Source organism: Stenotrophomonas indicatrix (genome assembly GCF_002750975.1).
Lineage (GTDB): Bacteria > Pseudomonadota > Gammaproteobacteria > Xanthomonadales > Xanthomonadaceae > Stenotrophomonas > Stenotrophomonas indicatrix.
The window spans coordinates 735,756-848,409 of record NZ_PEJS01000001.1 but is presented as its reverse complement, the minus strand read 5'-3'; the positions used below and the strand labels follow the sequence as shown (position 1 = coordinate 848,409).

Annotated in this window: 109 protein-coding genes (1 of these 109 running past the window's edge); 64 read left to right on the top strand and 45 right to left on the bottom strand. The window is 67.0% G+C overall.

Features of this window, described 5'->3' with window-relative positions; genetic code table 11:
• The 14 genes from CR918_RS04030 to CR918_RS03965 all read left to right on the top strand — a co-directional run.
• Positions 1 to 346, top strand: the 3' portion of a protein-coding gene (locus tag CR918_RS04030) for a LysR family transcriptional regulator ArgP (RefSeq protein WP_099783218.1). The gene continues 560 nt to the left of window position 1, outside the view; 346 of the gene's 906 nt are visible here — the last part of the coding sequence; the start codon falls outside the window, past its left edge; it ends in the stop codon at positions 344 to 346.
• Positions 347 to 448: 102 nt separating this feature from the next.
• Entirely contained in the window at positions 449 to 1,033 is a 585-nt protein-coding gene (locus tag CR918_RS04025; RefSeq protein ID WP_025873891.1) for a hypothetical protein, read from the top strand.
• 79 nt (positions 1,034 to 1,112) lie between these two features.
• A complete protein-coding gene (locus tag CR918_RS04020) occupies positions 1,113 to 1,559 on the top strand; it encodes a GNAT family N-acetyltransferase (protein ID WP_099842105.1) in 447 nt (148 codons plus the stop codon).
• 193 nt (positions 1,560 to 1,752) lie between these two features.
• A complete protein-coding gene (mqo, locus tag CR918_RS04015; RefSeq protein ID WP_025873893.1) occupies positions 1,753 to 3,444 on the top strand; it encodes a malate dehydrogenase (quinone) in 1,692 nt (563 codons plus the stop codon).
• A gap of 356 nt (positions 3,445 to 3,800) precedes the next feature.
• Positions 3,801 to 5,999: a TonB-dependent siderophore receptor gene (locus CR918_RS04010; RefSeq protein WP_099842104.1), complete on the top strand. Its 2,199-nt coding sequence runs from the start codon at positions 3,801 to 3,803 to the stop codon at positions 5,997 to 5,999.
• A 221-nt stretch (positions 6,000 to 6,220) separates the two neighbouring features.
• The gene (mdcA, locus tag CR918_RS04005) at positions 6,221 to 7,864 is read left to right on the top strand and encodes a malonate decarboxylase subunit alpha (protein ID WP_099842103.1); all 1,644 of its coding nucleotides are present in this window, start codon (positions 6,221 to 6,223) and stop codon (positions 7,862 to 7,864) included.
• Positions 7,865 to 7,874: 10 nt separating this feature from the next.
• Positions 7,875 to 8,195, top strand: coding sequence for a malonate decarboxylase acyl carrier protein (gene mdcC / locus CR918_RS04000; protein ID WP_099783210.1), 321 nt, complete (start codon positions 7,875 to 7,877; stop codon positions 8,193 to 8,195).
• A complete protein-coding gene (locus CR918_RS03995; RefSeq protein ID WP_099783208.1) occupies positions 8,192 to 9,100 on the top strand; it encodes a biotin-independent malonate decarboxylase subunit beta in 909 nt (302 codons plus the stop codon). Before mdcC ends, CR918_RS03995 begins: the two co-directional genes overlap by 4 nt.
• Before the next feature lie 2 nt (positions 9,101 to 9,102).
• Positions 9,103 to 9,807, top strand: coding sequence for a biotin-independent malonate decarboxylase subunit gamma (mdcE, locus tag CR918_RS03990; RefSeq protein WP_099844233.1), 705 nt, complete (start codon positions 9,103 to 9,105; stop codon positions 9,805 to 9,807).
• Entirely contained in the window at positions 9,800 to 10,450 is a 651-nt protein-coding gene (gene mdcG / locus CR918_RS03985) for a malonate decarboxylase holo-[acyl-carrier-protein] synthase (protein WP_099842102.1), read from the top strand. The genes mdcE and mdcG overlap by 8 nt, the downstream gene beginning before the upstream one ends.
• The gene (gene mdcB, locus CR918_RS03980; protein ID WP_099842101.1) at positions 10,447 to 11,304 is read left to right on the top strand and encodes a triphosphoribosyl-dephospho-CoA synthase MdcB; all 858 of its coding nucleotides are present in this window, start codon (positions 10,447 to 10,449) and stop codon (positions 11,302 to 11,304) included. Before mdcG ends, mdcB begins: the two co-directional genes overlap by 4 nt.
• Complete coding sequence (gene mdcH, locus CR918_RS03975; protein ID WP_099842100.1) at positions 11,301 to 12,221, top strand: malonate decarboxylase subunit epsilon; 921 nt, start codon at positions 11,301 to 11,303, stop codon at positions 12,219 to 12,221. Before mdcB ends, mdcH begins: the two co-directional genes overlap by 4 nt.
• 101 nt (positions 12,222 to 12,322) lie before the next feature.
• On the top strand, positions 12,323 to 13,690 hold the full coding sequence (locus CR918_RS03970) for an SLC13 family permease (RefSeq protein WP_032975926.1): 1,368 nt from the start codon (positions 12,323 to 12,325) through the stop codon (positions 13,688 to 13,690).
• 104 nt (positions 13,691 to 13,794) lie between these two features.
• Positions 13,795 to 14,514 carry a GntR family transcriptional regulator gene (locus tag CR918_RS03965; RefSeq protein WP_099842099.1) on the top strand — a complete coding sequence of 240 codons (720 nt, stop codon included), beginning with the start codon at positions 13,795 to 13,797 and terminating at the stop codon, positions 14,512 to 14,514.
• Positions 14,515 to 14,606: 92 nt separating this feature from the next.
• Here CR918_RS03965 and CR918_RS03960 read toward each other — a convergent pair whose 3' ends face one another.
• The gene (locus tag CR918_RS03960) at positions 14,607 to 14,945 is read right to left on the bottom strand and encodes a hypothetical protein (protein ID WP_099842098.1); all 339 of its coding nucleotides are present in this window, start codon (positions 14,943 to 14,945) and stop codon (positions 14,607 to 14,609) included.
• Between the two features lie 154 nt (positions 14,946 to 15,099).
• Here CR918_RS03960 and CR918_RS03955 point away from each other — a divergent pair, with 154 nt between their 5' ends.
• Complete coding sequence (locus tag CR918_RS03955; RefSeq protein WP_032975923.1) at positions 15,100 to 16,047, top strand: nucleoside hydrolase; 948 nt, start codon at positions 15,100 to 15,102, stop codon at positions 16,045 to 16,047.
• A 4-nt stretch (positions 16,048 to 16,051) separates the two neighbouring features.
• Here CR918_RS03955 and CR918_RS03950 read toward each other — a convergent pair whose 3' ends face one another.
• The 5 genes from CR918_RS03950 to CR918_RS03930 form a co-directional block, all read right to left on the bottom strand.
• Positions 16,052 to 17,326, bottom strand: a complete 1,275-nt coding sequence (locus CR918_RS03950; protein ID WP_099844231.1) for an MFS transporter — start codon at positions 17,324 to 17,326, stop codon at positions 16,052 to 16,054.
• Between the two features lie 92 nt (positions 17,327 to 17,418).
• Complete coding sequence (locus CR918_RS03945; RefSeq protein WP_099842097.1) at positions 17,419 to 18,732, bottom strand: sensor histidine kinase; 1,314 nt, start codon at positions 18,730 to 18,732, stop codon at positions 17,419 to 17,421.
• Complete coding sequence (locus CR918_RS03940; RefSeq protein ID WP_025873908.1) at positions 18,729 to 19,469, bottom strand: response regulator; 741 nt, start codon at positions 19,467 to 19,469, stop codon at positions 18,729 to 18,731. Before CR918_RS03940 ends, CR918_RS03945 begins: the two co-directional genes overlap by 4 nt.
• Before the next feature lie 56 nt (positions 19,470 to 19,525).
• The gene (locus tag CR918_RS03935; RefSeq protein WP_025873909.1) at positions 19,526 to 20,071 is read right to left on the bottom strand and encodes a redoxin family protein; all 546 of its coding nucleotides are present in this window, start codon (positions 20,069 to 20,071) and stop codon (positions 19,526 to 19,528) included.
• A gap of 3 nt (positions 20,072 to 20,074) precedes the next feature.
• A complete protein-coding gene (locus tag CR918_RS03930) occupies positions 20,075 to 20,869 on the bottom strand; it encodes an alpha/beta fold hydrolase (protein ID WP_032975918.1) in 795 nt (264 codons plus the stop codon).
• Positions 20,870 to 21,212: 343 nt separating this feature from the next.
• Here CR918_RS03930 and CR918_RS03925 point away from each other — a divergent pair, with 343 nt between their 5' ends.
• From CR918_RS03925 to CR918_RS03900, 6 genes are all read left to right on the top strand, one after another.
• On the top strand, positions 21,213 to 21,857 hold the full coding sequence (locus CR918_RS03925; protein WP_025873911.1) for an HvfX family Cu-binding RiPP maturation protein: 645 nt from the start codon (positions 21,213 to 21,215) through the stop codon (positions 21,855 to 21,857).
• Positions 21,858 to 21,959: 102 nt separating this feature from the next.
• Entirely contained in the window at positions 21,960 to 22,436 is a 477-nt protein-coding gene (locus CR918_RS03920; protein ID WP_099842096.1) for an HvfA family oxazolone/thioamide-modified RiPP metallophore, read from the top strand.
• Positions 22,437 to 22,490: 54 nt separating this feature from the next.
• The gene (locus CR918_RS03915; RefSeq protein WP_099842095.1) at positions 22,491 to 23,336 is read left to right on the top strand and encodes an HvfB family MNIO-type RiPP peptide maturase; all 846 of its coding nucleotides are present in this window, start codon (positions 22,491 to 22,493) and stop codon (positions 23,334 to 23,336) included.
• The gene (locus tag CR918_RS03910; RefSeq protein WP_099842094.1) at positions 23,329 to 24,063 is read left to right on the top strand and encodes an HvfC family RiPP maturation protein; all 735 of its coding nucleotides are present in this window, start codon (positions 23,329 to 23,331) and stop codon (positions 24,061 to 24,063) included. Before CR918_RS03915 ends, CR918_RS03910 begins: the two co-directional genes overlap by 8 nt.
• Before the next feature lie 50 nt (positions 24,064 to 24,113).
• Positions 24,114 to 24,752, top strand: coding sequence for a ferric reductase-like transmembrane domain-containing protein (locus CR918_RS03905; RefSeq protein WP_099842093.1), 639 nt, complete (start codon positions 24,114 to 24,116; stop codon positions 24,750 to 24,752).
• 23 nt (positions 24,753 to 24,775) lie between these two features.
• On the top strand, positions 24,776 to 25,510 hold the full coding sequence (locus tag CR918_RS03900; RefSeq protein WP_099842092.1) for an SDR family NAD(P)-dependent oxidoreductase: 735 nt from the start codon (positions 24,776 to 24,778) through the stop codon (positions 25,508 to 25,510).
• Between the two features lie 36 nt (positions 25,511 to 25,546).
• Here CR918_RS03900 and CR918_RS03895 read toward each other — a convergent pair whose 3' ends face one another.
• The 5 genes from CR918_RS03895 to CR918_RS03875 all read right to left on the bottom strand — a co-directional run bounded on the left by CR918_RS03895 (position 25,547) and on the right by CR918_RS03875 (position 29,852).
• Complete coding sequence (locus tag CR918_RS03895) at positions 25,547 to 26,683, bottom strand: metallophosphoesterase (RefSeq protein ID WP_099844229.1); 1,137 nt, start codon at positions 26,681 to 26,683, stop codon at positions 25,547 to 25,549.
• A gap of 82 nt (positions 26,684 to 26,765) precedes the next feature.
• Complete coding sequence (locus tag CR918_RS03890) at positions 26,766 to 28,304, bottom strand: TerC family protein (protein ID WP_099783194.1); 1,539 nt, start codon at positions 28,302 to 28,304, stop codon at positions 26,766 to 26,768.
• Between the two features lie 62 nt (positions 28,305 to 28,366).
• Entirely contained in the window at positions 28,367 to 28,591 is a 225-nt protein-coding gene (locus CR918_RS03885; protein WP_025873919.1) for a helix-turn-helix domain-containing protein, read from the bottom strand.
• Between the two features lie 13 nt (positions 28,592 to 28,604).
• Positions 28,605 to 29,072, bottom strand: coding sequence for a DUF2975 domain-containing protein (locus CR918_RS03880; protein WP_059063423.1), 468 nt, complete (start codon positions 29,070 to 29,072; stop codon positions 28,605 to 28,607).
• Positions 29,073 to 29,258: 186 nt separating this feature from the next.
• A complete protein-coding gene (locus CR918_RS03875; protein ID WP_099842091.1) occupies positions 29,259 to 29,852 on the bottom strand; it encodes an NMCC_0638 family (lipo)protein in 594 nt (197 codons plus the stop codon).
• 129 nt (positions 29,853 to 29,981) lie between these two features.
• Between CR918_RS03875 and CR918_RS03870 the strand changes: the two genes are divergently transcribed.
• Together CR918_RS03870 and CR918_RS03865 are read left to right on the top strand one after the other, a co-directional pair.
• Complete coding sequence (locus tag CR918_RS03870) at positions 29,982 to 30,293, top strand: metalloregulator ArsR/SmtB family transcription factor (RefSeq protein ID WP_025873922.1); 312 nt, start codon at positions 29,982 to 29,984, stop codon at positions 30,291 to 30,293.
• 11 nt (positions 30,294 to 30,304) lie between these two features.
• Positions 30,305 to 31,693: a DUF2867 domain-containing protein gene (locus tag CR918_RS03865; RefSeq protein ID WP_099842090.1), complete on the top strand. Its 1,389-nt coding sequence runs from the start codon at positions 30,305 to 30,307 to the stop codon at positions 31,691 to 31,693.
• A 42-nt stretch (positions 31,694 to 31,735) separates the two neighbouring features.
• Here CR918_RS03865 and CR918_RS03860 read toward each other — a convergent pair whose 3' ends face one another.
• The 5 genes from CR918_RS03860 to CR918_RS03840 all read right to left on the bottom strand — a co-directional run bounded on the left by CR918_RS03860 (position 31,736) and on the right by CR918_RS03840 (position 34,108).
• Positions 31,736 to 32,167 carry a pyridoxamine 5'-phosphate oxidase family protein gene (locus CR918_RS03860; protein WP_025873924.1) on the bottom strand — a complete coding sequence of 144 codons (432 nt, stop codon included), beginning with the start codon at positions 32,165 to 32,167 and terminating at the stop codon, positions 31,736 to 31,738.
• 144 nt (positions 32,168 to 32,311) lie between these two features.
• Entirely contained in the window at positions 32,312 to 32,812 is a 501-nt protein-coding gene (locus CR918_RS03855) for a GNAT family N-acetyltransferase (protein WP_032975904.1), read from the bottom strand.
• A gap of 11 nt (positions 32,813 to 32,823) precedes the next feature.
• Positions 32,824 to 33,267 (bottom strand): hypothetical protein, encoded by a 444-nt coding sequence (locus CR918_RS03850; protein WP_033830588.1) that lies wholly within the window; start codon positions 33,265 to 33,267, stop codon positions 32,824 to 32,826.
• Positions 33,268 to 33,342: 75 nt separating this feature from the next.
• Entirely contained in the window at positions 33,343 to 33,582 is a 240-nt protein-coding gene (locus tag CR918_RS03845) for a helix-turn-helix domain-containing protein (RefSeq protein WP_032975902.1), read from the bottom strand.
• A gap of 7 nt (positions 33,583 to 33,589) precedes the next feature.
• Positions 33,590 to 34,108 carry a hypothetical protein gene (locus CR918_RS03840; protein WP_133119664.1) on the bottom strand — a complete coding sequence of 173 codons (519 nt, stop codon included), beginning with the start codon at positions 34,106 to 34,108 and terminating at the stop codon, positions 33,590 to 33,592.
• Between the two features lie 50 nt (positions 34,109 to 34,158).
• Between CR918_RS03840 and CR918_RS03835 the strand changes: the two genes are divergently transcribed.
• From CR918_RS03835 to CR918_RS03825, 3 genes are all read left to right on the top strand, one after another.
• On the top strand, positions 34,159 to 35,499 hold the full coding sequence (locus CR918_RS03835) for a retropepsin-like aspartic protease family protein (protein WP_099842088.1): 1,341 nt from the start codon (positions 34,159 to 34,161) through the stop codon (positions 35,497 to 35,499).
• 171 nt (positions 35,500 to 35,670) lie between these two features.
• Positions 35,671 to 36,114: a hypothetical protein gene (locus tag CR918_RS03830; RefSeq protein WP_033830584.1), complete on the top strand. Its 444-nt coding sequence runs from the start codon at positions 35,671 to 35,673 to the stop codon at positions 36,112 to 36,114.
• A 26-nt stretch (positions 36,115 to 36,140) separates the two neighbouring features.
• On the top strand, positions 36,141 to 36,647 hold the full coding sequence (locus CR918_RS03825; protein ID WP_033830583.1) for a PaaI family thioesterase: 507 nt from the start codon (positions 36,141 to 36,143) through the stop codon (positions 36,645 to 36,647).
• A gap of 5 nt (positions 36,648 to 36,652) precedes the next feature.
• Here the strand turns inward: CR918_RS03825 and CR918_RS03820 are convergent, their stop codons facing one another.
• The 3 genes from CR918_RS03820 to arsH all read right to left on the bottom strand — a co-directional run bounded on the left by CR918_RS03820 (position 36,653) and on the right by arsH (position 40,296).
• Complete coding sequence (locus tag CR918_RS03820) at positions 36,653 to 38,395, bottom strand: GGDEF domain-containing protein (protein WP_099842087.1); 1,743 nt, start codon at positions 38,393 to 38,395, stop codon at positions 36,653 to 36,655.
• A 55-nt stretch (positions 38,396 to 38,450) separates the two neighbouring features.
• Positions 38,451 to 39,476 (bottom strand): AI-2E family transporter, encoded by a 1,026-nt coding sequence (locus tag CR918_RS03815; protein ID WP_099842086.1) that lies wholly within the window; start codon positions 39,474 to 39,476, stop codon positions 38,451 to 38,453.
• Positions 39,477 to 39,564: 88 nt separating this feature from the next.
• Positions 39,565 to 40,296 carry an arsenical resistance protein ArsH gene (gene arsH / locus CR918_RS03810; RefSeq protein ID WP_099842085.1) on the bottom strand — a complete coding sequence of 244 codons (732 nt, stop codon included), beginning with the start codon at positions 40,294 to 40,296 and terminating at the stop codon, positions 39,565 to 39,567.
• 17 nt (positions 40,297 to 40,313) lie between these two features.
• Between arsH and CR918_RS03805 the strand changes: the two genes are divergently transcribed.
• The 4 genes from CR918_RS03805 (at position 40,314) to CR918_RS03790 (ending at position 42,782) form a co-directional block, all read left to right on the top strand.
• Complete coding sequence (locus CR918_RS03805; RefSeq protein WP_080149449.1) at positions 40,314 to 40,643, top strand: ArsR/SmtB family transcription factor; 330 nt, start codon at positions 40,314 to 40,316, stop codon at positions 40,641 to 40,643.
• Between the two features lie 15 nt (positions 40,644 to 40,658).
• Positions 40,659 to 41,165, top strand: coding sequence for an arsenate reductase ArsC (locus tag CR918_RS03800; RefSeq protein ID WP_099842084.1), 507 nt, complete (start codon positions 40,659 to 40,661; stop codon positions 41,163 to 41,165).
• Positions 41,166 to 41,179: 14 nt separating this feature from the next.
• Complete coding sequence (gene arsB, locus CR918_RS03795; protein WP_099842083.1) at positions 41,180 to 42,202, top strand: ACR3 family arsenite efflux transporter; 1,023 nt, start codon at positions 41,180 to 41,182, stop codon at positions 42,200 to 42,202.
• Positions 42,203 to 42,389: 187 nt separating this feature from the next.
• Complete coding sequence (locus CR918_RS03790; protein ID WP_025873933.1) at positions 42,390 to 42,782, top strand: DoxX family protein; 393 nt, start codon at positions 42,390 to 42,392, stop codon at positions 42,780 to 42,782.
• A gap of 39 nt (positions 42,783 to 42,821) precedes the next feature.
• Here the strand turns inward: CR918_RS03790 and CR918_RS03785 are convergent, their stop codons facing one another.
• Entirely contained in the window at positions 42,822 to 43,829 is a 1,008-nt protein-coding gene (locus CR918_RS03785; RefSeq protein WP_025873934.1) for a LacI family DNA-binding transcriptional regulator, read from the bottom strand.
• A gap of 95 nt (positions 43,830 to 43,924) precedes the next feature.
• Between CR918_RS03785 and CR918_RS03780 the strand changes: the two genes are divergently transcribed.
• From CR918_RS03780 to CR918_RS03760, 5 genes are read left to right on the top strand one after another with little or no spacing between them, the layout of a single operon-like run.
• The gene (locus tag CR918_RS03780; RefSeq protein ID WP_099842082.1) at positions 43,925 to 44,977 is read left to right on the top strand and encodes a sugar phosphate isomerase/epimerase family protein; all 1,053 of its coding nucleotides are present in this window, start codon (positions 43,925 to 43,927) and stop codon (positions 44,975 to 44,977) included.
• A 26-nt stretch (positions 44,978 to 45,003) separates the two neighbouring features.
• Positions 45,004 to 46,221 (top strand): nucleoside permease, encoded by a 1,218-nt coding sequence (locus CR918_RS03775; protein ID WP_099783178.1) that lies wholly within the window; start codon positions 45,004 to 45,006, stop codon positions 46,219 to 46,221.
• Between the two features lie 12 nt (positions 46,222 to 46,233).
• Entirely contained in the window at positions 46,234 to 47,358 is a 1,125-nt protein-coding gene (locus CR918_RS03770) for a Gfo/Idh/MocA family protein (RefSeq protein WP_099842081.1), read from the top strand.
• 19 nt (positions 47,359 to 47,377) lie between these two features.
• Complete coding sequence (locus CR918_RS03765) at positions 47,378 to 48,244, top strand: sugar phosphate isomerase/epimerase family protein (protein WP_099844227.1); 867 nt, start codon at positions 47,378 to 47,380, stop codon at positions 48,242 to 48,244.
• A gap of 27 nt (positions 48,245 to 48,271) precedes the next feature.
• The gene (locus CR918_RS03760) at positions 48,272 to 48,559 is read left to right on the top strand and encodes a c-type cytochrome (RefSeq protein WP_032951568.1); all 288 of its coding nucleotides are present in this window, start codon (positions 48,272 to 48,274) and stop codon (positions 48,557 to 48,559) included.
• A gap of 10 nt (positions 48,560 to 48,569) precedes the next feature.
• Here CR918_RS03760 and CR918_RS03755 read toward each other — a convergent pair whose 3' ends face one another.
• From CR918_RS03755 to CR918_RS03735, 5 genes are all read right to left on the bottom strand, one after another.
• On the bottom strand, positions 48,570 to 49,343 hold the full coding sequence (locus tag CR918_RS03755) for a 3-keto-disaccharide hydrolase (protein WP_099842080.1): 774 nt from the start codon (positions 49,341 to 49,343) through the stop codon (positions 48,570 to 48,572).
• Entirely contained in the window at positions 49,328 to 49,903 is a 576-nt protein-coding gene (locus CR918_RS03750) for a gluconate 2-dehydrogenase subunit 3 family protein (protein WP_033830572.1), read from the bottom strand. The genes CR918_RS03755 and CR918_RS03750 overlap by 16 nt, the downstream gene beginning before the upstream one ends.
• Positions 49,903 to 51,588, bottom strand: coding sequence for a GMC oxidoreductase (locus CR918_RS03745; RefSeq protein ID WP_099783170.1), 1,686 nt, complete (start codon positions 51,586 to 51,588; stop codon positions 49,903 to 49,905). Before CR918_RS03745 ends, CR918_RS03750 begins: the two co-directional genes overlap by 1 nt.
• A gap of 26 nt (positions 51,589 to 51,614) precedes the next feature.
• The gene (locus CR918_RS03740) at positions 51,615 to 52,505 is read right to left on the bottom strand and encodes a hydroxypyruvate isomerase family protein (protein ID WP_207759517.1); all 891 of its coding nucleotides are present in this window, start codon (positions 52,503 to 52,505) and stop codon (positions 51,615 to 51,617) included.
• 201 nt (positions 52,506 to 52,706) lie between these two features.
• Positions 52,707 to 53,282 (bottom strand): single-stranded DNA-binding protein, encoded by a 576-nt coding sequence (locus tag CR918_RS03735; protein WP_099842078.1) that lies wholly within the window; start codon positions 53,280 to 53,282, stop codon positions 52,707 to 52,709.
• 284 nt (positions 53,283 to 53,566) lie between these two features.
• On the opposite strand from CR918_RS03735, the gene CR918_RS03730 reads away from it, so the two are divergent.
• Positions 53,567 to 54,598: a LacI family DNA-binding transcriptional regulator gene (locus CR918_RS03730; RefSeq protein ID WP_032975883.1), complete on the top strand. Its 1,032-nt coding sequence runs from the start codon at positions 53,567 to 53,569 to the stop codon at positions 54,596 to 54,598.
• A gap of 94 nt (positions 54,599 to 54,692) precedes the next feature.
• Here CR918_RS03730 and CR918_RS03725 read toward each other — a convergent pair whose 3' ends face one another.
• From CR918_RS03725 to CR918_RS03715, 3 genes are all read right to left on the bottom strand, one after another.
• Positions 54,693 to 56,747, bottom strand: a complete 2,055-nt coding sequence (locus tag CR918_RS03725) for a PAS domain-containing sensor histidine kinase (protein WP_099842077.1) — start codon at positions 56,745 to 56,747, stop codon at positions 54,693 to 54,695.
• Entirely contained in the window at positions 56,737 to 58,233 is a 1,497-nt protein-coding gene (locus CR918_RS03720; protein ID WP_099842076.1) for an ATPase domain-containing protein, read from the bottom strand. Before CR918_RS03720 ends, CR918_RS03725 begins: the two co-directional genes overlap by 11 nt.
• Before the next feature lie 92 nt (positions 58,234 to 58,325).
• Positions 58,326 to 59,027 carry a hypothetical protein gene (locus CR918_RS03715; protein WP_099842075.1) on the bottom strand — a complete coding sequence of 234 codons (702 nt, stop codon included), beginning with the start codon at positions 59,025 to 59,027 and terminating at the stop codon, positions 58,326 to 58,328.
• Between the two features lie 154 nt (positions 59,028 to 59,181).
• Between CR918_RS03715 and CR918_RS03710 the strand changes: the two genes are divergently transcribed.
• Together CR918_RS03710 and CR918_RS03705 are read left to right on the top strand one after the other, a co-directional pair.
• Complete coding sequence (locus CR918_RS03710; RefSeq protein ID WP_032975880.1) at positions 59,182 to 60,081, top strand: ABC transporter ATP-binding protein; 900 nt, start codon at positions 59,182 to 59,184, stop codon at positions 60,079 to 60,081.
• A gap of 12 nt (positions 60,082 to 60,093) precedes the next feature.
• On the top strand, positions 60,094 to 63,672 hold the full coding sequence (locus CR918_RS03705; protein ID WP_099842074.1) for a M1 family aminopeptidase: 3,579 nt from the start codon (positions 60,094 to 60,096) through the stop codon (positions 63,670 to 63,672).
• Positions 63,673 to 63,826: 154 nt separating this feature from the next.
• On the opposite strand, the gene CR918_RS03700 is transcribed toward CR918_RS03705, so the two are convergent.
• The 6 genes from CR918_RS03700 to CR918_RS03675 form a co-directional block, all read right to left on the bottom strand.
• Positions 63,827 to 64,132, bottom strand: a complete 306-nt coding sequence (locus CR918_RS03700) for a hypothetical protein (RefSeq protein ID WP_033830565.1) — start codon at positions 64,130 to 64,132, stop codon at positions 63,827 to 63,829.
• Positions 64,129 to 64,602 (bottom strand): GNAT family N-acetyltransferase, encoded by a 474-nt coding sequence (locus CR918_RS03695; protein WP_099842073.1) that lies wholly within the window; start codon positions 64,600 to 64,602, stop codon positions 64,129 to 64,131. Before CR918_RS03695 ends, CR918_RS03700 begins: the two co-directional genes overlap by 4 nt.
• Positions 64,603 to 64,719: 117 nt before the next feature.
• Positions 64,720 to 65,106, bottom strand: coding sequence for an SseB family protein (locus CR918_RS03690; RefSeq protein ID WP_025873957.1), 387 nt, complete (start codon positions 65,104 to 65,106; stop codon positions 64,720 to 64,722).
• Positions 65,107 to 65,259: 153 nt separating this feature from the next.
• Entirely contained in the window at positions 65,260 to 66,975 is a 1,716-nt protein-coding gene (locus CR918_RS03685; RefSeq protein ID WP_099842072.1) for an alpha-amylase family glycosyl hydrolase, read from the bottom strand.
• Positions 66,975 to 68,462 (bottom strand): MFS transporter, encoded by a 1,488-nt coding sequence (locus CR918_RS03680; protein WP_099783154.1) that lies wholly within the window; start codon positions 68,460 to 68,462, stop codon positions 66,975 to 66,977. Before CR918_RS03680 ends, CR918_RS03685 begins: the two co-directional genes overlap by 1 nt.
• A complete protein-coding gene (locus tag CR918_RS03675) occupies positions 68,459 to 70,651 on the bottom strand; it encodes a glucosidase family protein (protein ID WP_099842071.1) in 2,193 nt (730 codons plus the stop codon). The genes CR918_RS03680 and CR918_RS03675 overlap by 4 nt, the downstream gene beginning before the upstream one ends.
• A gap of 236 nt (positions 70,652 to 70,887) precedes the next feature.
• Here CR918_RS03675 and CR918_RS03670 point away from each other — a divergent pair, with 236 nt between their 5' ends.
• Positions 70,888 to 72,939 (top strand): glycoside hydrolase family 97 protein, encoded by a 2,052-nt coding sequence (locus CR918_RS03670; protein WP_099842070.1) that lies wholly within the window; start codon positions 70,888 to 70,890, stop codon positions 72,937 to 72,939.
• A 254-nt stretch (positions 72,940 to 73,193) separates the two neighbouring features.
• On the top strand, positions 73,194 to 75,953 hold the full coding sequence (locus CR918_RS03665; RefSeq protein ID WP_099844225.1) for a TonB-dependent receptor: 2,760 nt from the start codon (positions 73,194 to 73,196) through the stop codon (positions 75,951 to 75,953).
• Positions 75,954 to 76,321: 368 nt separating this feature from the next.
• On the opposite strand, the gene CR918_RS03660 is transcribed toward CR918_RS03665, so the two are convergent.
• Positions 76,322 to 77,935 carry an alpha-glucosidase family protein gene (locus CR918_RS03660; RefSeq protein ID WP_099783148.1) on the bottom strand — a complete coding sequence of 538 codons (1,614 nt, stop codon included), beginning with the start codon at positions 77,933 to 77,935 and terminating at the stop codon, positions 76,322 to 76,324.
• Positions 77,936 to 78,150: 215 nt separating this feature from the next.
• On the opposite strand from CR918_RS03660, the gene CR918_RS03655 reads away from it, so the two are divergent.
• Positions 78,151 to 79,149, top strand: coding sequence for a polyprenyl synthetase family protein (locus tag CR918_RS03655; protein WP_099842069.1), 999 nt, complete (start codon positions 78,151 to 78,153; stop codon positions 79,147 to 79,149).
• A 76-nt stretch (positions 79,150 to 79,225) separates the two neighbouring features.
• Here CR918_RS03655 and CR918_RS03650 read toward each other — a convergent pair whose 3' ends face one another.
• Positions 79,226 to 80,017: a dienelactone hydrolase family protein gene (locus tag CR918_RS03650; protein ID WP_099842068.1), complete on the bottom strand. Its 792-nt coding sequence runs from the start codon at positions 80,015 to 80,017 to the stop codon at positions 79,226 to 79,228.
• A 129-nt stretch (positions 80,018 to 80,146) separates the two neighbouring features.
• Between CR918_RS03650 and CR918_RS03645 the strand changes: the two genes are divergently transcribed.
• Positions 80,147 to 80,728, top strand: coding sequence for an SMI1/KNR4 family protein (locus tag CR918_RS03645; RefSeq protein WP_099842067.1), 582 nt, complete (start codon positions 80,147 to 80,149; stop codon positions 80,726 to 80,728).
• Positions 80,729 to 80,794: 66 nt separating this feature from the next.
• On the opposite strand, the gene CR918_RS03640 is transcribed toward CR918_RS03645, so the two are convergent.
• From CR918_RS03640 to CR918_RS03625, 4 genes are all read right to left on the bottom strand, one after another.
• On the bottom strand, positions 80,795 to 81,328 hold the full coding sequence (locus tag CR918_RS03640) for a hypothetical protein (RefSeq protein WP_099842066.1): 534 nt from the start codon (positions 81,326 to 81,328) through the stop codon (positions 80,795 to 80,797).
• A 95-nt stretch (positions 81,329 to 81,423) separates the two neighbouring features.
• Complete coding sequence (murD, locus tag CR918_RS03635; RefSeq protein WP_099842065.1) at positions 81,424 to 82,833, bottom strand: UDP-N-acetylmuramoyl-L-alanine--D-glutamate ligase; 1,410 nt, start codon at positions 82,831 to 82,833, stop codon at positions 81,424 to 81,426.
• Positions 82,814 to 84,166, bottom strand: coding sequence for a UDP-N-acetyl-alpha-D-muramoyl-L-alanyl-L-glutamate epimerase (gene murL / locus CR918_RS03630; protein WP_099842064.1), 1,353 nt, complete (start codon positions 84,164 to 84,166; stop codon positions 82,814 to 82,816). The genes murD and murL overlap by 20 nt, the downstream gene beginning before the upstream one ends.
• Positions 84,167 to 84,256: 90 nt before the next feature.
• Positions 84,257 to 86,851 (bottom strand): bifunctional aspartate kinase/diaminopimelate decarboxylase, encoded by a 2,595-nt coding sequence (locus CR918_RS03625; protein WP_099842063.1) that lies wholly within the window; start codon positions 86,849 to 86,851, stop codon positions 84,257 to 84,259.
• 75 nt (positions 86,852 to 86,926) lie between these two features.
• Here CR918_RS03625 and CR918_RS03620 point away from each other — a divergent pair, with 75 nt between their 5' ends.
• Together CR918_RS03620 and CR918_RS03615 are read left to right on the top strand one after the other, a co-directional pair.
• Entirely contained in the window at positions 86,927 to 87,799 is an 873-nt protein-coding gene (locus CR918_RS03620; protein ID WP_099842062.1) for a PhzF family phenazine biosynthesis protein, read from the top strand.
• A 94-nt stretch (positions 87,800 to 87,893) separates the two neighbouring features.
• Entirely contained in the window at positions 87,894 to 88,772 is an 879-nt protein-coding gene (locus tag CR918_RS03615) for a PhzF family phenazine biosynthesis protein (protein WP_099842061.1), read from the top strand.
• Between the two features lie 87 nt (positions 88,773 to 88,859).
• Here CR918_RS03615 and CR918_RS03610 read toward each other — a convergent pair whose 3' ends face one another.
• Positions 88,860 to 89,291, bottom strand: a complete 432-nt coding sequence (locus tag CR918_RS03610) for an OsmC family protein (RefSeq protein WP_025873972.1) — start codon at positions 89,289 to 89,291, stop codon at positions 88,860 to 88,862.
• 370 nt (positions 89,292 to 89,661) lie between these two features.
• Between CR918_RS03610 and CR918_RS03605 the strand changes: the two genes are divergently transcribed.
• The 4 genes from CR918_RS03605 to CR918_RS03590 all read left to right on the top strand — a co-directional run bounded on the left by CR918_RS03605 (position 89,662) and on the right by CR918_RS03590 (position 91,964).
• Positions 89,662 to 90,060 (top strand): HU family DNA-binding protein, encoded by a 399-nt coding sequence (locus CR918_RS03605; RefSeq protein WP_025873973.1) that lies wholly within the window; start codon positions 89,662 to 89,664, stop codon positions 90,058 to 90,060.
• Between the two features lie 304 nt (positions 90,061 to 90,364).
• Positions 90,365 to 90,673, top strand: a complete 309-nt coding sequence (locus tag CR918_RS03600) for a DUF3861 family protein (RefSeq protein ID WP_025873974.1) — start codon at positions 90,365 to 90,367, stop codon at positions 90,671 to 90,673.
• Between the two features lie 70 nt (positions 90,674 to 90,743).
• Positions 90,744 to 91,286: a hypothetical protein gene (locus tag CR918_RS03595; protein ID WP_099842060.1), complete on the top strand. Its 543-nt coding sequence runs from the start codon at positions 90,744 to 90,746 to the stop codon at positions 91,284 to 91,286.
• A gap of 81 nt (positions 91,287 to 91,367) precedes the next feature.
• Positions 91,368 to 91,964 (top strand): YceB family lipoprotein, encoded by a 597-nt coding sequence (locus CR918_RS03590; RefSeq protein ID WP_025873976.1) that lies wholly within the window; start codon positions 91,368 to 91,370, stop codon positions 91,962 to 91,964.
• A 72-nt stretch (positions 91,965 to 92,036) separates the two neighbouring features.
• On the opposite strand, the gene CR918_RS03585 is transcribed toward CR918_RS03590, so the two are convergent.
• Both CR918_RS03585 and CR918_RS03580 read right to left on the bottom strand, forming a co-directional pair.
• Positions 92,037 to 92,579, bottom strand: coding sequence for a type 1 glutamine amidotransferase domain-containing protein (locus tag CR918_RS03585; protein ID WP_025873977.1), 543 nt, complete (start codon positions 92,577 to 92,579; stop codon positions 92,037 to 92,039).
• A gap of 172 nt (positions 92,580 to 92,751) precedes the next feature.
• Complete coding sequence (locus CR918_RS03580; RefSeq protein ID WP_010483549.1) at positions 92,752 to 93,219, bottom strand: SET domain-containing protein; 468 nt, start codon at positions 93,217 to 93,219, stop codon at positions 92,752 to 92,754.
• A gap of 210 nt (positions 93,220 to 93,429) precedes the next feature.
• On the opposite strand from CR918_RS03580, the gene CR918_RS03575 reads away from it, so the two are divergent.
• The 5 genes from CR918_RS03575 to CR918_RS03555 all read left to right on the top strand — a co-directional run bounded on the left by CR918_RS03575 (position 93,430) and on the right by CR918_RS03555 (position 98,733).
• Positions 93,430 to 93,885, top strand: a complete 456-nt coding sequence (locus CR918_RS03575) for an SUF system Fe-S cluster assembly regulator (protein ID WP_025873978.1) — start codon at positions 93,430 to 93,432, stop codon at positions 93,883 to 93,885.
• A gap of 17 nt (positions 93,886 to 93,902) precedes the next feature.
• Positions 93,903 to 95,378: a Fe-S cluster assembly protein SufB gene (sufB, locus tag CR918_RS03570; protein ID WP_059063336.1), complete on the top strand. Its 1,476-nt coding sequence runs from the start codon at positions 93,903 to 93,905 to the stop codon at positions 95,376 to 95,378.
• Positions 95,379 to 95,453: 75 nt separating this feature from the next.
• Positions 95,454 to 96,218, top strand: coding sequence for a Fe-S cluster assembly ATPase SufC (gene sufC / locus CR918_RS03565; RefSeq protein WP_025873980.1), 765 nt, complete (start codon positions 95,454 to 95,456; stop codon positions 96,216 to 96,218).
• Positions 96,218 to 97,480 carry a Fe-S cluster assembly protein SufD gene (sufD, locus tag CR918_RS03560; RefSeq protein WP_025873981.1) on the top strand — a complete coding sequence of 421 codons (1,263 nt, stop codon included), beginning with the start codon at positions 96,218 to 96,220 and terminating at the stop codon, positions 97,478 to 97,480. The genes sufC and sufD overlap by 1 nt, the downstream gene beginning before the upstream one ends.
• On the top strand, positions 97,477 to 98,733 hold the full coding sequence (locus CR918_RS03555) for a cysteine desulfurase (protein WP_099783133.1): 1,257 nt from the start codon (positions 97,477 to 97,479) through the stop codon (positions 98,731 to 98,733). The genes sufD and CR918_RS03555 overlap by 4 nt, the downstream gene beginning before the upstream one ends.
• A gap of 79 nt (positions 98,734 to 98,812) precedes the next feature.
• On the opposite strand, the gene CR918_RS03550 is transcribed toward CR918_RS03555, so the two are convergent.
• Complete coding sequence (locus CR918_RS03550; RefSeq protein WP_099842059.1) at positions 98,813 to 99,193, bottom strand: hypothetical protein; 381 nt, start codon at positions 99,191 to 99,193, stop codon at positions 98,813 to 98,815.
• Positions 99,194 to 99,359: 166 nt separating this feature from the next.
• Positions 99,360 to 99,671 (bottom strand): hypothetical protein, encoded by a 312-nt coding sequence (locus CR918_RS03545; protein ID WP_165780885.1) that lies wholly within the window; start codon positions 99,669 to 99,671, stop codon positions 99,360 to 99,362.
• 166 nt (positions 99,672 to 99,837) lie between these two features.
• Here CR918_RS03545 and CR918_RS03540 point away from each other — a divergent pair, with 166 nt between their 5' ends.
• From CR918_RS03540 to CR918_RS03485, 11 genes are all read left to right on the top strand, one after another.
• On the top strand, positions 99,838 to 100,377 hold the full coding sequence (locus CR918_RS03540; RefSeq protein ID WP_099842057.1) for a GNAT family N-acetyltransferase: 540 nt from the start codon (positions 99,838 to 99,840) through the stop codon (positions 100,375 to 100,377).
• On the top strand, positions 100,374 to 100,706 hold the full coding sequence (locus CR918_RS03535) for a non-heme iron oxygenase ferredoxin subunit (protein ID WP_025873985.1): 333 nt from the start codon (positions 100,374 to 100,376) through the stop codon (positions 100,704 to 100,706). Before CR918_RS03540 ends, CR918_RS03535 begins: the two co-directional genes overlap by 4 nt.
• Before the next feature lie 660 nt (positions 100,707 to 101,366).
• Positions 101,367 to 103,691 (top strand): catecholate siderophore receptor Fiu, encoded by a 2,325-nt coding sequence (locus CR918_RS03525; protein ID WP_025873986.1) that lies wholly within the window; start codon positions 101,367 to 101,369, stop codon positions 103,689 to 103,691.
• Between the two features lie 51 nt (positions 103,692 to 103,742).
• Complete coding sequence (locus tag CR918_RS03520) at positions 103,743 to 104,420, top strand: Fe2+-dependent dioxygenase (protein WP_099842055.1); 678 nt, start codon at positions 103,743 to 103,745, stop codon at positions 104,418 to 104,420.
• 172 nt (positions 104,421 to 104,592) lie between these two features.
• Positions 104,593 to 104,988, top strand: coding sequence for a hypothetical protein (locus CR918_RS03515; RefSeq protein ID WP_080149535.1), 396 nt, complete (start codon positions 104,593 to 104,595; stop codon positions 104,986 to 104,988).
• A gap of 148 nt (positions 104,989 to 105,136) precedes the next feature.
• Positions 105,137 to 107,557 (top strand): TonB-dependent receptor domain-containing protein, encoded by a 2,421-nt coding sequence (locus CR918_RS03510; protein WP_099842054.1) that lies wholly within the window; start codon positions 105,137 to 105,139, stop codon positions 107,555 to 107,557.
• A gap of 236 nt (positions 107,558 to 107,793) precedes the next feature.
• Positions 107,794 to 108,432 carry a PepSY-associated TM helix domain-containing protein gene (locus CR918_RS03505; RefSeq protein ID WP_099842053.1) on the top strand — a complete coding sequence of 213 codons (639 nt, stop codon included), beginning with the start codon at positions 107,794 to 107,796 and terminating at the stop codon, positions 108,430 to 108,432.
• A gap of 40 nt (positions 108,433 to 108,472) precedes the next feature.
• Positions 108,473 to 108,991, top strand: a complete 519-nt coding sequence (locus tag CR918_RS03500) for a DUF2271 domain-containing protein (protein ID WP_032975835.1) — start codon at positions 108,473 to 108,475, stop codon at positions 108,989 to 108,991.
• A 125-nt stretch (positions 108,992 to 109,116) separates the two neighbouring features.
• Positions 109,117 to 109,920, top strand: coding sequence for a DUF4198 domain-containing protein (locus CR918_RS03495; RefSeq protein ID WP_025873992.1), 804 nt, complete (start codon positions 109,117 to 109,119; stop codon positions 109,918 to 109,920).
• A gap of 55 nt (positions 109,921 to 109,975) precedes the next feature.
• A complete protein-coding gene (locus CR918_RS03490; protein WP_099844223.1) occupies positions 109,976 to 110,947 on the top strand; it encodes an FAD:protein FMN transferase in 972 nt (323 codons plus the stop codon).
• Positions 110,944 to 112,548: a sulfite reductase subunit alpha gene (locus tag CR918_RS03485; RefSeq protein WP_099842052.1), complete on the top strand. Its 1,605-nt coding sequence runs from the start codon at positions 110,944 to 110,946 to the stop codon at positions 112,546 to 112,548. The genes CR918_RS03490 and CR918_RS03485 overlap by 4 nt, the downstream gene beginning before the upstream one ends.
• Positions 112,549 to 112,654: the final 106 nt, after the last annotated feature.

The window sequence follows — 112,654 nt, the reverse complement described above, 5'->3', positions numbered from 1 at the left end:
GCTGGCGCAGGCACCGGTGCTGGTGTTCAACCGCAAGGACGACATGCAGTCGCGCTTTGCCCGGCGCATGGCCGGCGCCGACCTGCCCGGCACCGCGCCGACGTGGTGGATTCCTTCCACCCGCGCCTTCGTGCAGGCCAATCTGGGCGGGCTGGGCTGGACGATGAACCCGTTGCCGCTGGTCAAGCGCCATCTGGACGCCGGGCGCCTGGTCTACGTGCGGCAGCGCGCGTGGGAAGACGTGCCGCTGTACTGGCAGCACTGGAAAGGCGACGTGCAGACGATGGCCCTGCTGACCCGGGCAGTGCTGGACGCCGCCTCGGCACTGGTGCAGCGCAGGCGCTGAAGAGGGGACGGAGAGGATCAAGTCGCTTGTGCTACAAACGCCTTGATCCCCTCCGCCCCCTTTTCATGCAAGCATCGGTGCAACCGACGAGGGGGCTGACCGATGGAAACCGAACCGGTATTCCTGCATATCCGCGTGGTGATGGGGATCATCCTCGGCCTGTCCATCACCACCCTGCTGAAGGGGCTGGCGCAGATCATCGAACACCCGCAGCGGCGTGGCTGTTCGGCGCTGCACCTGTGCTGGGTGGTGTGGACGCTGGTATCGCTGGTGACCTTCTGGTGGTGGGAATTCCGCCTGGTTGAAGTACACCGCTGGACGTTTGAAATCTATCTGTTCGTGATCACCTACTGCGCGACCTGGTTCCTGCTGTGCGCGCTGCTGTTTCCCGAAGACCTGCGCGAGTACGGAAGTTACGGCAACTATCTGATGCAGCGTCGACGCTGGATCTTCGGGGTGGTCGCGATATTGACCCTTCTGGATCTTGTGGATACCGCGATCAAAGGGGGAAGCCGATGGCGGCTGCTGGGCGAGGCCTACCCCCTGCATACGGTGCTGATGCTCATCGTCGCCGCGCTGGGCTGGCATCTGCGCAGTACACGCGCGCAACTGGGGCTGGCCGCAGCGACGCTGGCCTATCAACTGGGCTACTTCGCGGCGGAGTACTTCACCATCGGCAGTGAGTGAGGAGCGCCGCCGGTCTCCATCCAATCTCCATAGGCGTCGGCCACAATCGCCCGGTTCCATTCGACCGCAGGTTTCCCAGATGACGATCCACTACCGCAATGCCCGTCCCGATGACGCCGCCGCCTGCATCGACCTGCGCGGGCGTACCCGCGAGAACGCCTTCAGTGCAGCGCAACTGGCCGAGCTGGGCATCACCGCAGAAAGCTGGGCCGCAGGTATCGCCGATGGCGATTCGATTGGCCGCGTCGCCTGGGAGGGCCAACGGATGGCCGGTTACTGCTTTGCCGACCGCGAAAGCGGCGAGGTGCTGGTGCTGGCGCTGCTGCCGGAATTCGAGAACCGTGGCATCGGCCGGCAACTGCTGCAGGACGTGGTCAGCCTGAGCCGCGATGCCGGCCACAGCCGCCTGTTCCTGGCCTGCTCGGCCGACCCGCGCTCGCGTTCCCATGGCTTCTACCGGCACCTGGGCTGGAAGGCGACCGGCGAGATCGATGAGGCCGGTGACGAGATCCTTGAGCTGGCGTGATCGAGGGCATCGCCGGGCGTGGCCCGGCGCTACCGGGTGAGGGTGCCGCAAGCCGTCGGATGCTGCGTTGCATCAAAATCGGACCGGAAGCGGTTAAAATTGCCACAGGAATGCTGCAAGGCGTTGTTTCTTCACGCTCTTTCCCTGTTTCTTGCGCATCCTGACCCCCTTCCCCGCCAACGATCCCGCCCCCATGAAGAAATTTGGCAAGGCCCTGCTCGCCCTGCTCGTGCTGCTGTTGCTGGTGGCCGCGCTGTTCCTGTACTGGCCGCTGACCCAGCGCTCGGTGCCCGCCGCGAACAACGACAAGCCCGTCGATGTCGTGCTGGTCGGCGCCGGCATCATGAGCATCACCCTGGCCACCTACCTGCAGGAACTGCAGCCGGACTGGAACATCCAGGTCTACGAGCGCCTCGACGGCGTCGCCGGTGAAAGCTCGGACGGCTGGAACAACGCCGGCACCGGCCACTCGGCATTCGCCGAACTGAACTACACCCCGGAACTGCCCGATGGCAGCATCGAGACCAAGCGCGCGGTCGGCATCGCCGAATCGTTCGAAGTCTCGCGCCAGTTCTGGTCGCACCAGGTGAAGGAAGGGCGGCTGAGCCAGCCCAGCGACTTCATCAACCCGACCCCGCACATGAGCTTCGTCTGGGGCGATGACAACATCGCCTACCTGCACAAGCGCCAGCAGGCGCTGGTGAAGAACCCGCTGTTCTACGGCATGCAGTACTCCGAGGACCCGGCGCAGATCAAGCAGTGGGCACCGCTGCTGATGGAAGGCCGCGACCCGAAGCAGAAGGTTGCCGCAACGTGGATGCCGCTGGGCACCGACGTCAACTTCGGCGTCATCACCCGCCAGCTGACCGCCGGCCTGCAGCACAGCCCGAACTTCGGCCTGCACCTCAACCACGAGGTCAGCGCGTTGCGGCAGAACGCGGACAAGAGCTGGAACGTGACGGTGAAGGACCTCAAGGCCGGCACCGAATCGACCACCCACGCCCGCTTCGTGTTCATCGGTGCCGGTGGCGCGGCGCTGAAGCTGCTGCAGATGTCGGGCATCCCGGAATCGAAGGACTACGCCGGCTTCCCGGTGGGCGGCCAGTTCCTCGCCTTCCAGGGCCAGGACGTGACCTCGCGCCACGGCGTGAAGGCCTATGGCATGGCCGAGACCGGTTCGCCGCCGATGTCGGTGCCGCACCTGGATGCGCGCAAGCTGGATGGCAAGCCGGTGGTCCTGTTCGGGCCGTTCGCGCTGTACAGCACCAAGTTCCTCAAGCACGGCTCGTGGTGGGACCTGTATTCGTCGGTCAACCACAACAACGTAGGCCCGATGCTGGAAGTGGGCAAGGACAACCTGGACCTGGTGCAGTACCTGATGGGCCAGGCGCGCCTGAACGATGCCGATCGCCAGGCCGAACTGGTCAAGTACTTCCCCAATGCCAAGCCGGGCGACTGGAAGCTGGTCACCGCCGGCCAGCGCGTGCAGATCATCAAGCGTGATCCGTTGAAGGGCGCGGTGCTGCAGTTCGGTACCGAGATCGTGACCGACAAGGACCACACCCTCGCTGCGCTGCTGGGTGCCTCGCCGGGCGCTTCGACCTCGCCGCCGATCATGCTGGACCTGATGGCCAAGGCCTTCCCGGAACAGATGAAGGCCGGTTGGGAAGCCCGCCTGCGCGAGATCGTTCCCTCGTACGGCCGCAAGCTCAACGAAAGTGCCGCGCTGACCAACGAGATCCGCACGTTGACCAGCCAGACCCTGCACCTGCCCTACCTGGAGGTTCCGGTGGAAGCAGGTACGACGCCAGCACTGGCACCGACGGCCGCGCCGGCCCCGGCCAAGGAAAAGCGCAACGCCAACGAAGAGCTGCAGGCGCTGTAAGCCTGCGCTTGGCGGATGCCTGCAGACGGCCACCTTCGGGTGGCCGTCTGCGTTTGCGGGCGGCGACGGGGCGGATCCCTCCCGCACGGGAGGGCTCTGACCCGTTCCGGGAGACCCCTCGCAGGGTCAGGGCCCAGTGCCTGCGGCAACGGGATCCGATTCCGCCCTGACGCTTGCTGCGCGCCTGAAAGCCCCTGCGCAATGACGCGAATTGTAATGTTGTTAAGAATTATTTACATTTGCGTCCTGCGCAGTGACCGCGCCCCTCCAGATGGACCTGACGTGCCCGAAGCCGCCGCCCCGGGTGCTGGACGACTGTTGCCGCCCCTTCCCCGCCTCTACGCTTCGAGCCCGCCATGACCCAGATTTTCCCCAGCCGCCTGCCCCGCCGTGCGCTGCTGCCCGCCGCCCTGCTGTCCTGCCTCACCCTGGCTGCGCCGTCGGCATTGGCCGAGGTCGCTGCCGACGCCTCCGATGCCAAGACCCTGGACCGGGTGAGCGTGCGCGCCGAGCAGTCCGCGCCACCATCGAGCACCACCCGCCTGCCGATCACCCTGCAGGAAACACCGCAGTCGTCGACGGTGATCGGCCTGCAGCGCCTGCAGGACGAATCGTTGTTCAGCCTCAACGACGTGATGCGCAATGTCACCGGCGTCAGCGTGTCCTTCTATGACACCCAGCGCCCGCTGTACTACGCGCGTGGTTTTGCCATCACCGATTTCCAGGTGGATGGCATTCCGACCTACAGCGGCTCGACCAACCAGGAATACGACACCGCCTTCTATGACCGGGTGGAAGTGATCCGCGGCGCCAACGGCCTGCTCAGCGGCGCGGGTGTGCCGTCGGCCACGGTGAACCTGCTGCGCAAGCGCCCGGGCAAGGAGTTCGACGCTTCGTTCTCGGTCAGTGCCGGCAGCTGGGACTACCGCCGCATGGAAGCGGACGTGACCGCACCACTGACCGCCGACGGCCGCTTCCGCAGCCGCGTGGTCGCCGCCTACACCGATCGTGATTTCTATTACGACCGCTACAAAGAGAACAAGATGGCCGGCATGGCCGTGCTGGAAGGCGATGTGACCGACAGCACCACGGTGACCGTCGGCTACCAGACCCAGGACAACAACCCGGTGGGCTCGACCTGGGGCACCGTGCCGTTCTTCGACAGCCAGGGCAACTTCGCCCATCTGCCGCGCTCGACCAACCTTGCACCGAAGTGGAGCTACTGGCAGCGCGAGACCAGCACGGTGTTCGCCAACCTGGAGCAGCGCTTCGGTGACAACTGGCTGCTGAAGATCAACACCGCCTACACGCGTGGCAACGTGCAGAACATGCGCCTGTACGGCACCGGCAATCCCGACCCGATGACCGGCGCGGGCATCTACCTGCGCACCGCCGCCGGCGATTCGGAAGACACCCGCCGCAACGTCGACGCCTACCTGACCGGCACCTTCAACCTGTGGGGCCAGCAGCACGACGTGACCGTGGGCGCGCAGTGGGCCGACCTGGAAGGCACCACCAACACCCTTGCGCTGAACTACCCGCGTGACTGGGCTCGTTGCGGCAGCGAGCGCTGCTACTACATTCCCAACGTGCACACCTGGGATGGCGACATCTCCGAAGTGACCTACACCCTGACCGGCGCACGCCGCGTGGCCAAGACCACGCAGAGCGGCTTCTACCTGGCCACCCGCCTGCGCCTGGCCGATCCGCTGGCGCTGATCGCCGGCGCACGCCTGAGCCGCTGGCAGACCCAGACCCGCGCCTACAACGCGGCCGGCGCTTACACCGCCACCAGCGGCGCGTACAAGGTGAGCGATGAAATCACCCCGTACGTGGGCCTGGTGTACGACATCACCCCGAACGTGGCGGCCTATGCCAGCTACACCGAGATCTTCAACCCGCAGAACTACAAGGACCGCAACGAGAACCTGCTGGCGCCGGTGCAGGGCTCCAACCTGGAAGCGGGCCTGAAGACGCAGTGGTTCGACGGCCGTTTGACCGCCAACGCGGCGGTGTTCGAAGCCAAGCAGGACAACTACGCGGTGCGTGACATGAGCGTGCCGGAAGGCTCGTTGAGCGACGGCAGCTCGGCCTACATCGGCGTCAACGGCACCAAGGCGCGCGGCTGGGAAGTGGACGTCAACGGCGAGATCCTGCCGGGCTGGACGGTCAATGCCGGCTATACCCACGTCAAGGTGACCCGCGCGGCCACCGACCTGCTGTACGCCAATCCGGCCGAAAACCTGCTGCAGCTCAACACCCAGCTGCAGCTGCGCGGCGCGCTGGAACGCCTGAGCATCGGCGGTGGCGTGCAGTGGCAGAGCAAGGTGCAGGGCTACAACATCCCCTACCCGGTGGGTGTGGGCACCACGGTGACGGTGAACCAGCCGGCGTATGCGCTGGTGCAGTTCAACGCCAACTACCGCATCAGCGACAACTGGACGGCGACGCTGAGCGTGCGCAACGCGCTGGACAAGACCTACTGGGCCAACCTGGACTACAACAACTACGGCGAACCGCGCTTCGTGGCGGCCAGCCTGCGCTGGAAGTTCTGAGCAACCCGGGAACGGTGGGTGCCGACCATTGGGGGGTGCCCACTGTTGGGGGTGGGTGCCGACCGTTGGTCGGCACGCTTCTGACGCTCCGCCACGACCCACGGTCGTGGCCCACCTGAATGGGCCCGCCTTCGCGCGGGCCTTTTCTTTGCTGCACTGCGGGTTGCACACCCCTCCGTAATTATGGCGTAATTATTCCAACGCCATTCGGAAGTCCGTCGATGAACCCGAGTTGGGACACGCTGGAGCGGGGCCGCCAGGCGCGGCTGGAACGCGCCGCGCCATGGGCCAGGGGCCACGAGGTGGCGGCTGGCGATGTCGCCGAGCTGCTGCACGCGCTGCTGGAGCCGGACGACAAGGTCTGCCTGGAAGGCAACAACCAGAAGCAGGCCGACTTCCTCGCCCAGACGCTGGCCGACCTCGACCCGGCACGGGTGCATGACCTGCACATGGTGCAGTCGGTGCTGTCGCTGCCCTCGCACCTGGATGTGTTCGAACGCGGCATCGCCTCCAGGCTGGACTTCTCCTTCTCCGGGCCGCAGTCGGTGCGGCTGGCCAACCTGGTGGCCGAAGGACGCATCCAGATCGGTGCCATCCACACCTACCTGGAACTGTTCGGCCGCTACTTCATCGACCTCACTCCGCGTGTGGCACTGGTCGCGGCGCAGGCTGCCGACCGCCACGGCAATCTCTACACCGGCCCCAACACCGAAGACACGCCGGTGATCGTGGAGGCCACCGCATTCGGTGGCGGCATCGTCATCGCCCAGGTCAACGAGATCGTCGACACCCTCCCCCGCGTCGATATTCCTGCCGACTGGGTCAACTTCGTGGTGCAGGCGCCGCGCCCGAACCATATCGAACCGCTGTTCACCCGCGATCCGGCACAGATCTCCGAGATCCAGGTGCTGATGGCGATGATGGCGATCAAGGGCATCTACGCCGAGTACGGGGTGAACCGGCTCAACCATGGCATCGGTTTCGATACAGCAGCAATCGAACTGCTGCTGCCGACCTACGCCGAGTCGCTGGGGCTGAAGGGAAAGATCTGCCAGCACTGGGCACTCAATCCGCACCCGGCGCTGATTCCAGCCATCGAATCGGGTTTCGTCAAATCCGTGCACTCGTTCGGGTCGGAACTGGGCATGGAGAAGTACATCGCCGCGCGCGGTGATGTGTTCTTCACCGGCGCCGATGGTTCGATGCGCTCCAACCGTGCGTTCTCGCAGACCGCAGGGCTGTATGCCTGCGACATGTTCATCGGCTCCACCCTGCAGATCGACCTGCAGGGCAACAGCTCCACCGCAACGCGCGACCGCATCGCCGGCTTTGGCGGTGCACCCAACATGGGTTCGGATGCCCGCGGCCGCCGCCACGCCAGCGACGCCTGGATCAAGGCGGGCCAGCAGGCCGCGCGGCCCGGCGAGATGCCACGCGGGCGCAAACTGGTGGTGCAGATGGTGGAAACCTTCCGCGAGCACATGGCGCCGGCCTTCGTCGACCGCCTCGATGCCTGGGACCTGGCCGAGCGCGCGAGCATGCCGCTGCCGCCAGTGATGATCTACGGCGACGACGTCAGCCATGTGCTGACCGAGGAAGGCATCGCCAACCTGCTGCTGTGCCGCAGCCCGGAAGAACGCGAGCAGGCGATCCGCGGCGTGGCTGGCTATACCGCCGTGGGCAGGGGACGCGACCGCGCCATGGTGGAAAACCTGCGCGACCGCGGAGTGATCCGCCGCCCGGACGATCTCGGCATCAACGTGCGCGATGCCAGCCGCGATCTTCTTGCTGCGCGTTCGGTGAAAGACCTGGTGCGCTGGTCCGGCGGTCTGTACGACCCGCCCAAGCGCTTCCGCAACTGGTAAGGGCCACGCCATGGAAACCCTCGACTATCGATTCGCCGGCACGACGCCCGTGCGCTTCCCCACCGATGCGGTGCTGGTGGGCGTACTGGCCTCGGGCAACCTGGAAATCCTGCTGGAACCGGCCGAGCTGGACGGTGCGATGACCGTGCGCATCATCACCGCTGCACGTGGCTTCGGCACGGTATGGCAGGCGGTGATCGCCGACTTCGCCCAGCGTCATCCCCTGCGCGATGTACGCGTGTCGATCAACGATGCCGGCGCTACACCGGCGGTGGTCAGCCTGCGCCTGGACCAGGCCGTCGAGACCCTGCTTGCCGGAGGCCAGCCATGACGCTCGCACAGCGCACCAGCTATTACGAAGCCGATGCCCGCGCGCGCATCGCCGGGCTGCTTGATGCAGGATCGTTCCGCGAATTTCTCGGCCCGGCCCAGCGCGCCATCAGCCCGCATCTGGCGCAGCTGGACCAGCCGGCCGCCTTCGACGATGGCATCGTCGTCGGTGAGGGACGCCTGCACGGCAAGCACGTGCTGGTAGCCGCACAGCAGGGTGAATTCATGGGCGGCGGCGTGGGTGAGGTGCATGGCGCCAAGTTGACCGGCCTGCTGCGCCGCGCGGCGGACACCCATCCCGATGGCGTGCTGCTGCTGCTCGATACCGGCGGTGTGCGCCTGCATGAAGCCAATGCGGGATTGATCGCCATTTCCGAAATCATGCGCGCCACGCTCGGCGCGCGGGCCGCCGGGGTACCGGTGGTGGCGCTGATCGGCAGCGGCAACGGCGCCTTCGGTGGCATGGGCATCGTCGCCCGCTGCTGCAGCACGGTGATCATGTCCGAAGAAGGACGGCTGTCTCTGTCCGGCCCCGAAGTGATCGAGACCGTGCGCGGCGTGGAGGAATTCGATTCGCGCGACCGCGCATTGGTGTGGCGGGTGACCGGTGGCAAGCACCGCTACCTGATCGACCAGGCGCAGGTGCTGGTGCCCGATGCGATCAGCGCGTTCGCCGAGGCCGCCTCGGATGCGCTGCAGCCAGACACCGCCAGCGCCGACCCCGACGCGGCACTGGCCGCGCTGCAGGCACGCCACGCCGCGCTGAAGGCGCGCGTACAGGCGTGGGGCGACTGCAACGATGGCCTGCAGATCTGGGCACGCCAGGGCATTGCCGACCCGGAACGCCTGGCGCTGCTGGAAACCGATGCCTTTCTTGCCGCCACTGCGCAGCGGAGCCTGCCATGAGCCTGCCATTGAATTCGCTGCTGGACGCACTGTTCCCGCGTGGCCATACGATCGCGGTGAACGATTCGATACTGACCGGCACAGCGACCACCGACGACGGTGAGGTAACGGTGATCGGCACCACCGACAGGATCGAAGTCGGTGTGGACCACGCGCTGGTGCTGGCCGACACCGTGCTGGCCAGCACCGCGGCACATCCGCAGCGCCCCATCGTGATGCTGGTCGATACCGCCGGCCAGCGGCTGGCGCGCCGCGATGAACTGCTGGGCATCAACGGCTACTTCGCCCACCTCGCACAGACCCTGGACCTGGCCCGCCGCCGTGGCGCTCGCCTGGTCACGCTGGTCTACGGCGAATCGGTCAGCGGCGGCTTCCTGTCGTTCGGGCTGATGGCCGACCTCATCCATGCCCTGCCCGATGCGCAGGTGCGGGTGATGGATCTGCGCGCGATGGCACGGGTGACCAAGCAGCCGTTGGAAAAACTGCAGGCGCTCAGCCTGACCTCGCCGGTGTTCGCACCGGGCGTGGAGAACTACGTGGCGATGGGCGCAGTGCAATCGCTGTGGGATGGCGATCTGGCGCATCACCTGCTTGAAGCACTGCGTGCAGCCGTCGACGGAGACCATCGCGCTGCACTCGGCGCCGAACGGGGTGGCCGTACGCTGGCTGCGCAGGTAGCCACTGCTGTGAGCCAGGGCAATGCCTGAGCGGCCCGCCCGGCACACGCTGGTCTGGCTGTCGGCCGATGCCGATTGGCGGGCCGATCTGCCCGCGTACGAGCCGCGTCTTGCCGCCTGGTTCGCGCAGGGCTTCCCTGCAGTGGTGGCGCGTCGTGCCGCGGATGATGCCGATACGCGCCTGCGATTGGGCGTTCCGTTGCCACCGGCCGAAGGCAAGCAGCGCCTGTCGTTGCGCGTACCGCTGTGCGACGTCGCGCACATGCGCGCTCCGCCGGCGTTGAGCGAGCTGCTGGCAGCAGGCGACGCAGGTATTCCACAGCCGTGGCAGGAATCACTCCACGACCTGCAGGCACTGGCGCCGGCCCGTGTGTTCGGCGCCTTCGCCTGGCAATGGCTGACCGCCCTGCCCTATATACATGAGCGTTCGGACATCGACCTGCTGTGGCAGGTGACCGATGCCGCGCAGGCCGAGGCGCTGATCGCGCAGTTGCTGGCATGGCAGACCCGCCATCCGCATCGCCTTGATGGCGAGCTGTGCCTGCCCGATGGTGGCGCGGTGAACTGGCGCGAACTTGCCGGCCGCAGTCGCCAGGTGCTGGTGAAACGCCTTGATGGAGCCGCATTGGAAGCGCGTGATGCACTGTTCGCCACGCGCGAGGCGATCGCATGATCGCCGCCCCGAAGCCGTTGTTGGCACGCGACGCGGTGGTCGACAGCGCACGCCTGGGACGGCTGGCCATTGCCAGCCTGCACGCCGAACTGGCGTGCGCCCCGAAGCCGGGCCTGGTCACACCGTTCGACAGCGGCAGCCATGACGACATGGATGCCGGCACTTTCCTGCGCAGTCTGTTCGCCCTGCGCCACTACTTCACGGCAGTGGCCAGGGCCGGTGCCGCCGGCGCCCCCTTCACGGTGCTGCGCGATCACGGTATTGCCGCTGAAGCGGCCATGCTGGCCGCCACCGCCGGCATCAACACCCATCGCGGTGCGATCTTCAGCCTTGGCCTGCTGGTGGCCGCCGCTGCTGAGCGCAGGCGCGTGCATGACCATGCCGTGCCGGGCGCGCAGGTGTGCCTGGCGGTTCAGCAGTGGAAAGACGCACTCATCGCTGCGCCGCTGGACCCGCACAGCCCGGGACAGCGCGCACGTGCGCGTCATGGGGTCTGCGGCGTACGCGAACAGGCTGCCGCCGGCTACCCGGTGCTGCGCGAGCTGGCCCTGCCTGCCCTGCGCCATGCGCTGGACAGCGGCCTGCCGCGCGACGCCGCGTTGTGCCAGACGCTGATGCAGCTGGTGGCACAGGTGGACGATCTGAACCTGCTGCATCGCGGCGGTAGCGAGGGCCTGCGCTGGGCGCAACAACAAGCGGCCACATTCCTTTCCGCCGGTGGCGCCTTCGCGCCGGACTGGCGCGTGCGCCTGCAGTCCATCGGAAATGCGTTCGTGAGGCGTCGGCTCAGCCCGGGTGGCAGTGCCGATCTGCTGGCCTGCGCCTGGTTCCTGCTGCAGCAGGAGGGCGCATGAGCCTGGCCCTGCTCTGCCCCGGACAGGGTGCGCAGCATCCGGCGATGTTCGACCATGTGCGCGGCATGGCCGCTGCACGCGCGGTACTGGATGCGGCGAGCGACGCGCTGGGGCGCGATGTGTTCGCGGCTGCGGCCGCCGACGACCGCTTCGACAACGCGCAGGCGCAGCCGCTACTGTGCGCCGCCAGCATCGCGCACTGGCATGCCCTGCGCGGCGCCGTGCCGGACCCGATCGTGGTGGCCGGGTACAGCATCGGCGAACTGGCGGCACATGCCATCGCCGATAGTTTCGACGTGACCACCTGCCTGTCCCTGTCGGCGCAGCGTGCACGATTCATGGACGCCGTCAGTCCGGTCGATGCCGGAATGCAGGCGATGCTGGGGCTGGATCGACAGACGGTGCAGACGCTGTGCGAAATCCACGGCACGCACGTGGCGATCGCCAACGGCACAGATCATTTCATCGTTGGCGGCACGCTGCCGGCACTGCGTGCGCTGGCCGCTGCCGCGCACGCACAGGGTGCCGAGGTGCGCGTGCTGCCGGTACATGTGCCGGCGCATACGCCACTGCTGTCGGCGGCGGTCACACCGTTTGCCGCCGCACTGCAGGCCACCACGTTGCACGCGCCGCGCCTGCCGTTGCTGGCCGGCATCGACGCACGGCCGGTGCGCGACACCGCAGCGGTGGTGCACACGCTGTCCGCGCAGCTGGCACAGACCATCGAATGGGCACAGGTGATGCGCCAGGCCTTCGAGCGCGGCGCGCGGGTGTTCCTGCAGCTGGGCCCGGGCAACGCACTGGCACGCATGATCGCGCCGGCCTATCGGTGCTGCGAGGTACGCGCGATCGAGGAATTCCAGAGCCTGGACGGCGCGGCGGCGTGGGTCCGCAGCGCGCTGCAGCGGCTGCAGTAACGGGTTTGAGCAGTACGTAACGCGCAGTACGTAACAGGCCATACCCCGGGATGGCGGGCTTCCATCCGTGCAACACGCGAATCAGGTGTCTGGGAGGGCGCATGACTCCACAAATTGCAACGATCATCGGTCTGGTGATCATGTTCATCGTCGCCACCGCGATGCCGATCAACATGGGCGCCGTCGCCTTCGCACTGGCCTTCATCGTCGGCGGGCTCTGGGTCGACATGGGGGGCAAGGAGGTTCTCGCCGGCTTCCCGGGCGACCTGTTCCTGACCCTGGTCGGCATCACCTACCTGTTCGCGATCGCGCAGAAGAACGGCACCATCGACCTGCTGGTGCACTGGGCGGTGAAAGCGGTACGCGGCCATATCGTGGCCATCCCGTGGGTGATGTTCGTGATCACCGCCGTGCTGACCGCCTTCGGCGCGCTGGGCCCGGCCGCGGTTGCGATCATCGGCCCGGTCGCGCTGCGCTTTGCCAAGCAGTACAACATCAATCCGTTGATGATGGGCCTGCTGGTGATCCATGGCGCGCAGGCGGGTGGCTTCTCGCCGATCAGCGTGTACGGCAGCATCACCAATGGCGTGGTGCAGAAGGCCGGGCTGGAAGTCACCGAAATGGCGGTGTTCCTGACCAGCCTCGGCTTCAACTTCATGATGGCCACGATCTGCTTCTTCGCCTTCGGAGGCATCGCGCTGCTGCGTCGCGGTTCGATCACTGCGGCGGGCACGGTGGGCAACGCGGAGCTGGCGATGGCCGGCGGCCCGCAGGCTTCGTCGCGGCAGTTCGCCATCGAAGGCCACGGTGCGCTGGTCGCAGCCGGTGGTGGCACCCTGTCCAACGATCCGGTGGCACTGGATGCGGTGGGCCTGACCCGCGAGCGCTTGTTCACCCTGATCGGCCTGCTCGGCCTGGGTGTGGCCGCGCTGATCTACAACCTCAACGTCGGCCTGGTTTCGATCACCGTTGCAGTGGTGCTGGCCCTGCTGTCGCCGCAGAGCCAGAAGGGTGCGGTGGACGGCATCAGCTGGTCCACCGTGCTGCTGATCTGCGGCGTGGTCACCTACATCGGCGTGCTGGAACATGCCGGTGCCGTGGACTTCATCGGCCACGGCGTCTCCAGCATCGGCATCCCGCTGCTGGGCGCGCTGCTGGTCTGCTACGTGGGCGGCATCGTCTCCGCATTCGCCTCGTCGGCGGCGGTGCTGGGTGCCACCATTCCGCTGGCCGTGCCATTCCTGATGCAGGGCCATCTCAGTGCCGCTGGCGTGATCTGCGCGCTGGCCGTTTCCTCCACCATCGTCGATGTCAGTCCGTTCTCGACCAACGGCGCACTGGTGGTGGCCTCGGCCGCGAAGGAAGAACGCGAAACGCTGTTCCGCCGCTTCCTGGTCTACAGCGGCCTGGTGGTGGCATTCGGCCCGCTGCTGGCGTGGCTGGTGTTCGTGGTGCCGGGCTGGATGTAAATGCCTGCGGTAGTGCCGGTCGCGGGCCGGCAACCTCGTGGATCCGTCGATCGGTCACGGGTTGCCGGCCAGCGGCAGGCACTACCTGGCGTTACACTTTCCGCATGACCATCGCTCCCGCTCCGCGTCCCCCGAAGAAGCGCGCCCCTCTGTATGAGGAGGTGGCAGAACACGTGCGCGAGCGGATCTACGACTACCGCCTGCCGCCGGGCGAGTGGATCGACGAGCCGGCGCTGTGCGAGGAACTGGCCATCAGCCGTACGCCCCTGCGCGAAGCGTTGAAGCTGCTCGCCGCCGAAGGCCTGGTGCAGATCGATGCCGGCCGCGGCGCACGGGTAACCCGGCTGACCCTGGAAGACCTCAACCAGCTGTTCCCGGTGATGGCGATGCTGGAAGGCCGATGTGCGCATGAAGCGGTCAAGCACATCGATGACGCAGGCGTGCAGCAGCTGGAGGACCTGCACGCGGCGATGGAAGCGGCCGCCACCGAGGGCAACATCGCCGAGTACTACCGCAACAACTACCTCATCCACGAGACAGTGCAGCATTACGCCGGCAACCCGTGGCTGATCCGCATCACCCACGACCTGCACCGCATCCTGAAGATGCATCGCGGCCGCCAGCTGCTGGCGCCGGGCCGCACCGCACAGTCGCTGGCCGAACACCGCGAACTGATGGACTGCTTCCGCCAGCGCGATGCTGCAGCCGCCGAACGCACGATGGAACGCCACCTGCTCAGCCAGGGCCAGGCCTTGGCTGCGTATGTGGCCAGCGGCGGATTGTTGAACGTGCCTGCGCCGTTGCCGACCGAAGGCGGAAGCTGAGCTCATGGGATTGCCGGCCAGCGGCCGGCACTACCCCGGCGAGGCCCGGTCACGGTAGTGCCGGCCGCTGGCCGGCAACTTGGAATCTCTCCTCAATCGCCGCCGCCGCAGCTGCCGCCGTCTCCGCCCCCACCGCTGTCGCCACTGCTGCAGTCGGAACTGCTGTAGCTGTGGTGGCTGTTGCTGTCCCCGGAATAGCCCCCGGAGAAATCAGCCGGTCCACCGCTGCTGCCATCGGCGCGCGCGGGCGAACCATCGGCGGTTGCCATCGCCATGCACAGGATCGCGCCGACCAGCGGCAGCAGCCACACCACCAGCAGCTGCCCGGCGCGGCTGCTGGCGGGAAGGTCATCGCGGCCCAGCACCACGAAACTGGCCACCAGGTTGAGCCCCAGCACCAGGGCAATCAGGACGAGGGTCACAGCCAGCATGGCGCAGCTCCTTGCGACGGGTTCGGGCCCGCAGACGATACCACCGCTGCCGGTTCGCCCTGCTTGTCATGAAGATGGGACAATGTGGGGCGCGCCGGCCTGCCCTCGGGGCCGCCGGCCCCCCTGCACCAGACGGAAGAAGAAGAACAACAACATGCTGAAAGTCATTTTCGATACCGACCCGGGCGTCGACGACGCGCTGGCTCTGCTGTACCTGCACAAGCACCCGCAGATCGACCTGATCGGCGTCACCACCACCTTCGGCAATGCCTCGGTGGAGTCGACCACCCACAACGCGCTGTACCTGAAGCAGGCCTGGGGCCTGTCCGCGCCGGTCGCGCGCGGCGCCGACGGCCCGCTGCAGCCCGAAGCCACCCCGGAAGCCTGGCCGGTGCACATCCATGGCCACAACGGCCTGGGCAACCACCCGGTGCCGGAAGCGCTGGACGCAACCGCCGACAGCCGTCCCGCGCACCAGCTGATCATCGACCTGGTGCGCGCCCATCCGGGCGAAGTGACCCTGGTGGCGGTCGGCCGCATGACCAACCTGGCGCTGGCCCTGCAGCAGGCCCCGGACATCGCCGGCCTGGTGCGTGGCGTGGTACTGATGGGCGGTGCGTTCCACGTCAACGGCAACATCACCCCGGCGGCCGAGGCCAACATCTGGGGCGACGCGGAAGCGGCCGACATCGTGTTCACCGCCCACTGGCCGGTCACCGCGATCGGTCTGGACGTGACCACCCGCGTCGAGATGAACCGCGACGGCCTGGACAAGCTGGCCGCGATCGGCGGCGCCGATGCCGAACTTGTGCGCGCCCTGTCGCAGGACTACGTCGACTTCTATCTGCAGGCCGGCCACAAGGGCATGGTCGTGCATGACTGCTGCGCCTGCATCGCCCTGACCCGCCCGGAGCTGTTCCAGTTCGAGCGCGCCAGCGTGCGTGTGGCCACCGACGGCGTCGCCCGTGGCATGACCATTCCCAAGCCGGAAGGCATGGGCTTCGGCCCCAGCGTGTGGGACGGCCATGTCCTGCAGTCCATCGCCATCGGCGTGGATGCGGCCGCGGTGCTGGCCGACATCGAGCAGACCCTGAAGGTCTAAGCGCTCACTGCCCGCCCCGGGACACGGGGCGGGTCTTCGGCACGGTCTCCGGCAGCGTCCACAGCACCGGCAGCACCAGCACCGCCACCAGCGCGATCATCGCCCCCGGCGCCGCCGCCCAACCGCTGCGTTCCACCCACCATTGCGCCAACCACGGCGTCGCCCCGCCGAACACTGCGGTGGCCATGGTCACCCCCAGCGCCAGCCCACTGACCCGGCCCTCGCCGGGGAACTGCTCGGCCGTGGCCGGTGCCGCCACCGCACTGATACCGCCGGCCACACAGGCCAGGCTCACCGCTGCCAGCACGATGCCCAACGGCGCAGCAGAGGCCATCCAGCCGAACATCGACAGCGGCAGCAGCGCCGCCAGCACCGTCAGCCCCAGCAGCAGCGGACGCCGCCCGAAGCGATCGGACAGCGCCCCGCACAGCGGGGTGATCGCGATCACCGCCACCGCCGCAATCGTCGACAGCCACAGCGCACCACCTTCATCGTGCCCCTGCGCGTGCAGGAACGCCGGCACATACGTAATGCCCACGTAGTAGGTGATCGAACCCAGTGCGGAAATCGCGAACGTGCGCGCCACCGCACCAGGATGGTTGCGCAGCACGTGCCGCAGCGGCGTAGCCGGAATGCTGCCTTCGCGCCGCTGCCGTTCGAACTCCGGCGATTCGTGCATGCCCGAACGCGCGATCAGGATCACCAGTGCCAGCGCCGCGCCGAAGAAGAACGGGATCCGCCAGCCCCAGCTGTCCAGCTGCGGCGCAGGCAGCAGGGCCACGGTGAGCGCGGAGATCGCCACCGCCAGCAACGCGCCCACTTCGCTGGCCGCCGAGGCCAGCGAGGTGACCAGGCCACGTCGTCGCGCCGGCGCGCTTTCCAGAAGATAGGCGACCACGCCGGTGTATTCGCCGCCCACGGAGAAGGCCATCACGCAGCGCAGGATCAGCAACAGCACGCCAGCAGTCGCACCGGCGGTGGCCGCGGTCGGCAGCAACGCGGTGGCCAGCATGGCCGCGGCCATCAGTGCCATCGAGGCCAGCAGCATCCAGCGCCGGCCGAGCCGGTCACCCAGGTGGCCGAAGCACAGCGCACCGAGCGGACGCATCAGGTAGGACACCGCGAAGCCGGCCAGGGTGACCAGCATCGCCTCTTCGCCACCGCCGAAGAACACCCGCGACAGCACCGTGGCGAAGTACAGGTACAGGGTGAAGTCGTACCACTCCACCACCGTGGACAGGCCGGCCACCCACATCGAGCGCTGCCGTCCTGCGGTCATTGCGTGCTTTCCTTCATGGCCGCAGCGTGTCATGAAGGCGGTGACGATGCAGTAGATCCACGCCATGCGTGGATGGCCTGCCCCGCCAGACTTCAGGCCGGTAACTGCAACAGCGCCTGCAAACCGCCGCCCTCGCGATTGTGCAGCCGTAGAGAACCACCGAGCGATTGCGCCAGCTGCACGGCGATGGCCAGACCGAGCCCGGTACCGCCGGTATCCCGGTTGCGTGAGCTTTCCAGCCGATGGAAGGGCGCCAATACCGCCTGCAGCTGGTCTTCGGGAATACCGGGGCCACGATCGGAAATCCGAATCCACACCCTGCCCACCTCGTCGCGACCGGCATCAATCTCCGCGCTCCCGGCATAGCGCAAAGCGTTGTCGACCAGATTGCCGACCACCCGCCGCAGTGGTTGCGGCCACGTCTGCACGATCAGGCCGCTCGGGGCGCCACCACTGACTGGCTTGCCCACGTCCTGGTAATCGCCGACCACGCTGGACAGGAATGCCGCCAGATCCATTGCCACCGGCTCACCACTGGCCACATGGCTGCTGCGCGCGTACGCCACGCCTTCGCGTACCAGCTGTCCCAGATGGTCCAGATCGGCCAGCAGCCGTTGCTGGGTGGCGTCTTCAGGCAGCGTTTCCACCCGCAGCTTCATCCGCGTGATCGGCGTCTGCAGATCGTGCGAGATCGCCGCCAGGATCTGCAGGCGTTCACTGACATGCCCCCGGATGCGGGCCTGCAGTGCGTTGAGTGCCGTTGCTGCGGTGCCTACCTCCGCGGGACCGTCTTCAGGTAGCGCCGGCCCGTCCTGGCCGGGCTGCAGGTGCTCCATCGCGTGCGACAGCTGTGCCAACGGCCGCATCGCCAGCCGCACCGCCAACCATGCGCACAGCAGCAGCAGCGCCAGCTGCGCCATCAGCACCAGCGGTAACCAGCGTGCCAGTGGCAGGCCGGACGGTGTGACCTCGATGGTCAGCGGCGTGCCGTCGTGCAGGCGCAGCTCCACTTCGAAGCGCTCGGGCATACGCGAGACCTGCCGCGCCTGCAGCGGATATCGATGCCGCAGACTGTCATCGATGATGCTGGTGACCTGCCGCGCACGATCAGTCTCCGGCGCAGGGCCGGCCGCGGCCGGGCGCAGCAGATAGCGGTAGGTTCGCCGTTCCAGGCGCGGCACCCACGCTTCGCGCTCGCTGGCGGGCAAGCGCTCCAGCAAGGCCACGCTCACGGCTACGTCCTCGTCGAGGTTGCGCAGCATCATGCTGCGGGTGGACTGGTAGCGCTCGTAGAACAGCAGGCCGAACGACAGCGCATGGGCCAGAGTCAGCCCACCCAGCAGCAACAGCAGCAGCCGCGCCGACAGCGTGCGCGGCCACGGCAGGCGGCGCGCCGCGGCGTTCATTCCTCCGGCCCCAGCAACTGCACCGGCACGCTGAACACATAGCCTTCGCTGCGCACGGTCTTGATGTAGGTCGGCTCACGCGCATCGTCGCCCAGGCGCTGGCGCACGCGGCTGACCAGCAGGTCGATCGAGCGGTCGAACAGCTCCGCATCGCGGCCCTGGGTGAGGCTGAGCAGCTGGTCGCGGCTGAGCACACGGTTGGCGTGGTCAAGGAACACGCGCAGCAGCCGGAACTCGGCGCCGCTGAGCGGATAGGCGGTGTCCTGCGCGTCCAGCAGGTGGCGGGCGGTGGTATCCAGGCGCCATTCGCCGAAGGCCAGCTGTCGGCCGGCTTCGCTCACCTGCAGGTTCGGCGGCAGCATCTGCGTGCGGCGGATCACCGCGTTGATGCGTGCCAGCAGTTCGCGCGAGGAGAACGGTTTGGTCACGTAATCATCGGCGCCCATTTCCAGGCCGATGATGCGGTCGGTCTCATCATCGCGGGCGGTCAGCAGCACCACCGGCACGGCGCGGTGCTTGCCGGCCCGCAGGTTGCGGCACAGGCTCAAGCCATCCTCGCCGGGCATCATCACATCCAGCACCACCAGGTCCACCGCATGGGTGTCCATCAGCGCGCGCATCGCGCGGCCACCATCGGCCTGGCTGACGCGCAGGCCGTTGCGCTGCAGGTAGTCGGCCAGCATCTGGCGGATGTCGCTGTCATCGTCGACGACAAGGATGTGCGGTACGTGGTTCATCGTATTCTCGATCGAGGCAGGGGCGAAGCCGCGCGACGCGGCCATGGTAGCGCGGCTCAGGGGCTGGCCAGCAGGCGCTGGATCTCGCTTTCGGTACGCGCATAGTCACCTTCACCGTAGTGCCGGTAGACCACCCGCCCCTGCCGGTCGATCAGGTACAGCGCGGGCCAGAAACGGTTACCCCACGCGTTCCAGATCCGGTACTGGTTGTCCTGCACCACCGGCCAGGTGATATCCAGCCGGTGGATCGCACGGCGCACGTTCCCCGGCAGCCCTTCATACGCGAATTCGGGGGTGTGCACGCCGATCACGTGCAGGCCCTGTTCCGCGTATCGGCGATGCCACTGGTGAACGTACGGCGCCACGTTGAGGCAGTTGCTGCAGGTGTAGGTCCAGAATTCGACCAGCACCACCTGACCGCGCAGCTGCTGCAGGGTGAGCGGCGGGCTGTTGTGCCATGGCCCACCGCCGCTGAATCCCGCAGCGGGTGCGGCCTCGGCAGTCTGTGCACCGGCTTCGGGGCTTGGCCACGCAAGCAGCAGCGCAACGGCGCCGAGCAGGGACAGCAGCAGCGGCACGGTATAGGCACGAAGCGTGGCCATTGCTCAGCCCCCCTGCTCGGCCAGCGGCAGCTCGGCCGGCTTCACACCGGCAGCTTCCAGGATGCTGTCGGCCACCTGCGCGGGGTGCGAGAGCAGCGAGACATGGCTGCTGCCGATCGACTGCAGCTGCGCGCCAATGCGCTGCGCGGTGGCGACCTGCAGCTGCGGCGAGAGCATGCGGTCATCGCGGCTGACCACGTACCAGCTCGGCTTGCTGCGCCATGCCGCCGTGGTCACGGCCTCACCCAGCGCACTGGCCTTCAACGGCACCTGCGTGCTGTACAGCAGGGCGGCGGCCTTCTTCATCACGTCGGGTGCGAAATCCTGGGCGATGGCATCGGCCGGCAGGGTCAGGTAACCGTCTTTCTCCTGCAGGCGGGTCAGCCCGGGGCCAACCGGGAAGCCTTCGCCCTGCTGCGCGGAGGACTGGCCGACATCCGGTGCGAACGCGGCCACGTAGACCAGCGCCTGCACTTTGGGATCGTCGCCCGCTTCGGTGATGACCGTGCCGCCCCAGCTGTGGCCGACCAGCACCACCTTGCCGGGCGCGGCAGCGATCGCGCGACGGGTAGCGGCAACGTCGTCGGCCAGCGAGGTGAGCGGATTCTGTACCGCCACCGCCGGCAGCTTCCAGGCATGCAGGGTGCCGATGACCTTGTTCCAGCTGGAGCCATCGGCGAAGGCGCCATGCACCAGGATGATGGTGGGCGGCGCGCCGGCATCGGCCTGCACGGCGAAGGCGGGTGTGGCGGCGCCGGCCAGGGCCAGGGCAGCGGCAAGCAGGGTGGTGCGGATCATGGGTGGCACTCCGGTGTTGGGAGTGGCCATTTCCGCGTGCCGGTGTATCGCTGCTGTTTCGCTGTGATGCCGAGTTGTACCGGACTGTAGGGCGGCGGCGGGTTCCTACAGTGGGATACATTCGGCCGCTGGGCATGCCCCGGCGCCATCGGGTGCATATCGCTCCCCGCACGCGGGCGCGCAACGCGCCGATGCGCCCCCGATGCGGCGTCTTTGTATCCAACTGTACGAAACCCCTGCCGCAGCCACAGTCGCTGACAAAACCCCGGGCATCGGCACACGTTGCCGATACCTGCGTGGCCCGAAATGGCCTCCATCGACCACCGGCCCGCAGGACACACCCATGATCAGCACCGCCTCCTCCCTCTACACCCCACGCCTGGATGCCGTCGGCCGCTGGCTTTCGCCGCTGGCCCTGCGCGCCCTGCTCGCCTGGGAATTCTTTGAATCCGGCCGCGAGAAGCTGGGCGGCCAGAACTGGTTCGCCGATCTGGAAGGCCGGTTCCCGTTCCCCTTCTCCACCCTGCCCGCCTCGCTCAACTGGCAGCTGGCCACCTGGCTGGAACTGGTGGGCGCGGTGATGCTGCTGCTGGGCCTGGCCACGCGCTCGGTGGCGTACATCTTCTGGGTGCTCACCATCGTGGCCATCGCCGCCGTGCACTGGCCCGACCAGTGGAACGGCCTGGATGAACTCTGGCGGGGCTATGCGATCACCGACCAGGGCTACGGCAACTTCAAGCTGCCGCTGCTGTTCCTGGCCATGCTGCTGCCGCTGATCCTCAACGGTGCTGGATCACTCAGCCTGGACCGTCTGCTTGCCAGCCCGCAACACGCCGCCGCAGACGATGACGGCCTCGGCTGGGGCAGCAGCCTGATCGCGCTGCTGCTGCCGGTCGCCGCACTACTGCCCGGCGTCGGCTTCGGCGGTGCCCTGCTCGGCGCCGCCTTGTTGCTGGCCCATGTACTGCGCCGTCGCCGCAGCGCCTGATCCGCTTCCGCCCTTTCCCACCCTTCCTCGCATCGCATTCCGTCGCCTTCCAGCGGCGTCCATCCCGCACGCCCTGCGTGCACATCCCAAGGAGTCATCACCATGTCCGTCTCGACCAATAACACCTCTGCTTCCCGTCTGCCGCGCATCGGCGCCATCGGCATCGCCCTGGCCGGCAGCCTGCTGCTGGCCGGCCAGGCTGCCGCGATCCAGCCGCTGGCGATCAGTGCCGTGGCCATGAGCGCCGCCGCCGAAGGCAAGTGCGGTGAAGGCAAGTGCGGCGCCAACAAGGCCACCACCAGCAAGCCCGCCGGCAAGGCCAAGGTAGCCGAGGGCCAGTGCGGCGAAGGCAAGTGCGGCGACGCCTCGTTTGCCCGGACCGACCGTGACCACGACGGAAAGGTGTCGCGTGCCGAGTTCAATGCCGTGGCCGCCAAACGTGCCGCCGAATTCGACCGCATCGACACCGACCACGACGGCTACATCAGCGAGCAGGAAGCGCACGACTACCTGCGCAGCGTCTACACCGCCAATGGCAAGCCGATGCCGAAGGGCCTGTTCTCGCGCGTTGCCGACTGATTGCCCGCACCCGGTGCCGCCCTCGCGGCGGCACCTCATCCCGGAGTACCCACCATGTCCCTGCCTTTGCTTACCGCCAGTGCGGGCCTCGGCCTGCGCCGAGGCCTGATCGATGAACTGCTGGCGATGCCGGCCGATGCCATCGACTTCCTCGAATGCTCGCCGGACAACTGGATCGGCGTCGGCGGTGCACACGGTGCCGCGCTGCGCCAGCTGAGCGAGCGCCACCGCCTGACCTGCCACGGTCTTTCGCTGTCGCTGGGTGGCCCGGACCCACTGGACCGCACGCTGCTGCAACAGACCCGCGCTTTTCTCGACCTGCACCAGGTACAGCTGTACAGCGAACACCTGAGTTACTGCGCCGCCGGGGGCCACCTCTATGACCTGCTGCCGCTGCCGTTCACCGCCGAGGCCGTACGCCACGTTGCCGGTCGCATCGCCCAGGTGCAGGACAGCCTGGGGCGTCGTATCGCGGTGGAAAACATCTCCTACTACGCAGTGCCCGCTGCCGACATGAGCGAGATCGAGTTCATCACTGCCGTGCTTGCCGAAGCCGACTGCGACCTGCTGCTGGACGTCAACAATGTCTTCGTCAACGCTTGCAACAATGGCTACGACGCCTTCGATTTCCTGCGCCGCGTGCCGGCCCACCGCGTGGCCTCCCTGCATGTGGCTGGTCACTTCGACGAGGACGACGGCTTCAAGGTCGACACCCACGGCGCGCCGGTGAAGGGTGTGGTCTGGGCCCTGCTACGCCAGGCCTATGCGCACGTCGGCGTGCGCCCCACCCTGCTGGAGCGCGACTTCAATTTCCCGCCGCTGGCCGAACTGCTGGCTGAAGTGCAACAGATCCGCAGGGCCCAGGCCGACGCCGAGTTGCCGGAGGTGGCCCATGGCTGAGTCCCTGGCCACGTTGCAGCGGCGCTGGGCCGGCCATGTGCGCGATCCCTCGATGCCCGCACCCGATGGCATCGCGGCATGGCGGCTGGCGATCTACCGCCGCCTGTGCATCGACAGCTTGGACAACCTGCTGGCCGGCAGCCTGCCGCGCCTGCATCAACAACTGGGCGAAGCGCGCTGGCGTGGCCTGGTCGAGCACTACTACGCGTACCACGACTGCCACACCCCGCTGTTCCCGCAGATCGCCAGCGAGTTCGCTGCCTGGCTGGCGGCGCAGGACACGTTCGCGCTGCCCGGCTGGGCAGCGGAACTGGCGCACTACGAGAGCACGCAGCAGGCACTGCACATCGAAGCGCGTGATGCCGGGCATTCGTTGCACTCCATGCCTGCGGGCAGCGACGTGCTGGCGCTGTCGCCGCTGGTGCGGGTACTGGGCTACCAGTGGCCGGTGCATGAGGACGCCGGTCTGGACGATGCGCCCGCCAGCGAGCCGACGCTTCTGCTGCTGCGTCGCCTGGCGGACGACCGCCTGCAGGTCGAGGAACTGGCACCGCTTGCATATGCGCTGGTGTCGGCATTTGGCAACGACGGTGCGCGCGTGGACGACGCCCGGCAGGCGCTGGCTGAGGCGCATGGCGTGGTCACCGATGCACTGCGCGTGGTGGCCGCGCCCTTGCTGGGCGAACTGTGCGCGGCCGGCGTGCTGGTCGCGCTGACCGGGTTCTGAAATTGCCGGCCAGCGGCCGGCACTACCCCTATCTGATTCGAGGTCTGACCATGGCTGTTTCCAACACTTCCTTGCTGCATGGCTGGCGCCTGTTCATGGCCATCGCCGCAGTCCTGATCGCCTTTGCGCTGGCAGCCTTCGCTCTGCAACCGGATCTAGCCGAGGGCAGCCGCGCAGCGATCCGGGCCACTGCCCGCACGTCGTTCCTGCTGTTCCTGGCCGCGTTTACGGCATCGTCATTTGCCACCCTGCTGCCCGGGCCGACCACCCGCTTCCTGATGCGCGAACGCCGCATCATCGGCCTGTCGTTTGCGTTCTCGCACCTGCTGCATGCCTTCGCCATCACCGCGTTCGGCATCCTCAATCCGGCGTTCTGGCCAGCGCGCTCCGCCCTTGCCAATCTTCCCGGAACGATGGGTTACGTGGCCATCCTGGCGATGGCCATCACCTCGCACCGGAGCATCGCCCGGCGCATGGGTCCAACCGCCTGGCGGCGACTGCACGTCACCGGCATGTGGGTCATCGCGGCGGTGTTCACCTATTCGTACTTCAAACGTGTACCCACGAACTTCTGGTATGCGGTGCCTTCGGCACTGCTGTTCACCGCCTTCGTGGTCCGCTGGATCGCCAAACGTGCTCAGTCGCTGCGCCGCAGCGCCCACGCCCGTCCTTCCCTGCCAGCGGCCTGATCATCCCAAACCGGAGTTTGAACATGACAGTCTCTTCCTCTCGCCGCCGTGCACTGGTCATCGGCGGCTCACGCGGCATCGGTGCGGCCATTGCGCAACGCTTGGCCGTTGATGGCCATGACGTCGCCATCACCCACGTCTCGCGCCCCGATGGGGCGCAGGCATCGCTTGATGCCATCCGCGCGCACGGTGGCCGCGCGCTCGCCTTCCAGGCTGACAGCAGCGATGCCGATGCGTTGCGCCAGGCCGTAGCCGCCGCTGCGCAGGCCTTCGGTGGGTTGGATGTGCTGGTGGTCAATGCCGGCCTGTACCGACACACACCGATCGGCAGCGTGGATCTGCCTACGCTGGACCAGCTGCTGGCGGTGAACATACGTGGCGTGGTGCTGGCCATCCAGGCGGCCCTGCCGCATCTGTCCGGCGGTGGCCGCATCATCACCATCGGCAGCAACACTGCCGTGCGCAGTGGTTCGCCCGGCAGCAGCCTGTATGCGATGAGCAAGGCGGCGGTGGCCGCTCTGGTGCGCGAGCTGGCGCTGGAGCTGGCCCCCAGCGGCATCACCATCAACAACCTGCAACCCGGCCCGACTGCGACCGACATCACCGCCGGGCTGGATGAAAAGCTTGCTGCGCGGGTACCCCTGGGCCGCATTGCCCAGCCTGCCGAGATCGCGTCATTGGCCAGTTGGGTAGCGGGGCCGGAAGCGGGCTACATGACAGGCAGCAGCCTGACCATCGATGGAGGCTTCATCCTCTGAGCCGTCGCACGATCCCCCATCCCACACCCCACCGCATCACGGCGCCCGGCGCAGGGTGATCATCGTAATCTCCGACGGTACGCCGATGCGGGCCGGGAACCCGGCCCACAGGCCGGCACCGTTGCTCACGTACAGCGTCATGCCATCCACCGCGTAGCGACCGGAGACGAAGCCGCCGTTGGCGCGCTTCACCAGCTGGTCCATGCCGATGATCTGTCCGCCATGGGTGTGCCCGGACAGCTGCAGCTTCACCCCGCGTGCAGCGGCCTCGCGTGCATTGCGTGGCCGATGGTCGAGCAGGATCACCGGTGCGCTGGGGTCGGCACCGGCCAGGGCGGCCTCCAGGTCGGGCAGCGGCAGGCCATAGCGTGCGGCGACCGGGTCGGTGACACCGGCGATGGTCAGTGCTGCCTCACCACGGCGCACCTGGGTGTGGCTGTTTTCCAGCACCTGCATGTGCAGCGCGCGGAACGCCTGCATCCATTCGCTGTACTGCGCGTAGTACTCGTGGTTGCCGGTAATGGCGATCACCCCGTCCGGCGCACGCAGGTCCGCCAGTGGGGTGTAATCGTTGCGGCGCGCCTGCACGCTGCCGTCGATCAGGTCGCCGGTGATCACCACCAGATCCGGTTGCAGTGCGTTGCTTGCAGCCACGATCTGGCGCACCCAGTCGCCGGTCAGCAGGCGACTGGCATGGATGTCGGTGAGCTGCAGCACACGGTAGCCATCGAAGGCCTGCGGCAGGCCGCTGATGGCCACCTCGATCTGCCGTGGCTTGGGTACGGCCATGCCCTGGCTGACACCGAAGGCACTGAGCAGCAGCGCCAGCACCGCGGCAGTCGGGCGCAGCGCCTTGCTGCGCAGTACGCAAAGGGCGCGCGGGGCGCGCAGCAGGCGCGCGGCCAACAGGCCGGCGTCCAGCACCAGCAACGCCAGGGCCAGGAGCAGCACGGCGGTGGAACCGGTGGCCAGCGTGGCAATGGCCATCTTCGGAATTTCCGGGGAGGCCATCGTGCCCCAGAAGCTGGCGACGATGCGCAGCTGCACGGCAATGCCCACCAGCAGCACCGACAGCACCACCTTCGACCAGACAGGCAGGCGCAGCGGCCAGAACAGGCGCCAGGCCACATACAGGCCCATCAGAAAACCAATCGTACTCAGCACTACGACAATCCAGAACGGCGAACAGGCCCGCCATGGTGACGGCAGAAGATGGCAATGGATAGAGCCGGGCATGGGCCCAGCCCCGACATCGTCACGCTTCTGGCAGGCGTTCCACCCGCAACCGCGTGATGCGCCGCTTCTCCATCGCCAGCACGGTGATGCGGATCCCGGCCACCTCCAGCGTGTCGCCGATGTCGGGCAGGCGTCCCAGTTGCTCCAGCACCAGCCCGGAAATGGTCATGTAGTCCGCGCTGCGCGGCAGCGACACGCCGGCCAGCCGCTGCAGGTCGTCCAGGGTCAGCGCGCCGTCGGCGTCCCAGCAGTCCTCGCCCTGTGCAACCACGCCATAGCGCTCGTCCTGGGTATCGGCCAGATCACCGGCGATCGCCGCCAGCAGGTCGTTGGCCGTTACCAGGCCTTCCACGCTGCCGTACTCGTCCACCGCCACCGCCAACGGCACCGGGTGCTGGCGGATCAGCTCCAGGGCCTGCAACGCACTGGCGCTGGACAGCACGTACTGCGGCTCGCGCAGGTTGCCTTCCAGTTGCAGTGGCTTGCCCTGCAGCAGGTCGGCCAGCAGGTCACGGCTCTGCACCACGCCACGCAGGCTGTCCAGGTCGCCCTCGCCCACCAGCATCCGCGTATGCGGCGACGCCACCAGGCGCGCGACCACATCGTCGTGACCACGCGCCATGTCGATCCACTGCACGTCGGCACGCACCGTCATCACGCTCGATACCGGACGGTCGGCCAGGCCCAGCACACTGCGGATCATCTCGTGCTCGGCGGGCTGCAGGCGTTCTTCGGTGCTGCCGCGCTCATCGGTTTCATCTTCATCGTGGCCATTGGCCTGGCGCGCACCCAGCAGCCGCAGCACGGCATCGGCAGTACGCTGGCGGAACGGCTGGCGCTGCTCGTTGCGCTCGCGGTTGAAACGTATCCACTGGTTGAACGCTTCCACCAGAATCGAGAACGCGATGGCCGCGTACAGGTACCCCTTCGGAATCCTGTAGCCCAGGCCCTCGGCCACCAGGCTGAAACCGATCATCAGTAGGAAGCCCAGGCACAGCACCACCACGGTCGGGTGCTTGTTGACGAAGCGGGTCAGCGGCTTGCTGGCCAGCAGCATCAGCGCCATCGCGATGGTCACCGCCGCATACATCACGCCGAGGTTGTCGACCATGCCGACCGCGGTGATCACCGAATCCAGCGAGAACACCGCATCAAGCACCACGATCTGCGCCACCACCATCGCAAAGCTGGCATAGACCTTCTTGCCGTCCTCGTGATGCTCGCGGCCTTCAAGCCGCTCGTGCAGCTCCATGGTGCCCTTGAACAGCAGGAACAGGCCGCCGCCGAGCAGGATCAGATCGCGGCCGGAGAAGCTGTGCTCCAGCAGCGTGACCAGTGGTTCGGTCAGTTTCATGATCCAGGCCAACGCAGCCAGCAGCACCAGCCGCATCAGCAGCGCCAATGCCAGGCCGATCACACGCGCGCGGTCGCGCTGGTGCGGCGGCAGCTTGTCGGCCAGGATCGCGATGAACACCAGGTTGTCGATGCCGAGAACGATCTCCAGCACGACCAGGGTTGCAAGGCCCATCCATATCGAGGGATCAGCCAACCATTCCATTTCAGGTCCGTTTCGTCAGTAAGGGAAAAGTGGTGCGGTGCAGGCGTGCGGCGCAGCCAGGCTCAATCCGCATCCTGCGCCTGCGCAGGGTCATGCCCGAGCAGGTCGCCAGGGCTGCATTGCAGTTCGCGGCAGATCGCATCGAGGGTGGAAAAGCGGATTGCGCGTGCCTTGCCGGTCTTCAGGATCGACAGGTTGGCCAGGGTGATGTCGATGCGCCCGGCCAGCTCGGACAAGGTCATGCCGCGCTGCTGCAGCATGCGGTCGAGGGTGATGACGATCGCCATCAGATCATGCTCATCAAATCACACCGTCCAGATCGTCGCGCATCGCTGCGCCAACGGTGAACACCCGCGCCAGCACGAACAGCATCAGCACGGCCACCAAGCCGGTGATCGACATGCCACCGCCAACTTCCATCCACGCAAAGTCCGGCCCCATCCAGCTGGCATACAGACCGATCACGATGGACAGCACCTCCATCGCCAGCATCAGCCAGGCCATGCGTTGCAGGCGTACGGCATTGGCATGGGTGAAGGGGCGTTCGTTGGCCGCAGAACGCAGCAGCCGCGCCAGGTGGCGCAGGAACACCAGGCACAACACCAGCAGCGCGACGATGGCGGCCAGGCCCACGCAGAAATGCAGGAACAGATGCGAACCGTGCATGGCCGCGGCCTGCGCGTCGTGCACGCTGTCCAGCAGCCAGCTGCGGTCGTAGGCCACCAGCGGCACCGCCAGCAGCGCGGCCAGGATGCCCAGCCAGCACATCGCGCGCACCGCCTGCACGGCGGTCTGGGCCAGGGTGAACAAGCCGCGCGCAGGAAGGGCGCGGGCGGGACGAGCGGTCAAGCAGCCTCCGATGTGGAGCGGCCCTGCCGCCCCGGGGTGGATTTATCGATAAACGATATATCACATCCCCGGGCTGTTGGCTGAATCGCGTGTACTCCGGCAGCGCTACCGGGCGGGTGCCGGTGCAGGCGGCGCGGCCTGTTCGCGCATCGCCTCGCCCGGCGTGGCCGAGGCCATCGCCTGCACCCCGGCCTCGGCGGCCTGCCGGGTGACCAGCCGGAAGCGCACGCGCAGCTTGCTTTCGCCCGGCGTTGCCCAACCGTACTGGATCGCCACCTGGTCGCCGGACAATGGACCGCGCGAGGGCAGCGAGCGGATCTGCAGCGGCTTCGGTGCGGCCTGCATCAGCCGCGCGAAGCCCTTCTGCACTACCGCCGGGTCGGCCTTCTCGGCATACACGGTGCAGGTGCCATCATCGGCCCAGCTGACCGCGTAGCGGCCACTGGCCAACGGCACCATCCATGCCATGCCCGGCTGGCCCTGCAGCAGCGTAGCGGCCTCGGCCGGCTGCAGCGGCGTCAGGCCATTGGCATCCATCAGCGACTGCAGCCGCGCCGGCGCGCCGATGTGCTGCATGCAGGCAGTGTCGAAGAGTTCGCTGAAGGGATCCTGCGCCGTTGCCTTCGGCGCACGCGCAGGCTGGGCCATCACCACGATCGGCAGCAGCAGGCCAGCGATCAGCCAGGGCGCAGGGCGCATCGGAACTCCACGGAACGGAAAACAGCGGGGAGGATGACAAAGCCGGGAGGCAGTACGCAACGGCCCCCCGCGCTTGACATCACCTGCCACCAGGGGGAACATCAGTTAACGAATTAGTTAACTGCAACCATGGACCGCATCTTCGAAGCCCTGGCCTCCACCGCACGCCGGCAGATCCTGGCCTACCTCAGCGCCGGCGAACTCAGCGCCGGCGAGCTGGCCGAGCGCTTCGATTTCAGCAAGCCGGCACTCTCCAGCCACCTGCGCATCCTGGAAGACGCTGGCCTGATCGAACGCGAGAAGCGCGGCCAGTTCGTGTACTTCCGGCAGGTGCCCGACCGCCTGGCCAACACGCTGTTTTCCTGGGCTGCCGAAGTCTGTCCGGTCGGCGGCCCGCTGAAGCGCGAAGCGCGCGCACGCCGCAAGACACCCGCCCGCTGAGGAGCACTGCGATGCCCGGTTCGACCCGCACCAGCCGTTCGTTCCCGAGTATCCAGCTTCCGGCACACGACGGTGGTGGCCCGGTGGAAGTCACCCTGATCGCGCAGCTCGGCATCGGTGCCGGCGATGCGCTGGTAAGCGATGCCAGCCAGCGCCAGCGCCACCACCCGGCCTTCATCGATGCGCTGGACGAGCCCTCGGCACGGCTGGGTGGCATGCACCTGCAGCACGGCGATCCGTCATCGCTGTACAGCTTCGTGGTGGGTGCCGGCGGCCATCCCTTCCACCGCCATGCCGGGCCGCGCATGTTCACCGCCATCGCCGGCAGTGCCGGTGCCGAGCTGCGGTTTGCCAGCGCATCCGATCAGCAGCTGGCGGACGATCCCTCGCACTTCCTGCGGTCGCTGCGTCGTGTCCGCATCCCGCCCGATTGCCTGTTCACCGTGCGCTTTGGTGGTGGCACCTGGCACCAGTTCGCCTCGAACAGTCCTGCCCACCCTGCCCTGTTCGCGCTCTCGTGCCACAGCAATGAACTGGCCGGGGCAATGAGCGCGCAGGCGCGCGCACTGGCACAGGCAAACGCCGCGGACATTCCCAGCCTGACCGATGTGCTGCCGGCAGCGCACTGGCCCAGCGCAACCACACTCGCCGCCACGCCGTTGCTGCAACTGTCACTGCAGGCGGCAGCGCCCAGCCTGCGCGCACGCCTGTGCGTGCAGACGCGCACGTTGCTGGGGCCGCTGCGTCGCTTCAGCCTGGAGCCACTGCGCGGATTCGTGGAGCGGGCGACGCCGGCGTACCCGGTCTGCAGCAGCGCGTCGTCGCCTTCAGCGGGAATGCTCGCCAGCGCCCTGCCGCACGGTCACTACAACGACACGACCACGCTGACCCTGCACGGCGGGCAGACCCGCCATCGATCGGCCTCCGCCCTGCTGGCCGACATACTGGACGGGTTCCTGCGCAACCCGCCGGCGGGCGTCGGCCGCTTGATGGCCCTGCGCAATCGTCTGGTTGCACCACTGCGTCTGCGCACCTCGCCGCTGGGCTGCCCGGTGTCGTCGCTGCTGTCCACCGATCGCAGCCGCGTGTTCGGCGGACGTTTCCCGGTGCTGGATGCCCGAGTAGATGCGGAAGACCGGTGTGCCGAAGTGCTGCTCGGCGCAGACGACCGCCATCTCCGCTTCCGCAGCAGCGTGCGCGTGCAGTTCTGCGAGGACGGCCAGGTCCAGATCAGCCTGGGCTCGCGCGTGCAGACGCTCAATGCGTTTGGCCGCTTCTACATGGCCATGATCGACAGCGCCCATCGCCATTACGTGGCCCCGGCACTGCTGCGCCGCGCCGTTGAACATGCGCTGGCACCGGAACTGGCCGCGTGGTCCGGCACGCCTGCACATTCCTGAGCTGCGGCAGCAACGTGCAGGGGCCCTGTGCGGCCCCCGCGATCAGACCACGATCTCGCCTTCGTCCTCGCCATCCCAGTAATGGATGCGGCTGGCGTGTACGTGGATCAGCACCAGACCCGGCGTATCCACGCCCTGCTCGAACCACCGCTCCAGGTCCTTCACCCAATGCTGGGCCATCGTGGCGCGATCGCGGATCAGCGCTGCCCTGCCCTGCACGTGCACGAACAGCGGTGGCTTGCCCAGCAGCGACTTGCTGCCGGTCAGGCCCAGCGCCACGTTCGGGTCGGCGCTGATCTCGCGCACCATATCGGTGTTTTCCATGGTGAAGAACCAGCTGTCGCCGTCGTAGTCCACATCGCCGTTGTTGCTCATCGGGCGGCCAGCGATCTGGCCGCCGGCATGGGTCTGCAGCATGGTGAAATCGATGCCGGCCATTTTCTTGGCCAGTTCGGGAAGGGTGAGCGTGGTCATGGGCAGTTCCTTCAACAGATGGGTGTCCAGCGTCTGCTCGACGCGGTGACCGATGCGTGGATGGCTGCTGGCGCCTTCTTCACGCAGTGGCCGCAGTTGGCATTCCCGCGTGCAGCGCCCCCGCGCCGCGGTGACCGTCACGCATCAGCGCGGATAGCGGAACACCAGGTCATCCGGATCGCTGCGCACCGCCTGCGCATCCAACACGCCGCCGAGGCGGACCGCCACTGCCTGCGAGGCGTGGTTGTCCGCTGCCATGTAGCTCACCAGCGTCGGCAATCCGCGCACCACGAACGCCCAATCACGCAGCGCCGCCGCCGCCTCGCTGGCGAAACCCTGCCCTTCCTGCCCGGCATACAGCAACCAGCCCAGTTCCTGTTCCGGAAACAGCGGGCCATGGTTGATGCCGACCTGGCCGATGCACTCGCCCGTGTCGCGGCGCTCGATCATCAACGCGCCGTGGCCGAACAGATGCCAGCTGGCCAGGTCATGGCAGAACTGCCCCCACGCGGCGACCTCGGCGAACGGCCCGCCCATGCCGCGCGCACGGGGCGAGGCCAGGAACGCGGCATACACCGGGAAGTCATCAAGGCATTGCGCGCGCAGGCGCAGGCGCGGTGTCTCCAGCACTGGGATGTGGATCATGCGTGTGCCAGTCAGTACACGGCCAGGAAGCCGCAGCCGCGGCGCTGTGGTTGGCCCTCGACAGTCACCTGCACGCTGGCCGACGTATCCACGCCTTCGGCGTTGCGGCAGGGCTCGCGCTTGATCTCGACGATGGTGGGCTGCTTGCCCAGCTCACCGTTGAGCACCGTCAACGAACTGGGCGCACCGGCCGGCTGGCCGAGGTAGCGCAGCGTTCCAGCGCTGCTGCGGCCAGCAACGGTGAGCGTGGCATCGTGGTTGCCCTTGCCGGTGGAGGCGATCTCGATGGACCAGCCGGCGCCGCCGCCGGTGAAGGCAGGCACCGGGCTGGCATCAGCGGCGATCGACGGATGACGTGGCGCATCGGCGCCCGGATCGGGCCGCGGTGTGCTGCTGGCGCAACCAGCGAACAGGCCCGCCAGCAGCGTGGCAGTCACAACGGAACGCAGGGTCATGGCGTACTCCTGGGACGGTCGAATGGCCAGTCTAGGCAGCAGCGCGTGCGCCACCGATGAACATGCGCCGCGCGCTCATTCTTCATCGCCGGGGGCATCGCCCTCGGCGTCCGGGTCGTAGACCAGCAGGTCTCCGGGCTGACACTGCAGGTACTCGCAGATCCGCGCTAGCGTGTCGAAGCGCACGCCGCGCACGCGCCCGGACTTGAGCAGCGACAGGTTCGATTCGGTGATGCCCACATGCTGCGCCAGCTCGCGCGAGCGCACCTTGCGCAGCGCCAGCATGACATCGAGGCGGATGACGATGCTTCCCATCGGCGCCTCAGATGATCGAATGATGGTCGTCCTCGTACCGCGCTGCGGCATCGAGGAAGCGGGCTACCAGCCACAGTACCAGGGTCACCAGCACGGCCAGCAGGTCGGCACCGTCGATGGACAGGCGCAGCTGGCCGTGCGCGCTGGCCGACAGCAGTGCGCCCAGCAGCGGCGCCATCACGGCATTGACCAGCACCGCCAGCAGCAGCAGACCGGCAAAACGGCCGAAGCGGCGGCTGCCCTGCAGGGGGAAGAGGCGCTCGATGCGGACCTGGCCCAGCAGCTGCGCCAGCTGCCACAACGCTGCGGCCACCAGTGCCGCCTGCGCCAGCGCCAGCGTACCGGCCCAGGCCAGCGGCAACCCACCCGCATCCATTTCCGCCTGCACCGGCGCGGCGCTGCCCAGCCACGTATTGGCCAGCGCTGCCACGGTCAACAGCGGCGCCAGCAGCACGCCCGCCCACGCTACCCAGCGCAGCCGGCGCGCGGCCCGGACGAGACGCCTTGATTTTTCTGATTCACGCATAGTAATTTCTGTTTTACAGAAAGTTTTTATCCATCTACAGGATACTTCGGATGACTGCACATTCCAAGCTGCCGCGCGACCGCGCCATGTCGGTGGCAGCGCTCTGCCTGCTGCTGTCCCTGCCCTGCTGGGCGGGCCCGCTCTCCGCCGATGATGCGCGGGAGCGCCTGCGGGAGGCGGCCGACGGCAACCTGTCTGCGTTGGCCGATGCCTCGGCCGTGCTGCCCGCGCCGTGGCCGTTGCTGGCACAGGCACGGCAGGCAGCGGCGCAACTGCATGAGCGGCAGGCGATCAGCCTGGCCGAGGCCTTCATTGCCCAGCGCGGCGGTGGCACCTGCGATACCGCGCTGGCGCAGCGGGTCATCGCCGATGCGGCTTTCGCTGCGGCCGACTACGCGCGCGCCGCAGCCGCGGCGCAGGCATCCCTGCACGTGCTCGCACGCTGCCCTGCCGACCGCGATGCAGTGGAGGGCAGCCAGACCCTGGCGACACTGGCCGCTGCACTGGCAAGCGCGCCGCCGCAGCGCGTGCAGCAGTACACGCCTGCGCCCACGGCATTCGCGCGCGACAAGGTCGGCCTGCCGCGCGCATCGGTGCTCATCAACGGCCGTGCGCAGGAATCGGTGCTCGATACCGGCGCCAATCTATCGGTGATCTCCTCCAGCACTGCGCAGCGGCTCGGCCTGCAGATCGGCGACGAGGCCGCAGTGGGCAGTTCGAGCCGGCGCACCGTGGCCACCCGTGTGGCCATCGCCGACCGCCTGCAGTTGGCCGGGCTGGACCTGCGCAATGTGGTGTTCCTGGTGCTGGACGATGCACAGCTGGACATGCCGATGCCCGGCGGCTACCACATCGACGCGATCATCGGCTTCCCGGTGCTGCGCGCGATGGGCCGGATCCGCTTCGGCGGCGATGGCCAGCTGCAACCGCAACCGGGTGCCGGCGCGGCCGACCTGCCGCGCAACCTGGCGCTGGCGGGCAGCGATCTGTTCGTCGACGCACGCATCGGCGGCATCGAGGTGCCCATGCACCTGGACAGCGGCGCCAGCAGCTCGTCCCTGTCGGCCCATTTCGCCCGCGCACATCCGCAGGTGCTGAAGGGCCTGGCGGTAACGCGCCAGCGCCTGGCCGGCGCCGGCGGCAGCAGCGAACGCGCAGTGGCACAGTGGCCACAGGTTACGGTGCAGATCGGCGGGCAGCGCGCGATGCTGCCGTCGCTGGCGATCACCCTTCAGGATCCAACCGAGGTGAGCGTGCGCAACCAGGGTGTGCTCGGCTGGGATGTACTGGCCGCCTTCCCGGCCTGGACCCTCGATTTCGATCACATGCGGCTGGAGCTGGAAGGCATCAGCACGCGTGAAGCCGCAACGTCGGTCACAACACCGTTGTGATGCAGCACGCAACACGCTGCACGCGTTAATTCCGGATGCAGAAAGGGCCGTGATCGGCGCGACACGCGGCTAACAGGGCGCCGTTCAAGAATCGCATGGCCATGTGCCAGCCAGGGGATGCAGCGCCTGCCCTGGCCATCGGCTCCCTCTCGGCATCGGCATGGATGGCACATGGACCTGTTCGCCTCGCTCGCGTTCGGCAGCTACCTGCTGGCCTTTTTCATCGTCGCGCTGTTCGCGGCGGCCTACCTGAAACGCTCGGAGTTCATGCCCTACCACGGTGAAGCGGTCGGGCTGGCCTGGGGCGGCGTCCCACCGCGCATGCAGGTGCTGCTGATGGCATTGATCAAAGTGGTCGGCGCGGGCTGGATCGCGCTGGCCGGCGCAGGGGTGATGCTGGCCTGGCTGATCTTTTTCGGTGGTCACTTCGCGCTGCCACAGCTGGTCGCCTTCCAGCTGTTCTGTCTGCTGGCCACGTTGCCACCGGTCGCGGTCGCATCCGGCGTGCGAAAGCGCACGGGTGCCAGGACGCCGGTCTCTGCCGGTGCGGCCGTGGTCGCGCTGTGCTGCATCGGATTCCTGCTGGCCCTGCTGTCGCTGCTGCAACCTGCCTGACCTCCCCCCACACCGAGGTTTCCCGCATGAATCCCCAGTCCCTGCTGTACAGCGTGATCAACGGCGACCTTCCTCCGTCCAAGGCCGGCCTGTTGCTGGGGTGGCGTTTCATCAGCCACGATCCCGCACAGGACCAGATCAATGTCGAGTTCGATGCCAGCACCGCCCTGACCAACCCGATGGGCAACATCCAGGGCGGCTTCCTGTCGGCGATGCTGGATGACTGCATGGGCCCGGCGATCTACGCAACGCTGCCGCCCAACCGGTTGGCGGTAACGGTCGAATCGAAGACCAGTTTCGTCAGTCCCGCCCGTCCCGGGCGCATCATCGGCTGGGGGCAGATCGAGCACAGCAAGGGCAGCATCATCTTCACCCGCGGGCGCCTGACCTCGCCCAGCGGCCGCTTGCTGGCCACGGCCAGCGCCACGTTCCGCGTGGGGGCGATGCGCTGGCGCGGACTGCCGGTGCCCAGCACCGTGGCCCGGCACATGGTCGGCCACATCCTGCGCAGGGCGCAGGCGGACAATGGCTGACCCGCTCAGCGCGCGGCGCGTCCGCTGCCCGCCACCTGCACCCGGTCGCGGCCCAGCGCCTTGGCCTCGTACATGGCGGCGTCGGCGGCGCGCACCAGCGCGTGCCAGCCGATCGGGTCAAGCGCGCCCTGGGCAACACCGAAGCTGGCCGTGACCCGCAGGATGTCACGGCTGCCCAGCACGATGTCGTGCGCACGCAATGCCACCCGCAGCGACTCGGCCAACCGCCGGCCACTGGCCAGATCACCATCGGCCAGCAGCACCAGGAATTCCTCGCCGCCATAACGGGCGATGCTGTCGTTGCGGCGCAGATGGCTGCGCAGCAACTGCGCCACCTGCACCAGCACGTCATCGCCGGCCGCGTGCCCCTGGCCATCGTTGATCGCCTTGAAATGGTCCACGTCCAGCAGAATCACCACCGCCTGCGTGCTTCCCTCGGCACGCCGCTGTCGTACCCGTTCCTCCAGCGAGCGCCGGTTCAACAGGCCGGTCAGCTGATCGGTATCGGCCAGCTCGCGCAGCTCACGGGTCAATGCCGAGCGCTGGTGCGACTTCGCCCGCAGTACCTCGATGGCATCGAACAGGCGCTGCATTTCCGCCATCGGGTGGGTGGCATGCTGCTCTGCACCCGGCGTGTCCGAGGCGATCTGGATCACCTGCGCCTGCGCCTGCAGCAACGGCCGCAGGATCTGCACGTGGGCGATGCGCAGTGCCAGCGCAAGCAGCAGCAGCGTACCCAGCACGGTGGCACCCAGCACGGCCAGGCGTAGCGCTTCCTTGTTGCGGGTGTGCTGGAAGCGCGCGATCGAAACGCCGAGGTAGCCATCACGCAACGCTTCCAGCGATTGCAGGGTGGGCACGTAGCGCGCGGTGAACTCGGCCGCCGTCCAGGGTGGCGGTACGCCGCGCCGGCCATCGTCGATCAGCTGTTCCACCATCGGCAGCGACTGGCCAAAGAACTGCCGGCGCGCCATGTCCCAGTGCAGGGACAGCGCCGGCTCGCTGCGGAACACCGATTCGTGGCTGGCGGCCAACCGCCACAGCTCCAGCAGGCGGCCCTCGGTCTGCTGCGCGGCGCGTACCTGCGACTCGCGCCACGCGCCGGGCACGGCCAGCGGCGCCATCACGTTGGATGCCAAGCGGCCACCGTGCTCGCGCAGGTCGATCAGGATCTGCCCCTGCATGGCAGGAATCGCGGCTTCGCGATCAGCCGCGACCAGATCGCTGATCTGCACCGAGGTCAGCGCCTGCAGCCGGTCATACACCGCGAACATGTTGTTGATCGCGTGCTCCACCTCCTCTGCCGAGCGTTCGCCTCTTGGCAGCGCGGCCACCCGGTCGACCGCGGCGCGCGCAGTCTGCAACCGGCGCCGCGCTTCGTGCAGGCGCGGTGTTTCGTCCACCACCCGCGGGTCGTTCTGGAACACGCTCTGCAGGTGCTGCGTCGCTGCGTCCACCCGCTGCCGTGCGACCGCCAGCTGCGCGGCCAGTCGGCGCTGCTCCTGCACATCGCTGCTGTCGGTGCCGAGCAGGCTGTTGGCCGGTCCACGCTCGGCCGACACCAGATTGGCCAGTTCGAAGGTCTGCCGCAGTTGCTGCAGGCTGACCAGGTTGGCCTCGGCTTCGGTGTAGCGCTGCGTGCCCTGCACCAGCGCGATGGCCATCAGCGGCAGCGTGCACAGCACGAACAGGCCACCGAGGATCCAGAGCCAGGTCTGCAGTCCGTTTGGCGATGCCCTGCGGCCCATCGATGTATCCCCTGGCGTGCGGATCAGTGTAGCGCTCTGCCCGGGTGAAGGCAGGTCAGATCCAGCGCTGGTCCACCAGTTCGCGCTTCACGTAGGCGTAGAACACCGGCGCGGCTACCAGCCCGGGCAGGCCGAAGGCCGCCTCCATCACCAGCATGGCCAGCAGCAGCTCCCAGGCGCGCGCCTGGATCTCGCCGCCGACGATGCGCGCGTTGAGGAAGTACTCCAGCTTGTGGATCACCACCAGGTACAGCAGCGCAGCCACGGCCACGTAGAACGACACCGACAGCGCGACGATGGCGATGATGGTGTTGGAGATGATGTTGCCCACCACCGGCAGCAGGCCCGCCAGGAAGGTGATCAGCACCAGCGTCTTCGACAACGGCAGGTGCACGCCGAACAGCGGCAGCACGCCCAGCAGGAAGATGGCGGTGAACACGGTGTTGAGCAGCGAGATCTTCACCTGCGCGAACACCACCTGGCGGAACGCCGTGGCCAGGCGGCTGGTGCGGCCGATCAGCTCCTGCGCCAGCGGACCCATCTTCGGCAGCGGCAGTTCGTCATACAGCGCGATCATCGCGCCCAGCACCATGCCGATCAGCACCCGCACGCCCACCTGCACCACCGATGTGCCGGCCACGCCCAGCTGGCGCTGGTGCTCGGCGGCCCATTCGTTCACGGCGGCGCGCAGCGCCGTCAGATCCTCGGGAATGTAGGGCTGCAGCAGGGCCGGCACCTGGTGGCGCGAGGAGTTGAGGATGTCCATCAACCGCGCCAACAGCACGTCCGGGCCACCGGTCTCGTTGCGGAAGAACGAGGCCACGCCGATACCGGCCAGCACCAGCACGCTGATGATCACCGCCGACAGCACGATCACCGCGATAGCCCGCGCCCGGCCGGGACGCAGCTTGCCTTCCACGGTGGAGGCCAGCACATGGGTCAGCTGGAACACCAGCAGGCCCGACAGCAGGGTCACCACCAGGCCAAGCTTCAGTGCCAGCCACATGCCCAGCAGCATCATCAGCCAGGCGGCGATGCGTGCGGCGGGAGGCCTGGGCAGGGTCGGGATGACGAGGGACATCGGGGCACATCCTGGTGGGGTGGCCCATGGTAGTGGATTGAGGTGATGCGCCCGCGCATGCGCGCGTCCCTGCGGCCGCCGCGTGCCATCAACGTGCGGCCACTGCCCCTGCCGCACGCGCCAATGCGGCCGCCTCCTGATCACCCTTGCGCTCGCTGTAGCGATCGACCAGGTAGTCCGCACGATCCCGCGTGAGCAGGGTGAACTTGACCAGTTCCTCCATCACATCCACCACCCGGTCGTAGTACGCCGAGGGCTTCATCCGCCCGTTCTCGTCGAACTCCTGCCATGCCTTGGCCACCGAAGACTGGTTGGGGATGGTCAGCATGCGCATCCACCGCCCCAGCACGCGCAGCGTGTTGACCGTGTTGAACGACTGCGAACCGCCACTGACCTGCATCACCGCCAGCGCCCTGCCCTGCGTCGGGCGCACGCTGCCGTCTTCCAGCGGCAGCCAGTCGATCTGGTTCTTGAACACGCCGGTGACCGTGCCGTGGCGCTCCGGGCTGATCCAGACCTGGCCTTCGGACCAGTGCGACCACGCGCGCAGGCGCTGCACTTCAGGGTGATCGGCGCCGACGCTGTCGAGCATGGGCAACGCATGCGGATCGAACACCCGGGTCTCGCAGCCGAGGTGGCGCAGCAGGCGCTCGGCCTCCAGCGCCAGCTTGCGGCTGAACGACTGCGGGCGCAGCGAGCCATACAACAGCAGGATCCGCGGCGGGTGTGCGCGGCCGGCGCCCAGCAGGGTCGGGTCGGGCTGGGGAAGCGAGGCTTCGACCAGATTCGGAAGGGTGGCGCTTGCGATGGATTCATTCATTCGACTATTCTAGAAATATGGAAACGAAGAATGCAATCGCCGCCCTCACTGCCCTCGGTCATGCCACCCGCCTGGCCGCGTTCCGGCTGCTGGTCGAAGCCGGCCCGGCCGGACGCATGGCCGGTGACATCGCCGCCGCCCTGCAGGTGCCGCCGGCCACGCTCAGCTTCCACCTGAAGGAGCTGCTGCAGGCCGGGCTGGTCGAGAGCGAGAGCCAGGGCCGCAATGTCTGCTACCGCGCCAACTTCAGCGCGATGACCGGCCTGATCGACTACCTCACCCACAACTGCTGCGCAGGCTCGCCCGATCCGGCCTGCAGCCCCACCTCCCCTGATTGCGCCTGCTGACCGGAGATCTGCTTCGTGACCACCCAACGCGTCCTGTTCCTGTGCACGGGCAATTCCGCCCGCAGCGTCCTTGCCGAAGCCACGCTGCGGGCGTGGGCCGGTCATCGCTTCGAGGTCTTCAGCGCCGGCAGCCAGCCCACCGGCGAGGTCAATCCGTTCGCACTTGCGCAATTGCAGGCCGAGGGTATTGCAACGGCAGGCCTGCGCAGCAAATCGTGGGACGAGTTCGCCGACGGCGCGCCGATGGACCTGGTGATCACGGTCTGCGATGCCGCGGCCGCCGAGGCATGCCCGGTGGTGTTCGGCGATTTCGTGCGCGCGCACTGGGGCCTGCCTGATCCGGCCGCCGTCGATGGCAGCGCGGAGGACAAGGCGGCTGCATTCGCGCAGGCCCATGCCATCGTCAAGGCACGGTTGCTGGCCCTGCTGGCATTGCCCGCAGCTACATGGTCCGACCGCAGGCCGTTGAAAGACGCGCTGGATCGCATTGGTTTCGTGCAGCCCGGGGACGGCCAGGCGTGAGCGCACCGGCACCGATGGGATTGTTCGAGCGTTACCTGACCCTGTGGGTGGCGCTGTGCATGGTGGCCGGCACCCTGCTTGGCCACGCGCTGCCGCAGCCATTCGCTGCGCTGGCGTCGGCGGAGGTGGCCAAGGTCAACCTGCCCATCGCGGTGCTGATCTGGCTGATGATCATCCCGATGCTGCTGCGGGTTGATTTCAGTGCGATGCGCCAGCTCGGCCAGCACTGGAAAGGCATCGGCGTAACGCTGTTCATCAACTGGGCAGTCAAGCCTTTCTCGATGGCGTTGCTGGGTTGGTTCTTCCTGCGCCACGTGTTCGCCGACGCGCTGCCCGCCGCGCAGATCGACAGCTACATCGCCGGGCTGATCCTGCTGGCAGCAGCGCCCTGCACCGCGATGGTCTTCGTGTGGAGCAACCTGTGCCGCGGCGATGCCAATTTCACCCTCAGCCAGGTGGCGTTGAACGACGCGATCATGGTGGTGGCCTATGCACCGGTGGTGGCGCTGCTGCTGGGCCTGTCGGCGATCAGCGTGCCATGGGACACGCTGCTGCTGTCGGTGTCGCTGTACATCATCGCGCCGGTGCTGGTGGCCGCACTGCTGCGGCGCTGGATGCTGGCCCGTCGCGGCCAGGCTGGCCTGCAGTCCGCGCTGCGCACGCTGGGCCCGGTCTCGCTGCTGGCCCTGCTGCTGACGCTGGTGCTGTTGTTCGGTTTCCAGGGCGAGCAGATCGTGCAGCAGCCGCTGGTCATCGCCATCCTGGCGGTGCCGATCCTGATCCAGGTCTACTTCAACTCCGGGCTGGCCTACCTGCTCAACCGGCGCCTGGGGGTTGCCCACTGCGTGGCCGGTCCCTCGGCGCTGATCGGCGCCAGCAACTTCTTCGAACTGGCCGTGGCCACCGCCGTGGGCCTGTTCGGCGTGCATTCCGGCGCGGCGTTGGCGACCGTGGTCGGCGTGCTGATCGAAGTACCGGTGATGCTGTCGGTGGTGCGCATCGTCAATGCATCGCGCGGTTGGTACGAGCGGCGCTGAGGCAAGGACGCACCGCGCAGGTCGCCCAAGCTGCCGGCGCCATCGCTCTCAACATCCACTTCACCCGTGATGGGATTCGATGGCCGGACAGGAGCTCCTGCTGCAGCGCCCGGTCGGTTGGGCAAGGGCATACCGCCCTGCATGGTTGTTGATCATCCCCCGCCCTGCCCACCCTGAGGACGTTGCCGTGGACACATCACTTCACTCCCTTGCGAAGCTGGCCGCCCGCGTATTGCTGATGCTGCTGTTCCTGGTATCGGGCCTGGGCAAGCTGTCCGACCCGGCGGCAACACAGGGCTACATGGCGGCGATGGGTCTTCCCGGCATCCTGTTGTGGCCCACCATCCTGTTCGAGATCGGCACGGCCCTGTGCATCCTGCTCGGTTTCCAGACCCGGGCAGTGGCAGCGGTGCTGGCCGCCTTCAGCCTGGTCACGGCCTTCATCTTCCACCACCAGCTCGCCGACCCGGTGCAGCAGATCATGTTCCTGAAAAATCTGGCCATCGCCGGCGGCTTCCTGCTGCTGGCCTGCAGCGGGCCTGGCCGCTTCAGCGTGGACGCCAGGCGCGGCAAGCCCTGAGCCGGGCAAAGCGCGGCATCCCGCCGCCCTGCCCTTGCCTCAGCGACCCTTGGGCGGGGCCGTCGAACCCCGCAGCATCACGCTGAAATCCAGCGTCTGCTGAAGCGGTACATCGACCTGTTCGATGATGGCGAGCAGCAGGTTGACCGCGCGCTCACCGATCTCGCGCATCGGTTGCCTGATGGTCGTCAACGGAGGCGTGAGGTAACGCGATGACGCCAGGTCGTCGAAGCCGACGATGGAGACGTCATCCGGCACGCGGATGCCCAGGTCACGGCAGGCTGCCAACGCACCCAGCGCCATCTGGTCGCTGAAGCAGAAGATCGCGGTGGGTGCGGTTGCGGGCGGCAGCAGCGCCATCGCGGCCGCATGGCCGGACTCCACGGAAAAGTCACCCGGCACGACACTGAGGTGGCGCAGGCGGCCACGCGCCCTGCCGGCGGCGCGCACGCCTTCCAGCCGTTGCGTGTGCAGGGGATTGTCGGGCGGTCCGCCCACCACAGCGATCCGCTCGTGCCCCAGTCCGTACAGGTGCTCCATCACAGCGCGCGCGGCGGCCGCGTTGTCGATGTGGACGCTGGGGATGCCCAGCGCGGGATCGAATTCGCATCCATTGACCACCGGTGCAGCGGTACCTCGTTGCTGGACAATCTCGCGCGCCGTCGGCGGCAGGCGATGCCCCAGCACGATCAGACCATCGGCCTCGTTGCGCCGGAGCATCTGCGCGTAGCGCTCCTCGCGCTCGGGCAGGTTCTGGGTGTCGCCCAGCAGAACGGCGTAGCCAACGGCCTGCGCCGCATCCTCCGCGCCCTGCAGGATCTGCGCGAAGAACGGGTTGGCGATGTCCGGCACGGTGACCAGGATCTTGCCGCTGCGCTGGGTCTTGAGTGTCCTGGCCACCGTGTTGGGCACGTAGCCCAGCGCAGCAGCGGCCTGCTCGATGCGCGCGCGAGTAGCCGGCAGCACTTTGTCCGGCCGGGAAAGCGCTCGCGACACCGTGCCTGCGGAGACGCCGACGTGCCTTGCGATGTCGTAGATGGTGGCCATGGCGCTACCTCTTCCTTTCGCTGTGCAGTGCACAACGGGTCTTTCGAATGCCCCTGCTAGGATAATGCAATCGATTGCATCGAGGGCGAATCAACGTGAAGACGCTCAAGGGTCCAGCGCTGTTCCTGGCGCAGTTCATCGGCGACACACCTCCCTTTGATCGGCTGGACACGCTGGCCGGATGGGCCGCGGGGCTGGACTATTCTGGCGTACAAGTGCCGACCAGCGCGCCCCACCTGTTCGATCTGGCCGAGGCGGCGCGCAGCCAGGCGTACTGCGACGACGTCAGCGGCATGCTGGGCGGACATGGCCTGCAGATCACCGAGCTGTCCACCCACCTGCAGGGGCAGCTGGTTGCCGTCCATCCGGCCTATGACAGCCTGTTCGACGGATTCGCGCCGCCGGACAAGCGTGGCGATCCGGCCGCCCGCCAGGCCTGGGCGGTGGAGCAGCTGCTGCTGGCCGCCAAGGCCAGCCAGCGCCTGGGGCTGACCGCGCATGCCACGTTCTCCGGCGCACTGGCCTGGCCTTACTTCTATCCCTGGCCGCAGCGGCCACCCGGGCTGGTGGACGAAGCCTTCGCCGAACTCGGCCGACGCTGGCGCCCGATCCTGGATGCCTTTGACGCCTGCGGCGTGGACCTGTGCTTCGAGATCCATCCCGGCGAGGACCTGCATGACGGCGCGACCTTCGAGCGCTTCCTCGACGTGGTGGACCACCATCCCCGCGCGAAAATCCTGTACGACCCCAGCCACCTGCTGCTGCAGCAGATGGACTACCTCGGCTTCATCGACCGTTACCACGATCGCATCGGCATCTTCCACGTCAAGGACGCGGAATATCACCCCAGTGCCAGCAGTGGCGTGTATGGCGGCTACCAGGACTGGATCGATCGTCCGGGCCGGTTCCGTTCACTCGGCGATGGGCAGATCGACTTCAAGGCGATCTTCTCGAAATTCGCCCAGTACGACTTCCCCGGCTGGGCGGTGCTGGAATGGGAGTGCTGCCTGAAGCACCCGGAAGACGGTGCACGGGAAGGAGCCGCCTTCATCCGCGACCACATCATCCGCGTGACCGGACGCGCCTTCGACGACTTTGCCGACAGCGGCACCGATCCCGGATCACTGCGCCGCATGCTCGGGATCTGAGACATCACTGCCTGGGAGGGCAAGCCATGACGCACACCATGTCGCGCTTGGGCGCGATGATGTTTCTGCAGTTCTTCATCTGGGGGGCATGGTTCGTCACCCTGGGAACCTATCTGGTGCAGGGCCCGCTGCAGGCCAGCGCAAGCCAGGTGGCGACGGCCTTCCTCAGCCAGTCCATCGGTGCCATCGTCGCGCCTTTCCTGGTCGGTTTGATCGCTGACCGCTACTTCGCGGCGCAGCGCATCCTTGCGGTCCTGCACCTGGCTGGCGCAGTGCTGATGTGGCTGGCGTCCACCGCAACCAGCTTCAGCATGTTCTCCGCCTGCGTCATGGGCTACATGCTGCTGTTCATGCCGACGCTGGCACTGGCCAACAGCGTGGCGATGCGGCACATGCAATCGCCCGAGAAACAGTTCCCGCTGGTGCGGGTGGCCGGCAGCGTCGGCTGGATCGTGGCAGGCGTGCTGATCGGCTGGCTGGGCTGGGAACAGGCGCACCGGCTCGAGCTGACCTTCCGGATGGCGGCGGTGGCGTCGCTGGCGCTGGGCCTGTATGCGTTCACCCTGCCGCACACCCCGCCGCTGGCACGGCAGCGCGATGCCGGCCTGGGGCAGATCCTGGGGCTGGATTCGCTGCGCCTGCTGAAGTCACGCTCGTACCTGGTGTTCTTCCTTGCGTCCATCGCGATCTGCATCCCGCTGGCGTTCTACTACAACTTCACCAACCCGTATCTCAACGACCTGGGCGTGCGCGGCGCGGCGGGCCTGCAGTCGCTGGGACAGGTCTCCGAAGTCCTGCTGATGCTGGCCATGCCGTTCCTGTTCGTGCGGCTGGGGGTGAAGACGATGCTGGCGGTGGGCATGGCCGCATGGGTCGTGCGTTACGTCATGTTCGCCTTTGGCGATGCGGGCGGCGGCTTCTCGCTGCTGGTGATCGGCATCGTGCTGCACGGCATCTGCTACGACTTCTTCTTCGTCACCGGCCAGATCTACACCGATGCGCATGCCGGCCCGGCCGCGCGCAGCAGCGCGCAGGGATTCATCACCCTGGCCACGTATGGCGTGGGCATGCTGATCGGTACGTTCCTGTCCGGCGCGGTGGTGGAGCACTTCACCACTGCAGCCGGTCCGGACTGGCAGCAGATCTGGCTGTTCCCGGCAGGGGTCGCGCTGCTCGTGCTGATCGCCTTCCTGCTGCTGTTCCGCGACCGGCCAGTGGTTGCGGCCGCACCTTCCACGCCCTGAGGACCCTACCTGATGCCAAAGCCTGGAATCGCCATCGTCGGCACGGGAATGATCGGTGCCGTGCACCGTCGCGCGGCGCTGCTGGCGGGTGCCGACATCCGTGGCGTGGCCGCCTCTTCTCCGCAGCGCGCACGCGATGTGGCGCAGGCGTGGGGTGTCCCGCGTGCCTATCGGGACATCGAGGAGGTGGTCGCCGACCCACAGGTGCAGGTCGTGCACGTATGCACGCCCAACCACCTGCACCGTCCCATGGCACAGGCCGCACTGGAAGCCGGCAAGCACGTGGTCTGCGAGAAGCCGCTGGCCACCACGCTGGAAGACGCCCGGGCGCTGGCAGCGTTGGCGGCCGCCAACGCGCTGGTCGCCACGGTGCCCTTCGTCTACCGCTTCCACCCGGTGGTCCGCGAGGCGCGCGCACGCATCGCCCATGGCGAACTGGGGCCGCTGCACCTGATTCATGGCAGCTACCTGCAGGACTGGCTGCTGGACCCGGCCAGCAACAACTGGCGCGTGGACCCGGCGCTGGGCGGCGCGTCGCGCGTGTTCGCCGACATCGGCTCGCACTGGTGTGACCTGGTGGAATGGGTCAGCGGCGAGCGCTTCACCGAGGTCAGCGCGGCGTTCGACACGGTGATCGCCGAACGCAGCACCGACACCGGGCAGAGCTTCACCACAGCAGCGGCCGGTGCCGCGATGCAGGCGGTCACCAGCGAGGACGTGGCGGCAGCGATGTTCCGTACCGGCGCCGGGACGCTGGCATCGTTGACGGTCAGCCAGGTATCGGCCGGACGCCACAACCGCCTCTGGTTCGAGATTGATGGTGCCAGGGCCAGCGTGGCGTTCAACCAGGAAGACGCCGAGCGGCTGTGGATCGGCAAGCCCGACCAGCGCGAGGAAGTCTTCGTGCGTGGGCCAGGCGCCGGCAGTATCGAACAGCGCCGGCTGTCGCTGTTGCCGGCCGGGCACGCGCAGGGCTACGGCCACTGCTTCGAGGCATTCGTCGCCGACACCTACCGCGCCATCGAAGGCGAGCGACCGGATGGCCTGCCCACCTTCGAAGACGGCGTGCGCTCGGCGCTGATCGTCGACCGCGTCATCACCTCGGCCAGGACCCGTGCCTGGACCGCCATCGGTTGAACCCCGGGAGCATCTCATGATGAACACGCCTGCCCGCAGAACTGCCACCCTCGCCCTGCTGCTGTTCGCTACCCTGCCCGTCCTGGCACACGAAGCCGTCAGCCCGCACAAGCCCATCGCCGTGCAGATGTACTCACTGCGCAACGCCGGCCCGCTCGACCAGCAGTTGAAGATCGTCCATGACGCCGGCGTGGATGCGGTGGAAACGGTGGGCACGCAGGGCGTCAGCGCCAGCGAACTCAAGCAGTTGCTGGACCGGTATTCGATCAGGGCGATTTCCTCCCACGTGCAACTGGCCGAGCTGCGCAAGGACCTGGACGGCGTGGTGGCCTTCAACCGGTCGATCGGCAACACCACCCTGGTGGTGCCTTACCTGGACGCGAAGGATCGGCCGACCGATGCCGCAGGCTGGACCGCGCTGGGCAAGGAACTGGGCGCGATCGCCAAGCAGGTACGGGCCAAGGGCATGCGCCTGGCCTACCACAACCATGACTTCGAACTGGTCGACTTCAATGGCCGGACCGGCCTGGAACTGCTGTTCGCAGCGGCCGGGCCGTACCTGCAGACCGAGCTGGACCTGGCCTGGGTCGCGCGTGCGGGCCTGGACCCGGCGGTGATGCTCGGCAAGTTCCGCGGCCGCCTGTTCGCGGTGCACGCCAAGGACAATGCAGCCAAGGGCCAGGCCGAAGACGAGGGCGGCTTCGCTGCCGTCGGCCAGGGTGTGCTGGACTGGCGCGCGATCCTGCCAGCCGCCGCAGCGGCCGGCGTGCACTGGTACATCCTCGAGCACGACCAGCCACGCGATCCGGCCAAGGTCATCCAGACCGGCGCGGACTACCTGCGTGAACACCTGTCCCCCCGCCTGCCAGCCAGCGCGCAGCGCTAGTACGCGAAGGAGTCCTGATTGAAAACGATGCTGAAAGTGGCTGTGATTCTCTGTGCGGCGATGCTGGCAACCACGGCATGGTCCAAGGACGACCCTGCAGCCGGCGCAAAGCTCTACACAGCGAACTGCACGGCCTGCCATGGTGCCGATCGCGCCGGCATGCCGGGCGCATTCCCCGCGCTCACCGACATCGGCAAGCGCCTGGATGCCGCGCAGATCAAGGACAAGATCAGGAAGGGCGGCGGACTGATGCCGCCGTTCTCCCAGCTGTCGCAACAGGAGATCGACGACATCACCAGCTATCTGGCGAAATAGGCCGCCAGCGTTACAGCTCGCGCACCCAGATGTTGCGGTAGCTGACCTTGGCGTCGTGCTCCTGCAGATGGATCGGCGCGCACGCATGCGGTGAATACGAGGGCGGGCCGATGTACTCGGTCCTGCCCGCCAGCACGGTGTCGTCCTGCACCAGCACGCCGTTGTGCAGCACGGTGATGCGCGCCGGCGAGATGAGCCCGCCGCCCGGTGAGAAGCGCGGCGCCTTCCAGAGGATGTCATAGGCCTGCCACTGCCCCGGCGCACGCGAGGCGTTCACCAGCGGCATGGCCTGCTTGTAGATGGAGCCGGCCTGGCCGTTGGCATAGGTCGGGTTGTTGTAGCTGTCCAGCACCTGCAGCTCATAGAGTTCCTGCAGGAAGATGCCGCTGTTGCCCCGGTTCTGGCCGTCGAAACCCTTGGTCTCGACGGGTGTGCGCCACTCGACATGCAGCTGGATGTCGCAGAAGCGCTGCTTGGTGCGGATGCCCTTGCTGCCCGGCACGATGGTCATGGCGCCGTCGGCGACGGTCCAGGGCACACGTCCGCCCTGCTCCGACTCCCAGGCGGAGGCATCCTTGCCATCGAACAGCACGATGGCGTCGGACGGCGCCTTGCCCGGCGGCGTGGCCACGGTTGCAGGCACGGGCGTCCACACCTCGGTCTTCGCCGGGTCGCGCGCAGGATCGGTGTTGGCCTGCGCGAACGCCGGTGCCGCGGCCAGCACGCCGGCGGCGATCAATAGCGGCGCGATCTTCATGGCGTGATCCATCAGCTGGTCCCCCATGCGGGCGTGCCGGGAACATAGGCCAGGTCGCCGTCGTAGCGGCCCGGCACGGCGACGTAACGCAGCACTTCGGTCGCGCCAACCTTGGAGGTAAAGAAACCGAAGATGGTGAGCTGCTTGAACATCGTGAAGTAATGCGGCATCGGCTCTCCTGCTTCGGCGGTGCCGGTTTCGGTCACCTCGACCGCGTGCTTCCTGGCCTCTGCATCCAGCGCGCGCAGCAGTTCAGTGCGGGCCTGCGGCGCAAGTGAAACGAAGCGGCCGCCGGCGCGTTTGTCGATATCGGCCAGGCCAGCACGGAACGTCGCCTGCTGCCGGGCGGTGTAGCAGTCGCTGACGAACGTCGCCATGAATGCACCGGCGCCTGCGTCTTTCGCCCCCGGCGTTTTCGTCCGCGGCAGGATGGTCTCGGCGATCTCGTCCAGCGTGCCGACCTCCGCGTCGGAGAAGCGCGTCTTCGCCCCTGCGGCGGGAGCCTGTGCCTGACCGAGCGCAGGCAGGCCGATCATCGCCGCGCCGGTGGCGGCAACGATCATCTTCAGCAGTTCGCGGCGGTCCATCAGAGGTTCCCCGCTTTCAGTTCGCGCACGGCATGGTCAGCAGCCCGCGCGGTCAGTGCCATGTAGGTCAGCGACGGGTTCACGCACGCGCTGGAGGTCATGCAGGCACCGTCGGTGACATAGACGTTGGGCGCATCCCAGACCTGGTTGTGCTGGTTCAGCACGGACGTCCTGCGGTCACGGCCCATGCGCGCGGTCCCCATCTCATGGATGCCCTTGCCCGGGGCGTAGTCGTTGTCGTGCATCTCCACGTCCTTGACGCCGGCGGCCTCGAGCATCTCGGCGGCATCGGCGGCCATGTCCTTGCGCATGGCCAGTTCGTTGGCGCGCATGGATACATCCATCGCCAGCACCGGCAGACCCCACTTGTCCTTGCGGTCCCGGTCCAGGCGGATCGTGTTGTCGTGGTGCGGCAGCATTTCGCCGAAGCCGGTCATGCCGATGCGCCAGTCACCGGGCACGGTCAGCGCCTCCTTCAGGTCGGCGCCGATGTTCAGCTCGGCAATCTCGCGCGACCACCCCATGCGGCTGGCACCGCCCTGGTAGCCGAAGCCGCGCAGGTAGCCGCGCTTGTCAGCGGCCACGTTGCGGAAGCGGGGAATGTAGAAGCCGCAGGGACGACGGCCGAAGTAGTACTTGTCCTCGAAGCCTTCGACCCGGCCGGAGGCACCCGCGCCGAAATGATGGTCCATCACGTTGTGTCCCAGCTCACCCGACGATGAGCCCAGCCCACCCTCCCACACATCGGTGGCCGAGTTCATCAGCAGCCAGGTCGAGTTGAAGGAGGAGGCATTGAGGAAGATGACCTTGGCCGTGTACTGGTAGGTCTGGCCGGTCTCTGCGTCGATGATCTCCACGCCCCGCGCCCGCTTGCGGTCCTTGTCGTAGAGCACTTCCTTGACGATGGAGAACGGCCGCAAGGTCAGGTTGCCGGTCTTCATCGCCGCCGGCAGTGTCGCCGCCTGGGTGGAGAAATAGGCGCCGAAGGGACAGCCGAGGATGCACTTGTTGCGGTACTGGCAGTTGACGCGGCCCTGCTCGGGCATCGGCTTGGTGATGTTCGCCGTGCGCGAGTGGATCATGTGCCGGGTTCCGCCGAAGGCCTTCCTGATCCGCGCGGCCACGTCCTTTTCGACGATGTTCAACGGGATCGGCGGCAGGAACTCGCCGTCCGGCAGCACGTCCAGCCCTTCGCGCGTACCGGCGATGCCGGCGAACTTCTCCACATGGTCGTACCACGGCGCGATGTCGGCGTAGCGGATCGGCCAGTCGGTGGCGATGCCGTCCTTGAGGTTTGCTTCGAAATCCAGGTCGGAGAAACGATAGCTCTGTCGCCCCCACATCAGCGAACGGCCACCCACGTGGTAGCCGCGGAACCAGTCGAACCGTTTGGTCTCGATGTACGGCGATTCCTGTTCGTCGGCCCACATGCCCTGCAGGTTCTCGGCCAGCGCGTAGTCGCGCATCAGCACCGGGAAGGCGGCCTTCATCGCCTGTGTAGGCCGGTTGCGATGCGGGAAATCCCACGGCTCCTTCATCGCGTTGACGTAGTCCTTGACGTGCTCGATGTTGCGTCCGCGTTCCAGCATCAGGACCTTCAGGCCCTTCTCGGTCAGTTCCTTCGCCGCCCAACCGCCACTGATTCCCGAGCCAACAACAATGGCGTCGTAATGATTGTCTGCCATGGATCTCTCACCTGGTGGATATCGTTTCAGACGTCGCAGAGGCGGATGGCCTCGCGCAGCGAACCAACGGGATCCGGTGCCGCAGGCATGAATTCCTGCGCCAGATACCCATCGAAACCGGTGTCGCGGATCGCGCGACAGATGGCGGGGTAATTGAGTTCCTGCTGGTCCCCGATCTCGTGCCGGCCCGGCACGCCCGCGGTGTGGTAATGCTTGAAACAGGCGTGATGCCTGCCGATGGTGGCGATGATGTCGCCCTCCATGATCTGCATGTGATAGATGTCGTACAGCAGGCCGAAGTTGTGCGAGCCGAGCCGCTGGCACAGCTCCACGCCCCAGGCGGAGTGGTCGCACAGGTAGTCGCGATGATCGACCCTGGAGTTCAGCAGCTCCATCACCAGCACCACGCCACGTTTCTCGGCATGCCCGAGGATGCGCTTGAGGCCGGCCTCGGCATTGGCCATGCCCTCCTGCGGGTCCATCCCGTTGCGGTTGCCGGAAAAGCAGATGAGGTTGCGGTAACCGGCATCGGCCACCAGGTCGATATGCCGCGTGTAGCGCTCCACCAGCTGGTCGTGGAACTCACGGCCGGCAAAGCCCTTGGTAAGGCCCAGCTCCGCGCCGTTGCACATCGAGCTGTATACGCCGTGGGCCTTCAGGGTGGGCCAGTCTTCCGGGCCGATCAGGTCGATCGCGGCAAAACCGATGTCCTTCACCGTCGCGCAGAGCTGGGCGACCGACAGCTGCGGGAAGGTCCAGCGGGCCACGGAATGCTTCAGGTTGCCCTTGAGCGGCGCCGTGGCGGCAAACGCAGGCAGAACGCCCGCCGCCCCCAAGCCAAGGCTCGCAGCGGCCGCCATGCGAAGCGCATCGCGCCGCGTGAGGCCCGGGGCCGGTCTGATCGAATGGATGGACATCCACCTGCCGGCCTCCCAACCGGTATCAAACGCAACGATTCACGGCAATGCAATCGATTGCACCATAGGGGAGGAAATTGTCTGTTTGCAAGTCGCGGTGCACGAAAATCAATGCTGCGAGGCACAACTCCGCAGGAATCGCAGAAAAAGAAAGCCCCGCATGAGCGGGGCTTTCTTTTTCTGCTGCGAACGAGCGTTCGATCAGAACGGAATATCGTCGTCAGCGAAGTCATCCATCGGCGGCGCCGACTGCTGCGGCTGCTGCTGCTGCGGACGCTGCTGGCCGTAGCCACCGCCCTGGTTGCCGCCCTGGTTGTAACCACCGCCCTGGCCGCCACGCTGGTTGCCACCACCACCGCCGCCGTATTCCTGGCGCGGGGCCTGCTGGCGCTGCGGACGCTCGCCGCCAGCGAAGTTGCCACCGCCGCCACCGCCGCCTTCACCGCGGCCGCCCAGCATCTGCATTTCATCGGCGACGATGTCGGTGGAGTACTTCTCCACGCCGTCCTGGCCGGTGTACTTGTCGTAACGCAGGCTGCCTTCGACGTACACCGAGCTGCCCTTGCGCAGGTACTCGCCGGCGATCTCGCCGAGCTTGCCGAAGAACACCACGCGGTGCCATTCGGTACGTTCCTGCTGGTTGCCATCCTTGTCCTTGCGGACGCTGGTGGTAGCCAGGCTGATGCGGGTGATCGCCATGCCGCTCTGGGTGTACTTCACGTCCGGGTCGTTGCCGAGGTTGCCGACCAGGATGACTTTGTTGATGCCGCGCGCCATAGGTACCTTCGTCCGTTGTCCAGGGGCAGGCCGCCAGTGATAGCACGTCCCCGGGCGGGGGTGCAGAGCGCTGGGGTCGCCCCCGGGAAATTTGGGGGAATACGAGAACGGGTCATCTTACCATCCCCTCGGCCGACACCTGGGTCGGGAAAGCCCCCGGCCATGGCCGGAATCCGGCCTGCAGCCCCCCGGGCAGGGCACTGCGCGCGCCCTGCCCCGGCGCGCGGCGCCAGCCCATCGGCGCCCCATGGCATCATTCCCCGATCATTTCCCTGCCGGCCCCCATGACCATCAAAGGCAAAGCCACCTCCCTGGACATCGCCCACCTGGCCGGGGTCTCCCAGCCCACGGTGTCGCGGGCCCTGCGCGGCAGCCCGATGGTCAACGCCGAGACCCGCGAGCGCATCCTGCGCATCGCCCGCGAGCTGAACTACAAGGTCGACAAGAATGCCTCCAGCCTGCGCCTGCGCAATGCCGGCACGCTGGCCCTGCTGTTCTTCGAGGACCCGACCAACGACGACTCGCTGATCAACCCGTTCTTCCACTCGATGCTGGGGTCGATCACCCGCGCCTGCGCGCTGCATGGGCAGGACCTGCTGGTGTCCTTCCAGCAGCTGTCCACCGACTGGCAGGCCGATTACGAAGACAGCAACAAGGCCGATGGCATCATCCTGCTGGGCTATGGCGACTACCACCAGTCGCGCGACCGCCTGCAGCGGCTGGTGGAACAAGGCACCCACTTCGTGCGCTGGGGCGCGGCCCTGCCCGGCCAGCCGGGGGTGTCGATCGGCAGCGACAACTTCCAGGGCGGGCATGACATCACCGCCCACCTGCTGGAACAGGGCTGCCGCCGCATCGCCTTCCTCGGCCATGCCTCCAGCCATTACCCGGAATTCCAGGAGCGCTATCGCGGCCACGTCGAGGCGCTGCGTGCGCATGGCCTGACCGCCGACCCGGCGCTGCAGCATGATGCGATCACCACCGAGGCGTCCGGGCATGAGGCGTGCCTGTCACTGCTGGCCCAGGACCGTTCCATCGATGCGGTCTGCGCAGCCAGCGACCTGATCGCCATCGGCGCGGTGCGCGCGCTGCGCGAGCAGGGCCTGCGGGTGCCGCAGGACGTGGCGGTGACCGGCTTCGATGACATCCCGCTGGCAGCCTCGGTGTCGCCACCGCTGACCACCGTACAGCAGGACACCAAGCAGGCCGGCCAGTTGCTGGTGGAGAAGCTGCTGGCGCTGATCGGCCGGCAGCCGGTGGAAGGCCAGAGCATTCCGGTGAAGCTGGTGGTGCGCGAGTCCTCGCTGCGCGCGTAGCCCTTCGGTGGCGCCAAGCCATGCTCAGCATGCATGCGTGGGACGCAAGGCCGACGACAGCCGGGCATGGCCCGGCTCTACAGGACCTGCATCGCTACGCGCCGCCCGGCATGGCCGTGCGTACCGCCATGCTGAACTCATCCAGCAGAAAGGGCTTGGCGATCATCGCCATGCCTTCATCGAGGAAGGCCGCGCGCTCCTGTGCCTTTTCCGCATAGCCGGTCATGAACAGGATCGGCAGCGCCGGCCGCGATTGCCGCGCGATCTCCGCCAGCTGGCGCCCGTTGAGCCCCGGCAGCCCGACATCGGTGACCAGCAGATCGATGCTCTGCGCCGACGTGAGGATGGGAATCGCCGCATCGGCATCACCCACCACCTGGGCGTGGTAGCCCAGGTCTTCCAGCACCACCGTCACCAGCATCCGTACCTGCTCGTCATCCTCCACCACCAGGATGGACTGGCCGGCGCCGCGCCGGATCGGCTGCGAAGGTGCAGGCGCGTCTTCCACAATGGCCTCCGACAACGGAATGAACAGCAGCACCGTCGTCCCTTCGCCGACATTGGACTGGATGGCGATGTGGCCACCGGACTGCTGCATGAAGCCGTACACCATCGACATGCCCAGCCCCGTTCCCTTGCCGATGGGCTTGGTGGTGAAGAAGGGCTCGAAGGCGCGCTCGACCACTTCCGGCGCCATGCCGGCACCGGTGTCGGCCACCTCCACCAGTGCGTAGTCACCGGCAGGCACGGCCGTGTACTGGCCTTCCCTTACGCTTACCGACGAGGCACGCAGAGTCAGATCGCCGCCGTCCGGCATCGCATCACGCGCGTTGATGGCCAGGTTCAGCAGCGCGCTCTCGAACTGGTTGGCATCCAGCGTGGCGTGCAAGGGCAGCGGCGAGGGTTCGGCGTGGATGCGCACCGCCTCGCCCAGGGTGCTGTGCAGCAGGTGCTGCACCGAAACCAGCAGCGTGTTGAGCTCCACCGGACGCGCATCCAGCGACTGCCGCCGCGAGAACGCCAGCAGGCGCTGGGTGAGTGCCGCGGCACGCTGGGCCGAGGCGGTGGCGGTGTCCAGGAAACGTTCGAGGTCGTCGACCCGGCCCATGTCCAGGCGCAGCCGGACGATGTCCAACGCGGACAGGATGCCGGTCAGCATGTTGTTGAAATCGTGGGCGATGCCGCCGGTCAACTGGCCGATCGCCTCCATTTTCTGTGACTGCCGCAATGCAGCGTCGCTGGCCTCGCGCGCCGCCATCTGCGCTTCCAGTTCACGGGTGCGCTCGGCCACCATCGCCTCCAGCGCGTGCGCGTGCTGTTGGCTGCTGGCAAGGGCCAGCTTGGCCGCGGTGATATCGGTGACGAACACGTGGAAGCCGTCGATGCGCCCCTCGCCATTGCGGCGGGGCGAGTAACGCACTTCGCAGTCCCGGCGCCCATACAAGCGATGTGGCCAGACGATCTCGAACATGGCCTCGCGACCGGCCAACGCGGCTTCCATCGCCGGGCGACGCTGCTGCCATACGGTCTCGCCGATGACCTCGCGCACATGCGTGCCGATCACTTCGCCGGTAGCCAGTTCGAACCAGTTTTCATAGGCCTTGTTGGCGAAGCGGAAGCACAGCGAGCGGTCCACGAATGCGATCAGCACCGGCATTGCATCGGCGATCAATCGCAGCTCGGACTCGCTGCGCGCCAGCGCCGCACGGCCATCGGCCAAGGCGGTGACCTGGTCGCGCACCACGAACTGCTTGCCGCGCGCGCGCAGCGCGCCCTGCACAGCGCTGAGCAACGACATGCTGCCCAATGGCCGGTCCATCTCCACTACGTTGATCGAGCCGGGCAACAACGGTTCACGGGTGGAACGCCGGTAGGAACGCGCCGAGCGCAGCAGGATGAACGGAATGTCCGACCAGGCCGGCTGCTGCTGCAGCGCCTGCAGCAGTACCTCGCTGCCGCGTGCCACCGCTTCCTGGGTGACCACCACCAGCCCGGTGCAGTCATCGAGTTGCTCAGCCAGCACTTCCAGGCTTGGCGCGATGCCCGTCCTCAACCCTGCGCCGGCCAGCACCGCCGCGATGCTGTCGGCATCACGGCCGAAGGGAGCGACGATACGGACAACGGTGCCGCCCTCATCGCTATCGGACATCGGACTGGCCCAGCAGCGCTGCGCTGTCGCCGACGAACTCCGGCGTGCCGGTGAGGATGCCCTGGAAATCGGCCAATGCGGCACTGACCGTGATGCCGCGCCCGTCGATCTTCAGTTCGCGGATGGTGTCTTCATGCGCACCGCCGCGGTTCTTGATCACCGAGATCGCCTTGCGGATGCGTCCCTTGGCTTCGAAGAATCGGAACAGCACCACCGCATCAGCGATGTAGGAGACATTGAGGCTGCCGGTGGACATGGTGCCGACCAGCCCATGCTGCGGGTTGATCATGAAGGTCGCCACACCCTTCTGGTTGAGGTAGGACAGCATCTCGTGCAGCTGCAGCATCAGCTGTTTTTCCTGCGGCATGGCGGTCACGTAGCCGTTGAGGCTGTCGATCACCAGCACACGGCAGTTGCGCTCCTCCACGGACTTGCGCAGGTTCCAGGAGAACTCCCCGGGCGACACTTCGGCCGGGTCGATCTGCAGGATCTCCAGCAGACCGGAGCGCAGGTGCTTTTCCAGATCGATATCCAGCGCCGAAGCGCGTGCCAGCAGCGTGCCCACGCGCTCGTCGAACTCGAAGATGCAGCTGCGCTCGCCGCGCTCGCAGGCCGCCCACACATACTGCAGCGCCACGTTGGTCTTGCCGCTGCCGGCCGGGCCGGTCAACAGGGTGGAGGTACCGCGCAGCGGACCGCCGCCCAGCAGCCGGTCGATCTCGGCCACGCCGCTGCTGATGGGCGTTCCGACGAACCGTCCGTGATGTTCCGAGGCGATCAGGCGGGGGAAGATCTGCACGCCACCGCGACGGATCACCATGTCGTGGTAGCCGGCAACGAAATCGACGCCCCGCAGCTTCTGCACCTGCATGCGGCGCCGGGCAGGGCCGAAGTCCAGGGTCAGGCGTTCCAGCGAGACCACGCCGTGGCACAGGCTGTGCAGCTGGCCGTCGCGCTCATCGCCGGTGGACGTCAGGTCGTCCACCAGGAAAACCGTCGCACTCTTGGGCGCGAAGAACTGCTTGAGTGCGAGGATCTGCCGACGATAGCGCAGCGAATCCTGCGCCAGCAGGCGCAGTTCCGACAACGAATCGAACACCACCCGGGTCGGCCCGATGCTGTCCACCTTGGACATGATCAGGTTGACCGTCTCGTCCAGCTCCATTTCCCACGAATGCAGCACCGACTGCAGGCGGCCATTGCCCATTGCCCCTTCGGCCGAACCCAGCTCGAACAGGTGCAGGCCGTCCAGCGACCAGCCGTGCGCCAACGCGACTTCGCGCAGCTCCTCGGCGGTCTCGGACAGGGTGATGTAGAGGCAGCGCTCGCCGCGCCGCAGGCCTTCCAGCAGGAACTGCAGGGACAGCGTGGTCTTGCCGGAGCCCGGCGGCCCCTCAAGCAGGTACAGCCGCGCCTGCGGCAGCCCGCCGCCAATGATGCTGTCCAGTCCTTCAATTCCGGTTGTGATCCGCATGCGTGCCTGCATCGACGTCGACGTTTGAGGGGGAAAGCCTATCGGCGCCCCTGTCGACGCATTGTGTGATCCAGCGCACCGCTGTTAACGCATTCAGGAAGATTTCACGACTCCGCCCTGCCCCGCCACCAACGGCGTCCCCTGCGCCAGCTCCACGCCAGCATCACCACCACATAGAGTGCCAGCAGCAGCTGAAGCGCTGGTTTGACGATAAACAGCAGCCACAACCAACCATAGTCCGCGTCAGTCACTTTCATCTGAAGGCCCGGTTCCAGGCCCAGTGTCGCGGTTTCTCCGCGCAGGCCAGGCCCGACCTCCACAACGGTGATCTTCAGGTGCAGGTTGCCAGCACCCAGCGTAAGCGGCGAGGCCAGTGGCGGCCACTGGAAATCGGTGGGCGATGCGCTGGGTTCGTCCGGCGTAAATTCGCGCGTCACCTCACCCGAGCCATGCGAACTGACCGGCATGGCCCGATAGATCGCGTGCCGACCGTCATGCTCGACTTTCAGCCTGATCGGCTCGCCGGGCGTGCGGAAGCGCAGGAAACCGGCGTGCTGACTGTTCTGCCAGTTGCCAAGCACGGGGTCCGGCTGGTCGTAGTCCGGCGGGGGACGCTGGAACGTCAACGACAGCTGCGGCCGCCCCGGCAACAGCCGCTCGGTTTCCAGCGTCAGCTGCGTGCCCGGTTCCAGCTGCAGCGGTGCGGATGCGTAATGCGTGGCAGTACGGAAATCGGCCAGCGACAGCGCCAGCCCGATACTGAGGGAGATCAACAGCAACCAGCTTGACCAGAATGCGATGCGCACCGGATGTCCTTTTCCGCGTCGGGGCGTAAACGAGTATATCCAGCCCACCCGTTGGGACGGCCATCGTCTGGGGGCACCATGACCAAAGGGGCATGACGCCGCCCCCGTTCAGCGCGATAAACAGCAGATCAACACACGGAAAGGTGTACGTCGCATGCTGAAGATCGATTCGCTGTCCAAGACGTACGCCAACGGCGTACACGCGTTGAACGGGGTCACACTGGATATTCCCCGCGGCATGTTTGGCCTGCTCGGGCCCAACGGCGCGGGGAAATCCTCGCTGATGCGCACGCTGGCCACCCTGCAGGAAGCCGACAGCGGCAGTGCCACCCTGAGCATTCCGGGTGAAGCGCCGATCGACGTGCTGCGCGACAAGGATGCCGTGCGCCGCCGGCTGGGCTACCTGCCGCAGGATTTCGGGGTGTACCCGAAGGTCAGCGCACTGGACCTGCTGGAGCACTTTGCCGTACTGAAGGGCTTGACCCAGCGCGGTCAGCGCCGCGAGGTGGTCGATGGCCTGCTGCAGCAGGTGAACCTGTGGGATGCGCGCAAGCGCAAGCTGGGCACCTACTCCGGCGGCATGCGCCAGCGCTTCGGTATCGCCCAGGCGCTGTTGGGCGACCCGCGCCTGGTGATCGTCGACGAACCCACCGCCGGCCTTGATCCGGAAGAGCGCAACCGCTTCCTCAACCTGCTGGCGGCCATCGGCGAGAACGTGGCGGTGATCCTGTCCACCCACATCGTCGAGGACGTGACCGACCTGTGCCCCACCATGGCGATCATGAACAAGGGCCAGGTGCTGCTGACCGGTCGCCCCACCGATGCGATCGAGGCGTTGCAGCAGCAGGTCTGGCGCAAGCAGGTGGAGCCTTCCGAACTGGCCGACCACGAGGCGCGCTACACGGTGCTGTCCTCGCGCCTGGTGGGCGGCCGCCCGGTGATCCACGTGCACAGCGCCAGCGACCCCGGTGATGGCTTCACTGCAGTGGCCCCCGATCTCGAGGATGTGTACTTCCAGCGCCTGCGCCTGCAGGCGCGTGCCCGTGCAGCCTGAGCGGAGCACACCATGATCCTCACCTTCTTCCGCTTCGAGCTGCGCGAGCAGCTGCGTTCGCCGCTGCTGTGGCTGCTGGCGTTCCTGTTCGCCGCGCTGGCCTTCGCCGCCGCCTCCTCCGAAGCCGTACAGATCGGCGGCGGCGTCAACAACGTGCACAGCAATGCGCCGATCGTCATCGCGCGCTTCATGGGCATCTTCACCATGATGGGCATGCTGGTGTCCACGCTGTTCATCAGCAATGCACTGCTGCGCGACTTCGAGCTGGGCACCTCGGAGCTGATCTTCGCAAGCCCGATCAAGCGCCGCGACTACCTGGCCGGACGCATCCTGGCAGCGATCTGCGCCAGCCTGGTGGTCTACCTGATCATCGCGCTGGGCATCTTCCTGGGGCCGTTCATGCCCTGGATGGACAAGGCCCGCGTCGGCCCGGTTTCGCTGGCCAGCTATGCCTGGACCTTCACTTGGATCGTGCTGCCCAACGTGTTGTTCACCACCGCCCTGCTGTCGCTGCTGGCGGCGCTGACGCGCTCGATCCTGTGGGTCTACATCGGCCTGGTCGGCTACTTCGTGCTGTATGGCGTGAGTGCCTCGCTGCTGAGCGATATCGACAACGTCTGGGTCGCCACGCTGACCGAGCCACTGGGCATGCGCGCGCTCGGCCGCACGGTCCGCTACTGGGCCGCCGAGCAGAGCAACACCCGCCTGCCCGAGGTGGCGGGCTACCTGCTGGCCAACCGTGCCCTGTGGCTGGGGGTGGCCGCCGTCTTGTTCGCCGCCACCTTCGCTCTGTTCCGCACCGAGCGTACCGGCAGTGGGCGCAGGCGTTGGGGCCGTCGCCAGGCCGTGGCCAGCGCCGATGCGCCGCGACCGGCGGCGATCACCGCGCCGCGCGTGCGCCCCCGCTTCAGCGCGGCAACCGGCTGGCACCAGTTCGTGCGCCAGGTGCGCTTTGACACCCTCGGCGTCCTGCGCGGGGTGCCGTTCATCGTGCTGCTGGTGCTGGGCCTGGCAAACTTCATCCCCGCCGCCCTGCACCAGAGCGCGGTCTATGGCACGCCGATCTGGCCGGTCACCACCGAAATGCTGTCGGCCCTGCAGGGCGCCTACAGCTGGCTGCTGGTGATCATCGTGCTGTTCTATTCCGGCGAACTGGTCTGGAAGGAGCGCGCGGTCCGCTTGAACGAAGTCAACGACGCCATGCCCGTACCCAACTGGGTACCGCTGCTGGCCCGGCTGACCACCCTGGTGGTGATCGTCGCCTGCTTCCAGGCCATCGGTGCGGTGGTGTCGATGGCCATGCAGCTGGTGCAGGGCTACACCCACCTGGAGCCGCTGCTGTACCTGAAGGTGCTGGCCCTCGGTTCGGTGTTCTATGTGCTGATGGGCGGCATGGCGCTGGTCCTGCAGGTCCTGACCAACAACAAGTTCTTCGGCTACGCGCTGTTGATCGTGGTGATGATCGCGCAGGTCGCGCTGGGCCTGCTGGACTACACACAGAACCTGTACAACTTCGGCAACTGGCCCAACGCCCCGTACTCGGACATGAACGGATACGGCCACTTCCTGCCTGGGCAGCTGGTCTTCCAGGCCTATTGGGGCCTGCTGCTGGCCGCGCTGCTGTTCCTTGCCTCCGCGTTCTGGGTGCGCGGCGTCGGCGCCAGTGCGCGTGACCGGTTGAAGCTGGCGGCACGCCGCCTGCGCGGTCCTACCGGCGCGGGCTTTGCCGTATCCCTGCTCGGCTTTGTCGCGCTCGGCGGATGGTTGTACTGGAGCACCAACATCCGCAATGAATTCCTGTCTCCCGACCAGCAGCGCGACCTGCAGGTGCGCTACGAGCGCGAGCTGTCCAAGTACAGGAACCTGCCGCAACCGCGCATCATCGCCGTCGACAACCGCGTGGACCTGCATCCGGAAACCCAGTCGATGGTCATCGATGCCGACTGGACGGTGCGCAACACCCACGCTGCCCCGATCAGTGACATCCACATCGCGATGGGCGATGACCGCAATCTGGTCAAGGTCGACCTGGGCGGGCAGACCCTGGCCTTCCATGATGTCGACCTGGGTTACCGCATCTACCGCCTGGCCACGCCATTGCAACCCGGCGAGCAGCGCCAGGTGCATTTCCGCGTCGAACAACGACCCAAGGGCATCACCGCCGGCCAGGCACCCAGCAACATCGTGGACAACGGCACGTTCTTCAACAGCACCCTGCTGCCGTCATTCGGCTACGACCCGCGCGGCGAGCTGGAGGACCGCAACGAACGGCGCAAGCGCGGGCTGGGTGAGCCGACCCGCATGCCGAAGCTGGAGGATGAAGCAGCACGTGCCAACACCTACATCTCCGACGACGCCGACTGGCTGGACTTCCGTACCACCATCTGCACCGCACCGGACCAGGTCGCGCTGGCCCCGGGCTACCTGCAGCACGAGACCACCGTGAACGGCCGCCGCTGCTTCAGCTATGCGATGGACCGGCCCATGCTCAACTTCTACGCCTATCTGTCGGCGCGCTGGCAGGTGAAGAAGGCCATGTACAAGGACATTCCGATCGAGGTGTACTTCGACCCGGCCCATGCCTACAACGTGGACCGCATGATCGAAGCGGTGCAGAAGTCGCTGGCCTACTACGAGGCGAACTTCACGCCCTACCAGCACCGCCAGGTGCGCATCATCGAGTTCCCGGGCTACCAGAGCTTTGCCCAGTCCTTCGCCAACACCATCCCCTACTCCGAGTCGATCGGCTTCATCGCCGACCTGCGTGACCCGGACAAGGTGGACTACGTGTTCTACGTCACCGCGCATGAGATCGCACACCAGTGGTGGGCGCACCAGGTGATCGGTGCCAACGTGCAGGGCGCCACGGTACTGTCCGAATCGCTGTCGCAGTATTCGGCGCTGATGGTGATGGAAAAGGAGTACGGCCGCGCGCACATGCGCCAGTTCCTGAAGACCGAACTGGACCGCTACCTGGCCGGCCGGGGCGGCGAGCGCATCGAGGAACTGCCGCTGGAACGGGTGGAGAACCAGCAGTACATCCACTATCGCAAGGGTTCGCTGGTGTTCTACCGCCTGCGTGAGGAAATCGGCGAACAGGCGCTGAACCGCGCCCTGCAGCGCTTCCTGCAGGACAAGGGCTACCAGCAGCCGCCGTACACCACCTCGCGGGAGCTGCTGGACTACCTGCGTGCGGAGACCCCGGCCGACCGCCAGCAGCTGCTGAGCGATCTGTTCGAGAAGATCACGCTGTACGACAACCGGCTGGAGACCGCCAGCGCGCGCAAGCGTACCGATGGCCGCTACGACGTCACCCTGAAGCTGCACGCCGCCAAGGTCCATGCCGATGGCCAGGGCAAGGAAACGCCGGCCGCGCTGGACGACTGGGTCGAGATCGGCGTGTTCGCCAACGGTCCCTCGGGCAAGGAACGCGACCAGAAGGTGCTGTACCTGCAGCGCCATCACATTACCACGGCAGCGCCGACGATCACGGTGACGGTGGATGCCAAGCCGGACGAGGCCGGTTTCGATCCGTACAACAAGCTGATCGACCGGGTGAGCGAAGACAACCGGCGCAAGGTGACGATGTGATGTGAGTGGCGGTGCCGGCCTTCGGGCCGGCACCGATCTCGTACGGCATCCACGCATGGCGTGGATCTACTGGATGCATCCACGCATGGCGTGGATCTACTGGAATGCATCCATGCGCGGCGTGGATGCCGTACTGCCCGGTTGACGCCCTGGGCTACGCTGCGGGGCCCTGCGAACCGGCCTTCGGCCCCAGCACCGCCAGCAGCACGTAGATCACGATCGACGCCACGGTGCCGAGTGCAGCCAGCAACATGAAGGCAAACTCCGAACGGCCCTGCAGCCCTGCCCAAACGCCCAGATGCCAGGCCGCGCCAAGATTGATCAGCCAGGCGATGACGAACACCGGCCACTGCACGATGCCGACCGCGCTCAGCAATGGCGCGGCGATGAGGGCTGCGACGATGGCGCCGATCAGGAAGACCAGGGCAAGACGGGAATGGCGGGCCGAGGCGGTGCTCATGCGCTCAACCCGCGGACCATCACCAGCACCGGGAAGCCACGCGTGTCGGACTCGACAACGGGCTTCCACCCCAATCGCGCATACAGACCACCGTCCAGCGACTCGGTCTGCAGGTAGAGCTGCGATATGCCCATCGACCGGGCCTGCTTCACTGCGTGTTCGACAAGCGTGCTGGCCAACCCTCGCCCGCGTTGGCTGTCGGCCACATACACGCTTCCCAGCCAGTGCTCATACTCGGGAAAACCGGGCATCTCACCGCGCTTGAGCTGCACGGCACCGACCACCTGCCCATCGTCGATTGCCGCCAGCAGATGCGGGAATCCCTGCGCGTCCTTGGGCTTGCGCAGCCGCAGACGCTCATCTTCCAGAGTGAAGCCTGCATCCTTTCCCCACTGCGCGTGATACCACTGCGCCAGCTGCTCGCACTCCGGCGCTGCCGGCGCTGCCGGCGCCAGCATCCTGAACTCCATGGGTAACCTCGCTGTCCTGATCGTCCTTCAGGAAAGCATGCTTCACCCCTGCAGTCACTGCAAATCGTTGCAATCAATCCAACCGTGCATGGGATCGGCTCCCCGGCGATATGCACCTCAGCCCTGCGAGAAGTCCTTCAGGATCTCACCGACGCCGCTGGGCGAGATCTCGAAGCCCAGCGTAGTGCCCGGGTTGATCACCACGCCGTAGCCGCCCGGCACGCGGCGCAGCACGTCCAGCATCAGCCAGCGGACCTGATGCTCGGCCTGCTGGCTGTAGATGCCCACCCGCGCCGGATCGGTGAACACGGCCACGTGCAGGGTGCCCTGCTTGTCGAACAGCAGCGGATCGAAGCCACTCCCATCGGGCGTGACCAGGCTGCCCGTCAGCAGCACCACCTGGGAAGCAACGAAGGCCTCCATGAATGCCCGGATCGGCACTGTTCCGTCCATCGCGGCCTTGAGCAGGGTTTCGATGGGAGTCTGCGGGGCAAGGTCGGTCATGGCAGTACGAGCGCGGCATCAGGGGGTGCCTATTGTGCCGGATGCCGCCACACCAGGTAGTGCCGGCCGCTGGCCGGCAACTGCACTGGGTCCAACGACGAAGAGGCTGCCGGCCAGCGGCCGGCACTACCGTTTCCGCTGGTCACTGCGCGGTCAGCGCTTCAGTCGCTGGTCGCGCGCCAGCTGGTCTGCCATGGCCTTGTCCAGTTCGGCCTGCAGGGCCGGCTGCTGCACGTCCGCATCCAGCACAAACACCTTCACCCCGTGCGCCGGCACCTCCGCCTTCAGGCTGCCCTTCACCGTCACCTGACCACCGTCCAGCGCGTCGCGCCAGAGGCCGGGCTGCAGGTAGCGGTCCACGCTGAAGGTCTTCGTGGCATCGCCCTTGTTCAGCAGCACCAGCGCGGTCTGCGCCACGTCGCCATGCTGCAGCACACGGAAGAACACCGCTTCATCGCCCTGCAGACGTTCGTTCACCTGCAGGCCGCGCTGCAACGCCGGCGTACTCTCGCGCAGCTTGGCGATGCGCTGCAGCGGGGCGAAGATCGGGCTCTGCGGGGCTGCATCCACCCGCGGCTGGCCGAAGTAGGCACGGTTGCCGGCGTGCTCCGCACGGCCGCGCATGAAGCCGGTTTCCGATCCGTAATAGACCACCGGAATGCCGCGCGCGGTGAACAACCAGTTGTGCGCGTCGATGAAGCCGCTGTCGCTGGCCTGCAGGCGCGGCATGTCGTGGTTGTCGTAGAAACTCATCAGCTCGTACGGGTTGGCGTACGGGCCACCGGTCAGGTGCAGCGGCTCAGCCAGCGTTTCAAAGCCCTTGCCGGCGCTGCCGAAGGCCTGCTCCAGCGCGCCGCGCAGCGGGAAGTCGAGCACGCTGACATTGGCGTTGGCCGGCCAGGTGTGTTCGGCGATGCTGGCCGCGTTGTAGTCGAACGCTTCGCCGAACATGAACATGCCCGGGTGCTGCGCGCGGATACGGTTGACGAACTCGTGCCACCACGGATGCGGCAGCCAGCCGATGGTATCGATGCGCAGCGCATCCACACCTTGCGCGGTCCACTGCAGGTACGCCCCCACCAGGTAGTCCATCACTGCCGGGTTGGCCTGGTTGAAGTCGCTCAGCTCGGCCAGGTTGCCATCGAAGATCGAGCCGTCCTTGCTGTCGACCGGACCGATGTTGTTGTAGAACGCGTGCAGCGGATTGTGTTTCGGGTCCAGCTTCTGTGGCGGCAGGTTCTGGTGGTCGGCAATCAACCTGCCGTCCTTGTCGAAGATCTGGCCGAACTGCGGCTGCCGCTTGGGCATGGTCCAGGCCGGCGATCCATGGTTGCCGACGATGTCCAGCACCACCTTCAGGCCGGCGCCGTGCAGGCCCTTGGTCAACCCGGCAAAATCCAGGTCCCTGCTCGGCAGGTGCTCGTCCAGCGTGTAGAAGTTGATGCCCCAGTAGCCGTGATAGCCGGTCTTGCCACGGTCGGTCAGGGTGCTGGTACAGCTGATCGGCTTGCTGCCGGTGAAGGCTTCGTCCGGGTTGTCGACGATGGGGGTGATCCACACCGCGCCGAAACCGAGGTTGCGGATGTAGTCGGCATTGTCGAGCACACCACGGAAATCGCCACCGAGATAGCCGATGTTGCCGTCCACCTTGTCCGGGCATGGCACCGGAATATCGAAGTTACGGTGCTTGCCGCCCTGGTCGCGATGGTCGTTGGACGGATCGCCGTTGACGAAGCGGTCGGTGACCACGAAGTACACCGCGTCACTGGCGAACGGCTCGGTGGTACCAACATAGGCCGGGCGTGGCGCAGCCGAAGCATGGCCAGCGAACAGCACAAGGGATACAGCAGCAGACAGGGCACCACGCATCACACCACCTCCGGACGGGACGGAACCCGCAACACGCACAGACCGGCAATCAACAGACTGCAGCCACCCAGCACCAGGACATGCATCGGCTGGCCCCCCAGCCATGCGCGCAGGGCGAAACCGAGCGCGCTGGCCGCGACCAGTTGCGGGATCACGATGAAGAAATTGAAGATGCCCATGTACACGCCCATCTTCGCCGCCGGGACGCTGTCCGACAGCAGCGCATAGGGCAGCGACAGGATCGAGGCCCAGGCAAAGCCGACGCCGACCATCGACAGCAGCAGCCACTGCGGATCGTCGATGAACATCATCGAGATCAGCCCTGCCCCACCCAGCCACAGGTTGACCAGGTGGCTCCAGCGCAGGCCGATCGCCCGCACCATCGGCGGGATCAGCAGCGCGGCCAGTGCGGCGAAACCGTTGTAGGCACCGAACAGCACGCCCACCCAGTTGGCACCTTCGTTGTAGGCCGCCGATTCGACGTCGGTGGAACCGAAATGCATGCCGGCCACTGCGCGCGTGGTGAAGATCCACATCGCGAACAGGGCGAACCAGGAAAAGAACTGCACCCAGGCCAGCCGGCGCATGGTGATCGGCATCGCGCGCAGGTCGCCGACGATGGCGGCCAGCATGTGCGTGCCCGGTAGTACCCGCGCTGCCGCCAGCAGTGCGCCGTAACCCACGCACAGGCCGGCCAGCACGTACAGCATCTTGTCGCCGTGGCGCCACGCGATCAGTACCGCCAGCAACGCGCCGAGACCGAGCCACAGCGCAACCTGCGTCCACGGCGCGGGCCCGGTGACCGCGGTCCCGGCGTGATGCGCCGGTGGTTCGGCATCATCGAAGCTGGCCAGCTCGTCGGGCGAATACTCACGGGTGCTGACCACCGTCCAGGTGATCGCCGCCAGCAGCACCACCGCGCCGAAGTAGAACGCATAGCGCACGGTATCGGGCACCTCGCCCGCCGCTGCCGTGTTGGCAACACCGAAGTGGGCCAGGATGAAGGGGAGGAAGCTGGCAACGATTGCGCCGACGCCGATGAAGAAGCTCTGCATCGCATAGCCCGCCGGGCGCTGCCGTGGTGCCAGCTGGTCGCCAACAAAGGCGCGGAACGGCTCCATCGACACATTGATCGACGCGTCCAGCACCCACAGCGTGCCGGCCGCGATCCACAGCGTCGGCGAGTTCGGCATCACCAGCAGGGCCAGCGTGGTCAGCACCGCGCCGATCATGAAGAACGGGCGGCGCCGCCCCCAGCGTGTCCACGTTCGGTCGGACAGGTAGCCGATCACCGGCTGCACCAGCAGGCCGGTCAGCGGTGCGGCGATCCACAGTCCGGGCACCGCGTCCATGTCCGCACCCAGCGTTTCGAAGATGCGGCTGGCGTTGGCGTTCTGCAGGGCAAAGCCGAACTGGATGCCAAGGAAGCCAAAGCACATGTTCCAGATCTGCCAGAACGACAACTGCGGCTTTGCAGGACGGCTCATCGTGCGTCCTCTGCTGCCGCCACCGGCGCAATCTTCAGCGCCTGCACCTGGGCCTGGTTCAGCACGCCATCACGACCACCCTTGCCGCCGGTGTAATGCGCGAAGTGCTGCAGCGCGCTCATGTTGAAACCCTCTTCCAGCGTCACCGTGCAGCGGCCTTTGGGTACCGCGAAGGTTGCCGCGGTCGAGTCCTGCGCCGCCACGCTGTGCGGCAGCGTTACCGTGTGCCGCTGCGGAGGGCGGCCCTTGCACTGCACGGCCAGCTGCTTCACCGCCGCGGTCACACCGGTGTTGATCGGGCCGTTCGGGTTGCTGTACTGCAGGCGCAGGCGCACGTGGCCCGCCCTGGCTGCATTGAACTGCCATTGCCGGCTGCCCCGCAGCACCTGCTGCGGGCCGACGCAGACCATCGGGCTGTGCAGGGATTCCAGCGCACCTTCACGCCGGGTCAGGCTCAGGCAGTGCTGCAGGCCATCATCGCCGACGCGCACCTGGCCCTTGCTGGCCGTGGCCGCGACACCGTCCTGCCAGAGGACCTGGCCGGCAGCCACCGCGACCGACCAGCCCTTGCCACTGCGCTTTGCCTGCGGTGCCAGCGGCGTGGCCGGTGCCCGTGCATTGGCATCGGCACGCGGCACATCACGGCTCACGGCTGCCGGCGCAGCGACCAGCTGCACGGTGGTCGTGGTGCCGCGCGTACGCGTTTTTCCCGCGATCAACAAGCCAGCGCCCACCTGCTTCGGGCGCTCCAGCACATAGCGCTTGCCGCCCGCCTCCAGACTGATCCGCTTCTGCTTTCCGAACAGCTCCGGCACCAGCTCGGCCGGCAGCTTGGGCTGCACGCGACCGTCGTCCTGCACGCCGAACACGCCTTCGGTGACCATCGACAGATAGCCGGCCACCGACCACAGCTGGCGCTCGGAGTTGACCACCGGCCCGCTCAACGCACCTTCGTCCACGTGCACGGCCTGGCTGACCAGCTCGTAGTTCTCCATGTTGGAACCTGCCAGCGCCGCCCCTTGCATCAGCGAGCGGATCTCGGCAGCGATGCGCGGCGCATCGTCCACCTTGCGCGCCGCGCGCAGCGAGTACGCGCTGACGAACGGCCAGATCGCACGGTTGTGGTAGATCGGCTGCTGCGCTTCCTGCGGCCACACCACCGGGCTGCCGGCAGCGCCCATCGGATAGCCCGCCAGCGCACGACGCGCACGTTCAGTGGGCAGCACGTCGGCGAGGATGCCCAGCGACAGGCCGAGCAGATCGATCTTGGCGTACGGCACCGGGTGCGCCGCCTCGCCGATGTAGCTCATGTACTGGCCCATGTCTTCGCGCCAGAAGCGCGCGTCGATCTGCACCGCCAGTGCATCGGCCCAGGCCCTGTACTGCTCGCTGCGCTCGTCGTCCAGCTGCGCGGCCATCTGCTGCGCCAGGCGCAGCGCCTGGTAATGCAGCACGTTGGTGGACAGCGCGTAGGAATCACCGATGAAGCGTACGTCCTCGCGCGTCCAGTCCGGATAGGTCTGCTCGCGCCAGTCAAGGAACGAGGTCTCGCCGCGATACAGGCCCATCTGCGCGTCGAAGACCATCGCCCGGTCCTGCGCCAATGTGCCCTGCAGGGCCTGCCAGACCTGCTCGGCAAACGCAGGATCATCCAGCAGGTGTCGGGCAGCGAGGAACCACACCACGCGGTCGCTGCTGATCGGCCAGCTGCCACCGGAGCCGGTGTCCTGGGCCACGAACAGGCCGGGCGTATGCCCGTCGCGCGCAGCCGACAACTTGAACTGCAGCGACTGACGGGTGCGCTTCGGGTCCAGCTTCGCCAGCGCCAGATCGGCTGCAAAGCTGACGTCACGCGTCCACACATACGGCCAGCGCGCGCCGGTCTGGAAGCACTCGCACGGTACCGGACGGCCTTCGTCGAAGGCCGGATCGCGGATGGCATCCACCCGGTCCTGGTCCATTTCCTGCTGGGCCAGCGCGAACAGCGCATCGAACATCACGCTGCCGGTCTGGCTGCGCATGGGCGCGGCGGCGATGCGCACCTCACCCTTCGGTGCATGCAGCACGAAGCTGCCCTTGGCAGCGGATTCGGCGCGCGCCTGGCGGCCGTCGAATGTCAGGTCGGCCGCGTGCGCGGTCGTCCCCAGCGCTGCCCCCAGGGCAGCGGTCAGGCAAATGATCTTCAGCATCGAAGCGGCAGACCGGCTTGCGCCCGTCGACCTCCCTCCCTCTCTGCACCGTTGTGGGTCCGCACTGCCGTTGCCGGCGTGCGGGCGCGGCACCTCCCTCAAGGTGCCCTGGCCCCATGGTAGACGCGGGGCTGTCGACTGCGTCCAGCTGCATACGTATTCATGGCGTGCAGTACCGGCAGGCCTGCCGGGCTGGCTTATGGTCCGGGTCTGTCAACGGCGCCTTGGGAGGGGAAATGCCGACTTCACCCACAACGGTACGCGCAGTGTTCGCGCACGCTTTCGGCCTGGCCCTGCTGGGATGGGCCACGCTGGCACAGGCGGCACCGCAGATCGCCAGCGTCGAATCACCGGACAAGGTGCTGAAGGTCAGCCTGGTGCTGGACGGCGGTACCGCGCGCTACCGCGTCGAGCGCCTCGGCCAGACCGTGGTGGCCGATTCGAAGCTGGGTTTTGAACTGCGCGATGGTCGCCTCGACCGCGACTTCAGCCTGCTGGCGCAGGAACGGCGCAGTGTCGATGACAGCTGGGAACAGCCCTGGGGCGAGCGCCGGCTCACCCGCAACCACTTCAACGAACTGACCGTGCACCTGGCCGAAAGCACCGGCAGCAAGCGCCGGCTGGACCTGGTGTTCCGCGTCTACGACGACGGCCTGGGCTTCCGTTACGTATTCCCCGAGCAACCGAACCTGCGCGAAGCGATCATCGATGACGAGCTGACCGAGTTCGCCATCGCGCCGGAGTCCACCGCATGGTGGATACCTGCGGGCGAGCCGATCCATTACGAATACCTGTACCAGCGCACCCCGCTGCGCGAAGTGCCGCTGGTGCACACGCCGATGACCCTGCGCAGCCACGACGGCCTGCACGTGGCCATCCATGAGGCGGCACTGGTCGACTACGCGGGCATGTGGCTGCGCCGCACCGAGGGCCAGCGCCTGCGCGCCCAGCTTTCGCCTGCGGCCGAAGGCTGGAAGGTGCGCCGCGCCCTGCCCTTCGCCACGCCATGGCGCACCCTGCAGATCGCCGACCGTGCCGGCGGCCTGGTCGAGTCCGACCTGATCCTCAACCTCAACGAGCCCAATGCGCTGGGCGATGTGAGCTGGGTGAAACCGGCCAAGTATCTGGGCGTGTGGTGGTCGATGCACCTGGATGAGGAGAGCTGGGCCACCGGACCGAAGCATGCGGCCACCACTGCAAAGACGCGGAAGGTGATCGATTTCGCCGCCGCGCACGGTTTCCGTGGTGTGCTGGTGGAAGGCTGGAATCCAGGCTGGGACGGCAACTGGGTCGGCAACGGTTACGACTTCGACTTCACCCGCGCCACGCCGGATTTCGACATCGAATCATTGTCGGCGTACGGGCTGAAGAAGGGCGTGCACCTGGTCGGCCACCATGAAACCGGCTGCGCGATCGAACACTACGAAGACCAGCTGGGTGCTGCGCTGGATCTGTATGCGCGGCTGGGCGTGGACCAGTTCAAGACCGGCTACGTCTGCGACGACGGCCAGGTTGATCGCCGCAATCCGGCCGGCGGCCCGCTGTGGCGCGAGTGGCACGACGGGCAGTTCATGGCCCGCCATCACCTGAAGGTGGTGCAGGAAGCCGCCCGTCGGCACCTGTCGGTGAACCCGCACGAGCCGATCAAGGACACCGGCCTGCGCCGCACCTACCCGAACTGGATTTCCCGCGAAGGCGCACGTGGCATGGAATACAACGCCTGGGGCCAGCCACCGAACCCGCCCGAGCATGAGGTCAACCTGGTGTTCACCCGCATGCTGGCCGGGCCGATGGACTACACGCCCGGCATCCTCAGCCTGAAGGGCCGCCACGGCCAGGCCATTCCCAGCACGCTGGCCCGCCAGCTGGCCCTGTATGTGGTGCTGTACAGCCCGATCCAGATGGCTGCCGACCTGCCCGAGCACTACCTGCAGCACCGCGAAGCGTTCCGCTTCATCGAGGACGTGGCGGTGGACTGGGAGCAGAGCCGCGTGCTCGATGGCGAGGTCGGCGACTACGTGACGATCGTGCGCCGCGACCGCAACAGCCGTGACTGGTTCCTGGGCAGCATCACCGACGAGAACGGCCGCGTGCTGCCGGTGTCGCTGGGTTTCCTGGAGCCGGGCGTGCGCTACCGCGCCGAGGTCTACCGCGATGGCGATGGCGCGGATTTCCGCAGCAGTCCCTTCGCCTTCAAGCGCGAAACACGCGTGGTCAGCAGCACCGATTCACTCACCCTGGTGCTGGCGCCGGGCGGCGGACAGGCCATCCGCTTCACCCCGCTGTGAATGCGCAGGTAGTGCCGGCCGCTGGCCGGCATCGTTGCGACGTGGATGGTTGCCGGCCAGTGGCCGGCACTACCGGAATGATGATCTGGAAGCGATTACAACCCTGCAAACGCCATTGAATACGTATGCAGGGTGATTCCCACGAAGAACGCGCTGCCTACCATAGCGGCGACGACAGCGGCCACCGCGTCGCACGTCCTCGACACCATCGGGACGACCACGAATCGCACTACAACATTGCCTGGGAGGGGAAAATGTTGAACCACAAGCGCAGTGCGCTGAGCATCGCGTTGGCCGTCGTACTGACGCCATCGCTGGCAGCAGCGCAGTCCACGCAGAGCACGGCAACCCCGCCAACCGGCACCGCCGCCACCAACCTGGACACCGTGCAGGTCACCGGCATCCGTCGCGGCATCGAAAGCGCCATCGCCACCAAGCAGGACGCCACCTCGGTGGTCGAAGCCATCTCCGCCGAGGACATCGGCAAGCTGCCCGACGTCAGCATCGCCGAATCGATCTCGCGCCTGCCTGGCCTTGCCGCACAGCGTGTGGCCGGTCGTGCGCAGGTGATCAGCGTGCGCGGCCTGTCGCCGGATTTCGCCACCACCCTGCTCAACGGGCGTGAAGTGGTCAGCACCGGCGACAACCGCGGCGTCGAGTTCGACCAGTATCCGTCCGAGCTGGTCAACGGCGTGACCGTGTACAAGACCCCCGATGCAGCGCTGGTCGGCCAGGGCCTGTCGGGCACCATCGACATGCAGACCGCACGTCCGCTCAGCTTCCCCGACCGCGTCATCGCCGTCAGCGGCCGCTACCAGAAGAGCTCGTTGGGCCGCGCCGCCGACACCGACCCGTACGGCAACCGCTTCAGCGCCAGCTACATCGACCAGTTCCTGGACAAGACCCTCGGCATCGCCATCGGCTACGCGCACAGCGACATGCCGATCCAGGAAAACCAGGTGGGCCTGTACGAGCCGTGGACCACCGAGCACACCACCAACGGCAACCGCCCCGGTGTTGCCGCTGGCACCTACTTCACCGACGGCATCAAGGCGCTGCGCCGCACCGGCAACAACAAGCGCGACGGTGTGATGGCCACGATCCAGTTCCGGCCGAACAACAGCTGGACCAGCACCTTCGACGCGTTCCACACCGAAGCAGAGCAGATCGACACCGCCAACCAGTTCGAGCTCAACCTCAGCAACTACAACGGCAACTACACCCCGGGCCTGCTGGTCAGCAACCCGCAGGTCAATGCCAATGGCACCTTCACCGGTGGCACCGCCAGTGGCGTGTACCCGCTGGTGCGCGGCATGTACAACAAGCGCAAGGACAAGATCGATGCGTTCGGCTGGAACAACGAGTTCACCTTCGGCAGCGTCAAGCTGGTCGCTGACCTGAACTATTCCAAGGCCACCCGCGACGAACTGAACCTGGAAAACAACCTGCAGCTGACCCCGATGCCGCAGCTGGATACGGTCGGTGTGCAGTTCCGCCAGGATGGCTTCTCGCAGATCAGCCCGGGCCTGGACTACTCCAACCCGGACGCGCTGTTCCTGACCAACACCATCTACGGTTCTGGTTACGGCAAGGTGCCGAAGGTGGAAGACCGCCTGAAGGGTGGCAAGCTGGCCGCGACCATCGCCCTGCCCGAAGCAATGGCGTCGTGGGCGCCGGATCTGGATATCGGCGTGAACTATGCCGACCGCCGCAAGGTGAAGACCCAGTCCGAAGGCAACATCCTGCTGGGCGCGCAGGGCGATGCCAACATCGCATCGGATCTGCAGTACCGCCCGGTCAACCTCGGCTTCGCCGGCCTGGGCACCATCCCGGCCTGGAACGTGCCTGGCGCGGTCGGTCGCTACATGACCTTCAATCCGGTCGACAACCTGGACTACCTGATTCCCAAGTCGTGGACGGTGCAGGAAAAGATCACCACCGCCTGGGCGCGCCTGAACATCAACACCGACATCGGCGTAGTGGGCGTACGCGGCAATATCGGCGTGCAGATGCAGCACACCGACCAGAGCTCGGACTCGCGCTACTGGGACAGCTCGCAGGCGGCCGGCAACAACATCCAGCCCTACTCGGACGGCCGCAAGTACAACGACTGGCTGCCCAGCTTGAACCTGGCCTTCATGTTCCCGCATGAGCAGACCCTGCGTTTTGCCGCAGCCAAGCAGGTCGCGCGCCCGCGCGTGGACCAGATGCGCGCGGGCCTGGAGTTCGGCGTGGATACCGGTACCGGTCGCCCCGGCGGCAGTGGCGGCAACCCGTTGCTGGACCCGTGGCGCGCCACCGCGCTGGACCTGTCCTATGAGAAGTACTTCGGCGAGAAGGCCTACGTGGCCGCCGCGATCTTCTACAAGGACCTGAAGAGCTACGTCTACACCCAGTCGGTGGACAACTACGACTTCACCGGCCTGCTGGGCGACTATGTGCCGCCGCCGGGCATGGTGGTGCCGGTGCTGCCGACCGGCACGTTCTCGACTCCGGTGAACGGCAAGGGTGGCACCCTGAAGGGCCTGGAGCTGACCGCGTCGTTCCCGCTGGAAATGCTGACCGACAGCCTGCGTGGCTTCGGCGTGCAGGCCAGCGCGACCTTCAACAAGAGCGACATCCAGATCCTGGATCCGGAAAGCGCGTCCAGCGTGGGCACCGACCCGATCAGCCTGCCCGGCCTGTCCAAGCGCGTGTACAACTTCACTGCCTACTACGAGCGTAGTGGCTTTGAAGCACGCGTGAGCCAGCGCCGCCGTTCGGACTTCATCGGCGAGATCGGCAACTTCAACGGCAACCGCACCCTGCGCTATGTCGTGGGCGAGAACGTGACCGATGCGCAGGTCAGCTACACCTTCAGCGACAGCAGCAGCCTGCGTGGGCTGACCCTGCTGCTGCAGGGAAGCAACCTGACCAACGAGCCGTACCGCACCTACGCCGGCACCAAGGATCGCCCGCTGGAGTACATCGAGTGGGGCCGCACCTACATGCTGGGCGTGAACTACAAGTTCTGAGGTAGCGCCGGGCCATGCCCGGCGACCCGGACTCGGTAGTGCCGGCCGCTGGCCGGTACCCCCATCGGTAGCGCCGGGCCATGCCCGGCGACAGGACGCAGGGAACAGGACCGGAAGCCCGCTGCGCAGGCAGCGGGTTTTCCTTTGTGCGCACAACGCGATGGCCAGTGAAGCGTGATCGGTACGGCCCCATCCACGCATGCCGTGGTTCTCCCCCGCCGCATCGCAATCGATGCGTGGCGGGCATCCATTCGCCCCCCTGGTAGATCCACGCCATGCGTGGATGCTCTGCGCCGGAACCGCGCCCACAAAAAAGGGACGGGGCGCTTCGGCCCCGTCCCCGCAAGTACCGCCACCGGAGAAATCGGTCAGCTGCGTCGTGCGCAATACACCGCACGCGGCGGCAGCTGCAGTTCATTGCCCTGCACCGTCCCCGCATCCGGGCCCGGCACAGCCACCTGTTGCCAGTTGCCCGCCGGCAGCGGATGGCTCACCGCTTCGGCCGACAGGTTGAAGGCCAGCAGGAGAGTTTCATCTGCAAGCATACGCTCGAACAGCAGCACTGGCTCGGCACTGTCCAGGAACCGGATGTCACCGTGCAGCAGCGCCGGCTGGGTACGGCGCCAGGCCAGGAAGTTGCGGAAGGCCGACAGCACCGACTGCGGATCCTGCGCCTGCACCGCCACGGCCGCCGCCTGGTGCTCGGCCGGGATCGGCAGCCACGGCTTGCCGGTGGTGAAGCCGGCCAGCGGCGCGTCGATCCACGGCAGCGGCGTGCGGCAGCCGTCGCGCCCCTTGAAGTTGGGCCAGAAGGTGATCCCATACGGGTCCTGCAGCGCCTCGAACGGCACTTCGGCCTCGGCCAGGCCCAGCTCCTCACCCTGGTACAGGCAGACCGAACCACGCAGTGAACACAGCAGCGCCACCAGCATCCGCGCCAGGCGAGGGTCGGCCGGATGGCCACCCCAGCGGCTGACCGCCCGCTCCACATCGTGGTTGGACACCGCCCAGCACGGCCAGCCTTCGGTCATCGCCGCTTCCAGGCGCGAAACGGTGTCGCGGATGTAGGCCGCGCTGTAATCGTTGACCAGCAGCTCGAAGCTGTAGCCCATGTGCAGGCGGCCATCCTGGGTGTATTCGGCGGTGGTCGCCAGCGAATCCTCCGAGGAGATCTCGCCCAGGCTCACCGCCCCCGGGTACTCGTCCAGCAGGGCGCGCAGCTGCTCCAGGAACGGCAGGTTCTCCGGCTGGGTGTTGTTGTAATAGTGGTACTGGTAGGCGTACGGGTTGTCCGCGCTGAAGCCGCGGCCGACGCGCTTGTCGGCCGGCTTGGGCGGGTTGTCGCGCAGCTGCGCGTCATGGAAGCAGAAGTTGATCGCATCCAGGCGGAAGCCATCCACACCCCGGTCCAGCCAGAAGCGCACGTTGTCCAGGGTCGCCTGCTGCACCTCCGGGTGGTGGAAATTCAGGTCCGGCTGGTCCACCAGGAAGTTGTGCAGGTAGTACTGCTCGCGGCGCGGCTCCCACTGCCAGGCACCGCCGCCGAACAGCGACAGCCAGTTGTTGGGGGGCGTGCCGTCTTCGCGCGGATCCACCCACACATACCAGTCCGCCTTCGGGTTGCTGCGGTCCTGGCGGCTCTCGCGGAACCAGGCGTGCTCGATCGAGGTGTGGCTGAGCACCTGGTCGATCATCACCTTCAGGCCCAGGCCGTGGGCCTTGGCCAGCAGCCGGTCGAAGTCGTCCAGGCTGCCGAACAGCGGATCGACATCGCGGTAGTCGGCGATGTCATAGCCGAAATCGGCCATCGGCGATCGGAAGAACGGCGAGATCCAGATCGCATCCACGCCCAGCGCGGCGATATGGTCCAGGCGCTGGATGATGCCGGGCAGGTCGCCTACCCCGTCGCCGTTGGCGTCGAGGAAACTGCGCGGGTAGATCTGGTAGATGACGGCTCCGCGCCACCATGGATAGTGCGACATCGACAGCCCCCCTCCGGGCATGCGGGACCCGCTGGAAGCGGGCCGAAAACCAACTCCCGCAAGCTTAGCGGCGGCCCACGACGATGGCGCTGCCTGCATACGTATTCACGCCAGACGCCACGCCCGGTGGCGCGCGGCGGTGGCCTGGCCCCCGGTTTCCTCCCCAATTCACAGGCAACGCCTATAATCAGGGATGAGCCTGAAAGCCTGATCGCATGACCATCACTGAAGACACCCGTCCCGCCCTGGGCCTGTCCCAGATCCAGTCGCTTGCCGCAGCCGACATGGCTGCCGTCGATGCCCTGATCCGCCGCCGGCTGTCCTCGGATGTGGTGCTGATCAACCAGATCGCCGACCACATCATCTCCGCTGGCGGCAAACGCCTGCGGCCGATGCTGGTGATGCTGGCCGGCCATGCGGTCGGCGGCGCCGGCCCCGAGCACCACCAGCTGGCAGCGATCATCGAGTTCATCCACACCTCCACCCTGCTGCACGACGACGTGGTGGACGAATCCAGCCTGCGCCGCGGCCGCAGCACCGCCAATGCGCTGTGGGGCAACGCGCCCAGCGTGCTGGTTGGCGACTTCCTGTACTCGCGCAGCTTCCAGCTGATGGTCGAGCTGGACCGGATGCCGGTGATGCAGATCCTGGCCGACACCACCAACCGCATTGCCGAAGGCGAAGTGCTGCAGCTGCTGCACGTGCACAACCCGGATACCGACGAAGCCGCCTACCTGCGCGTGATCGAGCGCAAGACCGCGGTGCTGTTCGCCGCCGGCACGCGCCTGGGTGCACTGGCCAGTGGTGTCGATGAAGCCACCCAGCAGGCCCTGTACGACTACGGCATGCACCTGGGCTACGCCTTCCAGATCGCCGATGACGTGCTGGATTACTCGGCCAACGCCGACGAGCTGGGCAAGAACCTGGGTGACGACCTGGCCGAAGGCAAGGCGACGCTGCCGCTGATCCATGCCATGGCCCATTCCGATGAGGCCACCCGCCAGCGCCTGCGCGCGATCGTGCAGAACGGTGACGCCTCGGCGATGCCGGAAGTGCTGGCGGCGATCCACGCCACGGGAGGTCTGGAATACAGCCGCCGTCGTGCCGAGGAATATGCAGAGGCCGCCGAACGGGCGCTTGACGGCCTGGGCGACAACGATGCGGTCGCCGCCCTGCGCGGCCTGGCCCGCTACGCGGTACAGCGTTCGCATTGATGGATTCGCCGGGCACGGCCCGGCGCTACCGCACGCGATCTGGTAGCGCCGGGCCATGCCCGGCGGACACGGCGCCTCAACTCCTCTCGAACCGCTCCTCGAAGAACTCATCCAGTGCCTTCCAGGCGCGCTTGGCGGCGCGTTCGTTGTACTGGCAGCCCGGCGGGCTGTTGGCATCGCGCTCGGCAAAGCAGTGCACCGCACCGCTGTAGTTGGTGAACTCCCAGTCCACCTTGGCCGCATCCATTTCCTTCTGGAAACTGCCGATATCCTCGGCGGTCACGCTCTTGTCGTCGGCGCCGTTCAGCACCAGCACCGACGGGTGGCTGCCGCCGGCCTGCGCCGGCAAGGGGGAGCCGAGCCCGCCATGCAGGCTGACCACGCCCGCCAGCGGCGCGCCGGCGCGGGCCAGTTCCAGCACCGTGGTGCCGCCAAAGCAGAAGCCCACTGCGCCGATCCGGCTGGCGTCCAGCGGTGCCTCGCCCGCCTGCGCCTTCAGTACGTTGACCGCCTCCAGCGCCCGCGCCCGCAGCAGCGGCCGGTCATTGCGCAGCTTGGTCGCCACCGGTCCGGCCTCGGCATCGGTCTTCGGCCGCACGCCCTTGCCGTACACATCTGCCACCAGCACCACGTAGTCATCGCCCGCCAGCTGCTTGGCCTTCTCGATGGCCGATTCGTTCACGCCCTTCCAGTTCGGCACCATCACCAGGCCGGGACGCTTGTCAGCATCTCCATCGTCATAGACCAGCACGCCACTGAAGGTCGTGCCCTGGTGCTTCCACTCCACCGGCTGGGTCTTCATCGCCGCCCACGCTGGCATCGCTGCCAGCCCCAGTACCATCGCCACGCCGCAACGCCAACGGTTCATGCGCCTGCTCCAGAAAAAGGGGACGGAGGGGATTAAGCCGTAATCGCCCCTCCCGCGTCGCATTCTGCATTGGCGGCGTGACGCAGGTGTGGTTGGATACGACTTGATCCCCTCCGCTCCCTTTTCTGCATGAACCTTGTTGATCGCTTTCTGTCTGGATTGATCCCGCGGCTGCCCGAGGACGATGCCCCGCAATGGGCGTGGACCGAAGGCGCCAGCGAGGCCGACCTGCAACGGCTGCGCGCGCAGTGGCCGCAGGTGCCCGACAGCCTGGTCGACCTGCTTTCGCGCGTGGACGGCACGCACTTCCGCGACTATCCGAAGGGCGAGGTCTGCGTGCTGATGCTGGGCTCGGACGTGGGCGACTACCCGTACTACCTGCGCTCCATCGCGCAGATCTTCGCAGACCAGCAGCAATGGGACGACAGCATCCGTTCCATCTACGAGGAATGGCTGGAAGAAGAACCGGAGATCCTCGGTGCCGGCATCGATGCCGACCTGCCGATGAGCCGCCGCCTGTGCTTCTCGCACTGCATGAACAACGGCGGCACCTCGATGCTGTATCTGGATTTCGATCCCGCACCCGGCGGCAGCGTTGGACAGGTGGTGCGCTACCTGCACGACCCGGACAGCTACGCGGTCATCGCCCCCAGCTTCGATGCCTACCTGCAGCAGCTGATCGACCGCGACTACAGCTTCCTCGACGAGTAGATCCACGCCATGCGTGGATGAACTCCTCGCCGGCCGATGACCTCATGCCATGCGTGGATCAGGGCTTCACCCGCGCTCGATCCAATGCAACACCCCCGGTTCGAACGCAAGCAGATCGTCCACCGCCATCCGCGCGCGCGCCCAACACCGTTCCGGCGGCTTCGGCTGCCGGCCCCCCACAGCCCCAGCGTAGTCGCGCACCAGCAGGCCGATGCGCGCCGCTCCGGCATCCAGCAGGGCATCAATGCGCTGCAGCCACTGGCCGGCGTCTCCCAGGGCTCCATCGCGATGCACCTGCTGATCCTGCTCGCGCCGCGCCAACTGCTCGGCCAGCGCACGGGCGATCTTCGCCTCGCTCCAGCCCTTCCTGCGCCAGCGTTCGGCATCGTTCTTCCTTTCCCGCATCTTCCATGCCGATGCGAGTGCGGTGCCACAGTCGCAGTGGCCTGCGCTCAACCAGGGCTGCCAGCCCGGCCCCACGGCGGCACGCAGGCTGGGCGAATCCTGCGCGAACAGCCGTCGGCCGCTGCGCTCCATGATTGCGGAGCTTTCGGCGTCCGGAAACGAAGTGGGCAGGAACAGGGTGATAAAGGTGCACATAAGGCTCGCCGAATCCGTCCGGGTTTCCACACAGGGTAGATCCACGCCATGCGTGGATGAACTCCCGGGTCGCCTGCCACCGGCCGGCACGACCGTCAGGCGATCCCGATACCCGGAATCGCGCTGATCGTATCCGGGTCGAACCCGGCCAGCTCGGCGAAATGCCGCCCGCGCGCAACGTAATCGCGGTAGGCGCCATAGCTCGGCGCGCCCGGCGACAGCAGCACCACCCCACCCTGTTCGCCCAGTGCGCGACGCGCCAGCGACATCGCATCAGGCAGATCGGCAGCGGCATGCAGGCCGAAACGGCCGGCGTCGGCCAGCGGCTGCAGCATCGCGTGGATGCGCGGGCCGTTGCTGCCCATGGTCACGATCTCCACCGGCGGCACATCATGCGCCATGTGCTGCATGAAATCAGTCCAGTCCAGGCCACGATCATGCCCGCCGACCAGCAACGCGATGCGCTGGCCGGCAAAGCACTCCAGTGCCGCCAGGCTGGCATGCGGCGTGGTGCTGATCGAATCGTTGACGTAGGTCAGGCCATCGGCCTGGCCGATGCGTTGCAGGCGGTTCGGCAGCGGCCGGAAATCCTGCACCGCCGGCGCCAGCGCCACGGCATCCAGGCCCAGTGCCTCCAGCGCGGCCAGCACCGCGCACAGGTTGCCGCGGTTGTGGCGGCCCGGCAGTGGCGTATTGCGGGTATCGAATACCGCCTGCCCGCCGCGATGCACGATGTCACCGCGCATGTGCCAGCCCTGCGGCTGGTTGAACCAGACCACCTCGCTGCCGGGCAGTGACAGCGCCGCAAGATGAGGGTCTGCCGCATTGAGCACGGCAACGCGCGGCGCAGCCCCGGTCACCAGCTGCAGCTTGTCTTCGATGTAGCGCTGTTCGCTGCCGTGCCAGTCCAGGTGTTCCGGGAACAGGTTCAGCACCACCGCCACCTGCGGGTGCGCACCACTGCGCGCGACCTCGCCGGTCTGGTAGCTGGACAGCTCCACCGCCCAGTACGCAGGCGCCGGCTGCGGGTCCAGCACTTCCAGCAGTGGCAGGCCGATGTTGCCGACCAGGCCGGTGCGATGCCCCGCTGCGCGCAGCAGGTGCGCGACCAGCGCGGTGGTGGTGCTTTTGCCCTTGGTGCCGGTCACGCAGATCGTGTCGCGCACGGTGCCATCGGCATCGGCGTGTTCGGCAAACCACAACGCCGTGCCGCCGATGAAGCGGGTGCCCTGCTCCGCCGCCGCCAGCGCGAGCGGCAGGTACGGGCTGATTCCCGGCGACTTGATCACCACCTCGAATGCCGCCAAGGCCTCGGCCGACGGTTCACCACGCACGTCCAGCACGCCCTGCGTTTCCGCACGCGCGGCCGCGACCTCGCTGGCCGGGCAGAACAGGCTCAGGCCAAGCGATGGCAGGCGCGCGCGCAGCACCGCATACGCAGCACGCCCCTCACGTCCCCAGCCCCACAGCGCTACGCGCTTGCCTTCAAGCTGCGAAATCTTCACGCACCCGTTCCCACAGCGCCGCCGGAATACGATGTTCGCCCTGCAGCTGCATCAGCGGTGCCAGCTCCAGCTCGGCCGCATCCAGCTGCGGCTGGATTTCATTGCAGAAGCGCTTCACCAGCACGTCTTCCTTCCACTCCGGGCGCTGCGCCAGGGTGGCCATCGCCGCACGCGATTCGCGGCCTTCGCCCACGCATTCGAACGGCTTGTGGTCCTGGAATTCCAGCAGCGCGTCGAAGCCACCAGCCTGCTCGATGTCATCCAGCAGGTTGCGGCCGAAGATGCGCACCAGGCGGGTCTTGGGCATGAACGGGGCCAGGGCCAGGAACACGAAGTGGCACTTCGGGCAGACGCCGCACCAACGGTTCACCGGGCGCTCGCCAAGGATGTGGAAGTTGCGGTTGCAGCTGGAGAAATGCGCGTCGTAGAAATCGCTCTTGGCGAACTGGCGGGCCACCGCCAGCTCCGACATCGGCCGCAGCAGCGAGTAGTACTGCAGGTCGGCGGCCACGTACTTGCGCACGTGGTTGCCGAAGGCCTGCTCGCAGGCCCAGCCCTTGGACCACTGGTGGTTCACTTCACCGGTGCCCGGAATCTGGCTGCCGTAGCTGGCCGAGCGCTCGTTGGAGAACACCACCTGGTCCACACCGTGCAGCAGCGCAGCCAGCACCATGATCGCCGAGTTCACCACGGTCACCGGGATGTGCCCGTTCCATGCGCCCTGGCGGTTGAGTTCGAACAGTTCCGGCGCCAGCGCGCGGCCCAGGTTCAACGTCGGCAGCCCGGTGCGCTCGGCACAGGCACGGATCAACTGCGAACCCCCGATCCAGGTCACCGTCTCGTCCACGTCGGCGCGGCGCAGCGCTTCGATGCTGACCAGCGAATCCTTGCCGCCGCCGATGGCGACCAGCGCGTGCGATTGCAGGCCCAGCACCGGCGCCTGCACCGCCTCGCCCTGCACCGGCAGGCGGAAGCGCCCACGCAGGTTCAGGCCGTTGCGGTAAGCAAATTCGCCCAGGCCGTTGAGGTAGATGGTCTCCACCAGCGCTGCGGTATCGGCATCGATGCTGTAGCTGTCGATGCTGACCGTATCGGGCACGCCGGCCTTGTAGTAGCTCACGCCGGCAATCAGGTGCAGCAGCCGCAGCGCGCGCTGCACGGCATCGGCACGGGCCGGTTCCAGCACGAACGGGGCGCCGGGCACGGTAACGGTTTCCACCATTTCCGGGCCGTCATCGAAGGCGTAGACCAGCTTGGCCACGCCGGTGTCCGCAGCGAATTCGCAGCGGACGAAACGGAAGCGGGAAACCTGGTGTTTATCGAAAGCAGTCATGGTGAATCCAGTTCAAGCGCGGTCAGGCACGTGCCCACGCGCAGGCGCGGGACGTGTCGGTGGGCGGGTGCAGGGCGCGGAAGGCGGCGATCATTCGATCACGTCTTCGCGCGGCATCGCCCGCTGGTTGTAGGTGTTGGACATCACATAGCCGTAGGCACCGGCGTCGGCGATCAGCATCACATCGTCCGGCGCGGTCGACACCGGCAGCTTGCGGCGCTTGCCGAACACATCGCTGGATTCGCAGATCGGGCCGACCACATCGAACGCCGCTTCGGCGTAACCGCCCTGGCGGCTGAGGTTCTCGATGTCGTGCCAGGCGTCGTACAGGGCCGGGCGCATCAGCGTGTTCATGCCGGCATCCAGGCCGACGCGGCGCACGCCATCCTTCTCCACCACCTGGGTGGCGTGGGTCAGCAGCACGCCCGATTCGGCCACCAGGAAGCGGCCCGGCTCGATCGCCAGGCGGAACGCCGGATGCAGCGCCTTGACCTCGGCCAGGCCCTCGGCCCAGGCATCCAGGTCGAACGGCTCGTCTTCGTCGCTGTACGGGATCGGCAGGCCACCACCGATGTCGATGGTGTGCACGCTGCCGATGCGGCGCGCGAAGCCAGCCAGCTCATCGCACATCAGGCGCCAGTGCTGGGCGGTTTCCACGCCACTGCCAAGGTGCGCATGAAGGCCGACCACGCGTGTGCCCAGCTCGGTGGCCGCGCGCACGAACTCGTCCACGCGCGCGATCGGCAGGCCGAACTTGGATTCCTTGCCACCGGTGCGGACCTTGGCGTGATGGCCTTCGCCACGGCCCAGGTCCACGCGCAGCCACAGTTCGCGGTTGCGGAACAGGTCCGGCCAGCGTTGCAGGGCTTCGACGTTGTCGACAGTGACGGTCACGCCCAGCGCGAACGCCGCTTCGTACTCGCTGCGCGGGCAGAAGCTGGGGGTGAACAGCACGCGCTTGGGCGACAGTTCCGGAATGGCCTGGAACACATGCTTCAGCTCACCGTGCGACACGCACTCCAGGCCGAAACCTTCGGACTCCAGCAACTGCAGGATGGCCGGATGGCTGTTGGCCTTGATCGCGTAGTAACGCTGGTCGATCGGCTTGATCGCCGCCAGCGCGCGGGCACGCGCCCGCACCGTCGGCAGGTGGTAGACGTAGCGCGGGGTGCCGGCATCGGCCAGCTGCAGCAGGTGCGCACGCTGGCCGCGCCACCACGGCGTACCACGCGGACGCACGGTGCCGGCGATTTCGCGCCAGCGCGGGCCGAACACTTCGGTCTCTTCCACCGGCATCGCGCCGCTGTCGATCAGTTCGGCGTGCAGGATCGGCAGCAGGCCATCGGCATCGGCTTCGTCGATGACGAAGGTCAGGTTCAGGTCGTTGGACGACTGCGAGATCATGTGCACGCGCTCACGACCGAAGGTCGCCCACACGTCCGACAGCTTGTGCAGCAGCGAGCGCATGCCCAGGCCGACCAGGGTGATCGCCGCGCACGGCACGATCACCTTGACCTTGCAGATCTGCGACAGGTCGGCCGACAGCGCGGCCAGCACATCGGTGTTGACCAGGTTCTCGGACGGATCCAGCGATACGGTGACGTTGGTCTCGGCCGAACCGATCAGGTCCACCGACAGGCCGTGCTTCTTGAACAGGCCGAATACATCGGCGAGGAAGCCGACCTGCTGCCACATGCCGATGCCTTCCATCGACACCAGCACGATGCCGTTGCGGCGGCTGATTGCCTTCACTCCGGGCACCGGCGCGGCATTGCCGTCGATGCTGGTACCCGGCAGTTCCGGACGCTCGGTATCGAGGATCGCCATCGGCACACCCGCATCGCGGCACGGCTTGATCGAGCGCGGGTGCAGCACCTTGGCACCGGTGGTGGCGATTTCCTGCGCTTCGTAATAGTCCAGGCGGGTCAACAGGCGCGCGTCCGGCACGTCCTTGGGATTGGCGCTGAACATGCCTGGCACATCGGTCCAGATCTCCACGCGGCTGGCGCCGAGCAGCGCACCGAAGTACGCCGCGGAGGTATCCGAGCCGCCGCGGCCGAGGATGGCAGTGCCACCGTCGGCGTGACGCGAGATGAACCCCTGGGTGATCAGCAGGCGCGTGGGCTGCGCGCGGAAGCGCTGCGCCCATTCCGCATCGGCACGCCACTGGCAGTTCACCGACAGGCGCTGCGACCAGTCGCTCTGGTTCGGCTGCGGCGGCAGCGCGTCCAGCCACTGGCGCGCATCCATCCAGCCGAAATCCAGGCCGCTGGCACGCAGGTAGGCCGCGCCCAGGCTGGAAGACAGCAGTTCACCCTGGCCGAGCACTTCGGCCTGCCAGTCCAGAGGACGGCTGGGCGCACGCGGGTCGTCCAGCAGGCCCTGCAGCGCGGCCAGCCGCTCGGCCAGCACCTCCGCGCCCAGCCCCAGCTCGTCCAGGAAGGCCTGGTGGCGCTCGACCAGCGCCGCCACGCGATCGCGGCTGTCCGGCGCGCCATCGGCAATCGCGGTCAGTTCATTGGTGACCCCGGACAGCGCCGAAACCACCACCAGAACGCGCGAACCGGTCTCTTCGGCCCGTTTTTTCGCCAGCTTCCCGATCGTGTCCCAGCGGTGGCGACGCGACACCGAGGTGCCGCCGAACTTCAGTACGATCCAACGATCGACAAGGGGGGAAGCTGACATGGATAGGCTATGTGTAATGTGGGGAAGCCGCCCGAGGGGGCGGAACCTTCGATTCTAAGCCCAATACACCCGTCAATGACCGCCTACCGCTACCTGCAGCTCGATGTCTTCGCTCACCAGCCCGGTACCGGCAACCCACTCGGTGTCGTGTTCGACGCGGATGGACTGTCCACCGACCGCATGCAGGCCCTGGCCGCCTGGCTGAACCTGTCCGAGACCGTATTCTTCCTTCGCCCCACCGCTGCCGGCGCCGACTACCACGTGCGCATCTTCACCCCTGCCAGCGAGCTGCCCTTCGCCGGGCACCCCAGCGTGGGCGCCGCCTGGGCTGCGGTCACCTGCGGCCTGGCGCAGCCACGCGACGGGGCCCTGGTGCAGCAGTGCGCGGCCGGCCTGCTGCCGGTGCAGGTCACCGGGCCGGCCAACGCGCCCACCATCCGCCTGGCGAGCCCAGTGGCACGGCCGCTGCCGGCTCTGCCAGGCGACATTCCTGACACTCTGCGTGCCGCTGCCGCCGAGGGCCAGCGCGCCGAGCTGTGGGACAACGGCCCGTGCTGGTGGCTGCTGCCGCTGCGCGACGCCGAGGCCGTACGCACGCTGGCACCGGACATGGCGGCCCTGCGCGACTGGAGCATTGCCACCGACGCGCTCGGCATCGCCGTGTTCGCGCTCGAAGCCGATACCGGGCACGACCTGGTGGTGCGCGCGTTCTGCCCCGCCGATGCGCCCAACGTGCCGGAAGACCCGGTGACCGGCAGCGCCAACGCGCTGATCGGCGCCTGGCTTCGGCAGCGTAATGCCCTGCCCGGCGATAACCGGACCTATGTGGCCAGCCAGGGCCGCGAGGTCGGCCGCGACGGCCGCGTCCAGGTCACTGTGGATGCGCAGGACACGGTGTGGATCGGCGGCCAGGTGCAGCTGGTGATCGACGGCAACATCACCTGGTAGCGCCGGGCCACGCCCGGCGGCCTGCCGCGCTGCGCGCTCGCGGGGCATGGCCCCGCGTTACCCTATGCCGCCTGTTTCCTGGAGTTCCTGCCCGATGACCACCCGCCGCTTCCTGCAGCTGGATGTGTTTTCCCCGCGCCCGGGCGCCGGCAATCCGCTGGCCGTCGTGCTCGACGCCGAAGGCCTGGACGATGCAGCGATGCAGGCCATCGCCCGCTGGACCCGCCTGCCCGAAACGACGTTTGTGTTCCCGGCACAGACGGCCGGTACCAGCTATCGGCTGCGCATGTTCAGCCCGCAGAAGGAAGTGCCGTTCGCCGGCCATCCCAGCGTCGGCACCGCCCATGCGGTGCTGCAGGCAGGCCTGGCCATGCCGGCCGACGGGGTACTGGTTCAGGACGGCATCGCCGGTGCGCTGCCACTGCGCATGACCGGCGAAGGCGCGCAGCAGCGCATCGCCATCCGCACGCCCCGTGCGCAGCTGGCCGAGATCGCCGCCACCGATGATCCACGCCTGCAGGCCGCATTGCGCACCTGGCCGCTGGGTTCGCTGCCGCCGGCCCGCATGCAGGGTGGCCGCAGCTGGTGGGTCGTAGAGGTCGCGGATGAGGCAGCGTTGCGCGCCCTGCACCCGGACTGGGATGCGATCGCCACGCTGGCTGAATCGACCGACAGCATGGGCGTGTTCGCCTATGCCTTTGCCGATGGCAGCGAAGGTTACGACCTGGCCGTGCGCGCTTTCGTCGGCAATGGGCGCCGCTTCGAGGATGCTGCTTCTGGCGCGGCCAACGCTGTACTGGCGGCCTGGCTGGACCTGCGCGACGCCCTTCCGCGCGGCCGCCAGCCCTTCGACGTCAGCCAGGGACGCGAAGTCGGCCACGATGCGCGGCTGACGCTGCTGGTCGATGAAGAGGGCGAGGTCTGGTCCGGCGGCCAGGTGCAGACGGTGATTTCCGGCACCATCGATTGGTGAACGCAAGGCGGTAGAGCCGGCCGCTGGCCGGCTGCCACCTTATACCCGGTTTCATGTGGTTGCCGGCCAGCGGCCGGCACTACCTTCTCAGCCCAGTTCGGCTTCCAGGCTGATCGGTACCGCGCTCAGCGCCTTGGAAACCGGGCAGTTCTGCTTGGCGTCATCAGCGATCGCGCGGAACTGCGTCGCCTCGATTCCCGGCACCACCGCCTTCACTTTCAGCCGGATCTGCGACAGCTGCGGGCCGCCTTCCATCGACAGATCGACCTTGGCTTCGGTATCCAGCGAGGTCGGGGTAAAGCCTGCCTCGCCGAGCTTGGCCGACAGCGCCATGGTGAAACAACCGGCGTGCGCGGCAGCGATCAGTTCTTCGGGATTGGTGCCTTTTTCATCACCGAAACGGCTGTTGAAGCCGTAGCGGGTTTTGTCGAGAAGACCACTCTGCGGCGTGCTCAACTGGCCCTTGCCCGACTTCAGGTCGCCTTCCCAATGCGCGGTAGCGTGTCGCGAGATTCCCATGTCCTGCTCCGTTGTGGCTGTGATGAACCAATACCCTGGCACGCGCCGCGTTAGCCCTGCGTCGCCCCGCCGCACGCGGCGCGCCTGTCCCGAGCCAACGACTGGACACTTCTTCGCCAGCAATCTGGCGATTTCCCCCTTGTTTTCAGTCATTTCGCCCATCCAGTCGAAATCACCGACACTGCGGTGCAGCGCACCACCGCACCCGCTCCCCCTACTGCCGGCCATGTACTGAATCGGCCTGGATATGAAAAAACATGCACTTTCAGCGCTCCAGGCTATTGGCGGCGCCCAAGAGTTGCCCTACATTGCGCTTGCCGACGGGGTTCGGCGCCGACCAAACAACCAACCGTTCACGGAACAGGAAACCATGGCAAAGACCGCTAAGAAGGCTGCCCCGAAGAAGGCAGTGAAGAAAGTCGCGACGAAGGCAGCCGCCAAGCCGGCCGCTCCGAAGCCGATCAAGGAAGTGCTGACCAAGTCGGGCCTGGTTGCACACATCGCTGAAGTCTCCGGCGTTGTCGCCAAGGACGTCCGCGCTGTGCTGGCCTCGCTGGAAGGCGCTGTCGCTTCCTCGGTGCACAAGAAGGGCGCCGGCTCGTTCACCCTGCCGGGCCTGCTGAAGATCACCACCGTCAATGTGCCGGCCAAGCCGAAGCGCAAGGGCATCAACCCGTTCACCAAGGAAGAGCAGTGGTTCGCCGCCAAGCCGGCCACCACCAAGCTCAAGGTTCGCCCGCTCAAGAAGCTCAAGGACGCTGCGCTCTAAGCGCGCGCCCTGCAGCGGATACCTGACGGGACGGCCTTGGCCGTCCCGTTTTTTTTGCCGCGCATCCGCGCTCGCTCTGCAGTAGATCCACGCCATGCGTGGATGCCGTCCACTGCGCCCCCGCAACACAGCGTTTCCCGCGCCCACGCAATTTCCCGCACAGGCCCGCCGCCCATGGCCGCGCCGCTGCTTTTCCAGCGCAGGAACGAACCGGGTGGAACACTGCGTGCAGCGCCGGCCATCGCCGCCGGCCGACGCCTTGCCTATGGTGGTCCCATTCCTCCCCACCAGCGCGAGCACCTCCATGGCCAGCCCTTCCACCCGCTACCGGATCTCGGTGACCCCGATCGAAAAGGACGGGCACCAGTGCACCGGGCGCTGCACCATCGAACTGGAGCACCGCGCCAGCCGCGACCTGATGCGCCTGCTGGAATCGGCCCCGCGCACGGCAGGCCTGAGCGGCGACGAACGTGCCACCCTGGTGGTGGCCACCCAGCTGCTGCGTGACATCGTGCAGCGCCATGCCGACACCGATGGCCATGCACTGGCAGCGGTCGCCGCGCAGGTCCTGCCGGCGCTGGACGCGCTGGAACAGCTTCCCTCTTCGCGCTGACCACTTCGCGCTGAGCGGCCCCCGGCCGCTACACTGCCGCCTTCCAGGTCGCCTCGGGGAGGAGGCAGACATGCGCGGTTTTACTTCCTTGCTGATCCCGCTGCTTGTGGCGGGGTGTTCCAACCCGGCGCCCCCGGTCGATGCAGCCGAGCGCGACGCGAGCGGCGCCACAACCGCCCCGTCGGTGCCAACGACGAAAGCGGCACCGCAGGCCGCTACCGTTGACGCGATCGCCATCGATCCGCTGTATGGCGCCGTTGCCAACGGCAGCGAAACGCCCGCAGCGATGCTCAACCGCTACATGCTGGATCTGCTCAACCGCAACACATCGCGCAGCGATGCGGCCTGGGCCTATGCCCCCGCCGACCCGCGCCGTGCCGACGATGCCGTGCTGCGCCTGCTGCCCGACGTGCGCAACCTGCGCCTGGACAGTGACGTGGCGTTGCCCCGCGACGATGGGCAGCCGCCACGCCTGCTGGAGGTGCCAGTGAAGATCCGCGCGGTGACCGCCAACGGCACCTTCCGCTACCACGGCTGGTACCGCGTGCAGCCCAGCACCGATGGCCGCAGCTGGCAGATCCAGTCGGCCAGCCTGCAACCAACGCTGGACTGAACCGTTGCAACCGTGTGTACCCGCGATTCAGCGGGCAAAGCTACTCTGTAGGCCTCTTGGATCCTTCTTCCGGTCACCGCCATGCGTCTGCGTTCCCTGATGACCCGCCTAGCCGCCTCGACCGTGCTGATTGCTGCTGCGATCGGTGCGCAGGCCGCCCCTTCGATCTCCGGTCGTGAACTGGCGGTTGGCGCCAGCGACGTGCAGCAGTATCTGGACGGCAGCTTCCCGCGCACGCAGGACGCGCTGGGCGGCCTGATCGCGCTGACCATGAGCCACCCGCAGCTGAGCCTGCCCGCAGGCGAGCGCTTGAACCTGGGCATGGACGTGGCGCTGGCCACCGCCGGCGGCAACCCGGCCAAGCTCGGTACGGTGAAGCTCAGCAGTGGCCTGCGCTATGACGCGCAGACCCAGGGCTTCCACCTGCAGCAGCCGAGCGTGGATGACTTCACTCCGGCCAGCCAGGGTGGCCGTCTCGATTCACGGACCCGTGGCCTGCTGAACGCATGGCTGAGCGACTACGCCCAGCGCGAACCGATCTACAAGCTGGACCCGGCCGTGGCCGGACTGCTCGGCGCCCTGCAGGTGCAGTCGGCACAGGTGAAGAACGGCAAGCTGGTGGTGACCTTCAACCAGAACCTGGGCGACCTGGTGCCGGCGGGCATCCTCGGCAAATAAGGTAGTGCCGGCCGCTGGCCGGCAATCCTTTTACGCACGTGCCGGCCAGCGGCCGGCACTACCAGCGCCGCATTACGCCGCCAGCGCTTTCACCACCGCCTCGCTGAAGGCCGGAATGTCATCGGGCTTGCGGCTGGTGATCAGGTTGCCGTCCACCACCACTTCCGCGTCGCGCCAGCGCGCGCCGGCATTGGCCAGGTCCTGCTGCAGCGACGGCCACGAGGTGACCTCGTGTCCCTCCGCCAGCCCGCTGTTGATCAGCAGCCAGGGGCCGTGGCAGATCGCCGCCACCGGCTTGCCGGCACCGGCCATGCTGCGGATGAAATCCAGTACTGCTTCGTTGGTGCGCAGGGTATCCGGATTGATCACGCCACCGGGCAGCACCAGCGCATCGAAACGGCCGGCGTCGGCGCCATCCAGTGGTTGATCCACGGCGACCGAATCACCCCAGTCCTTGTCCTTCCAGCCCTTGATGCTCGCCTCCTTGGCCGGCGACACCACGCTCACGCGCGCGCCCTCCGCTTCCAGCAGGTGCTTGGGCTCGATCAGTTCGGACTGCTCGAAACCGTGCGTGGCGAGGATGGCGATCTGTTTGCCGCGTAGACGCTGTGCCATGTCGTGCTCCAGATAAAGGGGAGCGCACAGGGTGGCCGAGTGGCCCTTGAACGGCGGTGACCCTCACGTGCACGGCAGGTGGAGAATCGCCCGGGTAGCGCCGGGCCGTGCCCGGCGGCTTCTGGTTCCGCCCGCGCTTCGCGCTCGCCGGGCATGGCCCGGCGCTACCGGATCAGCGCTTGGGCTGCAGCATCGTGCCGGTGCACTTGGGCGAGCCACAGCGGCACTCCCAGATCTTCTTCAGCTTGGCCGTGTGGCGCTCGGCCAGGGTGATGCCGTAGTTGTAGGTCAACTCTTCGCCCGCCTTGATATCGCGCAGCGCCTCGATGAAGACCTTGTCGCCGCGGCTGTCACCGTCTTCGTCTTCCTCGATCACCGCCTCGCAGTTCGGGTCGCAGCTGTGGTTGATCCAGCGCGCGTCGTTGCCCTTGTAGTTGGCATCGATCACCCAGTCGTCGTTGAGGGTGAACAGGAAGGTATGGCCGCTTTCCACGTCGCCACTGTCATCGGCATCGACATCGCCGTGGCTGCGCAGCAGGCCCTTGTACTGGATCACGCGCTCGCCCTGCTTGATCGGGGCCACGGAAAACACACCGTTGCCGTGGATGGCGGACTTGCGGGCTTGGATCTTCTTGGGCATCGGCAAGAGACGTTTGCAGCGGAAGGAACGTTGATTCTCGCCCATTCCGGGTGATTGCGAAAATCACCCCCATGCCGCAGCATGTCGCCCCGATGGCGGCCCTTGGCGACTGCCCTCCGGCCGGGCCCAAGCGCCCGCTGAATGGCCGGGTTGGATGCCGGCGAATAAAAGCGTACAATTTCAGTCCGCTTTAAGAACCACTCGCATCCCATGTTGCGCGTCACCAAGCTCACCGATTACGCCACCGTCGTACTGACCGTACTCGCCGCCCGTCCGGGCGAAGTGCTCAGTGCCACCGAGCTGGCCGAATTCACCGGTCTGGAGCCGCCCACCGTCAGCAAGGTGCTCAAGCCACTGGCCCAGGCCGGCCTGGTCGAAGGCCTGCGCGGCGTCCGTGGCGGTTACCGGCTGACCCGCCCATCGATCGAGATCTCGCTGTTTGAAGTGGTTGAAGCCATGGAAGGGCCGTTGGCCCTGACCGAGTGCAGCCACGACCACCACCAGTGCGGCATGGCGCCCAAGTGCGGTGCGCGCAGCAGCTGGCGGCTGATCAACGACGTGGTCTCCGAGGCCCTGCGCGATGTCAGCCTGGCGCAGATCCTGCCCCCTCTTCCCCTTGTCGACGAAGAACAGCGCCGCACCATCGCTGTCGACGTCGTCTCCTGATCCGTAGGCAGCCCCCCATGGCCACCGAAACCATCGAAACCGTCGCCAGCGACGACACCCCCAACCGCGAGATCCATGAGCAGCTCGGCCGCAAGTATTCGGCCGGCTTCATCACGGACATCGAGTCGGACTCCCTTCCCGCCGGCCTGGACGAGGACACCATCCGCGCCCTGTCGGCCAAGAAGGAAGAGCCGGAATGGATGACGCAGTGGCGCCTGGACGCCTACCGCCACTTCCTGACCATGCCGATGCCGAACTGGGCCAAGCTGCAGATCGCCCCGATCGACCTGCAGGCGCTCAGCTACTACTCCGCGCCGAAGGGCCCGAAGTACGCCTCGCTGGATGACGTGCCCAAGGAACTGCTGGACACCTACGACAAGCTGGGCGTGCCGCTGCACGAGCGCGCCAAGCTGGCCGGCGTAGCGGTGGACGCGGTGTTCGACTCGGTGTCCGTCGGTACCACCTTCCGCAAGGAACTGGCTGAAAAGGGCATCGTGTTCTGCTCGATGTCCGAAGCCATCAAGGAGCACCCGGAACTGGTCAGACAGTACCTGGGCACCGTGGTGCCGGTGGGCGACAACTACTTCGCCGCACTCAATTCGGCGGTGTTCTCCGATGGCAGCTTCGTGTTCATTCCCAAGGGCGTGCGCTGCCCGATGGAACTGAGCACCTACTTCCGCATCAACGCCGGCCACACCGGCCAGTTCGAGCGCACGCTGATCATCTGCGAAGAGAAGGCGTACGTGTCCTACCTGGAAGGCTGCACCGCGCCGATGCGCGATGAGAACCAGCTGCATGCGGCGGTGGTCGAGCTGGTGACGCTGGACGATGCGGAGATCAAGTACTCCACCGTGCAGAACTGGTACCCGGGCGATGAGAACGGCGTCGGCGGCATCTACAACTTCGTCACCAAGCGTGCCGAATGCCGTGGCGCGCGCAGCAAGGTCACCTGGACCCAGGTCGAGACCGGCTCGGCGATCACCTGGAAGTACCCGTCCTGCGTGCTGCTGGGCGACGACTCGGTCGGTGAGTTCCACTCGGTGGCACTGACCCACCATCGCCAGCAGGCCGACACCGGCACCAAGATGATCCACGTCGGCAAGCGCACCAAGAGCAAGATCATCAGCAAGGGCATCAGCGCCGGCCGCGGCCAGAACACCTACCGCGGCCTGGTGAAGATCGACCGCAATGCCGACGGCGCGCGCAACTACACCCAGTGCGATTCGCTGCTGATCGGCAAGCAGTGTGGCGCCCACACCTTCCCCTACATCGAGGTGAAGAACCCGGGCGCCACCGTCGAGCACGAGGCCACCACCTCGAAGATCTCCGACGACCAGCTGTTCTACTGCCGCGCCCGTGGCATCAGCCAGGAAGACGCGGTGTCGATGATCGTCGACGGCTTCTGCAAGCAGGTGTTCCGCGAACTGCCGATGGAATTCGCGGTGGAAGCCAAGAAGCTGCTGGAAGTCTCGCTGGAAGGTTCGGTGGGCTGATCGCCCGCCCTGCGCCCTCGCACAACGCATTCTCTTTACCGGCGGGCCCCGGCCCGCACCACGGAAACCCCCACCATGCTGAAGATCGAAAACCTCCACGCCCGCATCGGCGACAAGGAAATCCTCAAGGGCCTGTCCCTGGAAGTGAAGCCCGGCCAGGTGCACGCCATCATGGGCCCCAACGGCGCCGGCAAGTCCACCCTGGGCAATGTCCTGGCTGGCCGCGACGGCTATGAGGTCAGCGAAGGCAGCGTGCAGTTCGAAGGCGTCGACCTGCTCGACCAGGACCCGGAAGCGCGCGCCGCTGCCGGCCTGTTCCTGGCGTTCCAGTACCCGGTGGAAATCCCCGGCGTGAACAACACCTACTTCCTGCGCGCCGCGCTGAATGCACAGCGCAAGGCGCGCGGCGAGGAAGAGCTCGATTCCATGCAGTTCCTCAAGCTGGTGCGGCAGAAGCTGGCCGTGCTGCACCTGAAGGACGAACTGCTGCACCGTGGCGTCAACGAAGGCTTCTCCGGTGGCGAGAAGAAGCGCAACGAGATCTTCCAGCTGGCCGTGCTCGAGCCGAAGCTGGCGATCCTGGACGAAACCGATTCGGGCCTGGACATCGATGCACTGAAGAGCGTGGCCGACGGCGTCAACGCGCTGCGCAGCGCCGACCGCTCGTTCCTGGTCATCACCCACTACCAGCGCCTGCTGGACTACATCAAGCCGGACGTCGTGCACGTGCTGGCCGATGGCCGCATCGTCAAGAGCGGCGGCCCGGAACTGGCGCTGGAACTGGAAGCGCACGGCTATGACTTCCTGAAGGACCGGGTCGTGCCCGAGGCGGCGGTCTGATGAGCGCCCTGCTCGACTCCATGGCCCAGGCCTTCTGCGGCAGCGATGCGCGCCGCGAAGTGCTCGACAGCGTGCTGCGCGACGGCCTGCCCGGCGCACGCAGCGAAACCTGGAAGTACACCTCGCTGCGCCAGCTGGAGCGTCGCAGCTTCGCGGCCGCACCGTTGGCCCCGGCGTTGCTGGATGCCGCCGCGCTGGAGGACATCCCGGCACCGCGCCTGGTGTTCGTCAATGGCCGCCTCAACGACGCGCTGAGCGACGTGCAGGGCCTGCCGGCCGGCGTGCAGCTGGAAACGTTGTCTTCTGCACTGGCCGCTGGCGAGGACGCCGTGCGCTTCCTCGGCCGCCGCTACGATCGCAGTGACGATGTGTTCGCCCGCCTCAACGCCGCCCTTGCCGATGAAGGCGTGGTGCTGCGCGTGGACGATGGCGTGCAGGTCGAGGTGCCGCTGCAGCTGGTATTCGCCAGCGTGGCCGGCGACACCGATCTGGCCTGGCACCACCGGCACCTGATCGAACTGCGTGCCGGCGCCAGCCTGGGCGTGGTCGAGCACCGCTTCAGCGTCGGTGATTCGGCGCATCTGGACAACACGGTACTGCACGCCCACGTCGCCCGCGATGCGGTGCTCAAGCACGCCCGCGTGCAGGCCGGCAGCGCGCGCCAGACCAGCTTCCTGCGCACCGACGCGGTGCTGGCCAAGGACGCGCAGTACCACCGCGTGGACCTGGAGCTGGGCGCCGCGCTCAGCCGCCATGAGCTCAACGTGCGTCTGGAAGGCGACAACGCCCAGCTGACTGCCAATGGCGTGCTGCTCGGCAACGGCCGCCGCCACGTCGATACCCGCCTGGGCATCGACCACATCGCCCGCGACACCAGCGCCGAGCTGCAGTGGCGTGGCGTGGCCGCCAACCGCAGCCGCGTGGTGTTCCATGGCGGCATCCAGATCCGTGCCGGTGCCGATGGCACCGACGCCAACCTGTCCAACAAGAACCTGCTGCTGTCGGCCGACGCCGAGATCGATACCCAGCCGACGCTGGTGATCGACGCCGACGAAGTGAAGGCCGCACACGGTGCCACCGTCGGCCAGCTCGACGCCAACGCGCTGTTCTACCTGCGTTCGCGCGGCCTGCCGCAGGCCCAGGCGCAGGCGCTGCTGAGCGCCGCGTTCTGCCACGAGCCGCTGAGGGTGCTGCCCGAAGCGCTGCGCGAACAGCTGGCACGCCGGCTGGACAAGGCGCTGGCTGAGGCGGGCGTGGCATGAACCTGTCCACCCCGCGACCGATCGAAGCACCCGCCGACGCCCCCGACTGGGCGCGCGTGCGCCTGGACTTCCCGCTGCTGATGCGCGAAGTGCACGGCAAGCCGCTGGTCTATTTCGACAACGCCAACACCGGCCAGAAGCCGGTGCAGGTGATCGGCGCGGTTGACGAGTTCTACCGTCGCTACAACGCCAACGTCAGCCGTGCCGTGCATGCGCTGGGTACCGAGGCCACCGACGCCTACGAAGGCGCACGCAACAAGCTGGCCCGTTTCCTCAACGTGCGCAGCAACGACCTGGTGCTGTGCAGCGGCACCACCTTCGCGATCAATCTGGTTGCCTACTCGTGGGCCCTGCCCCGGCTGAAGGCCGGCGACGTGATCCTGGTTTCGCGCATGGAACACCACGCCAACATCGTGCCGTGGCAGCTGGTCGCCCAGCGCACCGGCGCGACCATCCGCGTGGCCGAGATCACTCCCGACGGCGCGCTGGACCTGGACGCACTGCGCGCGGCGATGACCGCCGAGGTCAAGCTGCTGGCCGTGGCCCATGTCTCCAACGTACTCGGCACCATCAACCCGGTGCGCGAGATCTGCCGCGAAGCGCGCAAGCGCGGCATCGTCACCGTGGTCGACGGCTCGCAGGCCGCACCGCACCGCAAGGTCGATGTCACCGCGATCGGCTGCGACTTCTACGCCATCACCGGCCACAAGATGTGCGGCCCGACCGGCACCGGTGCGCTGTGGGCGCGTCGCGAGCATCTGGACGCGATGCCGCCGTTCCTGGGCGGCGGCGAGATGATCAAGGAAGTCAGCTTCGACGGCACCGTGTTCAACGACGCCCCGCACAAGTTTGAAGCCGGCACCCCCAACATCGCCGGCTTCATCGGCCTCGGCGTGGCGGCCGACTATCTGCAGAACGTCGGCCTGGACCACGTGGAAGCGCGCGAAGCCGAGCTGCTGGCGCACTTCACCGAAGAGCTGCGCCGGGTCGATGGCCTGCGCATCATCGGCGAGGCACCGGAAAAGGCCGCGGTGGTGTCATTCCTGATCGACGGCGCCCATGCGCACGATCTGGCTACCCTGCTGGATCTGGAAGGTGTGGCCGTGCGCTCGGGCCAGCACTGCGCGCATCCGCTGCTGCAGTACTACGGCGTGGCGGCAACCTGCCGTGCCTCGCTGGCGTTCTACAACACGCATGAAGAGATCGAGCGGTTCATGAGTGCGTTGACGAAGGTGCGGAAGCTGTTGGGGTGAGCCCGCACACCGGCAGAGCGGCAATCCGGGGTCAGATCCCATTCGCACCGCGAAAAGGGCTCTGACCCCGGCCACCCAGCTAGCGGGTGGCATCCACGACCTTGCACGTGCCATCGCCCACCTGCACCTCGATGCGTGCCCGCAGATTCTGCGTCAGGTACACATCACCCAGGCACGCGACCTCGAGGCCTGCTTCCCGATAGCGCACGGATACGGACGAGTCCTGCTGGACCACCGGCGTCATCGAAACCTGTGCATTTGCATCGATCGCCCCGAGCTCAGTCACTCGACCGCCAGCGTCGATCTGCACCGCGTCGATGCGCTGGGAGCCCACGTTCCTGACGACCACGACAGTGTCGGTCAACCCTGAGCACGCCGACACCGCAAGAACGGCTAGCGCAAGCACGCGCAGGCGCAGCATCGGGTAGGTGGTCGCTTTGCCATCCCTGGTACGCATCATGCGGGTAACGCCTCATCGCTTCCGTGCGGATCTGTGCACCGCGGGAGCAAAGTCCATGCGCAACCTCAACCTCTACGGCGTTCGCGATTCAGCCGTAGCCTCGCTCGTTTCCCCACGCTGCCTCGCGCGCGGAAGATTGCAGAAGGCATGTGGCCCCATCACCGGCTCACTCCTGCAATCGCCTCCAGGCGACACGCAGAATCCGGCCGCGCGCAATCGTCCTTCCCTCCCACAGCGAGACGCCCTCTCCCACGTTGGCCACGGCGAGCGCGTCCTCCGGGAACAGGAACGCAACGGGAAGTTCGTAGCTCTCCCCAAGGACGGCCCGTCCTTCCTGCAATAGCACGCGGCAGTCAAATACTCGGCCCGCCACGAACAACGGGCAGGCGTATACCTGTCCCACGATGTCAGTGCGCCTCCCACCTTCGGCGCTCTGCAGGAAGCGAACGGAGACAACAGCGTCGAATCGCATGGTCACGGCCCTCTGGATCCTCCCTGGATCCTTGTTCCCATAGTGCCGTCGTTTTCGCAGGGTGGGATTCAGGGATGGGGTCAGAGCCCTTTCGCGGCGCGAAAGGGATCTGACCCTGGCCCATTGCCTCGACCCATTTTGCGCCCGCCCCCGCCCCACCTAGAATGCCCCCATGAGCACTCTGACCTTCCGCGCCGCCACATCGGCCGACATCCCCGCCCTGATCACCCTGGTCACCTCGGCCTACCGCGGCGACGCCAGCCGCGTCGGCTGGACCACTGAAGCCGACCTGCTGGACGGCGCCCGCGTCGATGCCGAAGGCATCCAGGGCGACCTGGACCGCCCGCGCTCGACCATCCTGCTGGCCGAACGCGACGGCCAGCTCGTGGCCTGTGCCCACGTCGCCGACGTCGACGGCAAGGGCTACTTCGGCATGTTCTCGGTCGACCCGGCCCAGCAGGGCGGCGGCGTCGGCAAGCAGTTGATGGACGCGGCCGAAGCCCTCGCCGCACGCGAATGGAACGTGCCGGTGATGCAGATGACCGTGATCGACATCCGCGACGAACTGATCGCCTTCTATGAGCGCCGCGGTTACCAGCGCACCGGCGTCAAGAAGCCGTTCCCGTATGGCGACGAACGTTTCGGCATCCCCAAGCGCGACGACCTGCGCTTCGAGATCCTGGAAAAGCCGCTGGCCGGAGCCACCGCGTGAGCGAGGCCTGGACCTTTGTCTGTGCCGGCGCCGAACTGCTGCCGGGCGAAATGAAGAGCGTGTTCGACGAAGTGACCGGCACACCGATCGTGGTGTTCAACCTCGACGGCGAGCTCTACGCGTTGGAAGACCAGTGCACGCATGAGGAGTTCGAGCTGTCCTCGGGTGAGTTCAACACCGCCGAGGGCAGCGTTGAATGCGTACTGCATGGCGCGCGCTTCGACGTGCGGGACGGCCGCGCCCTGTGTGCGCCGGCCTATACCGCAGTGCCGAAGTTTCCGGTGAAGCGCGAACACGACGCCATCTGGACCCGCGACGACCGCGATTGAAGCCTAGGGCACCCACCCACGGGGTGGTTCTCCTGACGGGCGCCTGGAGGGCCTTTCAGGGGCCCTGCGCGTAACTCGGAGCCGCGTACAAATCACGCAGATGCGAATCATTATCGTTGGTGTTATGCTAACTAACATCTTCGTCACGACTCCACCTGCGCCATGGCCTCGCCCGCGCCTACCGTCCTGCTGTGCCAGCTTGCCCGTCGGGGTTGGCCACTGCTTGTGGCCGCGCTGCTGACTCTGTGGTTGGGCTGGTCGGCGTTGCAGGAAGGACGGAGCACGCTGACAGATGCGCCCGGAACCTACGTCCAGGGCGTAGCGCCGTCTTCGCCCCCATATTCGCTGCCCCACGAGCACGCGATGCAACGCGCGGAATCCGAGCCGGAAGGAAGCCGGGGCGACAAGCCCCCGGTACTACGGCGGCTGTGCCTGCAGCGCCCGGAACATGCCCCAGCAGACGCTCCGACGCCGGCGATGCCTGATCCGCCGGTCCCCGTGATCGATCGTCGCCAGCCGCCTTCGCACGCACCGCCCGCGCAGCTGGCCTGACGCTTTTCTGCGCGCTGCGCAGCCGCTGGACTGCATTTCCCTTTCCCTTCCTGTTGCCGCGCTGTCCAGCGCCGGCGGCTCCTTCCTGTTCCTTCTCTGCAGACGCCCATGAACCCGATCAAAAGCCGCAAGCACGCTTCGCCGCTTCGTACCCTGCCGCTGGCCACCGCCAGCCTCGCTGCCGGCCTCGGCCTGGCCGCGCTGCCTGTGCTGGCCCACGCCGAAGCCACCGACAACGCCCGCACCCTGGACAAGGTCGACGTCCATGCAGTTCGCGGCTACAAGGCTGACAAGGTTGCCTCTCCCAAGTTCACACAGCGCCTGCAGGACACCCCGCAGACCATCCAGATCATCACCAGCGACCTGTTCAACCAGCAGGGTGCCACCACCCTGACCGAGGCACTGCGCAACAGCCCCGGCGTGGGCACCTTCTATGCCGGTGAAAACGGCAACACCACCACCGGCGACGCACTGTTCATGCGTGGCTTCGACACCTCCAACAGCCTGTTCGTCGACGGCGTGCGCGACCTTGGCTCGATCTCGCGCGATGTATTCAACATCGAACAGGTGGAAGTGACGAAGGGCCCGGCCGGCACCGACAATGGCCGCTCCGCACCGACCGGTGCGATCAATCTGGTCAGCAAGCAGGCCAATCTGCAGGACGCGACGTCGGCCAGCGTGTCGCTGGGCAGCGACCAGCAGCGACGCACCACCGGCGACTGGAACCAGGCGCTGGGTGCGACCAGCGCGCTGCGCGTCAATGCGATGTGGCAGGACAGCGACCAGCCGGGCCGCGACCATGTGCAGAACAAGCGCTGGGGTATTGCGCCATCGCTGGCCTTCGGCCTGGGCACCGCTACCCGCTACTACCTCAACCTGCTGTACGTGAAGCAGGACAACGTGCCCGATGGCGGCGTGCCGACCCTGGGCCTGCCTGGCTGGACCGCGCAGCCGACCCTGGAAGCGCTGGCCGGTCATCCGGTGAACCCGGAGAACTTCTACGGTACGCGTGCAGACCATGATGACGTGACCGCGAAGATGGCCACGTTCCGCTTCGAACACGACTTCAGCGACACGCTGCGCCTGACCAACACCACGCGTTGGGGCCGCACAGAACAGGACTACCTGCTGACGGCCTTCATGGGTACCGGCGTTCGCGGTGCGAATGGCCGCCCGACCGGCAACATCAGCTACACCAATCCGGCCGATCTATCGACCTACGCGATCGCGCGCAGCCTGCCGACCTTCAAGGACCAGCGCAACACCATCCTCACCGATCAGTTGAACCTGCGCGCCGACTTCAACACCGGCAGCGTCGGTCATGCGCTTAGCACCGGCCTGGAATTCACCCGCGAAGAGCTGGACAGCTACGGGCAGGCCGCCACCGGCGGCACCACCTGGCCGGCAGCGAATCTGTACAACCCCGACTGGAACGTGGGCGGGCTGACCTGGGCGCACAATGGCGCCGATGCCCACGGCAAGACCACAACCTCCTCGGCCTATCTGTTCGATACCCTGTCCTTCGGCGAGAGCTTCCTGCTTACCGCGGGCGTGCGCGCCGACCACTACAAGACCGAGTACGCAAGCGCATCGGTGTGCGGTGGTCGCGGTGGCCCGGCATGCGGCAGCAATCCAACCGGCACCGTGCTGCGCAACCCGACCCTGGAAGCGTCCGACACGCTGCTGAACTGGAAGCTCGGTGCACTGTACAAAGTGGGCGAGACGGTCAGCATCTATGCCAACTACGCCGTCTCGCAGCAGCCTCCTGGCGGCGCGAACTTCCAGCTGAGCAGCTCGGCCAGCAGTGCAGACAACCCCAAGCTCGACCCGCAGAAGGCCAAAACCTTCGAAGTTGGCAGCAAGTGGGCGTTCCTGGATGACGCGCTTGCAGTGAATCTGGCGCTGTTCCAGACCGACGTTGACAACGAGATCAACACCACCGTGCTCGACGATGCCGGCAACCCGACCCAGACCGGCAGCAAGCGGGTCAAGGGCGTGGAGCTCTCTGCAGTCGGTCGCCTGACCGACAACTGGTCGGTCACCGCCGGCTACAGCCACCTCGACACCGAGGTGAAGGAAGGTGCCAAGGTAGCCGCCGATGGCACCACCAACCTGACCTACACCCCGGCCGACACGTTTACCGGCTGGACCAGTTACACCCTACCCTTCGGCCTGACCATCGGTGGCGGCGTGCGCTATGCCGGTGGCATGCACCGTGGCACCGACGGTGCGGTGGGTACCCCATCGTTCACCAAGTCCTACGTTGTCTATGACGCCGTCGTGTCCTGGGCGATCAATGACTCCATCTCGCTGCGCTTGAACGGTTACAACCTGTTCGACAAGCAGTACGTGGCCAGCATCAACAAGAGCGGCTACCGTTACACCCCGGGCGCCCCGCGCACCTTCCTGCTCAGCGCGGACGTCCGCTTCTGATGTCATGGCGCGGGGGAGCCCGTCTCCCCCGCGCATCGATGAGGAACCGCCATGCTGCTGCACATCCCCAACGTGCTTGCACCTGAAGAAGTGGCGCAGATCCGCCAGCGGCTGGACGCTGCCGACTGGACCGACGGACGCGAGACGGTCGGCTCACAGGGTGCGCAGGTCAAACACAACGAGCAGTTGCCCGATGCCTCACCGCTGAAGGCTGCGCTGGCCTCCGTGGTGCTGGCCGCGCTCAAGCGCAGCCCGCTGTTCTTTGCCGCCGCGCTGCCCTTGAAGTACCTGCCACCGCGCTTCAACCGCTACAGCGGCGGCGGCACCTACGGCTTCCACGTCGATGGCGCGGTGATGAACCTGGCCAACGGCGAGCAGCTGCGTTCGGACATCTCCTGCACGCTGTTCCTGTCCGACCCGGACGAGTACGACGGCGGTGAGCTGATCATCAGTGATACCTACGGCGAGCACGAAGTGAAACTGCCGGCCGGTGATCTGATCGTGTATCCCTCCAGCAGCCTGCACAAGGTCACTCCGGTCACCCGCGGTGCGCGCGTGGCATCGTTCTTCTGGGTGCAGAGCATGATCCGCGACGATGTGCAGCGTCGCCTGCTGTGGGAGATGGATACTTCCATCGAGCGCCTGCGGCAGACCAATGGCGATGCCGACGCGGTGCTGCAGCTGACCGGCGTGTACCACAACCTGCTGCGACGCTGGAGCGAGGTCTGAACCGATCAGGCCACCCCTGCGGCAATTTGGCAATCATTCTCATTTGCAACGGCTAACGGGTCTCATTACAATCACGCCCCGTTGACGCCGGATGTTCCGGCCAGCCAGGGATCTCCGCTTGCGTCGCCCGTTCCGCCCTCGCCCGCTTCGGCTTGTACAGCTCGGCACTGCCATGCGCGGCCGTCGGCCTGCGCTGGCCAGCCTGCTGGCGTGGGTGGCGATGTTGACGCTGTTGCTGGGCACCCTGCCGCTGCTGCCGGTCGCCCACGCTGCCGCGCCGCAGGCGCTGCAGCAGCCGCTGGAAGAGCGCGGCGGCGAAGGCCCTTTGCAGGAAGAAGCGCCGGCCAAACTGCGGCGCTGCGCCTCGGCACCGGCCAAGTCCACGGACAAGCCGATCCCGCCGCTGTTGCTGGCCAGCCACTGGCTGCGCACCGAACTTGATCTGGTTCCCTCTGCGTCGGTTCCCTCCGGCGCGCGTCCGCACTGGCCGCTGGCCGTACCGGACATGCCCTGGGCCGATGCGCCCGGGCGCCGCCAGCAACGCGGCCAGGCGCCGCCGCTCGCCTGATCCACGGCACGCCGTGACCGCCTGCGCGGTTGCGACGGCTCGCCGCTGCCTGTTTCGCCCCTGCCGCCCCTGACCGGGCCATCCCTGCCCTGCCGTGCGCGCTCCGCGCCCTGCATCGCGCTGCCTTACATCCTTCGAGGTATCTGCCATGGCCCAGCGCCATCGTGTCCGTTCGTCCCTGTCCCGCCATCTGTTGACCAGCGCTGTGCTGGCTGCGGTCGCGGCGCCCGCCTACGCCAATGGTGCCGCCAGCGGCGCGCCGCAGACGCTGGACAAGGTGGTGGTGACCGCCTCCGGTTTCGAGCAGAAGGTAGTCGATGCACCGGCCAGCATCAGCGTGGTCAGCCGCGAAGAGCTGAGCAAGCGCCCTTACACCAGCCTGGTCGACGCCCTGCGCGACGTCGAAGGCATCGACGTCGGCCTGGAAGCCACCGACAAGAACGGCCGCGCCACCATCTCCATGCGCGGCCTGCCGTCGGAGTACACCCTGGTGCTGATCGATGGTCGCCGCCAGAGCAACGCCGGCCAGCTGTATCCGAACAACTTCGGTGGTGGCCAGTTCGCCTACCTGCCGCCGCTGGATGCGATCGAGCGCATCGAAGTGGTGCGTGGCCCGATGTCCACGCTGTACGGCTCGGATGCAATGGGCGGCGTCATCAACATCATCACCCGCCGCAACCAGGACAGCTGGCACGGTGCGGTCACCCAGGGCTTCACCGTGCAGCAGGACGACCAGTTCGGCGACGCGCGCAGCACCGATCTGTACCTGAGCGGCCCGCTGGTCAAGGATCGCCTGGGCCTGGCCGTGCGCGGCAGCTACTACGACGCCAAGGCATCCAATCCCGAATGGGATGCACTGACCCTGCCCGACGGCACGCTGTGGGAACGCAGCATCGGCTTCGGTGGCGGCGGCAAGTCGGTGGCCAACACCAACTGGAACACCGGCGTGCGCCTGAACTTCCATGTCAACGACGACCACGAACTGTGGCTGGACTACGACGTCTCACGCCAGAAGTACGACAACAGCGAAGGCCAGACCGGCACCCTCGACAGCCTGGCCAGCCTGTGGCGCGTGGGCAACGCGGTGGTGCCGAACCCGAATGGAAGCGGCACCGTCACCCGCCGCGTGGTGCAGCCGCGCGTGGGCTACACCGCCTACCAGCGCTATGAGCGCGACCAGCTCTCGCTGACCCATCAAGGCCGCTACAGCTTCGGCACCTGGCAGACCTCGCTGACCCACAGCAAGAGCAACAACCTCGGCCGCTCGCTGCCGCTGACGCTGGACGAGCGCGCCGGCCTGCAGACCCTGTGGAACGACGTCTGCCGCCGCACCGGTGCCGCCAACAACTGTGCCGCCGGCCGCAACAACGGCCTGGCCGCACTCAACGCCAGCGAACAGGCACGCCTGCAGGCGTTCCTGCCGCGGCCGCTGCGCACCATGGAACTGGAAGGCTACGTGCTGGACACGATGCTCGACCTCGACTTCGGTGCGCACAAGCTGACCGTGGGCGGCCAATACAACGACACCGACATGGTGGACGGCGTGTTCGGCATGGACGGTGCCGGCTACCGCAGCAACACCAAACAGAAGCACCGCATGTGGGCGCTGTTCGCCGAGGACAACTGGTCGCTGACCGACACCCTGACCGCCACCTTCGGCCTGCGCTACGACGACCACAACATCTTCGGCAGCCACCTCAGCCCGCGCGGCTACCTGGTCTGGAATGCCACCGATGCCTGGACCTTCAAGGGTGGCGTCAGCACCGGCTACAAGACCCCGCGTCCGGACCAGCTGTTCCCCGGCATCACCGGCTTTGGTGGCCAGGGCGTGCTGCCGCTGGTGGGCTCGCCGAACCTGAAGCCGGAAACCAGCACCAACTACGAGCTGGCCGCCTATTACGAGGGCCAGCGCTGGGGCTTCAACGTCACCGGTTTCATCAACAAGTTCGAAGACAAGATCGCCAGCGGCGGCACGTTCCCCAACTGTGAAGTCGCGCCGGTCGGCAGTGGCTACTGCGTGGACATCGGCCCGGGCTGGGCGTCGCTGGGCTACAGCACCTTCACCCAGAGCGTGAACATCGACAAGGCCGAGACACGTGGCGCAGAACTGGCCGGCCACGTCGACCTGCTGGACACCCTGCAGCTGCGCGGCAACTACACCTGGACCAAGAGCGAGCAGACCGCCGGTTCCGGCAAGGGCCTGCCGATCACCGGCACCATGCCGGCCAAGCACATGGCCAACGCCAGCCTCAACTGGCAGCTCAACGATGCCATCAGCCTGTCGCTGATCGGCGAAGGCCGCTACGACCGCTACCGCGACACGATCCTTGATGCCGCCGGTGCCAGTCATACCCGCTACTACGAGGACTACACCCTCTTCCACCTCGGTGGCAGCTGGAAGGCCACGCAGTGGCTGACGGTCAACGCGCGGGTCAACAACCTGTTCGACAAGAACTTCGTCTCGCAGTCGTGCCTGCTGACCAGCCCCAGCGAGTACAACTGCGTGGACGACTACGCCACCAAGGACCAGCGCCGCAGCTACTGGATCTCGCTCAACGCGAAGTTCTGATCGCCGCTCTGGTGGGTGCCGACCTTGGTCGGCACCGCTTCATCCACGCATGGCGTGGATCTACCGACCCGTGGTAGTGCCGGCCGCTGGCCGGCAACCACGCGATGCTCTCAGGTGGCATGGGATTGCCGGCCAGCGGCCGGCACTACCCCTTCAGAGATACACAACGACATCTAATTGCGAGCAATTCTCATCAATGATGTAATGGCCAGTATTCATCCGTCCCGAACCGTGCCGTGAGCCGTCCCGCATCTTCCACCGTGCAGCAGCAGCAGAGCCGCGGCTTCTGGCTGCGTACCCTGCACCAGTGGCACTGGATCAGCTCTGCGGTCTGCCTGATCGGCATGCTCCTGTTCGCGGTGACCGGCCTGACGCTGAACCATGCAGCAAAGATCGAGGCCAAGCCACAGGTGCAGAACCAGCACCTGGAACTGCCGGCCGAACTGCTCGGCGGCCTGGGCTCCCGCGAGGACGGCAATGCACCACTGCCACGCCCGGCCCGGCAATGGCTCGACGATCAGCTGGGCATCTCCATCGGCGGTCGACCCGCCGAATGGTCGGCCGAGGAAATCTATCTGTCACTGCCACGCCCCGGCGGCGACGCCTGGTTGAGCATCGACCGCGAAACCGGCACGGTGGAGTACGAATCCACCTCGCGCGGCGCGGTGTCCTATCTCAACGACCTGCACAAGGGCCGCAATGCCGGCCCCGCATGGGGCTGGTTCCTGGACGTGTTCGCCGTCGCCTGCCTGGTGTTCTGCATCACCGGCCTGTTCCTGCTGCACCTGCATGCGCGGCAGCGACGCATGACCTGGCCACTGGTCGGCCTGGGCTTGATGATCCCACTGCTGATCGCCCTGCTGCTGATCCACTGACTTCCACCGTGACTTCCATCCGTTCTTCCGGAGCCGCCCCATGCGCGTCACCCTGACCATCGCCCTCAGCGGCCTGCTGGCCACCTCGCCGGCTTACGCCACCACCCTCGACATCAACGTCGAAGTGCCCAAGCTCAACGTGGCCGAGTACCACCGCCCGTATGTGGCGGTGTGGCTGGAAGGCGCCGACCAGAAGGTCGCCGCCAATCTGTCGGTCTGGTACCAGCAGACCAGCAACAGCGAAGGCCATGGCACCAAGTGGCTGCCCGACCTGCGCCAGTGGTGGCGCAAGAGCGGCCGCACCCTGCAGGTGCCGGTGGACGGCGTGACCGGCCCGACCCGCCCGGCCGGCAAGCACGCGCTGTCGTTCAACGACAAGCAGCCCGCACTGAAGCAGCTGGCCCCGGGCAACTACACCCTGGTGGTGGAAGCGGTGCGCGAAGTCGGCGGCCGTGAACTGCTGAAGATTCCCTTCACCTGGCCGGCCACCGCCGCACAGAACGGCCGCGCGCAGGGCGCCACCGAACTGGGCCAGGTCACCCTCGCCGTCAAACCGTAATTGCCTGAGCCGGGGTCAGAGCCTTTTCCGCTGGAAAGGGATCCGACCCCATCGCAGCACCCCAGGGGTCGGATCACTTCCGCAGGAAGGGCTCTGACCCCATCAATCACCCTGGAGTCTTCCGCATGAAGCGCACGCTCGTCCTCGCCGCCGCTCTGGCCGCTGCCCTTCCCTTCTCTGCCCTGGCCCACAAGGCCTGGCTGCTGCCCTCGCAGACCGTGATCGCCGGCAACGCGCCGTGGATCACCGTCGACGGTGCGGTCTCCAACGACCTGTTCTACTTCAATCACGTGCCGCTGCGCCTGGAATCGGTGGTGATCACCGCCCCGGATGGCAGCACCGTGCAGGCGCAGAACGCGGCCACCGGCAAGTACCGCAGCGTGTTCGACGTCGAGCTGAAGCAGCAGGGCACCTACCGCATCGCCTCGGTCAACGACGGCCTGTCGGCCACCTATGAGCTGAACGGCGAGCGCAAGCGCTGGCGCGGTACCGCCGCCACCTTCGGCGAACTGCCCAAGGATGCGAAGAAGCTGGAAGTGAGCCAGTCGGTCGGCCGCGTGGAGACCTTCGTCACCAACGGGGCGCCGAACGACACCGCGCTGAAGCCGACCAACCGCGGCATCGAACTGGTGGCCGTCGGTCACCCGAACGACCTGTTCGCCGGCGAGGAAGCCACCTTCCGCGTACTGGTCGACGGCAAGCCGACCGCAGGCCTGGAGTTCGAGATCGTGCGCGGCGGCACCCGCTACCGCAACGCGCAGGACGAGCAGAAGCTGACCAGCGACGCCAAGGGCGAGATCAAGGTGACCTGGCCGGAAGCCGGCATGTACTGGCTGGAAACCGGCACCGAGGACAAGAAGACCTCGGTCAAGCAGGCCGCCAAGCGCCGCCTCAGCTACGTCGCCACGCTGGAAGTGCTGCCGCAGTAAAGACAGCGCTGCGATACCCGGCGCGCCCTGGTATTGCAGCCTGCCACGCATGCCCATGACCTCTACCGCACTCGACATCGCCCGGCTGGGCGGCACCACCATGGGCACCACCTGGAGCGTGTCACTGGTCGTACCGCGCCAGCGCGACCTGCATCCACTGCATGCTGGCATCCAGGCACGTCTGGATGAAGTGGTCGCGCAGATGAGCACCTGGGAAGCGGGTTCCGACCTGAGCCGCTACAACCGTGCCGACGCAGGTCAGTACCTCGTGCTTCCCATCGAAACACGCCATGTGTTGGCCTGCGCGCAGGCCATCGCTGCAGCCAGCGGCGGTGCGTTCGACCCCACCGTCGGCCCGCTGGTGGCGCTGTGGGGCTTCGGCGCCCATGCCGGCGCACGGCGCGCACCCGATGCCGCCACGTTGCAGGCAACCCGTGCACGCTGCGGCTGGCAGCGCCTGCACTGGCAGGAGGATGCGCTGCTGCAGCCCGGTGGCCTGGAGCTGGATCTTTCGGCAATCGCCAAGGGCTTCGGCGTCGACCACGTCGCCGCTTGGCTGCGCGGCCAGGATGTCGATGCCGCACTGATTGAAGTCGGTGGGGAACTGGCCGGTTACGGCCGCAAGCCCGACGGCCAGCCGTGGCGCGTGCTGGTGGAGTCGGCGCCGGAAGAAGATGCCCACACCGATACGCCACCGCGTGTACTGGCGCTGGACGGAAAGGCGGTGGCCACCTCCGGCGATCGCTGGCACCACTATCACGACGATGACGTGGCCTACAGCCACAGCCTCGACCCGCGCAGCGGCACGCCGGTACGGCAGGTCGCAGCCGCCGTCACCGTGGTCGCCAGCGACGCGATGCACGCTGACGCCTGGGCCACCGCACTGACCGTACTCGGCCGCGATGCAGGCATCGCGCTGGCAGAGCGCGAGGGGCTGGCCGCACGCTACCTGGAACGCACCACCACCGGCCCACGCGAAACCCTCAGCAGCGCCTTCCAGCAGCTGCTGGATGAGCAGGCTGGATGAGCATGCGTTTCCCGCGCGCGACCGTTGGCAACGTCATGGTGCTGGCCCTGCTGGCCGTGATCGGCGGGGCACTGCTGTGTCTGCACCTGGGCGAAGCGTGGTGGCAGGGTGCACCGCCGGCCCGGCAATGGGGCATCGCGCTGGCCGCCACTGCGCTGTATCTGCTGGCGTGTAGCGTGCTGTGGTGGCGCAGCCGTCCGCGTGACGACACGCCCGAAGGCGGCAACCCACCGATGCTGCTGGTCTGGTCCAGCCAGACCGGCTTCGCCCGCGAACTGGCCGAGCGCAGTGCGCAGGCTCTGCGCTCGGCCGGCATGCCGGTGCGCCTGCGCGGTCTGCATGAGGTCGATGCCACGCTGCTGGCGGGCAGCGCGCGTGTACTGTTCATCGTCAGCACCACCGGCGAAGGCGATGCACCCGACCACGCCCTGCCCTTCCTGCGCAAGGTGATGAGCACGCCGCCGCCCCTGCACCACATGCAGTACGGGGTACTCGCACTGGGCGATCGCAGCTACGGGCATTTCTGCGCGTTCGGCCACCAGCTGCACGACTGGCTGCGCCAGCACGGAGCACATCCGCTGTTCGATGCCATTGAAGTCGACAACGCCGATCCAGCTGCCCTGCGCCACTGGCAGCAACTGCTTGGCCAGCTCGGCGGCGGCGCGAGCGAACTTCCCGATTGGACACCGGCCGAGTACCAGCCGTGGACGCTGCTGCAGCGTACCCACCTCAACCCCGGCAGCGCCGGTGGGCCGGTCTATTGGCTGCGCCTGCAGCCCCCGACCGGCAGCGACGCGCAGTGGCAGGCCGGTGACATCGCCGAGGTCGGTCCGCAGCATGCCGAACAGAGCACGCGCAACTGGCTGCAGACGCAGGGCTTCGATGCGGACACCGTGTTGGACGACGGCACGACGCTGCTCGCCCGCGTTGCGCGCTCGCACCTGCCGTCATTGGTTGCAGCAGGCGATCTGCCTGGGCTGTTGGCGGCACTACAGCCCCTGCCACATCGCGAATACTCCATCGCCTCGGTAATGGACGACGGCGCGGTGGAACTGCTGCTGCGCCGGCAGCTGCGTGCCGATGGCACGCCGGGCATCGGCAGTGGCTGGCTGTGCGACCACGCCGTCATCGGCGGGCCGGTACAGATGCGCCTGCGCCGCAACGAGAATTTCCATGGCGTCGCCGCCGACGTTCCATTGCTGCTGATCGGCAACGGCACCGGTATCGCCGGCCTGCGCGCGCACCTGCACGAACGCGCACGCATTGGCGGTGCCCGCACCTGGCTGCTGTTCGGCGAACGCTCGGCCGCGCATGATTTCCACTTCGGCGATGAACTGCAGGCGATGCTCGGCAACGGCACGCTGACCCGCCTGGATACGGTATTCAGCCGTGATGGCGGCGCACATCGCTACGTGCAGGATCGCCTGCTGGCCGAAGCATCCACGCTGCGGCAGTGGGTCGATGACGGCGCGACGATCCTGGTCTGCGGCAGCCTGCAGGGCATGGCCCCGGCAGTGGATGCGGTGATCGAGCAGGTGCTCGGTGCCGACGGCAAGGAAGCGCTGCTGCTGGCCGGTCGTTACCGGCGCGACGTGTATTGAGCGAACGTTTGGGGCGAATTGCCTCCTGGTGGGTGCGAACCTTGGTTGGCACCATGCTGCGGCATCGGCTGCTGCATCCACGCATGGCGTGGATCTACTGAACGGC

Bases quoted from the DNA above. Each gene is read 5' to 3' on its own strand.
- CR918_RS03605 (WP_025873973.1), top strand. From the start codon at position 89,662: ATGGCAAAGACCGCTAAGAAGGCTGCCCCGAAGAAGGCAGTGAAGAAA.
- CR918_RS03610 (WP_025873972.1), bottom strand. From the start codon at position 89,291: ATGGGAATCTCGCGACACGCTACCGCGCATTGGGAAGGCGACCTGAAG.
- CR918_RS03665 (WP_099844225.1), top strand. From the start codon at position 73,194: ATGTTGAACCACAAGCGCAGTGCGCTGAGCATCGCGTTGGCCGTCGTA.
- CR918_RS03920 (WP_099842096.1), top strand. From the start codon at position 21,960: ATGTCCGTCTCGACCAATAACACCTCTGCTTCCCGTCTGCCGCGCATC.
- CR918_RS03615 (WP_099842061.1), top strand. From the start codon at position 87,894: ATGACCACCCGCCGCTTCCTGCAGCTGGATGTGTTTTCCCCGCGCCCG.
- CR918_RS03995 (WP_099783208.1), top strand. From the start codon at position 8,192: ATGACGCTCGCACAGCGCACCAGCTATTACGAAGCCGATGCCCGCGCG.
- CR918_RS03885 (WP_025873919.1), bottom strand. From the start codon at position 28,591: ATGGCGATCGTCATCACCCTCGACCGCATGCTGCAGCAGCGCGGCATG.
- CR918_RS03585 (WP_025873977.1), bottom strand. From the start codon at position 92,579: ATGGCACAGCGTCTACGCGGCAAACAGATCGCCATCCTCGCCACGCAC.
- CR918_RS03855 (WP_032975904.1), bottom strand. From the start codon at position 32,812: ATGATCCACATCCCAGTGCTGGAGACACCGCGCCTGCGCCTGCGCGCG.
- CR918_RS03650 (WP_099842068.1), bottom strand. From the start codon at position 80,017: ATGAACCGTTGGCGTTGCGGCGTGGCGATGGTACTGGGGCTGGCAGCG.
- CR918_RS03925 (WP_025873911.1), top strand. From the start codon at position 21,213: ATGATCAGCACCGCCTCCTCCCTCTACACCCCACGCCTGGATGCCGTC.
- CR918_RS03830 (WP_033830584.1), top strand. From the start codon at position 35,671: ATGGACCTGTTCGCCTCGCTCGCGTTCGGCAGCTACCTGCTGGCCTTT.
- CR918_RS03950 (WP_099844231.1), bottom strand. From the start codon at position 17,326: ATGACCGCAGGACGGCAGCGCTCGATGTGGGTGGCCGGCCTGTCCACG.
- CR918_RS03655 (WP_099842069.1), top strand. From the start codon at position 78,151: ATGACCATCACTGAAGACACCCGTCCCGCCCTGGGCCTGTCCCAGATC.
- CR918_RS03705 (WP_099842074.1), top strand. From the start codon at position 60,094: ATGATCCTCACCTTCTTCCGCTTCGAGCTGCGCGAGCAGCTGCGTTCG.
- CR918_RS03720 (WP_099842076.1), bottom strand. From the start codon at position 58,233: ATGCAGGCACGCATGCGGATCACAACCGGAATTGAAGGACTGGACAGC.
- sufC (WP_025873980.1), top strand. From the start codon at position 95,454: ATGCTGAAGATCGAAAACCTCCACGCCCGCATCGGCGACAAGGAAATC.
- CR918_RS03645 (WP_099842067.1), top strand. From the start codon at position 80,147: ATGAACCTTGTTGATCGCTTTCTGTCTGGATTGATCCCGCGGCTGCCC.
- CR918_RS03680 (WP_099783154.1), bottom strand. From the start codon at position 68,462: ATGAGCCGTCCTGCAAAGCCGCAGTTGTCGTTCTGGCAGATCTGGAAC.
- CR918_RS03730 (WP_032975883.1), top strand. From the start codon at position 53,567: ATGACCATCAAAGGCAAAGCCACCTCCCTGGACATCGCCCACCTGGCC.
- CR918_RS03880 (WP_059063423.1), bottom strand. From the start codon at position 29,072: ATGTGCTGGCTGGGCATCCTGGCCGCGCTGCTGGCGGTGCCGCTGGTG.
- CR918_RS03770 (WP_099842081.1), top strand. From the start codon at position 46,234: ATGCCAAAGCCTGGAATCGCCATCGTCGGCACGGGAATGATCGGTGCC.
- CR918_RS03580 (WP_010483549.1), bottom strand. From the start codon at position 93,219: ATGCCCAAGAAGATCCAAGCCCGCAAGTCCGCCATCCACGGCAACGGT.
- CR918_RS03960 (WP_099842098.1), bottom strand. From the start codon at position 14,945: ATGCTGGCTGTGACCCTCGTCCTGATTGCCCTGGTGCTGGGGCTCAAC.
- CR918_RS03540 (WP_099842057.1), top strand. From the start codon at position 99,838: ATGAGCACTCTGACCTTCCGCGCCGCCACATCGGCCGACATCCCCGCC.
- CR918_RS03875 (WP_099842091.1), bottom strand. From the start codon at position 29,852: ATGCGCCCTGCGCCCTGGCTGATCGCTGGCCTGCTGCTGCCGATCGTG.
- CR918_RS03865 (WP_099842090.1), top strand. From the start codon at position 30,305: ATGCCCGGTTCGACCCGCACCAGCCGTTCGTTCCCGAGTATCCAGCTT.
- CR918_RS03740 (WP_207759517.1), bottom strand. From the start codon at position 52,505: ATGTCCATCCATTCGATCAGACCGGCCCCGGGCCTCACGCGGCGCGAT.
- CR918_RS03750 (WP_033830572.1), bottom strand. From the start codon at position 49,903: ATGGACCGCCGCGAACTGCTGAAGATGATCGTTGCCGCCACCGGCGCG.
- murL (WP_099842064.1), bottom strand. From the start codon at position 84,166: ATGACTGCTTTCGATAAACACCAGGTTTCCCGCTTCCGTTTCGTCCGC.
- CR918_RS03765 (WP_099844227.1), top strand. From the start codon at position 47,378: ATGAACACGCCTGCCCGCAGAACTGCCACCCTCGCCCTGCTGCTGTTC.
- CR918_RS03625 (WP_099842063.1), bottom strand. From the start codon at position 86,851: ATGTCAGCTTCCCCCCTTGTCGATCGTTGGATCGTACTGAAGTTCGGC.
- CR918_RS03835 (WP_099842088.1), top strand. From the start codon at position 34,159: ATGACTGCACATTCCAAGCTGCCGCGCGACCGCGCCATGTCGGTGGCA.
- CR918_RS03710 (WP_032975880.1), top strand. From the start codon at position 59,182: ATGCTGAAGATCGATTCGCTGTCCAAGACGTACGCCAACGGCGTACAC.
- CR918_RS03760 (WP_032951568.1), top strand. From the start codon at position 48,272: ATGCTGAAAGTGGCTGTGATTCTCTGTGCGGCGATGCTGGCAACCACG.
- CR918_RS03910 (WP_099842094.1), top strand. From the start codon at position 23,329: ATGGCTGAGTCCCTGGCCACGTTGCAGCGGCGCTGGGCCGGCCATGTG.
- CR918_RS03745 (WP_099783170.1), bottom strand. From the start codon at position 51,588: ATGGCAGACAATCATTACGACGCCATTGTTGTTGGCTCGGGAATCAGT.
- CR918_RS03670 (WP_099842070.1), top strand. From the start codon at position 70,888: ATGCCGACTTCACCCACAACGGTACGCGCAGTGTTCGCGCACGCTTTC.
- CR918_RS03660 (WP_099783148.1), bottom strand. From the start codon at position 77,935: ATGTCGCACTATCCATGGTGGCGCGGAGCCGTCATCTACCAGATCTAC.
- CR918_RS03685 (WP_099842072.1), bottom strand. From the start codon at position 66,975: ATGCGTGGTGCCCTGTCTGCTGCTGTATCCCTTGTGCTGTTCGCTGGC.
- CR918_RS03840 (WP_133119664.1), bottom strand. From the start codon at position 34,108: ATGCGTGAATCAGAAAAATCAAGGCGTCTCGTCCGGGCCGCGCGCCGG.
- CR918_RS03575 (WP_025873978.1), top strand. From the start codon at position 93,430: ATGTTGCGCGTCACCAAGCTCACCGATTACGCCACCGTCGTACTGACC.
- CR918_RS03805 (WP_080149449.1), top strand. From the start codon at position 40,314: ATGGAAACGAAGAATGCAATCGCCGCCCTCACTGCCCTCGGTCATGCC.
- CR918_RS03785 (WP_025873934.1), bottom strand. From the start codon at position 43,829: ATGGCCACCATCTACGACATCGCAAGGCACGTCGGCGTCTCCGCAGGC.
- mqo (WP_025873893.1), top strand. From the start codon at position 1,753: ATGAAGAAATTTGGCAAGGCCCTGCTCGCCCTGCTCGTGCTGCTGTTG.
- CR918_RS03935 (WP_025873909.1), bottom strand. From the start codon at position 20,071: ATGGCCACGCTTCGTGCCTATACCGTGCCGCTGCTGCTGTCCCTGCTC.
- CR918_RS03515 (WP_080149535.1), top strand. From the start codon at position 104,593: ATGCGCGGCCGTCGGCCTGCGCTGGCCAGCCTGCTGGCGTGGGTGGCG.
- arsB (WP_099842083.1), top strand. From the start codon at position 41,180: ATGGGATTGTTCGAGCGTTACCTGACCCTGTGGGTGGCGCTGTGCATG.
- CR918_RS03640 (WP_099842066.1), bottom strand. From the start codon at position 81,328: ATGTGCACCTTTATCACCCTGTTCCTGCCCACTTCGTTTCCGGACGCC.
- CR918_RS03930 (WP_032975918.1), bottom strand. From the start codon at position 20,869: ATGATCCGCACCACCCTGCTTGCCGCTGCCCTGGCCCTGGCCGGCGCC.
- CR918_RS03725 (WP_099842077.1), bottom strand. From the start codon at position 56,747: ATGTCCGATAGCGATGAGGGCGGCACCGTTGTCCGTATCGTCGCTCCC.
- CR918_RS03965 (WP_099842099.1), top strand. From the start codon at position 13,795: ATGACCATCGCTCCCGCTCCGCGTCCCCCGAAGAAGCGCGCCCCTCTG.
- CR918_RS03890 (WP_099783194.1), bottom strand. From the start codon at position 28,304: ATGGAATGGTTGGCTGATCCCTCGATATGGATGGGCCTTGCAACCCTG.
- CR918_RS03595 (WP_099842060.1), top strand. From the start codon at position 90,744: ATGCGCGGTTTTACTTCCTTGCTGATCCCGCTGCTTGTGGCGGGGTGT.
- CR918_RS03555 (WP_099783133.1), top strand. From the start codon at position 97,477: ATGAACCTGTCCACCCCGCGACCGATCGAAGCACCCGCCGACGCCCCC.
- CR918_RS03675 (WP_099842071.1), bottom strand. From the start codon at position 70,651: ATGCTGAAGATCATTTGCCTGACCGCTGCCCTGGGGGCAGCGCTGGGG.
- CR918_RS03520 (WP_099842055.1), top strand. From the start codon at position 103,743: ATGCTGCTGCACATCCCCAACGTGCTTGCACCTGAAGAAGTGGCGCAG.
- CR918_RS03905 (WP_099842093.1), top strand. From the start codon at position 24,114: ATGGCTGTTTCCAACACTTCCTTGCTGCATGGCTGGCGCCTGTTCATG.
- CR918_RS03945 (WP_099842097.1), bottom strand. From the start codon at position 18,732: ATGAACGCCGCGGCGCGCCGCCTGCCGTGGCCGCGCACGCTGTCGGCG.
- CR918_RS03820 (WP_099842087.1), bottom strand. From the start codon at position 38,395: ATGGGCCGCAGGGCATCGCCAAACGGACTGCAGACCTGGCTCTGGATC.
- CR918_RS03970 (WP_032975926.1), top strand. From the start codon at position 12,323: ATGACTCCACAAATTGCAACGATCATCGGTCTGGTGATCATGTTCATC.
- CR918_RS03940 (WP_025873908.1), bottom strand. From the start codon at position 19,469: ATGAACCACGTACCGCACATCCTTGTCGTCGACGATGACAGCGACATC.
- arsH (WP_099842085.1), bottom strand. From the start codon at position 40,296: ATGAATGAATCCATCGCAAGCGCCACCCTTCCGAATCTGGTCGAAGCC.
- CR918_RS04025 (WP_025873891.1), top strand. From the start codon at position 449: ATGGAAACCGAACCGGTATTCCTGCATATCCGCGTGGTGATGGGGATC.
- CR918_RS03690 (WP_025873957.1), bottom strand. From the start codon at position 65,106: ATGACCGACCTTGCCCCGCAGACTCCCATCGAAACCCTGCTCAAGGCC.
- CR918_RS03825 (WP_033830583.1), top strand. From the start codon at position 36,141: ATGAATCCCCAGTCCCTGCTGTACAGCGTGATCAACGGCGACCTTCCT.
- mdcC (WP_099783210.1), top strand. From the start codon at position 7,875: ATGGAAACCCTCGACTATCGATTCGCCGGCACGACGCCCGTGCGCTTC.
- sufD (WP_025873981.1), top strand. From the start codon at position 96,218: ATGAGCGCCCTGCTCGACTCCATGGCCCAGGCCTTCTGCGGCAGCGAT.
- CR918_RS03775 (WP_099783178.1), top strand. From the start codon at position 45,004: ATGACGCACACCATGTCGCGCTTGGGCGCGATGATGTTTCTGCAGTTC.
- sufB (WP_059063336.1), top strand. From the start codon at position 93,903: ATGGCCACCGAAACCATCGAAACCGTCGCCAGCGACGACACCCCCAAC.
- CR918_RS03900 (WP_099842092.1), top strand. From the start codon at position 24,776: ATGACAGTCTCTTCCTCTCGCCGCCGTGCACTGGTCATCGGCGGCTCA.
- CR918_RS03550 (WP_099842059.1), bottom strand. From the start codon at position 99,193: ATGATGCGTACCAGGGATGGCAAAGCGACCACCTACCCGATGCTGCGC.
- CR918_RS03850 (WP_033830588.1), bottom strand. From the start codon at position 33,267: ATGACCCTGCGTTCCGTTGTGACTGCCACGCTGCTGGCGGGCCTGTTC.
- CR918_RS03915 (WP_099842095.1), top strand. From the start codon at position 22,491: ATGTCCCTGCCTTTGCTTACCGCCAGTGCGGGCCTCGGCCTGCGCCGA.
- CR918_RS03490 (WP_099844223.1), top strand. From the start codon at position 109,976: ATGACCTCTACCGCACTCGACATCGCCCGGCTGGGCGGCACCACCATG.
- CR918_RS03510 (WP_099842054.1), top strand. From the start codon at position 105,137: ATGGCCCAGCGCCATCGTGTCCGTTCGTCCCTGTCCCGCCATCTGTTG.
- CR918_RS03845 (WP_032975902.1), bottom strand. From the start codon at position 33,582: ATGGGAAGCATCGTCATCCGCCTCGATGTCATGCTGGCGCTGCGCAAG.
- CR918_RS03755 (WP_099842080.1), bottom strand. From the start codon at position 49,343: ATGGGGGACCAGCTGATGGATCACGCCATGAAGATCGCGCCGCTATTG.
- mdcH (WP_099842100.1), top strand. From the start codon at position 11,301: ATGAGCCTGGCCCTGCTCTGCCCCGGACAGGGTGCGCAGCATCCGGCG.
- CR918_RS03495 (WP_025873992.1), top strand. From the start codon at position 109,117: ATGAAGCGCACGCTCGTCCTCGCCGCCGCTCTGGCCGCTGCCCTTCCC.
- CR918_RS03590 (WP_025873976.1), top strand. From the start codon at position 91,368: ATGCGTCTGCGTTCCCTGATGACCCGCCTAGCCGCCTCGACCGTGCTG.
- CR918_RS03600 (WP_025873974.1), top strand. From the start codon at position 90,365: ATGGCCAGCCCTTCCACCCGCTACCGGATCTCGGTGACCCCGATCGAA.
- CR918_RS03500 (WP_032975835.1), top strand. From the start codon at position 108,473: ATGCGCGTCACCCTGACCATCGCCCTCAGCGGCCTGCTGGCCACCTCG.
- CR918_RS03525 (WP_025873986.1), top strand. From the start codon at position 101,367: ATGAACCCGATCAAAAGCCGCAAGCACGCTTCGCCGCTTCGTACCCTG.
- CR918_RS03620 (WP_099842062.1), top strand. From the start codon at position 86,927: ATGACCGCCTACCGCTACCTGCAGCTCGATGTCTTCGCTCACCAGCCC.
- mdcA (WP_099842103.1), top strand. From the start codon at position 6,221: ATGAACCCGAGTTGGGACACGCTGGAGCGGGGCCGCCAGGCGCGGCTG.
- CR918_RS03870 (WP_025873922.1), top strand. From the start codon at position 29,982: ATGGACCGCATCTTCGAAGCCCTGGCCTCCACCGCACGCCGGCAGATC.
- CR918_RS03485 (WP_099842052.1), top strand. From the start codon at position 110,944: ATGAGCATGCGTTTCCCGCGCGCGACCGTTGGCAACGTCATGGTGCTG.
- mdcB (WP_099842101.1), top strand. From the start codon at position 10,447: ATGATCGCCGCCCCGAAGCCGTTGTTGGCACGCGACGCGGTGGTCGAC.
- CR918_RS03700 (WP_033830565.1), bottom strand. From the start codon at position 64,132: ATGAGCACCGCCTCGGCCCGCCATTCCCGTCTTGCCCTGGTCTTCCTG.
- CR918_RS03695 (WP_099842073.1), bottom strand. From the start codon at position 64,602: ATGGAGTTCAGGATGCTGGCGCCGGCAGCGCCGGCAGCGCCGGAGTGC.
- CR918_RS03955 (WP_032975923.1), top strand. From the start codon at position 15,100: ATGCTGAAAGTCATTTTCGATACCGACCCGGGCGTCGACGACGCGCTG.
- mdcG (WP_099842102.1), top strand. From the start codon at position 9,800: ATGCCTGAGCGGCCCGCCCGGCACACGCTGGTCTGGCTGTCGGCCGAT.
- CR918_RS03815 (WP_099842086.1), bottom strand. From the start codon at position 39,476: ATGTCCCTCGTCATCCCGACCCTGCCCAGGCCTCCCGCCGCACGCATC.
- CR918_RS04020 (WP_099842105.1), top strand. From the start codon at position 1,113: ATGACGATCCACTACCGCAATGCCCGTCCCGATGACGCCGCCGCCTGC.
- CR918_RS03860 (WP_025873924.1), bottom strand. From the start codon at position 32,167: ATGACCACGCTCACCCTTCCCGAACTGGCCAAGAAAATGGCCGGCATC.
- CR918_RS03735 (WP_099842078.1), bottom strand. From the start codon at position 53,282: ATGGCGCGCGGCATCAACAAAGTCATCCTGGTCGGCAACCTCGGCAAC.
- CR918_RS04010 (WP_099842104.1), top strand. From the start codon at position 3,801: ATGACCCAGATTTTCCCCAGCCGCCTGCCCCGCCGTGCGCTGCTGCCC.